This is a genomic window from Aequorivita marisscotiae (assembly GCF_029814825.1).
Classification (GTDB): domain Bacteria; phylum Bacteroidota; class Bacteroidia; order Flavobacteriales; family Flavobacteriaceae; genus Aequorivita; species Aequorivita marisscotiae.
Genome location: NZ_CP122379.1, coordinates 230687 through 346029 on the forward strand (window position 1 = coordinate 230687; position 115343 = coordinate 346029).

The 115343-nt window shown below is 38.1% G+C and carries 109 protein-coding genes, 1 tRNA gene, 1 pseudogene and 2 riboswitches (2 of these 113 running past the window's edge); of the genes and pseudogenes, 26 read left to right on the plus strand and 85 right to left on the minus strand.

The window, feature by feature from the left end:
- From rplX to rpsL, 16 genes are all read right to left on the minus strand, one after another.
- Window positions 1-49, minus strand: the 5' portion of a protein-coding gene (gene rplX, locus QCQ61_RS01120) for a 50S ribosomal protein L24 (protein WP_279448874.1). It extends 266 nt beyond the left edge of the window; only the first 49 of its 315 coding nucleotides appear in the window; its start codon is at window positions 47-49; its stop codon lies beyond the left edge, outside the window.
- Between the two features lie 13 nt (window positions 50-62).
- Complete coding sequence (rplN, locus tag QCQ61_RS01125; RefSeq protein ID WP_272855229.1) at window positions 63-431, minus strand: 50S ribosomal protein L14; 369 nt, start codon at window positions 429-431, stop codon at window positions 63-65.
- A gap of 2 nt (window positions 432-433) precedes the next feature.
- Window positions 434-697 (minus strand): 30S ribosomal protein S17, encoded by a 264-nt coding sequence (gene rpsQ, locus QCQ61_RS01130; RefSeq protein WP_279448875.1) that lies wholly within the window; start codon window positions 695-697, stop codon window positions 434-436.
- A gap of 15 nt (window positions 698-712) precedes the next feature.
- On the minus strand, window positions 713-904 hold the full coding sequence (gene rpmC, locus QCQ61_RS01135; RefSeq protein ID WP_279448876.1) for a 50S ribosomal protein L29: 192 nt from the start codon (window positions 902-904) through the stop codon (window positions 713-715).
- 11 nt (window positions 905-915) lie between these two features.
- Window positions 916-1335: a 50S ribosomal protein L16 gene (gene rplP, locus QCQ61_RS01140; RefSeq protein ID WP_062622470.1), complete on the minus strand. Its 420-nt coding sequence runs from the start codon at window positions 1333-1335 to the stop codon at window positions 916-918.
- An 18-nt stretch (window positions 1336-1353) separates the two neighbouring features.
- Window positions 1354-2082 (minus strand): 30S ribosomal protein S3, encoded by a 729-nt coding sequence (rpsC, locus tag QCQ61_RS01145; protein ID WP_279448878.1) that lies wholly within the window; start codon window positions 2080-2082, stop codon window positions 1354-1356.
- A 4-nt stretch (window positions 2083-2086) separates the two neighbouring features.
- Window positions 2087-2497 (minus strand): 50S ribosomal protein L22, encoded by a 411-nt coding sequence (rplV, locus tag QCQ61_RS01150; RefSeq protein ID WP_272855231.1) that lies wholly within the window; start codon window positions 2495-2497, stop codon window positions 2087-2089.
- Window positions 2498-2503: 6 nt separating this feature from the next.
- Window positions 2504-2782 (minus strand): 30S ribosomal protein S19, encoded by a 279-nt coding sequence (gene rpsS / locus QCQ61_RS01155; RefSeq protein ID WP_062622473.1) that lies wholly within the window; start codon window positions 2780-2782, stop codon window positions 2504-2506.
- 3 nt (window positions 2783-2785) lie between these two features.
- Window positions 2786-3610, minus strand: a complete 825-nt coding sequence (rplB, locus tag QCQ61_RS01160) for a 50S ribosomal protein L2 (protein ID WP_279448880.1) — start codon at window positions 3608-3610, stop codon at window positions 2786-2788.
- Window positions 3611-3636: 26 nt separating this feature from the next.
- Window positions 3637-3927, minus strand: a complete 291-nt coding sequence (gene rplW / locus QCQ61_RS01165; protein ID WP_279448882.1) for a 50S ribosomal protein L23 — start codon at window positions 3925-3927, stop codon at window positions 3637-3639.
- Between the two features lie 7 nt (window positions 3928-3934).
- On the minus strand, window positions 3935-4564 hold the full coding sequence (gene rplD / locus QCQ61_RS01170; protein ID WP_279448883.1) for a 50S ribosomal protein L4: 630 nt from the start codon (window positions 4562-4564) through the stop codon (window positions 3935-3937).
- Window positions 4564-5175, minus strand: coding sequence for a 50S ribosomal protein L3 (gene rplC / locus QCQ61_RS01175; protein WP_279448885.1), 612 nt, complete (start codon window positions 5173-5175; stop codon window positions 4564-4566). Before rplC ends, rplD begins: the two co-directional genes overlap by 1 nt.
- A 146-nt stretch (window positions 5176-5321) precedes the next feature.
- Window positions 5322-5627, minus strand: coding sequence for a 30S ribosomal protein S10 (gene rpsJ / locus QCQ61_RS01180; RefSeq protein ID WP_010181931.1), 306 nt, complete (start codon window positions 5625-5627; stop codon window positions 5322-5324).
- Between the two features lie 11 nt (window positions 5628-5638).
- Window positions 5639-7768 (minus strand): elongation factor G, encoded by a 2130-nt coding sequence (gene fusA, locus QCQ61_RS01185; RefSeq protein WP_279448887.1) that lies wholly within the window; start codon window positions 7766-7768, stop codon window positions 5639-5641.
- A 3-nt stretch (window positions 7769-7771) separates the two neighbouring features.
- Window positions 7772-8248, minus strand: a complete 477-nt coding sequence (gene rpsG, locus QCQ61_RS01190; RefSeq protein WP_237602263.1) for a 30S ribosomal protein S7 — start codon at window positions 8246-8248, stop codon at window positions 7772-7774.
- 92 nt (window positions 8249-8340) lie between these two features.
- Complete coding sequence (gene rpsL / locus QCQ61_RS01195) at window positions 8341-8715, minus strand: 30S ribosomal protein S12 (protein ID WP_014782632.1); 375 nt, start codon at window positions 8713-8715, stop codon at window positions 8341-8343.
- A gap of 187 nt (window positions 8716-8902) precedes the next feature.
- Here rpsL and QCQ61_RS01200 point away from each other — a divergent pair, with 187 nt between their 5' ends.
- From QCQ61_RS01200 to rlmB, 5 genes are all read left to right on the plus strand, one after another.
- On the plus strand, window positions 8903-10600 hold the full coding sequence (locus tag QCQ61_RS01200) for a POTRA domain-containing protein (RefSeq protein WP_237602264.1): 1698 nt from the start codon (window positions 8903-8905) through the stop codon (window positions 10598-10600).
- 120 nt (window positions 10601-10720) lie between these two features.
- A complete protein-coding gene (locus QCQ61_RS01205) occupies window positions 10721-13783 on the plus strand; it encodes a SusC/RagA family TonB-linked outer membrane protein (protein ID WP_279448897.1) in 3063 nt (1020 codons plus the stop codon).
- 20 nt (window positions 13784-13803) lie between these two features.
- Entirely contained in the window at window positions 13804-15240 is a 1437-nt protein-coding gene (locus tag QCQ61_RS01210; protein WP_279448898.1) for a RagB/SusD family nutrient uptake outer membrane protein, read from the plus strand.
- 21 nt (window positions 15241-15261) lie between these two features.
- Window positions 15262-15687 (plus strand): hypothetical protein, encoded by a 426-nt coding sequence (locus QCQ61_RS01215; RefSeq protein ID WP_279448899.1) that lies wholly within the window; start codon window positions 15262-15264, stop codon window positions 15685-15687.
- A gap of 128 nt (window positions 15688-15815) precedes the next feature.
- Complete coding sequence (rlmB, locus tag QCQ61_RS01220; RefSeq protein WP_279448900.1) at window positions 15816-16556, plus strand: 23S rRNA (guanosine(2251)-2'-O)-methyltransferase RlmB; 741 nt, start codon at window positions 15816-15818, stop codon at window positions 16554-16556.
- Between the two features lie 2 nt (window positions 16557-16558).
- Here rlmB and QCQ61_RS01225 read toward each other — a convergent pair whose 3' ends face one another.
- Entirely contained in the window at window positions 16559-17356 is a 798-nt protein-coding gene (locus QCQ61_RS01225) for a rhomboid family intramembrane serine protease (RefSeq protein ID WP_279448901.1), read from the minus strand.
- Between the two features lie 90 nt (window positions 17357-17446).
- On the opposite strand from QCQ61_RS01225, the gene QCQ61_RS01230 reads away from it, so the two are divergent.
- Window positions 17447-18724 (plus strand): replication-associated recombination protein A, encoded by a 1278-nt coding sequence (locus QCQ61_RS01230; RefSeq protein ID WP_279448902.1) that lies wholly within the window; start codon window positions 17447-17449, stop codon window positions 18722-18724.
- On the opposite strand, the gene QCQ61_RS01235 is transcribed toward QCQ61_RS01230, so the two are convergent.
- From QCQ61_RS01235 to radC, 6 genes are read right to left on the minus strand one after another with little or no spacing between them, the layout of a single operon-like run.
- Entirely contained in the window at window positions 18721-19506 is a 786-nt protein-coding gene (locus tag QCQ61_RS01235; RefSeq protein ID WP_279448903.1) for a hypothetical protein, read from the minus strand. The two genes, QCQ61_RS01230 and QCQ61_RS01235, sit on opposite strands and share 4 nt — an antisense overlap.
- Window positions 19503-20918, minus strand: a complete 1416-nt coding sequence (locus QCQ61_RS01240; protein ID WP_279448904.1) for a DUF5723 family protein — start codon at window positions 20916-20918, stop codon at window positions 19503-19505. The genes QCQ61_RS01235 and QCQ61_RS01240 overlap by 4 nt, the downstream gene beginning before the upstream one ends.
- Window positions 20919-20921: 3 nt before the next feature.
- On the minus strand, window positions 20922-21467 hold the full coding sequence (locus tag QCQ61_RS01245) for a hypothetical protein (protein WP_279448905.1): 546 nt from the start codon (window positions 21465-21467) through the stop codon (window positions 20922-20924).
- A gap of 49 nt (window positions 21468-21516) precedes the next feature.
- Window positions 21517-22206 carry a YjjG family noncanonical pyrimidine nucleotidase gene (locus tag QCQ61_RS01250; protein ID WP_279448906.1) on the minus strand — a complete coding sequence of 230 codons (690 nt, stop codon included), beginning with the start codon at window positions 22204-22206 and terminating at the stop codon, window positions 21517-21519.
- Window positions 22196-23491 carry a DUF7033 domain-containing protein gene (locus QCQ61_RS01255; protein ID WP_279448907.1) on the minus strand — a complete coding sequence of 432 codons (1296 nt, stop codon included), beginning with the start codon at window positions 23489-23491 and terminating at the stop codon, window positions 22196-22198. The genes QCQ61_RS01250 and QCQ61_RS01255 overlap by 11 nt, the downstream gene beginning before the upstream one ends.
- Window positions 23492-23497: 6 nt before the next feature.
- Window positions 23498-24193 carry a RadC family protein gene (gene radC / locus QCQ61_RS01260; RefSeq protein ID WP_279448908.1) on the minus strand — a complete coding sequence of 232 codons (696 nt, stop codon included), beginning with the start codon at window positions 24191-24193 and terminating at the stop codon, window positions 23498-23500.
- A 133-nt stretch (window positions 24194-24326) separates the two neighbouring features.
- Here radC and QCQ61_RS01265 point away from each other — a divergent pair, with 133 nt between their 5' ends.
- Window positions 24327-24770, plus strand: a complete 444-nt coding sequence (locus QCQ61_RS01265; RefSeq protein ID WP_279448909.1) for a DUF1569 domain-containing protein — start codon at window positions 24327-24329, stop codon at window positions 24768-24770.
- Window positions 24771-25003: 233 nt separating this feature from the next.
- Here the strand turns inward: QCQ61_RS01265 and QCQ61_RS01270 are convergent.
- From QCQ61_RS01270 to mraZ, 17 genes are all read right to left on the minus strand, one after another.
- Window positions 25004-25077: transfer RNA gene (locus tag QCQ61_RS01270), tRNA-Arg, on the minus strand.
- A complete protein-coding gene (locus QCQ61_RS01275; RefSeq protein ID WP_279448910.1) occupies window positions 25059-25316 on the minus strand; it encodes a GIY-YIG nuclease family protein in 258 nt (85 codons plus the stop codon). The genes QCQ61_RS01270 and QCQ61_RS01275 overlap by 19 nt, the downstream gene beginning before the upstream one ends.
- A 97-nt stretch (window positions 25317-25413) precedes the next feature.
- Window positions 25414-25671: a GIY-YIG nuclease family protein gene (locus tag QCQ61_RS01280; RefSeq protein WP_279448910.1), complete on the minus strand. Its 258-nt coding sequence runs from the start codon at window positions 25669-25671 to the stop codon at window positions 25414-25416.
- 146 nt (window positions 25672-25817) lie between these two features.
- Window positions 25818-26267 (minus strand): GatB/YqeY domain-containing protein, encoded by a 450-nt coding sequence (locus QCQ61_RS01285; protein ID WP_279448911.1) that lies wholly within the window; start codon window positions 26265-26267, stop codon window positions 25818-25820.
- A 147-nt stretch (window positions 26268-26414) separates the two neighbouring features.
- On the minus strand, window positions 26415-28403 hold the full coding sequence (ftsZ, locus tag QCQ61_RS01290; RefSeq protein WP_279448912.1) for a cell division protein FtsZ: 1989 nt from the start codon (window positions 28401-28403) through the stop codon (window positions 26415-26417).
- A gap of 79 nt (window positions 28404-28482) precedes the next feature.
- Window positions 28483-29832, minus strand: coding sequence for a cell division protein FtsA (gene ftsA / locus QCQ61_RS01295; protein ID WP_279448913.1), 1350 nt, complete (start codon window positions 29830-29832; stop codon window positions 28483-28485).
- A gap of 4 nt (window positions 29833-29836) precedes the next feature.
- On the minus strand, window positions 29837-30553 hold the full coding sequence (locus tag QCQ61_RS01300; RefSeq protein ID WP_279448914.1) for a cell division protein FtsQ/DivIB: 717 nt from the start codon (window positions 30551-30553) through the stop codon (window positions 29837-29839).
- On the minus strand, window positions 30543-31898 hold the full coding sequence (gene murC, locus QCQ61_RS01305) for a UDP-N-acetylmuramate--L-alanine ligase (protein WP_279448915.1): 1356 nt from the start codon (window positions 31896-31898) through the stop codon (window positions 30543-30545). Before murC ends, QCQ61_RS01300 begins: the two co-directional genes overlap by 11 nt.
- A 33-nt stretch (window positions 31899-31931) precedes the next feature.
- Window positions 31932-33035: an undecaprenyldiphospho-muramoylpentapeptide beta-N-acetylglucosaminyltransferase gene (gene murG, locus QCQ61_RS01310; RefSeq protein ID WP_279448916.1), complete on the minus strand. Its 1104-nt coding sequence runs from the start codon at window positions 33033-33035 to the stop codon at window positions 31932-31934.
- Between the two features lie 71 nt (window positions 33036-33106).
- Window positions 33107-34297: an FtsW/RodA/SpoVE family cell cycle protein gene (locus QCQ61_RS01315; RefSeq protein WP_279448917.1), complete on the minus strand. Its 1191-nt coding sequence runs from the start codon at window positions 34295-34297 to the stop codon at window positions 33107-33109.
- A 49-nt stretch (window positions 34298-34346) separates the two neighbouring features.
- Window positions 34347-35684, minus strand: coding sequence for a UDP-N-acetylmuramoyl-L-alanine--D-glutamate ligase (gene murD / locus QCQ61_RS01320; protein WP_279448918.1), 1338 nt, complete (start codon window positions 35682-35684; stop codon window positions 34347-34349).
- A 1-nt stretch (window position 35685) separates the two neighbouring features.
- A complete protein-coding gene (gene mraY, locus QCQ61_RS01325; protein ID WP_279448919.1) occupies window positions 35686-36927 on the minus strand; it encodes a phospho-N-acetylmuramoyl-pentapeptide-transferase in 1242 nt (413 codons plus the stop codon).
- A gap of 4 nt (window positions 36928-36931) precedes the next feature.
- Complete coding sequence (locus tag QCQ61_RS01330) at window positions 36932-38395, minus strand: UDP-N-acetylmuramoyl-L-alanyl-D-glutamate--2,6-diaminopimelate ligase (protein WP_279448920.1); 1464 nt, start codon at window positions 38393-38395, stop codon at window positions 36932-36934.
- On the minus strand, window positions 38392-40392 hold the full coding sequence (locus tag QCQ61_RS01335) for a penicillin-binding protein (RefSeq protein ID WP_279448921.1): 2001 nt from the start codon (window positions 40390-40392) through the stop codon (window positions 38392-38394). Before QCQ61_RS01335 ends, QCQ61_RS01330 begins: the two co-directional genes overlap by 4 nt.
- Before the next feature lie 47 nt (window positions 40393-40439).
- Window positions 40440-40760, minus strand: coding sequence for an FtsL-like putative cell division protein (locus QCQ61_RS01340; protein WP_279448922.1), 321 nt, complete (start codon window positions 40758-40760; stop codon window positions 40440-40442).
- Window position 40761: 1 nt separating this feature from the next.
- Window positions 40762-41658 carry a 16S rRNA (cytosine(1402)-N(4))-methyltransferase RsmH gene (gene rsmH / locus QCQ61_RS01345; RefSeq protein WP_279448923.1) on the minus strand — a complete coding sequence of 299 codons (897 nt, stop codon included), beginning with the start codon at window positions 41656-41658 and terminating at the stop codon, window positions 40762-40764.
- Window positions 41645-42118, minus strand: coding sequence for a division/cell wall cluster transcriptional repressor MraZ (gene mraZ / locus QCQ61_RS01350; protein ID WP_279448924.1), 474 nt, complete (start codon window positions 42116-42118; stop codon window positions 41645-41647). Before mraZ ends, rsmH begins: the two co-directional genes overlap by 14 nt.
- Before the next feature lie 204 nt (window positions 42119-42322).
- On the opposite strand from mraZ, the gene QCQ61_RS01355 reads away from it, so the two are divergent.
- Window positions 42323-43087 carry an alpha/beta fold hydrolase gene (locus tag QCQ61_RS01355; protein ID WP_279448925.1) on the plus strand — a complete coding sequence of 255 codons (765 nt, stop codon included), beginning with the start codon at window positions 42323-42325 and terminating at the stop codon, window positions 43085-43087.
- 65 nt (window positions 43088-43152) lie between these two features.
- Window positions 43153-43764: a ribosome biogenesis GTP-binding protein YihA/YsxC gene (gene yihA, locus QCQ61_RS01360; RefSeq protein ID WP_279448926.1), complete on the plus strand. Its 612-nt coding sequence runs from the start codon at window positions 43153-43155 to the stop codon at window positions 43762-43764.
- A gap of 3 nt (window positions 43765-43767) precedes the next feature.
- Here the strand turns inward: yihA and gldC are convergent, their stop codons facing one another.
- Window positions 43768-44109, minus strand: coding sequence for a gliding motility protein GldC (gldC, locus tag QCQ61_RS01365; protein ID WP_279448927.1), 342 nt, complete (start codon window positions 44107-44109; stop codon window positions 43768-43770).
- Window positions 44109-45068: a gliding motility lipoprotein GldB gene (gldB, locus tag QCQ61_RS01370; protein WP_279448928.1), complete on the minus strand. Its 960-nt coding sequence runs from the start codon at window positions 45066-45068 to the stop codon at window positions 44109-44111. The genes gldC and gldB overlap by 1 nt, the downstream gene beginning before the upstream one ends.
- Before the next feature lie 105 nt (window positions 45069-45173).
- Here gldB and nadE point away from each other — a divergent pair, with 105 nt between their 5' ends.
- Window positions 45174-45965, plus strand: coding sequence for an NAD(+) synthase (nadE, locus tag QCQ61_RS01375; RefSeq protein ID WP_279448929.1), 792 nt, complete (start codon window positions 45174-45176; stop codon window positions 45963-45965).
- A 151-nt stretch (window positions 45966-46116) separates the two neighbouring features.
- A complete protein-coding gene (locus QCQ61_RS01380) occupies window positions 46117-46749 on the plus strand; it encodes a response regulator transcription factor (RefSeq protein ID WP_279448930.1) in 633 nt (210 codons plus the stop codon).
- Here the strand turns inward: QCQ61_RS01380 and dnaG are convergent.
- From dnaG to QCQ61_RS01405, 5 genes are all read right to left on the minus strand, one after another.
- Window positions 46746-48704 carry a DNA primase gene (gene dnaG, locus QCQ61_RS01385; RefSeq protein WP_279448931.1) on the minus strand — a complete coding sequence of 653 codons (1959 nt, stop codon included), beginning with the start codon at window positions 48702-48704 and terminating at the stop codon, window positions 46746-46748. The two genes, QCQ61_RS01380 and dnaG, sit on opposite strands and share 4 nt — an antisense overlap.
- Window positions 48705-48825: 121 nt before the next feature.
- Complete coding sequence (locus tag QCQ61_RS01390; protein WP_279448932.1) at window positions 48826-49890, minus strand: coiled-coil domain-containing protein; 1065 nt, start codon at window positions 49888-49890, stop codon at window positions 48826-48828.
- Window positions 49891-49981: 91 nt separating this feature from the next.
- Complete coding sequence (locus tag QCQ61_RS01395) at window positions 49982-50797, minus strand: hypothetical protein (RefSeq protein WP_279448933.1); 816 nt, start codon at window positions 50795-50797, stop codon at window positions 49982-49984.
- Window positions 50784-51350, minus strand: coding sequence for an RNA polymerase sigma factor (locus QCQ61_RS01400; RefSeq protein ID WP_279448934.1), 567 nt, complete (start codon window positions 51348-51350; stop codon window positions 50784-50786). Before QCQ61_RS01400 ends, QCQ61_RS01395 begins: the two co-directional genes overlap by 14 nt.
- Window positions 51351-51534: 184 nt before the next feature.
- Window positions 51535-52512: a polyprenyl synthetase family protein gene (locus QCQ61_RS01405; RefSeq protein WP_279448935.1), complete on the minus strand. Its 978-nt coding sequence runs from the start codon at window positions 52510-52512 to the stop codon at window positions 51535-51537.
- A 322-nt stretch (window positions 52513-52834) separates the two neighbouring features.
- Between QCQ61_RS01405 and QCQ61_RS01410 the strand changes: the two genes are divergently transcribed.
- Window positions 52835-53719 (plus strand): T9SS-dependent choice-of-anchor J family protein, encoded by an 885-nt coding sequence (locus tag QCQ61_RS01410; protein ID WP_279448936.1) that lies wholly within the window; start codon window positions 52835-52837, stop codon window positions 53717-53719.
- A 54-nt stretch (window positions 53720-53773) separates the two neighbouring features.
- On the opposite strand, the gene rlmN is transcribed toward QCQ61_RS01410, so the two are convergent.
- The 12 genes from rlmN to QCQ61_RS01470 all read right to left on the minus strand — a co-directional run bounded on the left by rlmN (window position 53774) and on the right by QCQ61_RS01470 (window position 67233).
- Window positions 53774-54814 (minus strand): dual-specificity RNA methyltransferase RlmN, encoded by a 1041-nt coding sequence (gene rlmN, locus QCQ61_RS01415; RefSeq protein WP_279448937.1) that lies wholly within the window; start codon window positions 54812-54814, stop codon window positions 53774-53776.
- 82 nt (window positions 54815-54896) lie between these two features.
- Window positions 54897-56555 carry a T9SS type A sorting domain-containing protein gene (locus tag QCQ61_RS01420; protein WP_279448938.1) on the minus strand — a complete coding sequence of 553 codons (1659 nt, stop codon included), beginning with the start codon at window positions 56553-56555 and terminating at the stop codon, window positions 54897-54899.
- A 133-nt stretch (window positions 56556-56688) separates the two neighbouring features.
- A complete protein-coding gene (gene queA / locus QCQ61_RS01425) occupies window positions 56689-57738 on the minus strand; it encodes a tRNA preQ1(34) S-adenosylmethionine ribosyltransferase-isomerase QueA (protein WP_279448939.1) in 1050 nt (349 codons plus the stop codon).
- 135 nt (window positions 57739-57873) lie between these two features.
- Entirely contained in the window at window positions 57874-59118 is a 1245-nt protein-coding gene (locus QCQ61_RS01430) for a 3-phosphoshikimate 1-carboxyvinyltransferase (protein ID WP_279448940.1), read from the minus strand.
- Window positions 59115-59357, minus strand: a complete 243-nt coding sequence (locus QCQ61_RS01435; RefSeq protein WP_279448941.1) for a hypothetical protein — start codon at window positions 59355-59357, stop codon at window positions 59115-59117. Before QCQ61_RS01435 ends, QCQ61_RS01430 begins: the two co-directional genes overlap by 4 nt.
- 1 nt (window position 59358) lies before the next feature.
- Window positions 59359-59685 (minus strand): nucleotide pyrophosphohydrolase, encoded by a 327-nt coding sequence (locus tag QCQ61_RS01440; protein WP_279448942.1) that lies wholly within the window; start codon window positions 59683-59685, stop codon window positions 59359-59361.
- A complete protein-coding gene (locus QCQ61_RS01445; protein WP_279448943.1) occupies window positions 59685-61706 on the minus strand; it encodes a DUF3858 domain-containing protein in 2022 nt (673 codons plus the stop codon). Before QCQ61_RS01445 ends, QCQ61_RS01440 begins: the two co-directional genes overlap by 1 nt.
- Window positions 61707-61719: 13 nt before the next feature.
- Entirely contained in the window at window positions 61720-63621 is a 1902-nt protein-coding gene (locus tag QCQ61_RS01450) for a DUF3858 domain-containing protein (RefSeq protein ID WP_279448944.1), read from the minus strand.
- Window positions 63622-63768: 147 nt separating this feature from the next.
- Window positions 63769-64221, minus strand: coding sequence for a D-aminoacyl-tRNA deacylase (gene dtd / locus QCQ61_RS01455; protein ID WP_279448945.1), 453 nt, complete (start codon window positions 64219-64221; stop codon window positions 63769-63771).
- 98 nt (window positions 64222-64319) lie between these two features.
- Window positions 64320-65267, minus strand: coding sequence for a ribosome small subunit-dependent GTPase A (gene rsgA / locus QCQ61_RS01460; protein ID WP_279448946.1), 948 nt, complete (start codon window positions 65265-65267; stop codon window positions 64320-64322).
- Between the two features lie 21 nt (window positions 65268-65288).
- Entirely contained in the window at window positions 65289-66371 is a 1083-nt protein-coding gene (locus QCQ61_RS01465; protein WP_279448947.1) for a chorismate mutase, read from the minus strand.
- Window positions 66361-67233, minus strand: a complete 873-nt coding sequence (locus QCQ61_RS01470) for a prephenate dehydratase (protein WP_279448948.1) — start codon at window positions 67231-67233, stop codon at window positions 66361-66363. The genes QCQ61_RS01465 and QCQ61_RS01470 overlap by 11 nt, the downstream gene beginning before the upstream one ends.
- A 244-nt stretch (window positions 67234-67477) precedes the next feature.
- Here QCQ61_RS01470 and gldA point away from each other — a divergent pair, with 244 nt between their 5' ends.
- Window positions 67478-68377, plus strand: a complete 900-nt coding sequence (gene gldA / locus QCQ61_RS01475) for a gliding motility-associated ABC transporter ATP-binding subunit GldA (protein WP_279448949.1) — start codon at window positions 67478-67480, stop codon at window positions 68375-68377.
- On the opposite strand, the gene QCQ61_RS01480 is transcribed toward gldA, so the two are convergent.
- The 10 genes and pseudogenes from QCQ61_RS01480 to QCQ61_RS01520 all read right to left on the minus strand — a co-directional run bounded on the left by QCQ61_RS01480 (window position 68364) and on the right by QCQ61_RS01520 (window position 80811).
- A complete protein-coding gene (locus QCQ61_RS01480) occupies window positions 68364-69113 on the minus strand; it encodes a head GIN domain-containing protein (protein WP_279448950.1) in 750 nt (249 codons plus the stop codon). The two genes, gldA and QCQ61_RS01480, sit on opposite strands and share 14 nt — an antisense overlap.
- A gap of 28 nt (window positions 69114-69141) precedes the next feature.
- On the minus strand, window positions 69142-70251 hold the full coding sequence (locus QCQ61_RS01485) for an acyloxyacyl hydrolase (protein ID WP_279448951.1): 1110 nt from the start codon (window positions 70249-70251) through the stop codon (window positions 69142-69144).
- 70 nt (window positions 70252-70321) lie between these two features.
- Window positions 70322-71278, minus strand: coding sequence for a methylenetetrahydrofolate reductase [NAD(P)H] (metF, locus tag QCQ61_RS01490; RefSeq protein ID WP_279448952.1), 957 nt, complete (start codon window positions 71276-71278; stop codon window positions 70322-70324).
- 108 nt (window positions 71279-71386) lie between these two features.
- Window positions 71387-74161 (minus strand): methionine synthase, encoded by a 2775-nt coding sequence (gene metH, locus QCQ61_RS01495; RefSeq protein ID WP_279448953.1) that lies wholly within the window; start codon window positions 74159-74161, stop codon window positions 71387-71389.
- A gap of 75 nt (window positions 74162-74236) precedes the next feature.
- Window positions 74237-75178 carry a pyridoxal-phosphate dependent enzyme gene (locus tag QCQ61_RS01500; protein WP_279448954.1) on the minus strand — a complete coding sequence of 314 codons (942 nt, stop codon included), beginning with the start codon at window positions 75176-75178 and terminating at the stop codon, window positions 74237-74239.
- Window positions 75175-76188, minus strand: a complete 1014-nt coding sequence (locus QCQ61_RS01505) for a homocysteine S-methyltransferase family protein (RefSeq protein ID WP_279448955.1) — start codon at window positions 76186-76188, stop codon at window positions 75175-75177. The genes QCQ61_RS01500 and QCQ61_RS01505 overlap by 4 nt, the downstream gene beginning before the upstream one ends.
- Before the next feature lie 243 nt (window positions 76189-76431).
- A riboswitch (SAM riboswitch) is annotated at window positions 76432-76541 on the minus strand.
- A 212-nt stretch (window positions 76542-76753) separates the two neighbouring features.
- Window positions 76754-77176 (minus strand): OsmC family protein, encoded by a 423-nt coding sequence (locus QCQ61_RS01510; RefSeq protein WP_279448956.1) that lies wholly within the window; start codon window positions 77174-77176, stop codon window positions 76754-76756.
- 180 nt (window positions 77177-77356) lie between these two features.
- A pseudogene (locus QCQ61_RS15520) lies at window positions 77357-78439 on the minus strand (homoserine dehydrogenase family protein); the annotation flags it as partial.
- A 40-nt stretch (window positions 78440-78479) separates the two neighbouring features.
- Window positions 78480-79487 (minus strand): alpha/beta fold hydrolase, encoded by a 1008-nt coding sequence (locus QCQ61_RS15525; RefSeq protein WP_431605801.1) that lies wholly within the window; start codon window positions 79485-79487, stop codon window positions 78480-78482.
- 28 nt (window positions 79488-79515) lie between these two features.
- A complete protein-coding gene (locus tag QCQ61_RS01520) occupies window positions 79516-80811 on the minus strand; it encodes an O-acetylhomoserine aminocarboxypropyltransferase/cysteine synthase family protein (RefSeq protein ID WP_279448957.1) in 1296 nt (431 codons plus the stop codon).
- 126 nt (window positions 80812-80937) lie between these two features.
- Window positions 80938-81079: riboswitch (SAM riboswitch) on the minus strand.
- A 400-nt stretch (window positions 81080-81479) separates the two neighbouring features.
- Here QCQ61_RS01520 and metK point away from each other — a divergent pair.
- The gene (metK, locus tag QCQ61_RS01525; protein WP_279448958.1) at window positions 81480-82736 is read left to right on the plus strand and encodes a methionine adenosyltransferase; all 1257 of its coding nucleotides are present in this window, start codon (window positions 81480-81482) and stop codon (window positions 82734-82736) included.
- 112 nt (window positions 82737-82848) lie between these two features.
- On the opposite strand, the gene QCQ61_RS01530 is transcribed toward metK, so the two are convergent.
- The 10 genes from QCQ61_RS01530 to alaS all read right to left on the minus strand — a co-directional run bounded on the left by QCQ61_RS01530 (window position 82849) and on the right by alaS (window position 96775).
- Complete coding sequence (locus QCQ61_RS01530; protein WP_279448959.1) at window positions 82849-84393, minus strand: M20/M25/M40 family metallo-hydrolase; 1545 nt, start codon at window positions 84391-84393, stop codon at window positions 82849-82851.
- A 175-nt stretch (window positions 84394-84568) separates the two neighbouring features.
- Window positions 84569-85216, minus strand: coding sequence for a response regulator (locus QCQ61_RS01535; RefSeq protein WP_279448960.1), 648 nt, complete (start codon window positions 85214-85216; stop codon window positions 84569-84571).
- A 94-nt stretch (window positions 85217-85310) separates the two neighbouring features.
- Window positions 85311-87083: a tetratricopeptide repeat-containing sensor histidine kinase gene (locus QCQ61_RS01540; RefSeq protein WP_279448961.1), complete on the minus strand. Its 1773-nt coding sequence runs from the start codon at window positions 87081-87083 to the stop codon at window positions 85311-85313.
- A 3-nt stretch (window positions 87084-87086) separates the two neighbouring features.
- Window positions 87087-87329, minus strand: coding sequence for a hypothetical protein (locus QCQ61_RS01545; protein WP_279448962.1), 243 nt, complete (start codon window positions 87327-87329; stop codon window positions 87087-87089).
- 104 nt (window positions 87330-87433) lie between these two features.
- Window positions 87434-89413, minus strand: coding sequence for a tetratricopeptide repeat-containing sensor histidine kinase (locus tag QCQ61_RS01550; RefSeq protein ID WP_279448963.1), 1980 nt, complete (start codon window positions 89411-89413; stop codon window positions 87434-87436).
- A 95-nt stretch (window positions 89414-89508) separates the two neighbouring features.
- Window positions 89509-90234, minus strand: coding sequence for a DUF6498-containing protein (locus QCQ61_RS01555; RefSeq protein ID WP_279448964.1), 726 nt, complete (start codon window positions 90232-90234; stop codon window positions 89509-89511).
- Window positions 90235-90378: 144 nt separating this feature from the next.
- The gene (locus QCQ61_RS01560) at window positions 90379-92247 is read right to left on the minus strand and encodes an outer membrane protein assembly factor BamB family protein (protein WP_279448965.1); all 1869 of its coding nucleotides are present in this window, start codon (window positions 92245-92247) and stop codon (window positions 90379-90381) included.
- A 228-nt stretch (window positions 92248-92475) separates the two neighbouring features.
- A complete protein-coding gene (locus QCQ61_RS01565) occupies window positions 92476-93003 on the minus strand; it encodes a Riean_0653 family protein (protein ID WP_279448966.1) in 528 nt (175 codons plus the stop codon).
- Between the two features lie 146 nt (window positions 93004-93149).
- Window positions 93150-94103 (minus strand): GSCFA domain-containing protein, encoded by a 954-nt coding sequence (locus tag QCQ61_RS01570; protein ID WP_279448967.1) that lies wholly within the window; start codon window positions 94101-94103, stop codon window positions 93150-93152.
- 59 nt (window positions 94104-94162) lie between these two features.
- A complete protein-coding gene (alaS, locus tag QCQ61_RS01575) occupies window positions 94163-96775 on the minus strand; it encodes an alanine--tRNA ligase (protein WP_279448968.1) in 2613 nt (870 codons plus the stop codon).
- A gap of 122 nt (window positions 96776-96897) precedes the next feature.
- Here alaS and QCQ61_RS01580 point away from each other — a divergent pair, with 122 nt between their 5' ends.
- The 5 genes from QCQ61_RS01580 (at window position 96898) to QCQ61_RS01600 (ending at window position 100255) form a co-directional block, all read left to right on the plus strand.
- A complete protein-coding gene (locus QCQ61_RS01580; protein WP_279448969.1) occupies window positions 96898-97875 on the plus strand; it encodes a M23 family metallopeptidase in 978 nt (325 codons plus the stop codon).
- A 39-nt stretch (window positions 97876-97914) separates the two neighbouring features.
- Complete coding sequence (locus QCQ61_RS01585) at window positions 97915-98244, plus strand: MerR family transcriptional regulator (protein WP_279448970.1); 330 nt, start codon at window positions 97915-97917, stop codon at window positions 98242-98244.
- 13 nt (window positions 98245-98257) lie between these two features.
- Window positions 98258-98866, plus strand: a complete 609-nt coding sequence (locus tag QCQ61_RS01590; protein WP_279448971.1) for a LemA family protein — start codon at window positions 98258-98260, stop codon at window positions 98864-98866.
- A 66-nt stretch (window positions 98867-98932) separates the two neighbouring features.
- Window positions 98933-99394, plus strand: a complete 462-nt coding sequence (locus QCQ61_RS01595; protein ID WP_279448972.1) for a TPM domain-containing protein — start codon at window positions 98933-98935, stop codon at window positions 99392-99394.
- Window positions 99395-99460: 66 nt separating this feature from the next.
- Window positions 99461-100255 carry a TPM domain-containing protein gene (locus QCQ61_RS01600; protein ID WP_279448973.1) on the plus strand — a complete coding sequence of 265 codons (795 nt, stop codon included), beginning with the start codon at window positions 99461-99463 and terminating at the stop codon, window positions 100253-100255.
- A 58-nt stretch (window positions 100256-100313) separates the two neighbouring features.
- Here QCQ61_RS01600 and QCQ61_RS01605 read toward each other — a convergent pair whose 3' ends face one another.
- Window positions 100314-101276: a YheT family hydrolase gene (locus QCQ61_RS01605; RefSeq protein WP_279448974.1), complete on the minus strand. Its 963-nt coding sequence runs from the start codon at window positions 101274-101276 to the stop codon at window positions 100314-100316.
- Window positions 101277-101557: 281 nt separating this feature from the next.
- On the opposite strand from QCQ61_RS01605, the gene QCQ61_RS01610 reads away from it, so the two are divergent.
- Window positions 101558-102229, plus strand: coding sequence for a YczE/YyaS/YitT family protein (locus QCQ61_RS01610; protein ID WP_279448975.1), 672 nt, complete (start codon window positions 101558-101560; stop codon window positions 102227-102229).
- A gap of 106 nt (window positions 102230-102335) precedes the next feature.
- On the opposite strand, the gene QCQ61_RS01615 is transcribed toward QCQ61_RS01610, so the two are convergent.
- From QCQ61_RS01615 to der, 3 genes are all read right to left on the minus strand, one after another.
- The gene (locus QCQ61_RS01615) at window positions 102336-105098 is read right to left on the minus strand and encodes an outer membrane beta-barrel protein (protein WP_279448976.1); all 2763 of its coding nucleotides are present in this window, start codon (window positions 105096-105098) and stop codon (window positions 102336-102338) included.
- Between the two features lie 242 nt (window positions 105099-105340).
- Entirely contained in the window at window positions 105341-105721 is a 381-nt protein-coding gene (locus QCQ61_RS01620; protein WP_279448977.1) for a hypothetical protein, read from the minus strand.
- 270 nt (window positions 105722-105991) lie between these two features.
- Complete coding sequence (gene der, locus QCQ61_RS01625) at window positions 105992-107299, minus strand: ribosome biogenesis GTPase Der (RefSeq protein ID WP_279450214.1); 1308 nt, start codon at window positions 107297-107299, stop codon at window positions 105992-105994.
- Between the two features lie 81 nt (window positions 107300-107380).
- On the opposite strand from der, the gene QCQ61_RS01630 reads away from it, so the two are divergent.
- Window positions 107381-107869, plus strand: coding sequence for a GTP-binding protein (locus QCQ61_RS01630; RefSeq protein WP_279448978.1), 489 nt, complete (start codon window positions 107381-107383; stop codon window positions 107867-107869).
- A 77-nt stretch (window positions 107870-107946) separates the two neighbouring features.
- On the opposite strand, the gene era is transcribed toward QCQ61_RS01630, so the two are convergent.
- Window positions 107947-108834 carry a GTPase Era gene (gene era, locus QCQ61_RS01635; protein ID WP_279448979.1) on the minus strand — a complete coding sequence of 296 codons (888 nt, stop codon included), beginning with the start codon at window positions 108832-108834 and terminating at the stop codon, window positions 107947-107949.
- A 252-nt stretch (window positions 108835-109086) separates the two neighbouring features.
- On the opposite strand from era, the gene QCQ61_RS01640 reads away from it, so the two are divergent.
- The 5 genes from QCQ61_RS01640 (at window position 109087) to QCQ61_RS01660 (ending at window position 114412) form a co-directional block, all read left to right on the plus strand.
- A complete protein-coding gene (locus tag QCQ61_RS01640; protein WP_279448980.1) occupies window positions 109087-110724 on the plus strand; it encodes a hypothetical protein in 1638 nt (545 codons plus the stop codon).
- A gap of 142 nt (window positions 110725-110866) precedes the next feature.
- Window positions 110867-111037, plus strand: coding sequence for a C1orf53 family protein (locus QCQ61_RS01645; protein ID WP_279448981.1), 171 nt, complete (start codon window positions 110867-110869; stop codon window positions 111035-111037).
- Between the two features lie 15 nt (window positions 111038-111052).
- Window positions 111053-113062, plus strand: coding sequence for a urocanate hydratase (gene hutU / locus QCQ61_RS01650; protein WP_279448982.1), 2010 nt, complete (start codon window positions 111053-111055; stop codon window positions 113060-113062).
- A 55-nt stretch (window positions 113063-113117) separates the two neighbouring features.
- Complete coding sequence (locus QCQ61_RS01655) at window positions 113118-113657, plus strand: DUF4136 domain-containing protein (RefSeq protein ID WP_279448983.1); 540 nt, start codon at window positions 113118-113120, stop codon at window positions 113655-113657.
- A gap of 209 nt (window positions 113658-113866) precedes the next feature.
- A complete protein-coding gene (locus tag QCQ61_RS01660) occupies window positions 113867-114412 on the plus strand; it encodes a hypothetical protein (protein ID WP_279448984.1) in 546 nt (181 codons plus the stop codon).
- A 54-nt stretch (window positions 114413-114466) separates the two neighbouring features.
- Here the strand turns inward: QCQ61_RS01660 and QCQ61_RS01665 are convergent, their stop codons facing one another.
- Window positions 114467-115343: the 3' portion of a T9SS type A sorting domain-containing protein gene (locus QCQ61_RS01665; protein ID WP_279448985.1), read on the minus strand. 734 nt of this gene lie beyond the right edge of the window; the window shows 877 of its 1611 coding nt (coding positions 735-1611); the start codon falls outside the window, past its right edge; its stop codon occupies window positions 114467-114469.

Consider the following 115343-nt stretch of genomic DNA (forward strand, 5'->3'; position numbering starts at 1 on the left):
CGGCGGTAACTACTACTGTATCTCCTGATTTTATTTTAAGCTTTGTCATTTTAGTTTTCATATTAAAGCACCTCTGGTGCCAATGATACTATTTTCATAAATTGCTTGTCGCGAAGTTCTCTTGCCACCGGTCCGAAAACGCGTGTTCCTCTCATTTCACCCTGTGGGTTTAAAAGTACACAAGCGTTATCGTCGAAACGGATGTAAGAACCATCAGGCCTTCTAATTTCTTTTACAGTACGTACTACGACTGCTGTAGAAACTGCTCCTTTCTTAATGCTTCCGTTTGGCGTTGCTTCTTTAACAGAAACTACAATTTTATCGCCAATTGAAGCATACCTTCTTTTTGTACCGCCCAATACGCGTATGCAAAGTACTTCTTTAGCACCGGTATTATCTGCGACTTTAAGTCTTGATTCTTGTTGTAACATAACTACTTCGCTCTTTCAATTATTTCTACTAATCTCCAACATTTGGTTCTACTTAAAGGGCGTGTTTCCATGATCCTTACTGTATCGCCTTCGTTGCAATTGTTTGTCTCGTCGTGCGCAACGTACTTTTTAGTTTTTGTTACGTACTTTCCGTACATAGGGTGTTTAATTTTTTTAACCTCTGCAACTACAATAGACTTGTCCATTTTATTGCTGGTTACTACCCCTATACGTTCTTTTCTTAAGTTTCTTTTAATTTCTTCCATCTTTCAGCTGTACAATTATTGCACTTCTCTATTAGTTAGTTCCGTCGCTATTCTTGCTATCACCCTTCTTTGGGATCTTAGTTGAATTGGATTTTCCAACGGTGAAATGGTATGAGCCATTTTAAGGTCTGTATAAGCCCTTCTAGATTCAGCAAATGCTTCCTGAAGTTCTGCCGTTGATGCTTTTTTAATTTCTGATTGTTTCATCTTTTAAAAAATTATGCTTGGAAATCCCGAGACATTACAAATTTAGTTTTAACGGGAAGCTTTTGAGCTGCAAGGCGCAATGCTTCTTTTGCTGTTTCTACAGGAACACCAGATACCTCGAAAAGTATTCTTCCTGGCTTAACTACAGCAGCATAGTATTCTACAGCACCTTTACCTTTACCCATACGTACTTCAAGAGGTTTTTTGGTAATTGGTTTATCTGGAAAAATCATAATCCAAATAGAACCTTCTCTTTTCATAAAACGAGTTGCAGCAATACGAGCAGCTTCAATCTGTCTAGCTGTAAGAAATTCTGATTCCAACGATTTTATACCGAAGGTTCCGTATGCCAATTGATTGCCACGTCCGGCATCACCTTTCATACGGCCTTTTTGATGTTTACGGTATTTTGTTCTTTTAGGTTGTAACATTTTCTTTTATTTAAAAAATTACTTTCTGCGACGTGCTTTGTTGCCACCGCGTCCTGCTTGAGACCCTTTACCACCACTCTTTTTTCCTGTAGATAAACCTACTAATGGTGAAAGTTCTCTCTTTCCATATACTTCGCCTTTCATAATCCATACTTTAACACCCAATCTACCGTAGGTAGTGTGTGCCTCAACTAAAGCGTAGTCAATATCGGCTCTAAAAGTTGATAAAGGAATACGACCCTCTTTGTAAGATTCTGAACGTGCCATTTCTGCCCCATTCAAACGGCCAGAGATTTGTACCTTAATACCTTCTGCATTCATTCGCATAGTTGCCGCGATTGCCATTTTAATAGCGCGACGGTAAGAAATACGACTTTCAATCTGGCGTGCAATACTTGCAGCTACCAAATATGCGTCAAGTTCAGGTCTTTTAATCTCGTGGATGTTGATCTGTACTTCTTTATCTGTAATTTTTTTAAGCTCTTCTTTTAGCTTGTCTACTTCCTGGCCACCTTTACCGATAATGATACCGGGACGGGCAGTGGTTATAGTAACGGTTACAAGCTTAAGCGTACGCTCAATAATTACTCTACTCACACTAGCTTTGCTTAAACGCGCGTGAACATATTTTCTAATCTTGTCGTCTTCGGCCAATTTATCGCCGTAGTCGTTGCCTCCGTACCAGTTGGATTCCCAACCTCTAATGATACCTAAGCGATTCCCGATTGGATTTGTCTTCTGTCCCATTTAATTACTTGCTTTGTGTGTTATCGTTTGCTGCCAACACGAGTGTTACGTGGTTGGAGCGTTTTCTAATTCTGTGTGCGCGGCCTTGTGGTGCAGGGCGTAGTCTCTTCAACATTGTTCCTCCATCCACACGGATTTCCTTAACAAAAAGATCTGCATCTTCTATTGAAGCGTCTTCGTTCTTTTGTTGCCAGTTGTTGATGGCAGACAAAAGTAGTTTCTCCAATTTGCGTGAAGATTCTTTTGAACTAAACTTCAAAATGTTAAGTGCTTTGTCTATTTTTTCACCACGTACCAAGTCTGCCATTAAACGCATTTTTCTTGGTGAAGTGGGGCAATTGTTCAATTTAGCCATGTAAATAGTTTTCTTGGCTTCCTTGATTGCTTCTGCTCTTTCTCTTTTACGAACTCCCATGGCCTATTATTTTTTACCTTTGTTTTTAGCACCTGCGTGACCACGGAATGATCTTGTAGGTGAAAATTCTCCTAGTTTATGCCCAACCATGTTTTCTGTTACATATACAGGAACAAATTGGCGCCCGTTATGAACTGCTATGGTTTGGCCAACAAAATCTGGAGTAATCATAGAAGCACGTGACCAAGTTTTGATTACGGTCTTCTTATTATCCTCAACGTTTTGTTGAACTTTCTTGTCTAGTTTATAATGAACGAACGGTCCTTTTTTTAACGATCTTGCCATAACTTATTTCTTTCTTCGTTCTAAGATATATTTATTACTTGCTTTCGTTTTAGTACGGGTTCTGTAACCTTTTGCAGGCAAACCTTTTCTAGAACGTGGATGACCACCTGAAGCACGGCCCTCACCACCACCCATTGGGTGATCTACTGGGTTCATTACTACTGGTCTTGTACGAGGTCTTCTACCTAGCCATCTGCTTCTACCGGCTTTACCAGAAACCAACAATTGGTGGTCACTGTTAGATACGGCACCTATGGTAGCCATACAGTTTACCAAAATTAATCGGGTTTCACCTGACGGAAGTTTAACGGTAGCATATCTTCCTTCACGAGCCATAAGCTGTGCAAAAGCACCAGCACTACGAGCCATAATTGCCCCTTGACCAGGACGAAGCTCGATGCAGGAAATAATAGTACCTAAAGGAATAGCTGAAAGTGGCATTGCATTTCCGATCTCGGGAGCTACTGCGTCGCCAGAGAGGATGTTTTGCCCAACTTGTAGTCCGTTTTGTGCAATTACATATCGCTTTTCACCATCTTGATAGTTTAAAAGTGCGATAAATGCAGTACGGTTTGGATCGTATTGAATACTTGCAACAGTGGCAGGAATTCCTGCTTTGTCGCGTTTAAAATCGATAATTCGATATTTTTTCTTATGACCACCACCTATGTAGCGCATGGTCATTTTTCCTTGACTGTTTCTACCACCAGATCGTTTATTCGGAACAAGTAAAGACTTCTCCGGCTTATCGGTTGTAATGGCGTCAAAACCATTTACAACCCTAAAACGCTGACCTGGGGTGACTGGTTTTAATTTTCTTACTGACATTTGTGTCTAATTAAATCTAAGTTTCCTTAGATGTTACTGTAAAAATCTATTGTATCACCTTCCGCCACCTGTACGATTGCTTTTTTATAAGCGTTCGTTTTACCAGTTTGGACACCTGTTTTTGTATAACGGGTTTTCCTATCAGGGCGGACATTTATTGTGCGAACTTTTTCAACAGAAACTCCGTAAGCAGCCTCAACCGCTTTCTTGATTTCTACCTTATTCGCCTTGGGGTTCACTACGAAGCCAAAAACGTTTCTGTCTTCAGCATCTTTGGTAGCTTTTTCCGTAATTATAGGTTTAATTAAGATGTTCATCTTGCTTCTATTTACTTAAGTTTGTTTCAATTCCTTCCAAAGAACCTTCAAACAGCACTAAACTGTTTGCATTCATAATTTTGTAAGTACTTAATTGTGAGTTAGTTATAACTTCAGTACCTTTCAAATTGCGAGAGGACAAATATACATTATTATTTAAGTCTCCCAACACAAATAAAGATTTTTTATCATCAAGCCCTAAACTCTTTAAAACCGCGGTAAAGTTCTTGGTTTTTGGAGCGTCAAAATTAAGGTCTTCCAATACAAAAATTGCTTTGTTATTTGCCTTCATCGATAAGGCAGATTTACGTGCCAAACGCTTTAGGTTTTTGTTCAATTTAAAAGAGTAGTTACGTGGACGAGGTCCAAACATTCTACCACCACCTTTAAAGATACCAGACTTGATGCTACCCGCACGGGCAGTACCAGTTCCCTTTTGTTTTTTAATTTTTCTGGTTGAACCAGTAATTTCGGCGCGTTCCTTTGCTTTGTGAGTACCTTGACGTTGATTGGCAAGATATTGTTTCACATCTAGGTAAACCGCGTGATTGTTAGGCTCTATTCCGAACACATCTGCAGAAAGTTCTACTTTCCGACCTGTGTCTTTTCCGTTTATGTCTAATACAGCTACCTTCATTATTTCTCGATCATTACATAAGCGTTTTTATGGCCAGGAACTGCTCCTTTAACCACAAGTAGATTCTTTTCAGGAATTACTTTTAAAACTCTTAAATTTTCAACTTTTACTCTTTCGTTGCCCATTTGGCCCGCCATACGCATTCCCTTGAACACTCTCGCAGGATATGATGCGGCTCCAATAGAACCTGGTGCACGTAAACGGTTGTGCTGACCGTGTGTGGCTTGCCCTACACCGCCAAAACCGTGACGCTTAACAACTCCTTGAAATCCTTTACCTTTAGATGTACCCGCTATATCTACGAATTCTCCTTCGATAAAATGCTCCACAGTTATTGTGTCACCTAATTTGTATTCTTCTTCAAAATTCTTGAATTCGGCGACTTTGCGTTTTGCAACGGTTCCTGCTTTTTTGGCGTGCCCTTCGGCAGCTTTAGTTACAGTCTTCTTGTCATCGAAACCAAGTTGAAGAGCTTCGTACCCGTCAACCTCTTTGGTTCTGACTTGGGTAACAACACAGGGTCCTGCTTCAATAACGGTACACGGAATGTTCTTTCCGTTCTCGTCAAAGATGCTGGTCATCCCTATCTTTCTTCCAATTAACCCAGACATATTTACTTATTTATTGATTATTACTATTTAAAATTCTATTCAAAAAAACAGGGTCAAAATAAATTCAACCCTGAATATTATTTTGTTACCGTTTTTCCCCAACCATCGTTAAGGACATTTTTTTTAATTCTGAATTCAGAATTGCACTATACTTTGATCTCTACTTCTACTCCACTTGGCAACTCCAATTTCATTAGAGCGTCAATTGTTTTTGAAGAAGAACTGTAGATATCCAAAAGTCTTTTGTACGAACTTAATTGGAATTGCTCTCTACTCTTCTTGTTAACGTGCGGAGAACGCAATACTGTAAAGATTTTTTTGTGTGTTGGTAAAGGGATTGGTCCTGTTACTACAGCTCCAGTGCTTTTTACCGTCTTTACGATTTTTTCAGCAGATTTGTCCACCAAATTGTGATCGTAAGATTTTAGCTTTATTCTTATTTTTTGACTCATTGCTGATATTATTATACGTTAGCGGTTCCTTTTGCTGCAGCTATTACACTTTCAGAAATGTTTGAAGGTGTTTCGGCATAATGGGAAAATTCCATAGTTGAAGTTGCACGACCCGAAGACAATGTTCTTAATGTGGTTACATATCCGAACATTTCAGAAAGCGGCACTTCAGCCTTAATAACTTTAGCTCCAGCGCGATCGCTCATACTAGTAATAGTACCGCGACGACGGTTAAGGTCACCTACAATATCACCCATATTCTCTTCTGGCGTAAGCGCCTCAAGTTTCATAATAGGTTCAAGGATTACGGCTCCTGCTTTTTTAGCTACTTCTTTAAATCCAAGCTTTGCAGCCAATTCAAAAGACAGTGCATCAGAATCCACAGGGTGGAAAGATCCGTCTTTAAGCGTTACCTTCATACTATCTACTTCAAAACCTGCAAGGGGTCCATTCACCATTGCTTGTTTGAATCCTTTTTCAACCGAAGGGATAAATTCTTTTGGTACGTTACCACCTTTTACGGCGTTTACGAATTCCAATCCTAATTTACCTTCTTCAGCTGGCTCAAGTGTAAATACGATATCGGCAAATTTACCACGACCTCCAGATTGCTTTTTATAAACCTCTCTGTGATCTGCAACTTTTGTAACTGCTTCTTTGTACTCAACTTGTGGCTGACCTTGGTTTACTTCAACTTTAAACTCACGACGTAAACGGTCTATAAGTACATCAAGGTGAAGTTCGCCCATTCCAGAAATAATTGTTTGTCCAGAAGCTTCGTCTGTACGCACTTGGAATGTTGGATCTTCTTCGGCTAGCTTAGATAAAGCCATACCTAATTTATCTACATCTGCTTTGGTTTTTGGCTCTACCGCAACACCAATTACTGGGTCTGGGAAATCCATACTTTCCAAAATAATTGGATGTTTTTCAGCAGTTAATGTGTCTCCAGTTTTAATATCCTTAAAACCTACACCCGCTCCAATATCTCCAGCTTCAATAAACTCAATAGCATTTTGCTTGTTAGCGTGCATTTGGTAAATACGCGATATACGTTCCTTGTTGCCTGTACGGTTGTTAAGAACATAAGATCCTGCATCTAAGTGTCCGGAATATGCACGGAAGAAAGCTAAACGACCAACAAAAGGGTCTGTAGCAATTTTAAATGCAAGAGCAGCAAATGGCTCATCTACACTTGGTTTGCGCAATTCTTCTTTTTCAGTATCTGGATTTACACCTACAATACCATCTTTATCCATTGGAGAAGGAAGGTAGCGGCACACTCCATCAATTAAGAATTGAACACCTTTATTTTTAAAGGAAGAACCACATATCATTGGTATGATACTCATATCCATTACAGCAGCACGAAGCGCAGCATGCACTTCATCTTCTGTAATTGAATCTTCGTCTTCCATATATTTTTCTAGTAGGTTTTCGTCATAGGCAGCAACTTCTTCAATAAGTTTACCACGGTACAAACGCACCTCCTCTTTCATATCTTCAGGAATATCTACAACGTCAAAAGTAGCGCCAAAGGTATCATCGTGCCAAACGATAGCACGGTTCTTAACCAAATCTACAATACCTTTAAAATCAGCTTCTTCACCTAAAGGCAAAACGATTGGCACTGCATTGGATCCTAACATATCTTTTACTTGCTGGCATACTGCCAAGAAGTTTGATCCGTTACGGTCCATTTTATTTACAAAACCAATACGAGGTACTTTATAGTTATCGGCCAATCTCCAGTTAGTTTCAGATTGTGGCTCTACACCATCTACTGCACTAAACAAAAACACCAAACCATCAAGAACTCTAAGCGAACGGTTTACCTCTACGGTAAAATCTACGTGGCCAGGAGTATCTATAATATTAAAGTGGTACTCTTTTGTATTTGGCAATGGTTGCGCATTTTCCATCGGAAACTTCCACTTACAAGTAGTTGCAGCCGAAGTAATGGTAATACCACGCTCCTGCTCCTGCTCCATCCAGTCCATTGTTGCAGAACCTTCGTGAGTTTCACCCAACTTGTGGTTTACGCCCGTGTAAAAAAGTATACGTTCAGTTGTAGTTGTTTTACCAGCATCAATATGCGCGGCAATTCCTATATTTCTTGTGTATGTTAAATCTCTTCCCATTGTTTAGAATCTGAAATGTGAGAATGCTTTGTTAGCTTCTGCCATTTTATGAGTATCCATACGCTTCTTAACTGCTGCACCTTCTTCTTTGGAAGCAGCAAGAATCTCGCCTGCTAATTTAGCGGCCATGGATTTCTCGTTTCTTTTTCTTGAATACGTTATTAACCATTTCATTGCAGTTGCAATTTTACGGTCTGGACGAATTTGCATAGGAATTTGGAAGGTTGCCCCACCAACTCTACGGCTACGCACCTCTACGTGAGGCATTACATTAGAAAGCGCATCTTTCCAAAGCTCTAACGCAGTTTTTTCGTCGTCTTGTTTTTTTTCATCTACAATGTCAATTGCATCATAGAAAACTTTAAAAGCCACACTCTTTTTTCCATCCCACATCATGTTGTTTACGAAACGCGTAACCAACTGGTCGTTAAACCTTGGATCCGGTAAAAGAGGTCTTTTTTTGGCCTGTTTTTTTCTCATTTGTTGTTTTGTTAATGGTAAACGCTAAATATTTTATCAATAATTGGCGCTAAACCCGTTTTCATTTTTCTTAAAACGCAAGCGTCGCGTTTTTACTTCTTAGGGCGTTTTGCTCCGTACTTAGATCTACGTTGCGTGCGGCCTGCAACACCTGCGGTGTCTAATGCTCCACGAACAATGTGATATCTAACTCCTGGCAAATCTTTTACCCTTCCACCTCTAACCAATACTATCGAGTGCTCTTGGAGATTGTGACCCTCGCCTGGGATGTATGCGTTTACTTCCTTACCATTTGTAAGTCTTACCCTTGCAACTTTACGCATTGCAGAGTTAGGCTTCTTAGGCGTAGTAGTATATACACGCGTACAAACACCACGACGTTGTGGGCACGAATCCAAAGCAACCGATTTACTCTTCTTGGTTATTTTGGTCCTTCCTTTACGTACTAATTGTGAAATTGTTGGCATATAAAATATGTATTATTACTGTTTAAAAATAAAACACCCCTATTTTTAGGGGATGCAAATGTAGAATAATTTTTTTACTAATCAAACCATACTCAATTAATTTTCAGCACTCTTTTAATATTTTTTTTGTTTGCATATGAAATGGCAAGTTGAAACGTTAGTTTTACATCGTAAATTCGCTCTTTTTTTGAAAAATAATTGCACACTTTTTTTACTCCTTAATATATATACCTGTTTTTTCTTCGGAATTCAGGCACAGGAATTGTCGCTCTCCTTAAAAGCAGAGAAGGAAATTCCGGAAGGGGTTGTAGATTCATTGCAACTACCTGCTTCCTATAAAGATTTTATTTCGCTAAAAAATGAAACCGACACCCTACACTTAAAACTACAACGCATGGGTTTTATTGAAAGTGAATTGCTTCAACTTAAAAAAGAAAACGACAGCAGCTATACGGCCGCATTTTTTCTTGGAAGGAAGTACAACAATATAAAGGTGTACTATTCGGAAAAAGATTTTTCAAAAAAAGAACTTCAACACGTAGCCTCACAGATAGACAGCTCCTATTTTATACTTCCTTTTGAAACCATTCCAACCGCGTTAAGAAAACTTACAGCGTATAGAAACGCCAAAGGAAATGCTTTTGCCCGGGTGAGGTTAACTGCGTTCAACAACACTGGAGCCGGAAATTTAAGCGCTACACTGCTTATAGAAAACGGCAAGTTGCGCACCGTAGATTCCATTGTTTTAAAAGGGTACGAAAAATTCCCAAAAAGCTATTTAAAATACTATGCCGGGGTAAGGAAAGGCAAACTTTTTGACCAGAAAAAATTGTTAGCGCAAAACGAAAACCTAAACAGCCTAGGTTTTGTTTCGTCTATTAAGCCACCCGAAGCACTATTCCGGGAAGATTCAACCACCGTATATTTTTATTTGGAAAAAGAAGAGAACAATCTCTTTGATGGAATTTTAGGATTTGCCACCGATGAGGAATCTCAAAAATTGACGTTTAATGGCTATTTAAATTTAGAACTCAACAACAATTTAAACTACGGCGAACAGCTATTAATAAATTACAAATCTGATGGTGAAAAGCAGATTAATTTTAAAACCAAGCTCACCCTTCCCTATCTGTTTAGCTCACCATTTGGGCTCAGTGGCGAATTAATGATTTTTAAAAGAGACAGCACTTTTATCACTACAGAACAACAACTGCGTTCCACCTATCAATTAGACACTCGATCTACTTTATACGTGGGATATAAAGGATACGAATCTAGCAACCTGCTGGATGAAGTAATTGCCGGAATACCAATTGAAGATTTTACATCTCGGTTTTTTATCTTTGGCGGCAACTATAAAAAACCACAAAACCGAAAACTGTTCCCCGTAAAAACAGCAATTTATTTAGATATGGGGATTGGATCCCGCAAACAAAAAAGCGAGTCGGAGGACCAGATTGGCTTCACCTCTGTAATATCAAATATTTTTAATCTTAATTACCGCAATTCCTTGTTTGTTCAAAATAGTACGAGCGCGCTTTTTAGCGACTCATATTTAATAAACGAACTTTTTCGTTTTGGTGGAATAAACAGCATCCGCGGTTTTGACGAAAACAGCATAGACGCATCGTTATTTTCGGTACTAAATACAGAGTATCGCTACCAATTTAACGATGGGGTTTACTTACACAGTATTATAGATGTAGGTTATTTTGAAAATCAGACCATTTCCTTAAAAGAAAAGATCTACAGTTTTGGGCTCGGACTTGGCCTAAACACAAAAGCAGGAATATTTCGATTTAACATAGCTAACGGAAATAGGCAAAACACCCCTTTCAATCTTACAAACACCAAAGTACACATCAGTATTTCATCTAAATTCTAAATTACTTAGGCTTAAAACACTGATGCCCGCTAAATAAACCTAAAAATTGGCAGCAAATACTTGTGTAATTAACTTTTTATTATGATTTTTGCCGTTGGCTAATTCAAATAATTTATAAAAATGAGAACAAAGTTTAGTGGAATTTTAACGCTCTTGCTAGCGTTAGTTGTGCAGCTTACCTTCGCACAGCAAAAAACTATTACAGGTACGGTGACGGACGAAACAGGTCTGCCATTGCCTGGTGCAAACGTTATAATCAAAGGAACAAGTACTGGAACACAGTCAGATTTTGATGGAAATTACTCCATATCTGCAAATGTGGGCCAAACACTTACCTTTAGTTATGTAGGTTTTGACACCAAGGAAGTAAAAGTAGGAGCTCAAAATAAAATTGACGTTAACCTACAACCAGGTGAAAGCTTGAGTGAGGTTGTCGTTACTGGGTATTCTACAAGAAACCAAACGGTACAAAACTCAGCGGTAGTTTCAATATCTGCTGCAGAGCTTTCGCAAATGGCGCCAACTACCAGTATTGACAACATGCTGCAAGGTAAGGCGGCCGGGGTACAGGTAACTGCTGCCAACGGGAAACCGGGCCAAGGAGCTTTTGTTCGTATTCGTGGAACAGGATCTCTTGTTGCTGGTGCATCTTCTCCATTATATATAGTGGATAACGCGCCAATCAGGGAGCAAGATCTTGCAAATATCCCAAATGAGGACATTGAAAACATTACCATTTTAAAGGATGCTGCTATGACCGCTCGATACGGTTCTAGAGGGTCTAACGGGGTTGTTATTATTACTACTAAAAGTGGTAACCGTAACAAAGACGCCGTTGTGCGCTTTAGTTCCCGTTATGGTGTAACATCTAGAATTGACCCTAACTACACGATGATGACGGCTGCTGAAAAAATGCAGTACGAAGCCGAAATGTATGCGTTAGGTGTTACAGGTGCTGCTTCCCTTCCAGGTGTAACTACTGCGCCAGGATCTGCTGAGCGTCAATTTCTTCTAGATAACGAAGTAGATTGGGCAGATTTAATCTTAAAAGACGGTATTGTTCAAAACAATAGTGTATCTATTTCTGGGGGTGCTGAAAAAATGGACTACTATTTTTCTGTAACCAATGATAAAAACACAGGTATTATTGATAATATTAGTGGTTTCGAAAGAACTGGTGCACGTTTAAACGTAAACTTTGATGCTAAAGAATGGTTAACAGTTGGTGTAAATGTTGGTTATTCTAGATCTATGAGCGATGAGCCAAGAGATAGAAATAACACGCAAAACCCTTTTAGAGGTTTGCTAGATTACAATGGTTACGAAACTGAATTCGTTATTGACGATACAGGTGCTCTTGTATTGGACGAAAACGGAAATCCAATTTACAACCCAACACATACTACGTTCCCAATTAGAGGAGCATTGCTTTCAGAGCCTAGTGAAGATATGGACAACACCACTCTTGGTAGTGTAGATGCTGTTGTAACTTTCAACGAACACTGGAGCTATAACCTAAACGTTGCTGTTAACTGGTTGGCAAGAAGAAGAGAGAGCTATTCTAAGCCAGGTGGTATATTAGATGCTCTTATTGGAGATCCAACAAAACCAGGAAACAAGTTTGACGACCAACAACACAGAGTTGACTTTACAGTAAGTAACCGTGTAAACTATAACCTTTCTACAGACGACCACAACTTAAACGTTCTTGGTTTATACGAATTCAACATGAACGAATTCAACAGACAATTTGTAAGAAGTATTGGTTTCCCTTCAGCTTTGTTAACAACACAATCTAACGCGGCAGAAGTTACAGTTGGTATTACTAACAGAAACAGATTAACTTTAGTATCATACGGTGCTTTCGCAGATTACGACTTTAAAGAGCGTTATTCTATTCAAGCATCTGTACGTCGTGATGGATCATCTAACTTTGGTGAAGACGTTAAATTCGGTACTTTCTATAGTGGAAGTGTTGGTTGGAACGTAGCTAAAGAAGAATTCTTCCAAGTAGGTTTTATTAACGATTTATCTTTAAGAGGTTCTTACGGTTCAGTAGGTAACAGAAATGGATTATCTAGATATGCTTGGCAAGGAACCGTTGGTTTTGGAGCTTACCCTGGAGGTTCAAGTACAGAGCCAGATAACGTTGAAAACCGCACATTAAGCTGGGAAACAACTACTACAACTAACGTAGGTCTTGAGTTGAATATGTTCAACAACAGAGTTAGAACTGTTACCGATTACTTTATCAGAAACACAACAGATTTATTATTTAATATCCCTAAAGCCGACGAATCTGGAGTTGGTACTATTGCTGGTAACCTTGGAGACATTCGCAACAAAGGTTTAGAATTCTCTTTACAAGCTGATGTACTTCGTAACTCAGACTTAACTTGGACTTTAGGAGGTAACATCATCTTCTTAGATCACGAAATCGTGAGCCTTCCAGAAGGTGAAGATATTGATGCTGGAGATACTTTCAACATTCGTTGGAGCGAAGGCCAAAAAATCAACGAGCACTTCTTAATTAGATATGCCGGTGTTGATCCTGCAACTGGTAGATCTCAATTCTACGGAGCTGATGGCAACGTTTACTTTGCTAACGAACTACCTGCTGGTGAAAACCGTGTTTTCCAAGGAAAATCAACCATTGCAGATAAAGAAGGTGGTTTCTTCTCTAACATTACTTACAAAGGCTGGGGTCTAAGAACAGACTTCGTATTTAAGTACGGTAACTGGATTAACAACTTTGTACGTTCAGATCGCGAATCTGATGGATTAGCAATTGCTGACAACCAAGCTACCAATGCCTTTAACTACTGGCAACAACCTGGCGATACTGGTGTTCTTCCAAGCCCAATATATGCCGCTGAAGATTCAAACATTACAGGAAGTTCAGACAGATGGTTAGAAAAAGGAGATTACATACGTATGCGTAACGTTACGCTTAGCTATTCGTTCCCAAGTGCAACCCTAGATAAAACACCAATCAATTCTTTAAGAATTTATGTACAAGGACAAAACTTATTGACCTTTTCAAAATTCTGGGGAGATCCTGAGGTTGGTATTTCATCAGGAGAGACCATCGCGTTTGGAGATGCGGTAGCACCGGGTGAGGCAACTCTTTATAGCTATCCAAACACCAAATCATTCCAAATAGGTTTGGATGTTAGTTTCTAATTTTAAAAAAAATTGATACAATGAAAAAAATAATTTATAAAATAACAATTTTGGCCTTCATCGTAGGAGCTTTTACTTCTTGCGATAAGGAATTGGACCAAATACCATTTGACTCATTTGGTAATGAAAATGCATACGTTACTGCTGCAGATTTTGACAACGCTATACGCGGTGTTTACGAAAGCTTAACTAATGGTGGTTTTTACGGTGGTAGTGATGCCGGCGGAATGTTAGATGCCCCAGATGTATTATCAGACAACGTTACTTTCGCACAGAAAGGTCGTGGGTCTAGAAGAAGTTTACACAACTGGCAATATGGCGCCGCAGATGGTCCAATGTACGGACTATATTTAGGAGCTTATGAATTAATCTATAGAGCCAACCTTTTGTTAGCAAATAGCGAAGGTTTTGAAGGCGAGAACAAAGAAAATGTTGTTGCTGAAGCAAAGGCCCTTAGAGCATTAGCTCACTTTAATGTTGTTAGTTTCTACGGAAAGATACCAACACAATCTAGTGATGCTAACGGAAGCTTAGGTATTGCATACGTAACTGTACCAGATGCAGATATTGAACCTGCAAGAGAAACAGTAGGAGCTGTTTATGACCAAATTGTAACCGATCTTACTGAGGCTGCTGCTGGTATAAACGAAGAAAACGATCCAGGTCGTTTAAACAAAGATGCTGTAAATACTTTATTATCTAGAGTTTATCTATATATGGGTAAATGGCAATCTGCCATTGATGCAGCTAACCGTGTAAGCACTCCGGTTGCACCTCGTTCTGATGTTGTAGGTGTATGGGAAGATGCTAACAAATCAGGTTTATTGTTTTACATCCCTAACGAACTTCCAATTTTCGGAATTAGTGTAGGTGTTGTATGGAGCCAAGGTGGTTTAACAAACTTAATTCCTGAGTATGTAGTTTCTTACGGTCTATACACTAAATTTGCTGAGGATGATATCCGTAAAGAAGCGTATACGATGCAAGCTGCTAACAATGCTGACGGTCTTCAATTTAACGCAATCAAAAAGTTGTTCGGAAGAACAGGTCAGTCTAACGGTCAGGTTGACATCAAGATCCTTCGTGCTGCCGAAGCACATTTAAACAAAGCAGAAGCTTTGTATAACTTAGGTCAAGAAGGTCCTGCCAGAACTGCATTAGACGTTGTAAGAACTAAACGATACACTACGCCTCCAAGTGGAGAAACTGGTACCGCATTACGTGATGCCATTAGATTGGAAAGAAGACTTGAATTTGCTTTTGAATACCAAAGATGGTTCGATCTTAAACGTTGGGGCTTACCTGTAGATCGTGAAGGATTTGGTGACCTTGCCGACGGTTCTGGTACTCCATCAGATCAACAAGCACTTTCTGCTGGTAACATTAAATTCCAGATGCCAATTGCGCAAAGCTCTATGGACGTGAACCCTAACCTTGTTCAGAACCCTGGATATTAATAATTTTAAAAATCTATCAAAATGAAAAAAGTTAATATATTAATCGTTATTCTAGCTATCGCACTTGTTGCTGTTTCTTGTGAAACTTACGACGATTACGATGAAAATCGTCTGACTACCGTAGGATTTGTAACCTTAACTAAAAACATAAGCGTTCCTGAAGGCGGTTCAAAAACTGATAGCGTAAAGGTATTTGTTTCTGATTTATCAAATGTAGCCAGAACATTCTCTGTAATTACAGTTGCACCAGATACATTACCAACTGCACCTGAAAACTATACGTTTGAAAGCACAGTTACCATTCCAGCAAATACCCGTGAGGTAATGTTTGGTGTTACTGCAATAGACAATTCTATTGACGATACAAGACGTTATTTCCGTATTGCTATTAAGCCAGAACCTAATATTGTTTCTGGAGGTAGATCTCAAATAGGTGTTAAAAATTAATTTTTAATAACCTCAAGTTTATAAAACACCCCTTTTTAAGGGGTGTTTTTTTTACCTGAAATTTAACTAAAGATTACTTGAATATTCTCTTTACCTTTGCCAACACTTATTAATATCAGCACGAAACCATGAACGATAAAACAAATACTATTTTTGGAATCTACCCAATCAAGGAGGCCCTCTCTTCTCAAGTTGTTTTTGATAAGGTTTATATTCAAAAAGGAATAGAAAGCGATAAAATTGAAAGCCTAATAAAGGAGCTGGAGAAAGCCAAGGTTACCATAAATATCGTTCCATTCGAAAAATTAAACAGGTTAACCAAAGGAAATCATCAAGGTATTGTTGCTCTTACCTCGCCGGTGGCATTTCATTCTTTAGAGTCTGTTGTTGAAAAAGCCTTGGAAAGTGATAAAACCCCATTATTTTTAGTGTTAGACCAAATTACCGATGTGCGAAATTTTGGCGCCATTTTACGCACCGCGGAATGCACTGGTGTTGATGCAGTAATAATTCAAAAGTCGGGAGGCGCTCCCGTATCCGGCGATACTGTAAAAACCTCTGCTGGAGCTATCTTTAAGATTCCGATTTGCAAAGTAGATCATATTAAAGATGCAATATTCTATTTGCAAGGCTCAGGAATTACCACTGTTGCAGCAACAGAACATACATCAAACGAAATTTACGCTGTAGATTTAATTAAACCTCTGGCAATTATTATGGGTTCTGAAGGTAAAGGAGTGTCAAAATCCGTTCTTACGCTGGTTGATGAAAAAGCATCTCTTCCCCTACTTGGCGAGATAAATTCCTTAAATGTTTCCGTAGCCTGTGGTGCATTTTTATACGAAGTAACCAGACAACGACGTCAATAGCCCTAATCAGTTTCGTCTTCTTCTTTATTTTTATAGGTGTAAACTATTTTCACCGTTGGTCTATTTTGGGCTGCCATTTGTTTTATAGTAGGCTGTGGCAGAGCATCTACAGATACAGTTGGTTCAACCGGTTCTTTTGGTAATTCAATAAAGTTTCCATCCTCGTCAAACTGCTTTAAAAACGGATCGTTATCCGGATTATAACCTTCCCTTTCCCATTCGTATTTTTTGCGTTCAATTGGCTTTGTCTTAAATAAAAAGGAGAAGAAAAAACCCACAAAGAAACCCGATAAATGACCTTCCCATGATATTTCGGGATTTACAGGAAACACATACCAGAACATACCTCCGTAGAGAAAAACTACAACTAAAGCCAGCGCAGTTAACTGAAATTGTTTAGAAAAAATTCCTTTAAAAAATAAAAAAGCAACCAACATATACACTACCCCGCTTGCCCCAATATGCAACGACGAGCGACCTATTACCCAAGTAGCTAAACCTGTAAATAACAAACCAAAAAACAATACCCTCCAACGGATGTCTCTATAAAAATAGAAGAGTGCAGCAGTAAGCACAAAAAGAGGCACGGAGTTATTAAAAAGATGTTTTAAACTACCGTGGATAAAAGGACTAAAAATAATACCGCGTAAGCCTTCAACAGATCGTGGATAAACCCCAAAATAATTTAAATTGATATTAAACCGCGTTTCAATCCAATATACAACCCAAAGCACCATTACAAAAAGTAATGGGTATAATACCACATCTGAGTTATATTTTAATTGAGTTGCATTATTCATAGCAAAGTGATTACAAAAAACAATCCCTAAATCAAATTTATGATAAATTGTCAGTGAAACCGATTTATTAATGTTGTAATTTTGAAAACCATGAATACACCCCTCGCCGAACGCATCCGTCCTACCACTTTAGAAGGTTATTTGAGCCAGCAACATTTGGTGGGTCCAAAAGGTTCACTTACCTCGCAATTAAACACAGGAATGATACCTTCCATAATTTTATGGGGGCCACCGGGTACAGGAAAAACCACGCTTGCAAATATAATTGCCAATGAAAGCGGCAGACCATTTTATACTTTAAGTGCTGTAGATAGCGGCGTTGCAGCAGTACGTGAAGTAATTGAAAAAGCGAAAAAAAGCGATACCTTATTTTCAACTAAAAATCCTATTCTTTTTATTGACGAAATTCATCGCTTCAGCAAATCGCAACAAGATTCGCTGTTGGGAGCTGTAGAAAAAGGTTGGATAACGTTAATTGGCGCTACTACAGAAAATCCAAGTTTTGAAGTAATTCCTGCACTGTTATCGCGCTGTCAGGTTTATGTTCTCGAATCGTTCAGTCGGGAAGACATGGAATCTTTACTAAAACGGGCATTACAGAAAGACGAAATTCTATCGGAAAAGAATGTAACTTTAAATGAAACCGAAGCTCTCATAAGACTTTCGGGAGGCGATGCCCGAAAACTATTGAATATTTTAGAATTGGTAGTACTTTCTGAAAAATCTGAAAAAATAAATATCACCAACGAACTGGTAATGCAAAAAGCACAAAAGAATACAGTGCTTTATGACAAAACTGGCGAACAACATTACGATATTATTTCGGCATTTATAAAATCCATTAGAGGTAGTGACCCCAATGCCGCTGTTTATTGGTTAGCTCGAATGATAGAAGGAGGCGAAGACATAAAGTTTATTGCTCGAAGATTGGTTATTTTGGCTTCCGAAGATATAGGCCTTGCAAATCCGAACGCTCTTTTACTTGCAAATAGTACGTTTCAGGCAGTAACAACAATTGGATACCCAGAGGCGCGAATAATTTTAAGCCAATGCACAATTTATTTAGCCACTTCGCCTAAAAGCAATGCTGCCTACAAAGCCATAGGCGAAGCACAACAACTAGTAAGACAAACCGGCGATCTGTCCGTTCCCCTATCAGTTCGGAATGCGCCCACAAAGCTTATGAAGCAATTGGGGTACGGCAAAGAATACGAGTATGCACATAATTACGAAGGCAACTTTGTACCGCACGAATTTTTACCTGAAGAAATTAAAGGCAGTACTTTTTACAAACCTGGCAACAATCCGAAGGAAAATAGCCTTAAGGCTTATTTAAAAAATCTTTGGAAGGACAAATACGATTTTTAATTTTGAAAAAAGTACACAGTTGCTGTAGAACCATCGTTTATCGTTAGGTTTCCGGCTGCATCAAAAGACGCGTCCGATACTTTGCCGGCGGTATCCATGTATTTAACAACTTTCTCCATCAGTATTATTTTTCCCTTTAAAAGAAGTCCGTCTTCTGCAGCGGGCGATTCTTCGTATAAGGAATACCCTTCGGTTGTTTTTCTCAGTAAAAACGTTTTACCCGAATTTGAATAATTAGAAAATTTAGCGGAAGGTAAGTTATCTTCAGAAATAGCAGACGGATCAATTTTTACAGGCGTATCTACTTTTGTAGTAACGGTGTAACGAGTAGTAGTTTTAGAAGGATTTTGCAAGGCTATATTCTTTTGTTCTACACGCAACGCTTCAATGCTATTAAATGCTTTCCGAAGCGCGTCCTGATAGGTTTTATCGTATTCTTTATATTTACTTTTTCCCACTTGGCTTCTGTAGATTTCATTCGCATCGCAATCTTTCAAAACAATCTGAAGTTTTGTTCCAAACAGCGTTTTTAGCTCTTCCACATTTGCATAAAGTCCGTCGCAACGATTGGCATTGGGGGCTGCATTTGCCATATAGGCATTAAACCCGTATTTTTCAAAGTAGAATTTGGTCATTGTATTTAACTTATACTCATCATTACCCTTTAAAAAATCATATTGTTGTGGCACAACAACATAGCTGTAATCGCTCAAATTTGTACGCTGCGAAAAAATATTTGTAGAGATAAGTAAAGCGATGGCTAAAAGTAAATATGGTCTCATTCTTCGTCGATTATTATATTAAATCCTAGTTGTAAAGATACACTTTTTGCTTTGGCCAAATTACCGTAGCTCATAAGATTATCTGCCGCAAGATATAAATTAACGATACCTATATCTGCCGAAACGCCCAGCCCTACATTTGTATACGAATACGAATCTACCGTATAGGTTGCCTTTGCAGAAAGAAAATTGGTAAACCTTCTATGATAAAAAAGGGTTCCTGCCAGCTGTGGGCCCTGCGGTCTAAAAATAGAATACAGCTGCAATCCCACGTTTTGTTTATGAAGTTGCCCTCCTCCCATATTTAAACAATCGCAGGCACCAGAGCTATTAAACCGGCCAAAACCGAAATTTATTGCTGCGTTTAGCTTTAAGGGTCTAAATTGGGTGTATGCATTATTGAGTGTATCAACATCAATTTCTCGTTTTACTTCATCTTCAAGATTGTCATAATACGGAAAAGTGGACTCACCTTCGCTTAACGGTGGAAAAATAAGGTTTATACCGTCCAAAGTATAGGTTCCATGGGCACGATAGGTTTCTACATCCTTTGTATGGAAAATAGCGCCTACATCCAATGCACTGGCCGAAATTGTCCAAGCTTCGCCTATTTCGTACGAGAAGCCCAAATCTACCCCTACGCCCAGATTTCCTCCCAATAAACTTCTACCTAAAATTTCACTGGTAACCTGCGACGAATTATCTAAATCGCGCAACGGCGCATAGCCAGATGTTTCAACGGTTACATCGGCATTTTGAACTATGTGCTCGTAAATATTTTCTGAATCAGCACCGCCCAATCTCGTGGTAAAAGTTCCTGAATTATTTACGCTCCGAAAGCTAAACATGCTGGAATATATTTTAAGTCGTGCGCCCACCGTTAGCCTATCGCTTATTTGTTTATTGGCTCCAAAATGAAACACAGTTGTTAAATCGCCTGTCGTGCTAATTTCACCTAGATTAAAAGGATAATCCAGATAGTCGCGATTGCCTTCCCACGCTAATATTGCTAAGTCTTTGGGGAAATATGTTATAAAATCCAGCTCTTCATAAATACCCCCAGAAAAGTAAATATTGTTTTTTGCACGCCATCCAATATTTATAAGTTCCAATTGTACCGTGGCGGTAAAAAAATCTGAATTTTTCATTTCAAAAATCTTTTCACGAATGCGGACGTTAATATCGTCGTTCCCCTCCTTAAAAATATCGTAAGCAGTAACGCCAGAAGCCCCGCCATTAAAATGAATTTGCGATAAAAAGGGAATTCCAAAATGTTTTTTCTGAATTACTTTGCTACCGGGATTTAGCAACAACGATTGAGGAATATCGTCAAAACCGTAAAGTATTTGCTTATTTTGTGAAATAGCAAAATAGCCCACGAAACATAAAAATAGGGTAAAGAAATAGCGCATGGTTTAGTTTTCCAGATAGTAGGTTGTCTTGGATTTCAAATTTAAGCTGCCTTCCAGATTTTCGTTAGATGAATCTATCGTAACACTTACCACGACTTTATTAGCTTGTGTTAGTCGCAGTACATCTTCTCCTTCAACAATTTGGGTGTATTCGGTAATTACCGGCGCCGAAACAGCCCCCTCAAGCACAGGGGTACCGGCGACGTACGCCGTATCGTTGGCTTCACTTAAAAATTGAAAATCTACTTCAAAATTTCGTGGAATACTATTGGTAAACTTAAAATAGAAGTCGGCTTTTTTTAAATTTTCTTGAAGATTGCTGTCATCCAGAAACCGAATTTCGGTGGTATCTCTAACTGTAAAAACCGGGTTTGAAGTTAATGAGTCATAAAAACGATTGGCTTCAATATTAAAGTATATTAAGTCCAATTCCATTACGGGAGTTAGAGCAATATCTTCCGCCTGATCAAAATCGGTATCTTTTACACAAGCCGTAAACAACGCGCATGCGAGTAGTAAAATTATAACGTTATGGGATAATCTGTTCATAATTGGGGATAAAGTGCTAATTATAAACGACTATTGGTAAAGAATATTATTACAGATGGTTTTTTATTTCAGAAAGTTCGTTGATTGCAAAACTTGCAATTGAAACATTTTCCTTTCTGTAATTAAAAAATAGGGTGTGCATACCGGCGTTTTTGGCTCCCAAAATATCTGCTTCAAAACTATCGCCAATCATTATACTGCTTTTCGAATTAACCGCAGCCTTGGTTAGGGCAGTTTCAAAAATAACCGGGTGCGGCTTTTTTAAACCTGTTTCCTCGGAAGTTGTAACTGTGTTAAAATATTGTTTTATGCCACTATTTTTAAGCTTTAAATGCTGCACTTCTTCAAATCCATTTGTTATAATATGCAGTTTATATTTAGGCGAAAGATACTCCAGAATTTCTATTGCACCCATAAAAAGATGGTTGTCCACAGGAAGTTCCTCTATATAGCAATGCGCCAAAGAGTCTATAGTTTCCAAAGGAAATTTTAGTTTAAAAGTTGCGAAGGTTTCGGTTAAGCGTCCACGTCGCAATTCTTCTTTTGAAACTCTATCTTCGCGATATTTTTTCCAGTATTGAAGATTTATCGGTTCGTAAACCTTCAGAAAATCAGCCAAAGGCAATTCAATTTTATGCTTTTGAAATACTCTTTGAAACGCCAAACCAGAATTTCGGTCAAAATCCCAAAGTGTGTGGTCAAGGTCAAAAAAAACGTCTGTAATACCGCTATACTGCATATTTCTGTAGTTTTTCTGAAAAGATAGCGCGCCAAACTTTGTTGTTTGCTTCAGAAGAAAAATCCTTATTTGAAAAAATCATGGTAAAAGTACCGTTTACCTTTTCAACTTCGGCAATAGTTTGCCCAACAATTTTGTCAATATCCGAAGCGTACTTCTTTTGAAATGCAAAAGTTGTCATAGCCGCCGGATGCACTACCAATGGGGTTTTAATTTCAAAATCTAAATCGTAAAAAAGAAAAGGAGTGCAAGTTCCGGCCCTAAAGCCTATGGTATCGCGAAAAACCATCGTAAAATCTCGATACACCTCCAACTCTACCAAATGCCGGTAAATATCGGGTAAATTCACTAAAAATTCAGAATTCATAGAACTGTCCAACGCACGGTTTGTTATTTCTTCCATTCTGCGTTTTTCAGTTTTTAAAACATTGTAATTTTTTAGGGCATTGTACGAAAAAATAAGGCCCACATCCTTATAATCAGACACATATTTAATGAGTAATTTAAACTTTTGCCTGTGCGTGTTCATACTTTCATTAAATGACAAAGCATTGCCCAATAGGAAAAAAACGGTTAGTTTAAAATTACTGCGATTTGCAATATTTATCATCCACTTAAAAGTGTCTATCGGATCGCGTTTATATCCTATTAATACCTGGGTTCGGCTAATTATTTCTCTAAATTTTCCCCGAGCCAGACTGTGGAAATAACCCACCAAGGACCGAAAAAACCCCTTTTGCTTATAAGCATAAGGTTGGGCTGCTTTAATTACAGGATGGATTGCTATCTTTTTTGCAGGAAAATTAATTTCTGGAAAAGCAGATAAAAGTTTCTCTTTAAAAATGTAAGCCCAGATATCTACAATGGGCTGCTGTAAAAACCCTTCTTTATACGCCAGACTTTCGGAAGCCATAAAGCGTCCCTTTTCATCTTTAACGTGGGGTAAATACTCTTCATAGCGGGTTAGCATAAAAAAGCTGGCTGCAAAAATATCAAAAGGCAGGGTGCTAATGTTAGATACTGAAAAAAAACCGTATGTATTGTTCCATTTTTTTACCGTAACCTCGATAGCTTCCAGTCCTTGCTGTTCCAAAAGACCATCGCTTTGAAAGAACATTTCGTTCCCGAGCGGCTTTTTACCGTATGATATTTTTGGACCTGTATGTGCTATAAATTCATCGATTACCGAGGTAAAAATTACATCGATACCCAAAATACGCAGACAGATGTGCTTAAAAATATAAGAAATTCGGGGCGTAAGTTTTTGGGTGTAGATTAATAGCATAGCAGATTACAGCATATTTTCATCGGCAAAGCTAAAGTACGCTTTTTCGGTAATTATAAGGTGGTCTAACACTTTAATGTCTAAACTGTCTCCCGCCGTTTTTAATTTTCTAGTAAGCTGAATATCGGCCTGGCTGGGTTTTAAAGTTCCCGAAGGATGGTTGTGGGCCAAGATAATGCCCACAGCTCCAAGCTGTAAAGCTTCTTTAAACGCCAAACGCACATCTACAATTGTGCCCGTAATACCGCCTTTGCTTAGTTGTGCACTTTTAATGATTTTATTTGAATTGTTTAAATACAGTATCCAAAATTCCTCGTGAGGCAGCTCTCCGATTATGGGTTGTACATATTCGAAAACTGAATTGCTGGAGGTAATTTTTTTTCGTTCCAATGCCTCTCCCGCTCTTCTGCGTCGGCCAAGCTCCATAGCCGCTACAATACATATGGCCTTTGCTTGGCCTATCCCTTTAAATTGCATTAATTCAGAGATTGAACGCCTCCCGAGTTCGCTTAAATTATTACTGACTGATGATAAAATTCGCTGACTTAACGAAACGGCGCTTTCCTCGCGATTGCCCGAACCAATTAAAATAGCAATAAGTTCTGCGTTGCTTAAGGCTATATGCCCTTTAAGTAGCATTTTTTCGCGGGGCCGATCGTCTTCGTTCCAATTTTTTATGGAAAAGGAGTGATTTTCTTCCATGGTTTTTTGCGTTTCCTTAAAGATAATAAGGAATGGGGAATTGGCATAAAGTTTTGAAAATAATCTTTTTAGGCATTAATAAATGGCGATTATTCAATAAATTTATAGTTTCCAATTCGTTAATGGCCAAAAAATGAAATCGCTTTTTGATACTGAAACTTTATTAGAAATTAGAAAAAGACTAAACGCTCTTACTGAAAATTCTGAAAAACATTGGGGTAAAATGTCCGTAGGGCAGATGCTTCACCACTGTCAAGGACCATTGAATATTATGTTAGAAAAGAAAGATTATGGTATTCGTTCCAATTTTTTAGCCACCTTATTCTTTAAAAAGATGCTATATAACGACTCACCATTTAAGAAAAGTTTACCTACCGCCAGATTCTTAAAAGAAACTGAACCTAGAAATTTTACGAACGAGAAAACAAAACTCATTGCACTTTTAGACGAATTTGAAAGCAAGCGCACACAAGAAGAATGGAACGCACATCCTGGTTTTGGTTATTTTACAAAACAGCAATGGGGCCAAATGCAATACAAGCATTTAGATCATCATTTAAAGCAGTTTGGAGAATAGTTAAACGTAATTTTCATTTTGTTTTTGTAGTCAATCCAACATTTTTATAGCGCTGCTATGAGTCCTATTTTAGAAGTTGAATAAAACAGGATTCCCGGACGAGCCCAATCACCAAACAATCCACGAATGGGAGTACCTGCGGTGATCCCTCAAAGCTCCGCTTTGAAAATGAAAAGGCAGAAAAAAGTTTTTTGAGCAAGCTCAAAACTTTTTTCTGCCTTTTCATTTATTCGTGACCGCGGAGGGATTCAAACCCCCAACCCTCAGAGCCGAAATCTGATGCGCTATTCAGTTGCGCCACGCGGCCAAATTTAAGTGCTTTCTTCTCCATCTTCTCCCTGCCGCACTCTTTAAATATCTTTCTCTATCTCTAGCCTCTTCTCTTGTTAAATATTCTTCCTTATGAATAATTATCCATGGCATAAATGCCTTTGTTGATTGTGTTTTTCCAGAATTATGCTGCCTTAATCGATGCTCACAATTAATTGTCATGCCAACATACATTCTATCAAACTTAACACTATAGAGAACGTAAATGTAAAACATTACTTCACATCTTTTCTGATAAACCACAACTCTCAGAGCCGAAATCTGATGCGCCCCGCCCGAGCCTAACTGACGTTTGTCACGTTCGGACGGGTATTCAGTTGCGCCACGCGGCCAAATTTAAGTGCTTTCTTCTCCATCTTCTCCCTGCCGCACTCTTTAAATATCTTTCTCTATCTCTAGCCTCTTCTCTTGTTAAATATTCTTCCTTATGAATAATTATCCATGGCATAAATGCCTTTGTTGATTGTGTTTTTCCAGAATTATGCTGCCTTAATCGATGCTCACAATTAATTGTCATGCCAACATACATTCTATCAAACTTAACACTATAGAGAACGTAAATGTAAAACATTACTTCACATCTTTTCTGATAAACCACAACTCTCAGAGCCGAAATCTGATGCGCCCCGCCCGAGCCTAACTGACGTTTGTCACGTTCGGACGGGTATTCAGTTGCGTCACGCGGCCATAATTCTGCGTGAGCAGAAAGTTTTTTTATTAGGAAAGCCGAGACTTTACAGCTGTCGATATGGTTTTACCATCGGCTTTTCCTCCCAATTTTGCACTAGCCAATCCCATAACCTTCCCCATATCTGCCATTGAAGTTGCGCCAGTTTCAGCTATTATTTGGGCTACTACTTTATTAACTTCTTCTTCACTTAATTGTTGCGGTAAAAACTGTGCTATTACTTGAGCTTGAATTAATTCCGGTTCTGCCAAATCTTCTCGCCCCTGTTTTTTAAAAATTGCAGCACTATCCTTTCGCTGTTTTACCTGTTTTTGAAGTAGTTTTATTTCTTCTGCTTCGCTTATCTCTGTCTTCGAGCCTGTTTCGGTTTGTGCCAAAAGCAATGCAGATTTCACTGAACGCAATGCTTCCAAAGATTGTGTATCTTTCGTTTTCATTGCGGTTTTCATCGCCTCCATTATCTTCTCTTGTAAGCTCATTTTTATACTTTTTTATTGCGTACGAAGATACTTAAATATAGCTAAAACCAAAACACTACTCCCCTAGTTTTTCTTTAGAAAATTTGTAAAATAAAACCCCGAATTCAAAAAAATTAATCCGGGGTTGCTTCAAGTGTAAAAAATTTATTAATCGACGTTATCGTGCAAAAATGAATTGTTTCGGCGCAGTTCAATGTCGTCAGCATCTGTATTAACTGATGTTCTAGAAATGTTTGATTCGTTTTTAGTTTCGTTCAAATCTATCCCCATTCTTTTGTAAGCGGGTTGTTTTTCTATTTCATCAATCCTGGAAGGGCTGTTTTTAAACTTATAATTAAATTCCTTCATTTTTCGCTTCCGCTCTTCGGCTCTATCGCTTAATATTTTTGAAATAGGCGAATTCATTGGATCTTCTTCACCACTATCGGGAGCTTCTTCAATATTAGGCTCAGAAATAGTTCTTTTCTCAAAAACTATTTCCTCGTCTTCTGTTTCTTGCGCAGCTTCTTTTTTTGGTTTTGCGCTATTTAAATGGTTTTCAACCTCTTGATAATCGTCGAGGCTGTAGCGCTTTATTCCGTTGCCAGAAACTTCTGTAACAGGTACAACCTCTACGTGGTCTTTTACTTCAATTTCACTTAAATTAAAGAAAACTGTTTCTTCCTCCTTCTGCTCCTTTTTGTTAGATTTTTGAGCGTTGGCATTTATGGGCAAATCAAACATTAATATTTGATCATCGTTGTCTTGAGCTGTTTCTTGAGTAGCTTTAAACGTGTTTTCCTGTTGCTTTTTTGGTGCTTCAACAATTACAAATTCGTTTACGTTTATTTTATTTACTTCTACTTGATTAAATTCTTCAATATTGTTTGCTTTAACTTCTTCGTACGAAACTTTTAGGTTTTTTAATAATTCGGAAGTTTTAATATATCCTTCAAACGGTGGTTTTACTTCTAGCTCGGCTTCGTCAAATAGCGTGTGCTTTACAACCGTTGCTTCGGGCGCTTCGGTTTTAGTTTCTGTATTTAACGGCTTTTCTGGCAATCTGACGGGACTAGCCGTTGGTTTTGGCGTAAGGTCCTGTACCGCTTTTTGTTCATCTTCAAGGGTATGAATTATCTTTTTTGTTTCTGTATTTACTATTTCGTTCTGTTGTTCGATGTTGAAACCTGTAGCAATTACAGTAATTGAAATGGAACCTTCCAGATTTTCTTCGTCGCCCACCCCCATAATTATGTTTGCGCTATGACCCGCTTCATTCTGGATATGATCGCTTATTTCGCCTATTTCATCAATAGTAATTTCATCTGTTCCAGAAACGATAAGCAGCAATACGTTTTTGGCACCCTTTATTTTATTATCGTTTAATAGCGGTGAATCTAAGGCTTTGCCAATAGCTTCTTTAGCCCTATTGGCTCCTGAGGCCGTCGCGCTCCCCATAATTGCTGTACCACTGTTAGCCAGTACTGTTTTTGCATCGCGAAGGTCAATGTTTTGCGTGTAGTGATGTGTAATTACTTCGGCAATACCACGAGCAGCGGTGGCCAAGACTTCATCGGCTTTTGAGAAACCTGCCTTAAATCCTAAGTTTCCATATACTTCACGTAATTTATTATTATTGATAACCACCAATGAATCTACATTCTGTCGTAGTTTTTCAACTCCAATCTGGGCTTGATCGTTTCTGGTTTTTCCTTCAAATTGAAAGGGAATGGTAACAATACCCACGGTGAGAATGTCCATATCTTTCGCCATTTTTGCAATAATTGGCGCCGCACCGGTACCTGTACCACCGCCCATACCGGCAGTAATAAAGATCATTTTGGTATTGGTGGTGAGCATGCTTCTAATTTCTTCCATGCTCTCAACAGCAGATTGCTCGCCTACCTGTGGATTTGCACCAGCACCTAAACCTTCGGTAAGAGAAACTCCCAACTGGATTTTAATTGGCACCGGGCTATTTTCTAAAGCCTGTGAATCTGTATTGCATATTACAAAGTCAACTCCTTTTATGCCCTGGCTGAACATATGGTTAATGGCATTACTACCTCCACCTCCAACGCCAATAACCTTAATCACATTTGATTGGTTTTTTGGCAGGTCGAATGAAATGTTATCAAATTCTGTTTTGCTGCTCATAGTTTTATTTTTTATCGCAATTTTTATATTCTACTCCCGATATTTAATCGGTTTATACGCGATGCATCACACATCTCCGTTATTCGGCGTTGTCTAAAAATTCTTTAAACCGTTCTGCCCATTTATCAAAAAATCGTTTTGATGTTTTCTGTTCTTTGGTATTGGTTGTATCTTCATCATCCTCGTCTTCCGCTTCAGCTGCTTCCATCTTTGTGTTTTCTTCTTGCTCCTCTGCATCGTGCGGAAAATGTTTCATTAAAGATTTCTCTTTACTTTCCAAGCTATTTAACACCAAACCAACCGCAGTTGCATACATTGGACTGGTAGTTTCTGCATCGCTATCGCCCGCCAAATGCTCATTGGGGTAACCAATTCTGGTATCCATTCCGGTAATGTATTCTACCAGTTGCTTAATATGCTGAAGCTGCGCGCCGCCACCTGTTAGTACAATTCCGGCAATAAGTTTCTTTTTGGGGTCTTCGTGGCCGTAATTTTTTACTTCCATATAAACCTGCTCAATTATCTCGATAACCCGGGCATGGATAATTTTCGACAGGTTTTTTAAACTAATTTCCTTTGGTTCTCTACCGCGCAATCCAGGGATAGAGACTATTTCGTTGTCTTTATTCTCTCCAGGCCATGCAGAACCAAATTTAATTTTCAGAAGTTCAGCTTGCTTTTCAATAATAGAACAACCTTCTTTTATGTCTTCGGTAATTACATTTCCACCAAAAGGAATTACAGCGGTGTGGCGAATAATTCCGTCTTTAAAAATTGCCAAATCTGTAGTTCCTCCCCCAATATCAATTAACGCTACGCCCGCCTCTTTTTCTTCTTGGCTTAAAACAGCTTTTGCCGAAGCCAGTGGCTCTAGCGTAATTGCCGAAAGTTCCAAACCTGCGCTTTTTATACATCTTCCCACATTACGAATAGAAGAGACCTGCCCTACTACCACGTGAAAATTAGCTTCTAAACGCGCCCCGTACATCCCAATTGGCTCTTTAATTTCGGCTTGTCCGTCCACTTTAAAATCTTGTGGTAAAACGTGTAATATTTCTTCGCCCGGAAGCATAACAAGTTTGTGAACCTGATTACAAAGACGGTCAATATCTTCTTCTTTTATTACATCTTCGCCATTAGCACGGGTAATGTAGTCGCTATGTTGAAGACTTCGAATATGTTGCCCAGCAATGCCCACGACTACTTCCTTTATTTTCATACCTGAAGAAGTTTCTGCATCCTGAACCGCTTGCTGGATAGACTGTATGGTTTGGGTAATATTGTTAACAACCCCACGATGCACCCCAAGGCTTTTTGCTTTTCCAATCCCCAAAACCTCCATTTTGCCATAATCGTTTTTTCTCCCGATCATGGCAACTATTTTGGTAGTTCCAATATCCAATCCTACAGCAATATTATCGTTTTCCATGGCCTTACTTTTTTGTGGCAATTACCTGATTATCAAATTTCAGATTTACCATTTTGTACCCAAATAGCGTACTGTCTTGTTTTGTTTTTTTATAAAAAGCTTTAAAGTTTTGAAACTTCTGTGTTATATTTTCCGGTTGCCCAAAAAGCAATTTAAGTTCCGTTTTCCGAAGCTCGAAATCTAACGAACCGTCGGCGCTTCTGTTTATTCCTACAACCATTTGTTTCATAAATTCATCTTCATCAATTTTTAGCAACAAAGCGGTAACTTCATTAAAATTATTTTTTGAAGTTCCCGAAATTATAGGTACTCTCGCGGAGTAAACTGTTGATAATGGCATCATTTCGCCATCGGCATCCAGATAATAATCCGGCGAAGCAGACACTCTGCCTATAGGCCTACGCTGCTCAATCTTCGCGCCCAAGGCACCGTTTACCGACACATATACCTGAGCATCACGAACCATAGGGTTTTTCCGCAGTCTTTCCTCCATCTCCTTCAAAACTAAAGTTTCTTTACCTATGCTCGTAACCTTCTCATGATTTTGTATCAACAATTTATTAACTGTATTAAATGTGATAAACGGGCTGTTTTCATCTACAAATTGAATTTCCAATTTGCTGATTTTTCGAGCGTCATTTCGCTTTTTGGTGAAGCTGAAAAGAAACGCCAAAACTACCAGCAGCAGGATAAATTTTATGACATCTAAACTACGTTTCATTCTTCAAAATTTTTGTTAGGTTAGTAACTTCTGCGCCAATGTCTCCGGCACCAACCAATAATTTAATTTTACATTCTGACTTTAATAAAATTTCGGGCAAAGCCGATTTAAAAACCACCCTTTTTTGAATAACATTTATTTGGTCCAAGAGCCATTTTGAAGTTATGCCCTCAATGGGTTCTTCTCTTGCGGGATAAATATCTAACAATACCACTTCATCAAACTGTGAAAGGCTTTTTGCAAATCCTTCTCCAAAATCGCGGGTTCTGCTAAATAGGTGTGGCTGAAAAACTATCTGTTTGCCATCGTTCGGATACATTTCATTCACCGCCTGAAAAAGCGCGTCAATTTCTGTTGGGTGGTGCGCATAATCGTCTATCAACACCAATGCATCGGTTTTAATTTTATACGAAAAACGACGTTTTACACCCTTAAATGATGCCAACGCTTTGGGCAAACGATCGGTTGGGGAGCCTGCTAAAATCGCCATGCCCAAAGCCATGATGGCATTTGTAAGATTGTGGTGCCCAGGAAGATGAAAAACTAAATTCTCTATTCGAATATCCGGGGTTTGTAAATTGAAATTATATGCGCCGTTTTTAATCTTAACATCCTGCGCTTGGTAATCTGCATTTTCTCCAATGGCAACGGTCATGCCGTCCAATGGAAGATTCTGTTTAATAAAAACGTGTTCTTCTTTTTCGACCAAATGTGCAAAAGCCCGGAACGCATTTTCTATTTCGGAAGCATCGCCATAAATATCTAAATGATCTGCATCCATTGAGGTTATACAGGCAATGTCTGGCTGTAACTGCAGAAATGAACGGTCAAATTCATCGGCTTCCACAACTGTAATTTCACTACCGTTGTAAATAAAATTCGAATTGTAATTTTCTGCAATTCCACCTAAAAATGCAGTTACAGGCATATTGCATTCGGCCAATAAATGGCCCAAAATAGCCGAGGTGGTGGTTTTGCCATGCGTACCCGCAACCGCTAAACACAGCGTGTTTTTTGAAACTTCACCCAAAAGCTGTGCTCGTTTTACAATAGAAAATCCTTCGGCAAAGAAATAATTTAAAACTTTGTTACCCTTCGGAATTGCGGGAGTGTAAACCACCAACACATCTTCTTTTTGAATAACCTTTTTATCAATTTCTGAAATATCATCGTTAAAAGTCACCTTTATCCCTTCGGCAATTAATGCATCGGTTAAATCGGTTGGTGTTTTGTCATAACCAAATACAGCCTTCCCCTGCATGTTGAAATAGCGTGCAAGCGCACTCATTCCAATGCCGCCAATTCCGACGAAATAGAAAGTTTGTATATTGTTTAGGTTATTCAAAATTTTAGTTTTTAAGCATTATATATTTAAATTCTACATTTTTGTCAATGTCGGCGCAAGGAGTTTTTCAATTTCTGCAACTATATCCTTTGTAGCATTGGGTTTGGCTAGTTTTTTAATGTTTTCAGACAGCAATTTTTGTTTTTTTTCCGAAGCTATTAAAGCCGAAAATTCCTGTTGAAACTCAGATTCCAATTCACTTTCCTTTATAACCAATGCAGCATTTTTAGTAGCAATTGCCATTGCATTTTTGGTTTGATGATCTTCTGCCACATTTGGCGATGGAATAAATATTACGGGCTTCCCCACCAAACACAGTTCTGAAACCGAAAGAGCACCAGCTCTCGAAATAATAAAGTCTGCCGCGGCATAGGCCAAATCCATTCTGTTTAAAAATGTATGAATTTGAACCGTTTCACTTCCCTTATTTTTATAGGTTGTTTCGTAATGCTTTCCACATTGCCAAATAACCTCTAATTGCTGTTTTTTAAAAAATGGAAGCGACTTTTCCATCAGCTCATTTATTTTTCGGGCTCCTAAACTTCCTCCTAAAACAAGCACCGTTTTTTTGTCTTCTTCTAAATTGAAAAAAGCTAATGCCTCCGCTCGCTTTGATGAAACATTCAATAAATCTTGGCGCACCGGATTGCCGGTGAGTTTTATTTTTTCAGCTGGAAAAAATTTCGCCATGCCTTCATAAGCTACACAGATTTTCTGCACCTTGCCGCTTAACCATTTATTCGTGATTCCAGCGTGACTGTTCTGCTCTTGGATTAAACAAGGAATACCGCGAAAGGCAGCCACTCGCAATAAAGGGCCACTAGCAAAACCGCCCGTGCCAATTGCCAGATGGGGTTTAAACTTTTGTATAATTTTTAACGACTTCCACAAGCTTGTAATTAGTTTTAGGGGAAACGCTAAATTCTGTAGCGACAAACTACGCTGTAGCCCTGAAATCCATAAACCGGTAATTTTGTATCCAGCTTGCGGTACTTTTTCCATCTCCATTCTATCGGCTGCGCCTACAAATAAAAATTCAGCATCGGGGAAACGGGTTTTTAACTCGTTTGCAATGGCAACTGCCGGGTAGATATGCCCCCCGGTGCCGCCGCCTGATATGATGAATTTTGGTTTCACAGTTTCTTTTCTCTTTGTTCTTTGTTCTTTTCTATCTGTTCGATTAGACGCACCTCCGTGCGTCTCTACTTTTAAATCGTTTCGCTTAAAATATCCAATGGATTTTCTTCAGTTTCTTCTTTTGGCGCCACTTCGCGTTTTGCACTCACACTTAAAATCATTCCCAGTGCCATACACGTCATCCAAATAGAGGTACCTCCGCTACTAATTAATGGTAAATTCTGACCCGTAACAGGGAATAATTCCACCGCAACCGCCATGTTTATCATCGCTCTAAAAACAATGGGCAAGCCAACGCCAATGGCGAGTAATTTCCCGAAAATAGACGTAGATTTATGTGCAACAACAACTATTCTAAATAATAAAAACAGGTAAAGCACCATTAAAAACATACCACCCAATAAGCCAAACTCCTCAACAATTATCGCGTATATAAAATCTGAAGAAGATTGCGGCAAAAAGTTTTTCTGAACGCTTTTACCCGGCCCCAAACCAGCAATTCCTCCAGACGCAATGGCTATTTTTGCTTTTTCAATTTGGTAATCGGCTTCGGTATCTTTATCGTCGCTAAAATTTTCAATCCGGCTCATCCAGGTATCAACCCGATTCGGAAAAACGCCCGGAAAAGCTTTTGCTGTAAGTACGAAAAGGGTTAAAAAAAGAAGCCCCGCACCTAGAATAATACCTAAATATCGTAACGGATAACCACCAACAAATACCAGCATTACAATCATAGAAAAGAAAATGGCTGTAGTAGAAAGGTTAGCGGGTAGAATTAATGCAAGTACAAAAAATACGGGTACCCAGAGCGGTAAAATGGTTTCTTTAAACGAAACTGTTTTATCTTTAATTCGCGACAAGTATCGAGCCACATACGTCATTAAAACCACCCCCGCCAAAGTTGAAGTTTGAAACGTAATACCAACAAAGGGCAAGCGAATCCACCGACTAGCATTCGCTCCGTCAATTGTGGTGCCTTCGGCCATAGTTGCAATTAAAAGCAAGATTATTAATGGCATTGCAATAATGGAAAGCCCGCGGAAATAATGATACGGAATTTTATGAACACCATACAATATTGCAAATCCTAAAACCAAATGCGAAAAGTGCCTTAACAAATACGGCAAAGTACTTCCGTCTCCGTACAAATAAGCAAGGTTGCTGCTGGAGCTATATACTGGCAAAAAGGAGAAGAGAGCCAAAAGCCCCACAACGCCCCAAATTGCTTTATCGCCTTGTATGTAATGAAAAATACTCTTCACTTTAAATGTTTCTGGTTATATATATTTTGCAACACCGTTATATTTTTTTTTATAGGTTTCTAACGGCATCTTTAAATTGTCTGCCGCGATCTTCATAATTTTCAAACAAGTCAAAACTCGCACAAGCGGGGGAAAGCAAAACCGTGTTATTTCGTTCAGCAAGTTTATAGGCAATTTCAACCGCCATCGGCATAGAATCTGCTTCAATAATTGTATCAATAACATTTCCGAAGGCATTTATTATTTTCTGATTGTCAACGCCCAGACAGATTATTGCCTTCACTTTTTCGTTAACCAAAGGCAAAAGTTCTGTGTAATCATTACCTTTATCTACGCCGCCAACGATCCATACCGTTGGGTTTTCCATACTATCTAAAGCAAAAAATGTGGCGTTTACATTGGTGGCTTTAGAATCGTTAACATACAACACATTATTAATTTTTAATACCTTTTCCAGCCTGTGCTCCACTCCTTGAAATCCTTCCAGGCTTTCGCGGATTGTTTGTTTTCGTATTCTGAGTAAGGTGGCTACGGTAGAAGCAGCCATGGCGTTTTTCACATTGTGTTCCCCCTGTATTCCTATTGTTGCGATTGGCATAGTATATTCTGTATTATTTATTTTTATTATTATTTCGTTGTTTCTTTTATATGCGCCTTGTTTCAGTTCTTTTTTAGTTGAAAAAGGCAGCGGTTTCGATTTTATTGGGTTGTTTGAAAGCCATTTTAAAATTTCTTCATCATCTGCGTTATAAATGAAATAATCTTTCGACGTCTGATTCATTAGTATCCGAAATTTTGAAGCGATATAATTTTCGTATTTATAATCATACCTATCCAAATGATCGGGGCTCAAATTGGTTAAAACCGCTATGTGCGGCGCAAAATTTTCTATTCCATCAAGCTGAAAACTGCTTAATTCAAGTACAAAATTTTTATACGTGTCTTCGGCCACTTGTTCGGCAAAACTCTTTCCAATATTTCCACCCAAAGCCACGTTCAAGCCACCGTCGCTCAACAATTTATAAGTGAGGCTTGCCGTAGTAGTTTTACCATTGCTCCCGGTAATTCCCACAATTGTAGCCGTTGTGAATTTTGAAGCGAATTCAATTTCAGAAACCACATTTACTCCACTTTTGTGTAATTTTTGAACGATTGGCGCCGAGTCGGGAATTCCCGGGCTCTTCATTACCAAGGTCGCTGCAAAAATTTGCTCTTCGGAATGGCCTTCCTCTTCCCATTCAATCTCATTATTTATAAGAACTTGCTTGTATTTTTCCTTTAATTTTCCAAAGTCTGACACAAACACTTCAAACCCCTTCTTTTTTCCTAAAATGGCAGTTCCCACACCACTTTCTCCTCCGCCCAGAATTGCCAATTGCTGTTTCACTTTATCTAATTTTTAGTGTAACCAGTGTAATAATTGCAAGGAAAATTCCCACAATCCAAAAACGCGTTACAATTTTACTTTCGTGAAAACCTTTAATTTGGTAATGATGATGTAGCGGCGACATTCTGAAAATACGGCGGCCTTCTCCAAATCTTTTCTTTGTGTATTTAAACCAACTTACTTGGAGAACCACAGATAAATTTTCCATTAAAAATATTCCGCAGAGGATGGGAATTAACAGTTCCTTTCGAACAGCAATAGCAATTACGGCTATAATCCCCCCAATAGTTAAACTACCCGTATCGCCCATAAATACTTGCGCGGGATAGGTATTGTACCATAAAAAACCAATAAGTGCCCCCACAAATGCGGTAATAAAAATGGTCATCTCGCCCGTGTTCGGGATATACATTATATTGAGATAATCCGAAAAAATTACGTTCCCCGAAACCCAAGCAAAAAATGCCAACGTAAGTGCAATAATTGCCGATGTTCCCGCTGCCAGACCATCAATTCCGTCGGTGAGATTGGCGCCATTTGAAACAGCAGTAATTATAAAAATTACAATGGGAATAAAGATGATCCAAACATAACTTTGGTAGTTACCGCCCACCCAGCTTATTAGTTCTGAATAGTTAAATTCATTTTCCTTTACAAAAGGAATGGTAGTTAATAAAGATTTGTCCTTTACATAAAACGTATTGGTTGATTCCTTTTCAATTACGCGCGCAATTTCCGTTTCAGTTTCCGGATTTTGAACAGTTCTTTCCACTACAATATCTGGGTGCAAATACATTGTGAGTCCCACAAATAGCCCTAAACCAATTTGCCCAATAACCTTAAACTTGCCGGGCAGCCCCTGTTTATCGTTTTTAAATTTTTTAATGTAATCGTCTATAAATCCGATTACGCCCATCCAAAGAGTGGTTACTATTAAAAGAATTACATAAATATTTTCCAGTTTTGCGAAAAGTAAAACGGGAATAAGCGTAGCTAGTATTATTATAATACCACCCATAGTTGGGGTTCCGGCCTTTTCATTTTGCCCATCCAACCCAAGATCGCGAATAGACTCGCCCACTTGCTTTTTTCTTAAAAACTCAATTATCTTTTTTCCGTAAACGGTGGCAATAAATAACGACAGTATTACCGCAGCGATAGCCCGAAACGAAATAAAATTAAACAAGCCAGTGCCCGGTATGTCGTAGGTTTTATCCAAATATTCAAAAAGGTAGTAGAGCATTTGGTTATTTGTTTAAGGTGGTTAATGTTTGTTTTACAATTTTAAAATCATCAAAATCAAAGCGTTCGCCATTAATTTCCTGATAGGTCTCATGGCCTTTCCCAGCAATTAAAATAATGTCGTTTTCTTCTGCCATTTGGCACGCTGCTTTAATGGCTTCTTTCCTATTTGTAATTGAAATTGTTCTTTTATAATGCTCTGCCGGCACACCAGCTTCAATTTGTTCAATTATTTTTTCTGGATTTTCGGTTCGTGGATTATCACTTGTAAATACAACGCGCGTGCTTAAAGTAGCGGCAATTTTACCCATTACGGGGCGCTTTTGATTATCGCGATCGCCACCACAACCCACAACAGTAATTACCTGCTCATTACCCGTTCTAATGTTGTTTATAGTTTCAAGTACATTTTGTAAAGCATCGGGAGTGTGTGCATAATCAACAATTGCGGTAATTTTATTTTCTGAAATTAAATATTGAAATCTCCCATCCACACTATTTAACGTGCTCATAATCTGAAGAATTTCTAACTCCTCCAAACCTAACAATTTGGAAGCTCCGTAAATTGCCAGCAGGTTATATGCATTAAAACTACCAATCAATTTTACCCATAAATCCTGGTTATTTATTTTTATGAGTTGCCCAGTAAACTGGCTTTCTAAAATTTGCGCTTTGTAGTCTGCATATGTTTTTAAGGCGTACGTAAATTTTTTCGCCTTTGTATTTTGAAGCATCACCAAACCGTTTTTGTCGTCTATATTTACCAATGCGAAAGCGGATTTTGGCAAATTGTCAAAAAATGATTTTTTTACATCGCGGTATTCTGCAAAATCCTTGTGATAATCTAAATGGTCGTGCGACAAATTTGTGAAGATGCCCCCAACAAAATGTAATGCATCCGTTCGTTTTTGATGTATGCCGTGCGAACTAACTTCCATAAAGCAGAATTCTACCCCCGCATCTACCATTTTTCGTAAATAACTATTTATGGTCAGTGAATCGGGCGTGGTGTGCGTGGTTTTGTATTCGGTGTCGCCCACCAATATTTTTACAGTAGAAAGCAACCCTACTTCGGTTCCGGCCTTTTTGAAGAGCTGATATAAAAGTGAAGAAATTGTTGTCTTGCCGTTGGTACCGGTAATTCCAACGAGTTTCAATTCTTCTGAAGGATTACCAAAATAATTGGCAGCCATAATGGCCAAGGCACTGTGGGTATTAGCAACTTGTACGTATGTAATGCCGTTGATAATAAGATCGGGCATTGTTTCGCAAATAATGGCTAATGCTCCTTGATCGGCCGCTTTTTTAATAAATTCATGCCCGTCTGAAACGGATCCCTTTACCGCGATAAAAACATCGTTTAAAGAAACCTTTCGAGAATCAAATTGTATGTTGTTAATAGCCACAGAGGTGCTACCTACAACACTTTCGATGGTAACCTTATACAATATGTCTCTTAACAATATCACGATAAATTAAGGGTAATTAGTTGTCCTTTTTTTAGGGATTCGCCAGATTTTATAGATTGGCTATCAACGCTTCCATTGCCCACAACTTGCACTTTTAGGCCAAGGTTTTCTAAAAGCGAAACGGCATCCATACCTGCCATTCCGGTAACATTCGGAATGGTTTTAGACGGCTGCTGAAGCTTGGCGTAATACTTTTCAAAATCCATCTCAATGATTGGGTCTGGCTGTTCTATGCGCTCTACCTTATCAATATTTCGGGACTCTGTAAATATTTTCTGAGCTACGCGTTTAAACACAGGCCCAGAAACGTCTGCACCATAAAAACCTCTTTTAGTACTTGGCTTATGAATTATTACGATGCACGAATATTTGGGATTGTCTGCCGGAAAAAATCCTGCAAACGATGAAATATAGCGCGGATTACTGTTCCAGTCAGGAAACCAATATTCGGTACGGGCAGTTCCCGTTTTTCCGGCCATTGAAAAATCGGGGGAGTAGAGCGATTTGCCAGTTCCGCGTTTTACTGTATTTTTCATTATTTCCTTAATTTCATTTAAGGTTTTATCTGAACAAATTTTAGGATTAATCACTTTGGTATCATAGACCGTTACCTTTTCATTCCAAGCGCGCACCTCTTTTATAAAGCGAGGTTTCACCATTACTCCTTTATTTGCAATAGCGTTGTAAAATGTTAAGGTTTGAAGCGGCGTAAGCTGTAAGTTATAGCCATAGGCTATAGAAGGCAGCGCGTTCTTGCTCCATTTTTTATCGCCCGGCTGGGGAATCATAGGTTGGCCTTCCCCTTTAATTGCAATTCCTGTTTTTTTATCGAGATGCCAGCTTTTTAATCGGTTGATAAATTTATTCGGGTTTTTGGCATACCCATTATCAATAATTGTTGCGAGCCCAATATTAGAAGAAACTTCCAATGCCCTCGCCGCAGAAATTTTTCCATAGCCGCCGCGTTTTGAATCATTAACAGGCCTTCCGTAGAAAATTTTTCTTCCATTACCCGTATCTACAACACTACTGGTATCTATTACCTTATCTTCCAACGCAGCCATTAACGCCATAACTTTAAAAGTTGAGCCTGGCTCGTGCGATTCGCCAACTGCATAATTAAGTTTTTCGTAATAAGTGCCATTGGATGTACGCCCCAGATTAGAAACAGCCTTTATCTCACCCGTGGCAACCTCCATTACGATTACGGTACCGTGTTCGGCTTCGTAATACTCTAGTTGCTTTAATAATGCATGGTGCGCAATATCCTGTATGTTTACATTTATGGTTGAAACAATATCGTAACCATCCTGCGGCTCTATTTCGTTGTCGTCCGAAATAGGTTTCCATTGTCCCTTGGCTATTTTTTGTTTTAGCCTATGGCCCTCCTTTCCGGTAAGCAAATCGTTAAATGCGCCTTCCAAACCTACTGCGTAATATCCGGGACGATCAAAAGCTTCATCGCCCACGGTACGTTGTGCGATTTTCCCGATGGGATGTTCGCGAACGGTTCGTTGCTCTACGATGATTCCACCTTTATAGGGACCTTTTTGAAACAGCGGTAAATGCTTCACTTTTATATAATCTGAATAGCCCAAGTTTTTTACTATTAACAAATAGCGATTTTTATCTGCGCGGGCTTTTCTTAATTTATTCTGATAGTATGAAACAGGTTTTCCAAACATGCTGCTCAAGCCTTCGGATAGCGGCTTTAAATTTTGTTTGAAATCTTTCGAGGACACCGTAACCGCATCAAAACGGATATCGTATTTTGGCACCGAAGTAGCCAGTAAGCTACCGTCATCAGCATAAATATTTCCTCGATTTGCAGGAATTATAAAATTTTTGGTAGTGTTTTCCTTGGCCAAATCTCGATATTTATCGCCGTCTACAAACTGAATATTAAGCAGCTTAACGCTTATGGCAAGCGCAAATAGGAACATACATCCCGCAACGATGTACAAACGATTTAATATGTTTTTTTCCTCAAATGCCATTCTTGTATTCAGTTTCTTTTTTAATTCCTATCCGTGTTTTTTTCGTTTTATTTTACTGTTTCAATGATGCGAATGCGCTTCGGCGGATTTGACGATGGTTGCAACCCCCGACGCTCCATGGCGGCAATAATTTTACTTTCCATTCGCGACTGCATCAAAAGCATTCTAACATCTACATATTCGCTTTTCAGCTCTTTTACTTGAGCATTTAATTTTGAAATAACGTGCACTTTTTTATCGGCGCTGTGCGAACTGCTAATCATAACCAAAGCCAATACAGAAAGAAAAATGATAAAACGCCAATTTTTCAGCGCATCATCACTTACCAAAAATTTTCCTTTTATAATGTTGTAAAAACCTTCTTTCATGTTATAATTTCTCAGCTATTCTAAGTTTGGCACTTCGAGCCCTATTGTTCAATTTTATTTCTTCTTTAGTGGGAATCACAAATTTTCCCACAGCTTTAAAAGGCACCTCTACCCTTCCGAAGACATCCTTTTCTGGCTCGCCTTCAAACAAGCCGTTTCGTATGTAGCGTTTTACCAGCCTATCCTCTAGCGAATGGTAACTAATTAAACTAAGTCGCCCGCCTGGTTTTAAAACTTCGTTGGTCTGCAGCAAAAATTCTTTAAGCGCCTCTAACTCTTGGTTTACTTCTATGCGGATGGCTTGATAAATCTGAGCCAGAATTTTGTTTTCCTTATGCGCTGGCAAAAACCTACGGAGCACTGTTTTAAGCTGTTCGCTGGTCTTTATTTTTTGGTCCTGTCTAGCTTCAACTATTACCCTGGCCATTCCGGCGGCATTTCGCAATTCGCCATAATTTGAGAGCACATTGCGCAACTGAGTTTCTTCAAATTTATTGACAACAGTATAAGCCGAAAAATTACTATCGCGATTCATCCGCATGTCCAGATCGGCTTCAAAGCGTGTTGAAAAACCTCTTTCAGCTACATCAAACTGATGCGAAGAAACTCCGAAATCGCCCAAGATTCCATCAACAGTTCTATAGCCGTGAAATCTTAAAAACTGTTTCAAAAACCGAAAATTCTGATTGACCATCAAAAACCGCGGATCGTCAATAGCATTTTTCAGCGCGTCTTTATCCTGATCAAAAGCGATGAGTTTTCCGTTGGAACCCAAGTGTTTTAAGATTTCACGTGAGTGTCCACCACCGCCGAAGGTTACATCTACATACACGCCATCTGGCTTGATATTTAAACCTGAAACAGTTTCTTTTAATAAAACAGGGTTATGATACTCCATGGTCTTCTCCGCTTTTATTTCCCATCACCTCTTCGGCCAGATCGGCAAAATCATTTGCCGCATCATCAATAGCTTGCTCATATTTGTCTTTATCCCAAACTTCAACAATATTTATGGCGGAAGAGAGCACAATTTCTTTGCTAATACCCGCAAACGAAAGCAGGTCTTTAGGAATCAACAAGCGCCCGGCAGCATCGAGTTCCACCGTTTTAACGCCAGCTGTAAACCTTCTGATAAAATCGTTGTTTTTTCTACTGAAGCGGTTAAGTTCACCCATTTTTTGCATTAACGCTTCCCACTCTTTCATAGGATAAATTTCTAAACAAGGCTGAAAAACGGCACGCTTAATCACAAAGCCCTCGGGAGCCACTACAGCCAGCTGCTTTTTAAGCGGAACAGGCACCATGACGCGTCCTTTTACGTCTGCTTTACATTCGTATGTACCTATTAGATTGAGCATTGTGGAAATTCCCGATTTGCAATTTATAGTTTCAAATATATATAACTTTTACCACTTTTTACCACATTCTACCACTTTGTTGATAAGTTTTACCACATTGTAGATAACCTCAAAATTGAATTGACAAAAACAAAGGGGGCGTATAAATAGACTGTATGAAAAATTTTTGTTTACTTTTGTCATTCTAAATTGCACCAACCAAGCATGTCAGAAAACTTAAAGAAAGAAGGAAAATTTTCATATTTAGAAATAGGTGAAGGCACACCAATTGTTATCCTTCACGGTCTTATGGGCGGTTTAAGTAATTTTGATGGCGTTGCCGATTTTTTTCCACCGAAGGGCTACAAAATTCTAATCCCTGAATTGCCTATTTACAAAATGACTTTACTGCGTACTAATGTGAAAAATTTCGCAAAATACGCCGCACAGTTTATAGATCATTTGGGCTATAAAGAGGTAATTTTATTAGGAAACTCACTGGGCGGCCACATCGGACTTCTGTGCACAAAGCTATACCCAGAAAAAGTTAAAGCACTCATTATTACCGGCAGCTCCGGATTGTACGAAAGCGCTATGGGCGAAAGCTACCCCAAACGTGGCGATTACGAGTATATTAAACAAAAAGCTGAAAACGTTTTTTACGATCCAAAAATAGCAACCAAAGAAATTGTAGACGACGTTTACGAAACGGTAAACGACCGAACAAAGCTTATTCGAACGCTTGCTATTGCCAAAAGCGCCATTCGGCATAATATGGCAAAAGATTTGCCAAAAATGCACACGCCCACTTGTATTATTTGGGGGAAGAACGACAATGTAACCCCTCCCGAAGTAGCGGTAGAATTTCACGAGCTTTTACCAGATTCTGAATTATTCTGGATTGATAAATGTGGCCATGCTGCAATGATGGAGCACCCTAATGAATTCAATCAATTGCTCTACGCGTGGTTGCAAAAACGCAAATTTTAAAAGGGTTTAGATTTCTAAGAGAAACTATATTGCTCATTTAACCCACAACATCTAATTACAACAGCATGCATATTAAATCTGCGGAATTTTTAATGAGCAACAGCGATGTTGCGAAATGCCCTAAGAATCGGTTGCCAGAATACGCTTTTATTGGCCGGAGTAATGTGGGCAAGTCTTCCCTAATAAATATGCTTATGCAGCGCAAAAACTTGGCAAAAACTTCAGGTAGGCCAGGGAAAACACAGCTAATTAACCATTTTATTATTAACAAAAGCTGGTATTTGGTAGATTTGCCTGGTTACGGCTACGCCCGTGTTTCTAAAAGTAGTAAAAAAACTTTTCAGAAATTTATTACCAATTACTTCGAAAAGCGCACACAAATGGTCTTGGCTTTTGTGCTTATAGACTGCCGTTTAGAACCACAACCCATAGATTTAGAATTTATGGAGTGGATGGGCGAAAGCGGAATTCCGTTCAATATTATCTTTACCAAAGCAGACAAATTAAAGCCGAACGCTTTAAATAGAAACGTTGAGGCTTACATCCAAAAAATGCTCGAAACTTGGGAAGCAATGCCCCAATACTTTATTACATCTGCCAGTAATTTTACCGGAAGAGACGAATTACTAAATTATATTGACGAGCTAAATGCCACTGTTGGCAATCCAGATTTTTAAATGCTACTCTCCTCTTTTTAACTCTAACTTTTCGGCAAAATAATCGCAAAAATCGCGCATGGTAGCACTCATTTTTTCATCGTTTGTAGCCCGCTGAAAAGTATCTGCCATAGCACTTAAAGTTTGATGGAAAAAAATCTTCATTTCATCTACGGGCATATCTTTTGTCCAAAGGTCTATTCTAAGGCTTTCCTTATTTTTATTGTCCCAAACCGAAAGCATTACAGCTTTAGTCTCTTCGTTTGTAACCCCACCATCTTCGGCTGTCCAGTGAATTTTTTCGGGTATCTTATTTTCGTCTAAACCAACGTTTAATCGTATTTCTGAATTGTGTTTAATTGCCATTATTTCTTAGGTTTGTATTTTGAATTTGTAAAAATTTCATCAGCATTTGTAACCATTAATTGCTGAACATTTGTATCGTTATTTTTCATATAGGCACGTACAATTTTCCAGCCCAAATATTTTCCCAACATACCTGGAGATTCGTTGTCTATTTCTAAATAAAATTTTGAAAACGGTGCGGGGCTTACAAATCTGGCTGCAAGTTTTGGGTCTGTGCTATAGAGCAATTCCTTCTCTATAAAATAACGCCACATATATTCTTCATTTTCTTCGGCCCAAATGTACTCCTCTTCGGTATAGCCTATTTTTGCCGCATCGGTAGTGTTTGGAAGCCAAAGATCTTTTAAATATAATTCTTTTCCGAAGTAAACTATCTGCGCTAAAAATGTTCTTTTATTCGGTATTTTAATGTGTTGTCTGGCGTATATTTCAGCAACATCGGGCCCTATTTGAGACGGTTTCATTTCTTTCGCAATATATTTGTCTATGCCCTGGTAAAATTTATGGTCGCTTCCCAAGTAATTGTCCAATCCTATAACCAACATACTGTCTGCAAGAATTACCTTGTTTCTATAGTCAACGTCAGATGTGGCGGCAACTACTACCGGTGTTGTGAATTTTGGAAAATAATATTTTATGTGCTGAAAAAGCGGCTCGAGAATTTCTTTTAAATCCCCCTCGTTCGGAAATTGTTTTAGCACTTCCTGCTCCAACTGATTTTGTAGCGTATCGGTTAACTTTTGAACCCAGATACTATCGTGGTATTTCTCAGGAAAAAACGCGGGAAACTCCTTTTTTAATTTTGGCAAATTCTCAGGAGATGCTGCCGCAAATGCCTTATCGAAACGGATTACCTCAACATTCATCGGAATTTTTTCAATTTCCTTTTCAACCTCACTTTTAGAATTGCACGAGAAAAAAAGAACTCCAAAAAATATCGCTATCAAATATTTTATCATATAAAAAATGTTATTCTTGGTTAACGTTAATCCTTTTTATTAATTTTATCTTTAACCACTTTTGCGGTGCAAAGGTATTATTATAAAAGATTAAAAACACGGAAAATGCAGACCGAAAAAGTTATAGATTTTATTGTAAACTGGCTTAAAAGTTATGCCGAAAATGCAAAGATGGAGGGTTTTGTAGTAGGCATAAGTGGCGGAGTAGATTCGGCAGTAACCTCGGCACTCTGCGCAAAAACGGGCTTACGTACACTTTGTGTAGAAATGCCCATTCATCAGGCTGCAAACCAAGTTAGCCGCGGCCGCGAACACATTCAGTTTTTAAAAGAAAACTTCCCAAATGTTAGCAGTACGGAAGTAAATCTTACTTCGGTTTTTGAACAATTTAAGGCCGAAGTCCCTCAAACTTCAAGTCAAGCCTTAATAGATCTTTCACTAGCCAATAGCCGGGCTCGTTTGCGAATGACCACACTGTATTATTTTGCTGGAATATATCGTTATTTGGTTGCGGGAACTGGAAATAAAATTGAAGATTTTGGCGTTGGTTTTTACACTAAATATGGTGATGGCGGAGTAGATTTAAACCCCATTGCCGATTTGCTAAAAAGTGAAGTTTATACAATTGCGAAAGCATTAAATGTTCCGGAATCCATACTAAATGCAGCACCAACAGACGGTCTTTTTGGCGATAGCCGCTCGGATGAAGATCAATTAGGAGCAAGCTACGACGAACTGGAATGGGCAATGGAAATGGCGGAAAAAGGCAAGCAAAGCAACGATTTTGTAGGCAGACAACGGGTGGTTTTTGATATTTACCGGAAACTCAATAGCGCGAATCAACATAAAATGCTCCCCATTCCAGTGTGTAAAATTCCATTAAAATTAAAGCATTAACGCTACTGGTCGGATAATTTAACACTTGAACGAAACCTTTGCTATTCATTCGGTAAAGGTTTCATTCTTTCGTAATGTATTGTTAATATTACAAATTAAACTTTCCCCATTTCTCAAGTTTATATTTTTCCAAATTTGTAAATTTTCAAAGATGAAAAGAGTTGTAATTGCAGACCATCATGCTATGATTAGGGAAGGCATTTCGGTTTTTTTGAAAACTACGCATAAATATACAGTAGTTGGCAATGTTAGTCGTGGGACCGAATTAATTGAATGTATTGAAAAAACAAAGCCCGATATTTTAATTTTAGAATTGAATATTCCGGAAATTAAGGGTTTTAATACACTTCGCCACATTCACGAAACATTCCCAAAAATTAAAATTGTAATTTTTTCTTCATATCCCGAAGTAGTCTACGCGCTTCGCACCATAAAATCTGGGGCTTCTGGGTATATTCCAAAAACTGCTTCACCCGCAGAATTTTTAGAAGCTCTTAACCATGTAAATTTAGGGGGTATATTTTTAAACGATGCGCTAATTGCGGCGTATAACAATCGTAATAATAACGATACTAGCGTTATTGGGAAATACAAAAAGCTTTCGGCGAGAGAATTGGAAGTTTTAAATTTGCTTTCAGACGGAAAGCGCAATAAGGATATTGCATCCCTTCTGGAAATTAATGAAAAAACGGTGAGCACCTATAAAACGAGGCTTTTAAAAAAACTGGAAGTAAACAGTTTGGCAGAGTTAATTACCCAAGTACGGATGCTACAGTTAAGTTAAAGCACCCGGTTAAGTTTATTGGAAAGCACCTTTTTAAGACTAATATAATCTACTATTTCCTGAAGTCCAGAATCTACTTCGGCAATTTTGCCCTCTTTCATTTCTTCAGAAAGTTCGTTTATTTTTTGGGAAACCAAATGCCGGCGTAAATTAAGTATTGTTTCGCTCACCATTTGGGCTATGGTTTTATCTTTTTCTTTTACATAAATTTCCTTTCGTTCCCAGTTACTCAGCGTGTATCGTTCTTCTTCCATTAAAATATGCGTTACGGCGGTGGCCATTTCGGGTTTTAAATCGTTTATAAAAGTTTCAGCTTTTGCCTCGGGATCTTGATTAAATCTGTTTACAACTTCAAAATACAGGTTTTTGAATTCCGGATTTGTAAACTCAATTTCATCGTCCTGCAAATCGAGATAAATTTTTTCAAATACGCGCGCTTTGTGAATTTCAGGTTTCAACGAAATTTCGCCTTTTTCATCTACATCCAGTATTAAGTCTTCGAAATCTTCTTCCACATTGCCGTAGAGTAATAATAATTCAATTATTTTTTGCTCCAATTGCAATTGAACGTCTATTTTTTGAATCTTTTTTTCGGTTGGAATAACCTCAAAAGACTCCTGCTGCACCTTTGTTTTTTTAGCAGCCTCCTTTTTGTCTTTTTGAAAAATTTGCGCCAGCGTATTAAAAAGCACTTGTTCCGAAATATCCATTATACGCGAACATTCCTTTATATAAACTTCGCGCTTTATTACATCGGGAATTTTGGCAATGCTATTGACCATATCGTGAATGGTTTCCGATATTTTTATCGGATCGTTCTTGGCTTCATTTGCAAGCAGTGACGCTTTAAAAGTGATAAAGTCTTTTGCGTTTTCTTCTAAGTAAAGTGTTACATCTTCGAACGAATTTTTCCGCGAAAAGCTATCTGGATCTTCGCCTTGGGGAAAGGTGCAAATTTTTACATTCATACCTTGTTCCAAGATTAAATCTATTCCGCGAAGCGATGCTCTAAGGCCCGCAGCATCTCCATCAAAAAGAACGGTAATGTTTTTGGTAAGGCGGTTTATAAGCCGGATTTGTTCCGAAGTTAAAGCCGTTCCAGAGGAGGAAACCACGTTGTGAATACCCGTTTGGTAAAACTGAATAACATCTGTATAACCCTCAACCAAGTAGCAATTATCCTCTTTTGCGATGCTTTGTTTGGCGTTAAATATGCCATAAAGCACTTTGCTTTTGTGGTAAATATCGCTCTCGGGCGAGTTTAAATATTTTGCCGCCTTTTTATCCGAAGTTAATATTCGCCCCCCGAAACCCAGCGTACGACCGCTCATACTTAAAATCGGAAACATAACGCGACCCTTAAAACGATCGAATTGCTTTTCTTCCTTTACGATAGATAAACCCGTTTTTTCCAGAAATTCTAGCTTATAGCCTTTTTTAATTGCGTGGCTGGTAAAGGCATCCCAAGAATCTGGGGAATAACCTAACTTAAATGTTTTTATAGTTTCATCGGTAAAACCTCTTTCCTTAAAATACGAAAGTCCAATGGCTTTGCCTTCTTCGGTTTTTAATAATGTATTATGGAAATATTCCTTTGCGAATTCGCTTACCAAATACAAGCTTTCACGCTCGTTGGCCTGTATTTTGTCTTCGGGCGTTTGCTCGGTTTCCTCAATTTCAATCCCGTACTTTTTGGCTAAAAATTTAATTGCTTCGGGATAGGTGAAATGTTCGTGTTCCATTAAAAAGGAAACCACATTTCCTCCTTTTCCGCTACTAAAATCTTTCCAAATTTGCTTTACGGGACTCACCATAAAACTCGGAGAGCGTTCATCTGTAAATGGGCTAAGCCCTTTAAAGTTGCTCCCGGATTTTTTTAATTGCACAAAGTCGCCAATTACCTCTTCAACACGAGCGGTTTCAAAAACATTGTCTATGGTGGTTCTGCTTATCAAGGAAATTGTTAATACGTTAATTGGATATTGCGGTCGGTAAAAATAGCAATATATAAAAAAGAAACCTACAAGGTTTTAAAAACCTTGTAGGTTAATAATTAAACAAAATTAATAGATGTGGCTAATCTACATCAAAGCGCAAACCCAAAGATACATTGCGCTGGGCAATAGGGTTGTTCTTAAAAATTGTGTTAAGATCGTACTTGGCATATAGTGCAATTCCTTGCCAAGCTATATAACTACTGAGGCCGTAAACAAAATTATTTGTGTTGTAATCTGCTTTTAGTTTTAATTTTTGATCTTCCCCATCCTCTTCAAATTTTAACTTTTGGCGGGTACTTAAATTTATTCCTACATAGCCGCCCAAGCCAACCGTAAGTTGATTTTTGGTAGAATAACGGAAATAATCGTCGTATTCAGTTTTTTTAGACGGTCCGAATTCCAAATGAATAGGCACCACTAGATTGTCCATTCTAAATTTAGACTTTTCGAGATTTAACGGATACGTTTGCAGCTCGGTTTGTTCTCCAGTATCTACAAAAAATCTATTGTCCGTAGGTTTTAATCCGTTAAATTGAAAAGACAGTCCGTATTTAATTCGGAGCCAATTTGAATTATCGAAAACCCGTGTTTTCCACGCCCAGCCAAGTTCGGCAAAGCGGCTACCTGCTACTTTAAAATCTGAATCCTGCAAGGATTCGCCTTCAGTAATTGCGTTGTTTAAACCAAATGCAAATACGAAATCGGAGGTGGTGCGGCGGTCATATTTACGTTTTTTATTTTTAGGACCAATGTAAAGCACATTTTCATTTTCACTATCGCTAGTACCTATTCTAATGATCATTCCTGTATCATCATCTTCGTTTACTAAGGTATCGTTTCGTTTTAGCAATGCTATTTTATTATCAATAATTGCCAATCTATTTTCAATGTTTAAAGCGTGCTTTTCGGCGGCGTTTTGTTTTAAACTTTCGGCCTCGGCTTCGGTAATTTCTTCGTTGTTTAAAAGTGTATTAATCCTTTCAACTTCTGTTTTTAGCGCGTCTTTTTCCTCTTGAATTATTATTTCTTTTAGACTGCTTAAGTGTTCAATAGAATTTTTGTTGGTTGCTCCTTGTGCCTGCACATAACCGCTAGTGAGTAAACAAATGGTGAGTGCCGTGGTAATTGCGATAATTGATTTCATAACTGTTCGATTTTTGATTATTGATGATGAATTGATGAATAATTTTGTTACCTATTTTAAATCTTTCGTTTGCGCTCGAGGCAACAATTGGTCAGTCGTTTCGCTCAGAAACAGCAGTCCTTATTTTATTAAAACCTTCGCCAAGAGCGTCAAAAACCTTGTCGCGAAAACTTTTTTCGAGCTCCCACTCTACGTCTTGCAAGAGCGCAGTTGCATCTACTTTTGGATTGTTTAAAATACGTTCCGATTGAATTTCGCGGCGAGCGTTATCTAACAGCGCTTCTACTTCGGCAGCAGTTACATCTGCATTATCTTTTTGTAGTTTTTTTACTGAAGCAACTACTTCGTCTATTTTAAGATTTATATGTTTTTCATCTTCTGAAATAATTGCATTCCCTTCTTTATTAGGTTTTACATTTTCGTTCTTTGTCTGGGCAACTCGTTCATTTTGTTGAATTTTTTTGTCAATTTCAGATTTTTTAGGTGAAGGATTTTTTAACTGTATTGATTTTTCTCGTGCCGTTTCGTTTGCTTCCCTTCCAGAGGATTTTGTATTATCTTTATTTACATTATATTCTTCCTCCGAAGTTACGGGTAGCTCTGACGCTATTTTTTGGGATTCAACATTTATTGGAATTATTTCAGAATTTGTTTCCGGGTTAGGCGGTTGTATATTCTCGTTTACAATAGTATTGTTGCCTTCAAAATTATTTCTACTATAGAAAATTGAAACCAAAATTAAAATACCCACAATGCTCGCAGCGGCGTAATACCATAAGATCGGCTTTGTTTTGGGTTGCTCGGCATCTAACCTTGCTTCTAGTTTTTTCCAAGCGTTCGCGGAGGGTTTTAGCTCTCTCGCTTCCAGCTTATCGCGCATGTTGTCTTCTAATTTATAAGGTGCCATAGCTAATATTATTTTGTTGTTTTACCATATTCTGAAGCATTTTGCGTGCTTTAAACAGTTGTGATTTTGAAGTATTTTCGCTTATCTGCAATTGTTCTGCAATTTCACTGTGTTTGTATCCTTCAATTGCATAAAGCACAAAAACCGTTTTATAACCAACCGGCAAACTGTCTATCATTTTTTGAATTTCGTCCGTTTCCAATTCGGTTTCAATAAATGTGGAATGCACTGCAGAATTTTCAATTTCGGCTTCGGATGTAAAATGTAGTTTTTTATCTTTTCGAAGTTGTGTAATACTTTCGTTTACCATTATCCTGCGAACCCAACCTTCAAAACTTCCTTCGTTTTTAAAATTGTTTAAATTTGAAAACATTTTAAAAAACCCGTTTAGCATTACTTCTTCGGCCAAATCGTTGCTTTTTACATACTGCCGGCAAACTCCCAACATTTTGGGTGCAAAATGCTCAAACAATTTTTGCTGCGCTCGGCGATCGCCATTAGACGATTTGCTAATTAGCTTTGAATAATTTTTATGTAAGGGTATTATTTTCAAAATACGCTTCGCTTTAAAAGGCTTCTATTTAATAGACGCAGGTTTTTGCAGAATAGTTGCCTGAAAGAAAAAAGTTTTGAGATTTAAGTTTCTGGTTTCAGTAAAACTACTATTCAAATCTTGAGCTGACATATGGAATTAACGATACGCGAATCACTAATTAACGAATCCCGAATTAACGTCTCTACTTTTTCCTGTCTATAACGTAATTTACCATTAATACTAATGATTCTTTATAGGCCGAAGCCGGATATCCCTCCAAAAGCAAGAGTGCTTGTTGTTGGTATTCTTTCATTTTTGTAACGGCATACGCCAAACCGCCGTTATCTTTTACAAAAGCGATAACTTCCTTTACGCGCTTTTTGTCTTTGTTATAATTCTTAACCGAATTAATTAACCATTTTTTATCTTCAGAAGAAGCATTATTTAGTGCGTATATTAAGGGAAGAGTCATTTTTTGCTCCTTAATATCAATGCCGGTAGGTTTGCCGATGTGCTCGTTACCATAATCAAAAAGGTCGTCTTTTATCTGAAAAGCGGTGCCGATGAGTTCGCCAAACTTGCGCATTTTTTCAACTTCTTCATCCGATGCCATTACCGAGCGTGCGCCCATTGCACAACAAGCTGCAATTAATGTTGCTGTTTTTTGGCGAATTATTTCAAAATAAATATCTTCAGTAATATCTAACTTTCGCGCCTTTTCAATTTGTAAGAGTTCGCCCTCGCTCATTTCGCGCACGGCCACAGAGATTATTTTTAATAAATCGAAATCGTCATTATCTATAGAAAGCAGCAACCCTTTAGAAAGCAGGTAATCGCCAACGAGAACAGCAATTTTATTTTTCCAAAGTGCGTTAAGAGAGAAAAATCCGCGCCTGCGATCGCTGTCGTCCACCACATCGTCGTGTACCAAAGTAGCAGTGTGTATAAGCTCAATAACCGATGCGCCGCGATAGGTACGTTCGTTTACTTCGCCATTATTGGTCATTTTCGCAATTAGGAAAACAAACATAGGGCGCATCTGTTTCCCTTTTCTATTAACCACATAATGTGTGATTTTGTTTAATAGGGAAACTTTAGAAGACATAGAAGCGGAGAACTTTTTTTCAAAAAGCTCCATCTCTTTTTCAATGGGAAGTTTTATGCGCGAAACTATCTTCATAAAAGCTCAAAGATAGTTAAAATTGAACGACGGTTTTCACGGTGCCATCAAGTAAACGCAACAGATTTAAAAAAAGTACGGTGCATTTTAACAAAACTTTTAAAGATTGATTTTCGCATTCAAAATTAAATATTCATTATTTCAATCTTAAAAGTTATAAAAATGCAAGATGTGCGTTAATAAATGTGCGACAGACATTGAGTTAATCTTCAAAAATGCGAAATACTCAAAAGGTGTTAAAGTGACATAAAACCCCTATTGACAAAGGCTCAAGCCCTATTTTTGGGGGAAATTATTTTTAACTCCTTAATTAATATTTAAAATGAAAAAAATTACTTTATTGGCAGCATTATTTGCTGGCTTTGCGATGAGCGCACAAACAACAATTTTTGAAGACGATTTTGAAGCTTATGACGACTTCATTATTGACAATGTTGGAGATTGGACTCTAGTTGATCAAGACATGCTACCTACTTATGGATTTTCAGGTGTTACTTTTGACAACTCTGGTTACACGGGGGCATTTATTGTTTTCAACTCAACTACAACAAACCCTCCATTAGATCCAACTGCCGATTCTGATTGGACTGCTAGAAGCGGTGAAAAGGCAATGACTTCTTTTGCTGCTGTTCCAGACGGAACAACGAATGCGAACAACGATTGGCTTATTTCTCCACAAATTACATTAGGAACATCTGGAAACCTACTTTCTTTCTGGGCAAAAGCTGCTGACGCATTATACTCGAATGAGACTTTTAACATCTTAGTATCTATAGTAGATAACGACCCAACTAACTTTTCACCACTTGAAACAGGTTTAGTTCCTCAAGCAATTGACTGGGAAGAATTCACTGTTGATCTTGATTTTTACGCTGGACAAGATGTTTACATCGCTATAAACCACGTTGCTTCTGACCAATTTGGTTTCCAAGTTGATGACTTTAAAGTTACCGCTGATGTTTTAGGTGTTAACGATCAAGTTTTCCAAGGTTTCAAATACTTTGTTGCAAACAACCAATTAAACCTTTCTGCTACAACTTCTATGGAGCGTGTGGCTATTTACAATATGCTAGGTCAAGAGGTAGTTTCTCAAAAACTAGCTAACACTAATGAAACTATAAATATTTCTGGACTTCAGTCTGGTGTTTATATTGCTACTGTTTCTATTGGAGGGGCTAGCAAAACTTTCAGAATTGTTAAAAACTAATTTACATTCGGTTTTGAATTGAATTGAAAAGAGCGGCCAAAAGCCGCTCTTTTTTTATTGTTTGTTTGCTAATTGCCCACAGGCCGCATCTATATCCTTTCCGCGACTTCTGCGAACTGTTACAGGAATCCTGTTGTGTTCCAAGGCCTGAATGTAATCATCAATTATGGTAGATGAAGCTTGCTGAAAATGGCCGTCGTCTATTGGATTGTATTCAATAATATTCACTTTACAGGGTACGTATTTACAAAAAGTAACAAGCGCTTCAATCGCTTCCCAAGTATCGTTTATATCTTTCCAAACAATATATTCGTACGTAATTTTACGTTTTGTTTTACTGTACCAATATTCTAAAGCTTCGCGAAGATCTGTTAATGTAAATGCTTTTGCAAAAGGCATAATCTGCTCCCTTGTTTCCTGAATTGCGGAATGTAATGATACTGCCAAATGAAATTTTACCTCATCATCTGCCAATTTCTTTATCATTTTTGGCACACCAGAGGTAGAAACAGTAATTCGTTTTGGCGACATCCCCAAGCCTTCGTCCGAAGTTATTTTTTCTATAGACTCCAATACATTTTTATAATTCATAAGCGGTTCGCCCATTCCCATAAAAACTATGTTAGAGAGTGGTTTGTTATGGTACAGCCTACTTTCTTTATCTATGGCCACAACTTGGTCGTAAATTTCATCTGGGTTTAAATTCCGCATTCTTTTAAGTTTTGCGGTCGCACAAAACCTGCAATCTAAACTACACCCAACTTGCGAAGAAACACAGGCAGTAGTTCTACTTTTAGTAGGAATTAAGACTGATTCCACCACCAAATCGTCGTGAAGTTTAACCGCGTTTTTAATTGTGCCGTCATTACTTTTTTGAATGTGATCTACTTTAATATGATTAATAACAAAGTTGTTGTTTAAATGTGCTCGGGTTTCCTTGGAAAGATTGGTCATGTCGTCAAAACTGTGTATTCCCTTGTTCCACAGCCAATCATAAACCTGTGTGCCACGGAAAGCCTTATCGCCAATACTTTCAAAAAAATCTCTAAGTTCTTCTTTAGTAAGTGCTCGTATATCTCTTTTTTCTGAAATCATCTTGCAAAATTACTGTAATTAAAAGTAAAAAGCCTCTTTCCGTTTCAGAATAGAGGCATTTCAACTTTAAAAAATTATATATTTATTTATTAATAATTATTTTTTTCGTTATTGAGTTCTTGCTGTCTTCATCTAACAAATAGAGAAAGTATACGCCATCAGCGAGGTTGGCAACATTGATTGTATTCATTGTGTTAGACAGGGAACCCGCGTGGATACGCTGCCCCATTACATTCAGAAATTGAAAGGACAAGTGCGGAAATCTATTGTTCATTACCGTAATGGTAGTACTGGCGGGATTGGGATAAATTTTAATTTCACCAATTTGCTCAAAATCCGGAATGTTCAAAAGATTTTGAATTGTTTCCACCGTAGTTTGCCCAGAACTAATTGGGTCTAACCAATCCATTAATCGCGATTGTGCCGTATTTCCAGTATTCCAAGAAATACCAAACCTACCGTAAATATCGTATTCACCGTTGTTTGTTAATCCGTTGCAAGCCGACTGCCCTGCATATAACTGACCGATAATCCGGCCATTTTCATCAAAAAGTGGAGATCCTGAAGAGCCGCTTTCTGTTGTACCTATCTCCCAGCCATTGCCACTTCCGTGTGTGCCGCCGCCAATTAACCAAACTTGTGTGCCATTGGCATCTACTTTTTTAGCGCCAGAATTATCTCTGCAAATTTTCATTATATCTCCGTTCGGATGATGTATTCCAACTTCAAACAATGGATCGGTATCTGAGTTATCCCATCCGGCAAAAGCAACGTCCCACGAATTGGGAATTCGTTCAAAAAGTTCTACTAAGGCAAAATCACTTACGTTATTGTTAGCTTTTAATTCGGCACCGCTAATGGTAAAATTAGTTTGCAGATCTCCGCTGTCCTCTCCGGTTCCGCACACTGGCGTTGGGCTTACCCAATTAAACCGAATAGACCAAAGCGCCGGGCTGCTGTTTTCCAAACAGTGATTGGCAGTTAAAAGATAAGGTGTTTTATCGCTCTGAGTATTATTAACCAATACGGCCGAACACAAATAACCATTTCCGAGGTTTAGGAGTGCAACTGCTTTTTTCACTAAATCTTTTTTGGTGTCAAAATCACTTCCAATCGGGCAATTTACATCGTAATTACATTCACCAGAATCGTTAATGCCGCGAACACCGTCTATTAGCGCATTTACACTTCCCATTCTGTAGCCGTGAATAACACTGTTAATTTGAAGTCGCGGTGTTTCCCGTGTATGGGGAGGTTGGTAGTATTCAATCCAAATAATATCGCCCTCTACAAACCAGGTTCCCAATTGACCATTTATTCGGTTTTGCGCATTATTATAAGTTCGGGTAACATCTGTTCTATCTTGATTGTAAAGTTGAAGTCTAGCACCGGAGGGCAAATAAAAGTCATCAAAATTAATACTTAAATTTAGCGCTCTGTGCGATTGTATGGTCGTGCGCCAAATTTTCCCGCCATTGGACAGTGTGGTCCATAGCCCATTTTGTTGCATATTTAGATTTACAGGTATTTCAATACCGTAGCGCCAAGGCATGCTTTTATCTAAATCGTTTATACTGTCTTGCTGTAAAATAAGCTCTAAATCTAAGGGCGGAAGCCGTATAACCTCGGGTTGTTCTGTTAGATCAAGATCCCAGCTTTCGGGCAATTCACCGCCATTGCCTTGCGAAAAGGCAATTAGTGTGTACAAATAAATAATGAAGAAAAACGTAGTTTTTTTCATCTAGACAGCTGGTTAGTTTTTAATAAAGGAATACTAAGGTATATTTTTATTTCCACATTTGAAAATCAAACGCTTATAAAATAAAAAATCCCGATTCGCATCGGGATTTAAAGAGTGTACGCAGTGTTGCATATTAGATAATCAACATAGCATCTCCATAGGTATAAAATTTATATTTTTCCTTAATAGCTTCAGCGTAGGCTTCTTTTATAAAATCGTGTCCAGCAAATGCCGAAACCATCATTAATAAAGTAGATTTTGGCGTATGAAAATTAGTGATCATAGCATTCGCGATACTAAAATCGTACGGTGGAAAAATAAATTTATTAGTCCACCCTTTGTATGCATTTAACGAATGGTTTGTAGAAACCGAACTTTCCAACGCGCGCATTGCAGTAGTTCCCACTGCACAGATACGTTTTTTTCTTTGAATGCCCGTATTAATTACATCAACGGCTTCTGGCTTAATTTCCATTTCTTCAGAATCCATTTTATGTTTTGAAAGATCTTCAACCTCAACAGAGCTAAAAGTCCCCAGTCCTACGTGTAATGTAACTTCGGCAATATTTACCCCTTTAATTTCAAGACGTTTTAAAAGGTGTTTTGAAAAATGCAAACCGGCCGTTGGTGCTGCTACCGCCCCTTCGTTTTTAGCGAAAATGGTTTGGTAACGCTCTGCGTCTTCGGGCTCTACTTCTCTCTTAATGTATTTTGGGAGCGGCGTTTCGCCCAATTCGGTTAATTTATTTCGGAATTCCTCGTACGAACCGTCAAAAAGAAATCGCAGTGTTCTTCCGCGAGAAGTTGTATTATCTATAACTTCGGCCACAAGTGTTTCGTCTTCACCAAAATATAATTTGTTGCCAATTCTAATTTTTCGGGCAGGATCTACCAGTACATCCCAAAGTCGCGTTTCTGAATTTAATTCTCTTAATAGAAAAACTTCAATTCGCGCTCCGGTTTTTTCCTTATTTCCGAATAATCGTGCCGGAAAAACCTTGGTATTATTGGTGATTAAAACATCATCTTCTTCAAAATAATCGATAATATCCTTGAACATTTTGTGTTCAATAGTTTTGGTTTTTCTGTTTAGCACCATAAGTCGCGATTCGTCACGGTTTGGCGCTGGATACTCAGCTAATAATTCTTCTGGAAGCGTAAAGCCAAAATTTGAAAGTTTCATTCCCATAATGCGTTGTGTCTTTATATTTTAAAAGGCTGCAAATATACAACCTCCAAATAGGCGTTGTCAAGTAAATACTGGTTTATTATTTGCAAATGTGTGGTGTAGCGCAATTGTCGAGGATTTACAACTTGATTATTCGGAAAAATCACTTAAAAAACAGTTAATTCCGGCTAATTTTAAATCCTTCCAAAAATTGGGATATGATTTTGAAACCACTTCTGGGTTGTTTATTTCAAGCGGAGTTTTTACAGCAAGTGGCGCAAAGGCCATGGCCATTCTATGGTCCTGATAAGTTTCAATAATTACATTCGTATTTATGCGAGCTGCTTTTTCGAGCACTAGTGAACTGTCATCTATTTGAAGTGTTGCCCCTAATTTTTCCAATTCGGTTTTTAAGGCCTGCAGTCTGTCTGTTTCCTTAATTTTTAGCGTATGTAGTCCCGTTAATTTACAGCCAATTCCCAGACCAAAACAAGTAACAGCAATAGTTTGCGCAATATCGGGTGTATTTGAAAGATTAAATTGAATAGTTTTAGGAAGCTTATTATTGGTTTTTGAAAGTGAAATAGTTCGCTCAAAAGCATTAAAAACTGTCTTTACGCCCAATGCCTCATAAATTTGAACCAATGCCTTATCGCCCTGCAAACTATCTTCAATAAAACTGCCAAGCGTAATTTGACAATTTTCGGACAGTGCCACTAAACTGTAAAAATACGATGCCGAACTCCAATCGGATTCTACGACTATTGTATTACTTTCAACATCTTTCGCAGCAGAAATAACGATTGTATTTTCGGTAAAACTACTTTTAACACCTATACTTTTTAAAAGTGAAAGCGTCATTTCAATATACGGCACCGAAGTTACTTTTCCTTCCAAATAAATTTGTAAACCATCGGGAAACATTGGAGCTACCAGCATTAATGCAGAAATATATTGACTGCTAACATTGGCTTTTAAGGTAACTTGGTTTGTAGTGAGGTTTTTACCTTCAATCATTAATGGTGGAAACCCCTCCTGTTTACAATACGCAATATTCGCTCCCATGAATTGTAAAGCCTCAACCAGTATTCCGATAGGTCTTTCGCGCATTCGCGTACTTCCGGTAAGTGTTATTTTATAATTCTGACACGCTGAATAATACGCCGTTAAAAAGCGCATGGCCGTTCCGGCATGATGAACATCTACAGTGCCGTTTTTAATTTTTAGACCTTTTTTAAGCGCAATAGTATCATCGCTTTCCGAAAGGTTCTGGATGGTAATATTCGGAAACTGCGCCTGTAAAATCAACAAACGATTTGATTCACTTTTAGAACCGCCAATATTAATTTTTACATGTTCTAATGGAAATTTTCCTCTTTTTAGTTTGGCTTTCATTTTCCCGCATCGTTTTCCTTCAACTTTGCCCGAAATTTACCGAAAGTAACCAGAAAACCGTAGGCAAAAGCAGCAACAATAAGGGTGAGAAAAAACAACAACGGATCTCTCTCCGTAAAAAAGCCAAAATCAAAACCTTCTATTGCCCACTTTATGATTGCAAAAATTAGTGCAAAAGCGATTGCTAGCGAGAATACCGATTTCCAAAACCCCTTGGTGTTTAGAACTCTTTTAAACATGTTATTTTAGTTTTTTATTACCGTGATGCCTGTCGTGATCGCGTTTGGTTTTTAAATCTAATTTTTTTTGAAAAGCTTCTTCAATATCTACACCCGTTTGATTTGCGAGACATAACACCACAAAAATAACATCTGCAAGCTCTTCGCCCAAATCTTTATCTTTGTCGCTTTCTTTTTCACTTTGTTCGCCGTATCTGCGGGCAATAATTCGGGCCACTTCACCTACCTCTTCGGTGAGCTGTGCCATATTAGTAAGCTCATTAAAGTAGCGAACGCCGTGTTCTTTTATCCAAGTATCTACGGCTTTTTGTGCGTTTTTAATATCCATTATGCCTTTGAAAGTACAACTTTTTCGTTTTCTTTCGCGATTAAAAGTTCAAAGAATTTTTTAAGATTGCCGTATTCTTCTGCAGCGATATACGATTTATTGATTGAGAATTCCACAGAAAGTTGAATATTATTGCCTGCCTGCGAAATTAAATAACGGTAACTCCCCATATTCGTACCGAGATTATACACGGCATTCTCTGGTAGTGATTCAACTTTATATCCCTCAGGAAGCGCAATATTAAAAATGTAGCGATCTTTCATCGGGTACCCAAAATCTATAGGATACAAACGCGTCTCGGGCTTAAATGGACTCTCTTTGGTAGCCATAAAAACCATTGGCGATAAATATAGTTTCCCGGCAACGTCTTCTACAGCTCCAAAAGTTTCAAATTCATAATCTAAGGCAACCGGCTCTCCGAGCGTAATTAAATTTTCAAAATTTACTTCCGAAAGCTCGGCTTGGTTTGCATCTTTTTCTAAAGCTTTTCGGGTAGCGTCGGCATTTAAACTCTTATATTTTGCTCTGTATTTTAACGCGTAATTTCCTGTAAATCTATTTTTAGCAACTCCGGTAACCGTCATATCCGGTTTTATGGCAACGTTCACCATCGAACTTTTAACCGCGTGGGTCTGTGGGCTTAATGGCACCCAGCTAGACGTGCCATCTTTTAAAATTAAGCGTCCTTGCCAGTTCATTATGCTCGGTTTTAAAACACCAACTTCGGCCTCTTTGTTTGTGGCGTCTAATAACACCATTCCCTGTGGTAATTCTACGGCAGCGATAACGTAATTAAACCCGTTGCGCGTAGGAAACAATGGCATACCATTATCTTTTGTGCTCACCAAAACAGGATTGGCATTTATATTTGCTTTGCGTAACATGGCAATTAACATTAGGTTTATATCGGCCACATTACCCGAACCTTTTTTATAAGCTTCCTTTACCCCTTCGTTTGTGTAATAGCCTGTATAGCGGTTCCAAGTCATCTTGTTGAGAACAAATGAAAAAATCTTGTTAACTTTTTCTTCCTGAGAGCTCACGCCATTTAAAAGGCTGTTTAAATCGTCTTCAAAATAGTTGTCTTTATCCAATTCATTACCAAAGGAATCTACTTTGTAAATGCCCTTAGAAACATCTTCCCACGTAGTGGAATAAGTTTTCATGGAGCTTCCGGGAAAATCTACGTAACTCAATTCAAATTTTAGTCCTGTAGAATAGTTATCAATATTACCTGCGTATGACTCCTCCTTCATTGCCGGCACATCGGTTAGATCAATTGTATAAATATCTTCCTTAAATTTAAAGTCCCTTGCGCCTCCTCTATTTGTCATATTTCCATAACGGTCGTATTCGGAGCGTGAATTTGCCAAGGCGATGGTTCGATCTCTGCTAGTAGATTCAACTTTATAAGGTACCCAACCTTTTTGATGCGTTTTAAAGACGAAATATTCCGGAGATGCAAAACGTATTTCTATTTTTTCTACGGGTATGGTCTCCTGTAAACGAAACTCGTCTATGTTGCTTATAAATGGAGATTTAATACTGTATTTGTATTCAATAACGCAACCTTCGCGAACGTCGGGCATTGTAAATTTTGTTTTGTGAATGTATTTGGTGGTTTTTTCTTCAAAAACGCCATCGTTTTTAAGCTTTACTTCTTCTATTTTATTATTGCCATCTAAATAATAGGTATAAGCTTTTAGACCAATTATTTCATCTTTAGAGCTTGAAGTGCTTTGGTAAAGATCTACTTCCTTTGATGCCCAATCAAACCCTTCTTTATTGTAAATTTTTACACGTTCAAAAACATCGGTAACCATATAGAAACCGTCGTTATTTGTATATTGAAATTCAGTGTGAATTTCTCTATACAATATAGCAGCATCTGCGGTAGGATCTGTGGGGTGTTCCTTTTGAAGCAATTCTTCTTTTGAAACTTTTCCGAATTTATAATTTTGCGAAATTGAAGTGTTTACAAAGCATAACACTGCAAGTATGGTGAGGAAATTAGATTTCATAGGTAATAAATATTTATTGTACATTTTGTTTTAAAAGAATTTTTGTTTTATCAAGTCGTGCAATGGAACGAAGAAATGCACGGTAATTATCATATTCCGAAGGAGGATATTCGCCTTTATTAATGCGCATGTTTCGGTAGAATATTAATTTCTTATCTGAAGTTTCGCTAAAGCCCATTTGATATTTCCCAAATTTGGTCTCCAAAATAGTTTCTTCTGGTAAACCATCTACCACAAAATTATCGGGCAATATAACCTCAACGGTATCCGTGTGTACATATCCGTTGCCTATATACAGATTTTGCTTTCGATCTGCTATTCGTGGCGGTATATATTTATGCTGATTAAAAATATTGGCGCTAAAAAGAAAATCGTCTCCAACCGGATTGGCGTAATTGGGAATATTGAGCGTTAGTTCTTCAGTAAAAACTACGTTTTGCTTATCATTTTCAAGGTTTACATTGGCTATGGTAAATCCGTTAATATAACCCCATTTCTCTTTATAGTATTTATCTAAATCTTCTGCTTTTTGCTTTGGAAGCATATACCTATCGTCGTATTGCAATCCTTTGGAAACACTTTTAAATGCTGCCGTTACATTGCCGCTCGCATCTATGCTAACCGTTCCATTATTTTCCCGGGTGTTTTCTTCGGTTTTATAAACTGTTGTATGTACAATTTTGCCGCCATAAGGTGTAATTATAAGTACATCGCGATCGTCTGTAAAATCGCCAATATAACCGTAGGGTGTTTCTTGACTAGTACATTCCAGCCATGTAATTTTATCGTTGTCTGGAATTCCTAAAATTACGTGATTTCCTTGAATAGATGCAAAATCTTCCATAATGTCACGTTCCATGCTATCGCCATAAACAACGGTATAATACGATGGTACACCCACTGCATCTAACAGTGCTTTGGTGTAATTTGTTAATGCCTTACAATCGCCGTAACTAAGTTTATCTACTTCTGAAGCGAGCATAGGTTTCCAGCCTCCAATACCTATTTGAATACTTACATAGCGAACTTTATCCTGTACAAATTGATAGATTTTACGTGCCTTTTCTTCGTTTGTAGTATCATTGGCAACAAGATTTTTTACTTTGGCTATAGTACCGGCGGGCAGCTCCTTTACGTCCGAAAGCAAACTTTTGTACATCCAGCTTCCAAATTGTTGCCAATCATTGCCCGATCCTGCAGTTCCCTTTAAGCTAAAATTATTGAGTGCCATATATACAATTGGAAAGATTTTACTGGGCGACAGGCTGTGTTCTTCGTATCTAATTGTTTTGAGGTTAGTGGCGGTAAAGGTTATTTCATCCTCACTTTCGGTAATGGAAATATTGTAACCATCCAGATTTTGAGGTTTGATTTTTGGTTTATTTAAAGGTTCAAATTTAATTTTTAGCACACTGCTTTTGGTGCTTTCGGCATATCCGTTTAAGGGCGCCCACGGACTTAAAAATGCGGTATCGCCAGATTCTGTTTCCTTGTTAAAGACCACAATATAAGGGTAGGTTGTGGGAGTGTAGTTTAAGCCCAGCATCCGGTCGTCGCTATAAATACTGCTACCGGTACGGCTCACATCCATAAAGTCTTTCTTTTTAAAGTGTGCTATTCTTGCCCCGGAAGCATTGTAAATTTCAGCTTCAATATTTTTTACTTTAGAGTTTTCATTGTAAAAAGCATACAAACGCGTATCGCCGTTGCCGAGTTTGTTAAGTACAGCAATTACTCGATGGGTCTTCTCCTTCTTCTTTCCAAAATTGGTTACATCTACTTCTACTAACTCATCTAACAACACGCTATTGGCGTTTTGCATAAGTTCAATAGGAATAGATGCTACAGTAAATCGAGGTTGTGCATAAATATAGGCCGAGCAAAGAACAATCGCCAAGCAAAAAATATTTTTCATCTGTAATAAATTTTGTAAAACAGGGAGCTGAAATATCCAAACCAATCTTTTTAAGTACTGCAAAAAGCGAAGCTGTATATTTCACAAAATCGTTTATTGTTTGGCAATATATAAAATTTCCGAATGGTTAAAGAAAAGTTAATGAGATTATTCTCTTCTTTTTGAATCTATCCAGATTGTCACCGGACCGTCGTTTATTAATGCTACATCCATCATAGCTCCAAAACTTCCGGTTTTTACTTTTCTATTAATTTGATTTTCAAGTTGAAGCACAAATTTTTCGTAACAGGGAACTGCAATTTCCGGCTTGGCTGCGTTTATAAATGAAGGTCTGTTGCCTTTTTTAGTATTTGCGTGTAGTGTAAATTGGCTCACGACCAAACAGTCGCCATTTACATCTTGAACCGAAAGATTCATGGCATTACTTTTATCTGAAAAAATCCGTAAACGTGCAATTTTTCCTGCCAACCAGTTTATATCTTCTTGAGTGTCTTTGGCTTCAATTCCTAAAAAAATAAGCAACCCCTGATTGATTTCAGAATAGATTTCATCGTCAATAATTACCGATGCTTTTTTTACTCTTTGAATTAGTGCTCGCATATAATTTAGCTTGCTTTCCCAAGGGAAATACCAATATTTTTAGTTTTTGAATTTATAAAATTCGTAAAAGTTCTCTACATCCTTTGCACGCTATCGGGCTAGGGTGTATAAATATCTTTTCTAAAATGCTCTTCATCACCTTCTATAATTTGCAAATAGCTTTTATAGCGCGACCAGGCTAATTCTTCGCTTTCCAGGGCGTTTTTTATTGCACATTGGGGTTCTTCAATATGAAGACAGTTATTAAATTTGCAATGTTCCTTTAATTCAAAAAATTCAGGGAAGTAATCGCCCAACTCTTCTTTATCAATTTCAACAACTCCAAAACCTTTAATTCCGGGCGTATCTATAATTTGTCCGCCAAAGGAAAGATCGAACATTTCGGCAAAAGTAGTTGTGTGCTGGCCCTGTAAATGTTGTTCAGAAATTTTTGATGTTTTTAATGACAAACCCGGCTCAATAGAATTGATTAAAGTAGATTTGCCTACCCCGCTATGCCCAGAAAACATTGTAACTTTATCTTGCATCAGCAGTTTTACCTTGTCTATATTTTTACCCGTTATGGCCGAAATTCCTATACATTCATATCCTATTTTTCTATATAGGGCGGCGAGTATCTTTATTTCTAGCAATTCATCTTCGTCATAGAGATCAATTTTATTAAAAAGAAGCACAGCTTTAATATCGTACGCTTCGGCGGTAACCAAAAAACGATCTATAAATGTGGTAAAGGTGGGTGGGTTATTTAGCGTTATCACTAAAAAAGCAATATCTATATTGGCAGCAATAATGTGGGTTTGTTTTGAAAGATTTACCGATTTGCGAATAATATAATTATCGCGCTCCTCAATATGTTTAATAACCCCAACGGTTTCGTCGCCCTTGGTTTCAATATCAAAATTAACGTGGTCGCCCACTGCTACGGGGTTTGTGCTTTTAATACCCCCAATACGGAATTTACCTTTTATACGGCAATTGTAAAAAGTTCCGTTTTCTGCCTTTACAGAATACCAGCTGCCAGTAGATTTATAAACAAGGCCTTTCATTTGGCAAAGTTGCAAAACTTTTCAATCATTTATCACCTTTTTTTGATGGTTAATTGATTCTTGATGAATGGCTTTAAATATTCGTAAAATAAACTCTTCACTTAATTTGTTCTCTTCGCCTTCCAGGATCATTCTCCCTAAAATTTCGTTCCATCTTTTTGTTTGAAGAATGGCAACGTTGTTTTTCTTTTTAAGCAAACCAATATCATCGGCTATTTTCATACGTTTTCCCAAAGAGTCTAATAATTGATGATCCAAAACATCAATTTGGGTACGTAAGGTATTCAGTTTGTTTTTAAACTCTACTGCATCGCCTTCTTGTTTTCTAATTTTTAGATCTACGGTCATTTGCTCCAAAGCCTTTGGCGTAATTTGTTGTGCGGCATCGCTCCAAGCGTTATCGGGATCGTGATGTGTTTCTATCATTAATCCGTCGTAATTTAAATCAAGTGCCGTTTGGCATAGATCAAAAATTATATCTCTGCGTCCCGCGATGTGCGATGGATCTAAAATAAGCGGCAAATCGGGGAATTCGTTTTGCAGATCTATTGGTATTTGCCATTCGGGATTGTTGCGGTAGCGCGTTTTTTCGTAAGTAGAAAAACCACGGTGAATAACGCCCAATTTAGTTATTCCTGCAGCGTAAAATCGCTCTACGGCTCCGAGCCATAAAGCTAAATCGGGGTTTACAGGATTTTTTACTAAAACAATTTTATCGGTTCCTTTTACGGCATCGGCAATTTCCTGAACAATAAAAGGCGAAACTGTTGTTCGCGCGCCAATCCAAAGTATATCTACATCGTGTTTTAAAGCCAAATCTACGTGGTTGGCATTTGCAACTTCGGTGGTTATCATTAACCCTGTTTCCTGTTTGGCTTTTTGCAACCATTTTAGCCCCAAAGCGCCCACGCCCTCAAAATTTCCAGGACGCGTACGGGGTTTCCATATTCCCGCGCGTAAAACAGTAGTGTCCGTTTTTTTTAATTGATGCGCTATTTTTAAAACTTGTTCTTCGGTTTCTGCACTGCAAGGCCCTGCAATAACCAAGGGGTGCGAAAGTTTCATTGCGGCTAACCAATTGCGTAATTCTTTATTATTCTCCATGCACTATATGTTTTGCAAGATTGCTAGGTGTATTTTCAAGATTCTGTTTGTAAATGCCCAATACTTTTAATTCTTCCACCGTTTTTTTAAGTATGGTAATTACTTCTGAAAAAAATGTACGGTCTTCAAATAAAACATCTACAAAGAAAGCATATTGCCACGGTTTTTCTGGAATTGGCAAGGATTGAATTTTTGTAAGATTTATTTTAAAGGTTTGAAGCAACTGCAAAACATTTGAAAGACTACCTACCTCGTGGTCCAAAATAAATTTAAGCGAAGCTTTATTGGCCGCTATTGGCGAGGCTTCGGTAGATCTGCCAAGCACTACAAACCTGGTTTTATCTACTTTAATACTCTGCAAGTGGCTGTCTAATATCTGTAATCCGTACCGTTCGGCTACCTGTTTACCGGCGATAGCTGCCACGCCTTTTAAATTTCCGTCTCGTATTTTTTTAGCTTCAGAAGCCGTATCTTTTCCCTCTACAATTTTACAATGTGGTTGAACGCGCATTAAGTAATCTTTACATTGTTGTAATGCCACGGGATGCGAATGTATTTCGTTTATAGTATGCAGTGTTTCACCTTCCAAAGCCATTAAATACATATCTATATTTAAAAAAACCTCATCGAGAATTTGCAAATTTTCGCGATCAATTAAAGTGTAATTTGGTAAAATTGATCCGGCGATGGAGTTTTCAATTGCAATTACGCCAAAATCTGCACTCAGGTTTGCAATTGTTCCTGTTACTTTATTAAAACTGTCACACGGCATTAACGTTACGTTGTTGTTCGGAAAAAGTTTTTGAACGGCAAGATGATGAAAGGAGCTTTCTATTCCTTGAATGGCTATTTTAATACTCATACAAAACTGGTTTTAGGTTAAAAAAAAAGTCCCGGAAAAAATTTCCGGGACTAAATGTGTTTTATGGTTTAGGTAACTATACAACAATCCCGGTTCTATCTTTAAAATAGAAAAACCAAAAATTGTTGAAAGTAAAAATTGTGCTCATTGCTCTTTAATAGATTGCTAATGTAAACAATTCTTAAAAAGATAAAACACTTTTTTCGATTTTTTATTTGCTTAACTTTGTTCAACTTTTATAAATATGTCTATACACGTAGAAAATATTACCAAAACGTACGGCGACCAAAAAGCGTTGAACCAAGTTTCATTCACCATTGAAAAAGGCGAAATAGTTGGTTTTTTAGGCCCTAATGGTGCTGGTAAATCTACAATGATGAAGGTTTTAACAACCTACCTTCCCGCATCGGAAGGAGTTGCATTTGTTAATGGTTTTGAAATCACCAAAGATGCAAATGCCGTTAAAAAAAGTGTTGGTTATCTTCCAGAGCACAATCCGCTTTATTTAGACATGTATGTTCGGGAATACCTTCTTTTTAATGCGGGAATTTACAATATCCCGAAAACAGAAGTAGAAATTATAATCACAAAAACAGGATTAACGCCAGAAGCCAATAAAAAAATTGGAGCGCTTTCAAAAGGATATCGCCAACGCGTAGGGCTCGCAAATGCACTGTTGCACAACCCGGATGTATTAATACTCGACGAGCCAACTACTGGTTTAGACCCCAACCAATTAATTGAAATCCGCGAACTTATAAAAAACGTTGGGGAAGAAAAAACGGTATTGCTTTCTACACATATTATGCAGGAAGTAGAAGCCATTTGCGATCGCGTGATAATTATTAATAAAGGTGAAATTGTACTTGATAAAAAGCTAAAAGATTTAAAAAACAATAAACAGCAAATTATTGAAGTAGAGTTTGATTATCGTGTGGAAGAAGTAGCGTTACAAAAACTTCCAATGATTGAAAAGGTTGAAAATTCTGTAGGTTTTGTCTATCAGCTATATTTTAAAACAGAACAGGACATGCGGGCCAAAGTATTTGATTTTGCGCATGATAACGGATTAAAAATTCTTCAACTGCATCAAAAAAATACCACTTTAGAAAAATTATTTACCGAATTAACTACTGAAAAATAAGACGACCCCGATAGAGTTCTTCAACCTCAATAATCGGCGGTCTGTTTTTAGAAATTACGTTGCCCAAACTCAAGATTTTTCCGCGAATGGCCAATTGCGGATTTACAACCATTTCGGCCGTGCTTCTGTGATGAACGTACAGCGTTTGTACAATTAAATCTTTAGAAAATATTCGTGAATTTCCAGCATATAATCCAAAACTCGCAAATTCTGCAGCGCCTGAAAGATAAAATGTTGAAAGCCCATTGGCTACAATATTCAAATTTTGAACTTCCAATTCAAGTTTAAAATCGCCATCAATCTGATACAAATCTTCATTTTGCTGATCTTCAGATAAAAGTGTTAGCGATGGATATTTAAGCACCCCTATACTTTCAATAGTATAACCGGTGCTACTTCTTATTTCAGTAATATCGGGAGCAGTTATATATACTTTTGTTTCTCCGTAATCGCGTACCAAGTTACAGCCGTAATTATTTTGAATTTCCAATTTTCCATTTTTAACAAAGACTTCAATATTAGACATAATATTCTCACCCGTTTCAATGCGTACATTTTGTTCTTCTCCCTGCTGAATATAAAGTTTAATACGATCCCAAACAATAATTTTTGTAAAAGGCGGAACACTTACTTCTTTGGCAACAATATTTCCAGAAGCCTGAATACAGTCCCAGCCCTTCTCTGAGTCGCAGCCAGCAAAAAGAAGCAATAATGCTATGTAAACTAATTTTTTCATAACCTCTGTTTCTGAAAAATTTATTATTTTATAAACGGTAGCCAATACCAAATTCCACAGCTTCGGCTTTAGCCCAATGGGCGTGTACGGTAACAGCTGCAAAAACGGTATCATTAAAGAAATATCTCTTTAAACCCAATCTGTTATATACGCGGTTTTCAAACTCGTATGGATAGTAAATGTAATATCCCAACTGCGAAACGAAAGCCACTTTGTTGAAGCGCCACTCGTGCCCCGCAAATATCCCAACACGTTTATAATCTTCATCTCCGGTAATATTATCTTCGTGATACGCAATGGAGCGATACTTAATTAATTCCTTTAAAAAAACAGCGTAGAAAATATCTATCCCGGCGGTAAAAGAGCTTTTATAATTAATGCGCTTATCCACAAAAGCTGAAAGAACAACAAACGGCTCTTGGCCCAGCCCCACAACATCGCTCTCGTTTAAGCCAGATCTGATGGCAAAATTATATTTAAAACGCTCGCTGTGCGTCCTACTGAGCGAATCTTCCTTTACTATATATTCCGGAAGTTCTTTGTAATCTAATTGATAAATTACACCCGCATTTACCGCCAAAGTATTAGTGCTATTGTTGGGAGCCTTTAAATTGGCATTACTGTAATGTATTATGGTAACTCCAGTTTGAAACCCCAAGCCTTTCCAGATATTTTCGCGTATAAAACTAGCCTTTAACAGCGTGCTGCTCAAAAAATGCGTGCCGTAGGCATTGTTTCTAAAATTGGTACTTGGATCAAAAGGATTAGTAGCAAAAGCAACCCCCTGCCCTACCCGGATCATTAAGTTACGTTTTAAAAAGTAGAAATTAAGATGGCCGTATGCACTAAAAGCATTTCCTAAAAACTCATTGTGCAAATTTTGATAGGCACCGGTAAACCCCCAATCAGGATAATTATAGCGTCGCTCCCATTCCTTAAAACCAAAAGTTTTTCTATTTAATGCAAAAATTAAACCTGTGGGATGACCTGTAATTAAATGTTGTATATCGGGATTGTGTTCTAAAATTGACCCGTAGAAAACTTCAGCTTCTAGGGATATCGGTTTCGATTCCTTTTCTTGCGAAAAAAGCGGGAAACAAAAAAGTATCGCAACAAATGATGAAAGTAGGTGCTTCATATTTTTTCAACGGTCGTAAAGATAAACTAATCTTCAAACATTGAGGGAAAGCATTTATTTTCTTTTTCAGTTAAAACACCTGCGAAGCAATTATTTTTATATTACTACTTTTTCCCATGGAATAATAGTGAAGAAACGGTACGCCAGCCTTAACAAGTTCCTTGCTCTGCTTTACGCACCAATCTATCCCAATTTGCCGAACAGCCTTGTTATCCTTTGCTTTAACCACTTCCTTTACTAAGGAATCCGGCAAATCTACTTTAAATCTATGCGGAATTAAATTGAGATGCGATTTAACAGCAATGGGTTTTAATCCCGGAATAATAGGCACGGTAATTCCTTCTGCTCTACATTTTTCTACAAATTGGAAGTACTTTTCATTATCGAAAAACATTTGCGTAACAATGTACTCTGCGCCATTTTTAATTTTCTTTTTCAGAAAGTGGATATCACTTTCACTACTGGGTGCCTCCATATGTTTTTCGGGATAACCGGCAACGCCCACGCAGAAATCCGTCGGAAACGTATGTTGAAGTTCTTCATCCAAATATTTACCGTGATTCATTAAATGTATTTGCGACACCAAGTCGCAAGCGTATTTATGTCCGTTTTTATTGGGGGTGAAATAGGTTTCGCTTTTCACGGCATCGCCCCGAAGCGCCATTACATTGTCAATCCCCAAAAACTGAAGATCTATTAAAAAATTCTCGGTTTCTTCCTTTGTAAATCCGCCGCAAAGTATGTGCGGGACGGCATCAACCTCATATTTATTTTGGATTGCGGCACAAATACCAACTGTTCCGGGCCGCTTGCGAACAACTTTTTTTTCAATTAAACCGTTTTTTAATTCCTTAAAAACGTATTCCTCACGATGATAGGTAACATTGATATACGGTGGTTTAAATTCCATTAACGGATCAATATTTTCAAAAATGGAATGTATGTTTTCACCCTTCAAAGGCGGTAAAATTTCAAACGAAAATTGTGTTTTTCCGTTGCCGTTTTTTATGTGTTCGGTTACTTTCATGTAGTTATCCGTATTTCGTCTCCGCTCAATATAAACTTTGGCGGGTATCTTATTATTTATTTAAAGACCTACAAGGAACCCCTCCTGCGTCGGGGAATACCTTGCAGGTTAGTCAGCGAGATTGGGACGAAGCCAATTCGTGGCTTCGTCTAAATTCATATTTTTTCGGGTTGCGAAATCTTCCACTTGGTCTATCTTTATTTTTCCGAGACCGAAATAGCGCGCTTCGGGATTGGCAAAATAATAGCCAGAAACTGAGGCCGCTGGCCACATTGCCATATGTTCTGTAAGTTCTACATCTATATTCTCCTTCACGTTCAAAAGTTTCCAAATGGTACGCTTTTCCAAATGGTCGGGACAGGCGGGATAGCCCGGCGCGGGACGAATTCCTTTATATTTTTCTGAAATTAAATCTTCGTTACTAAGATTTTCTTCCGAAGCATACCCCCAATAATTGGTGCGCACCTCTTTGTGTAAATATTCCGCAAAAGCTTCCGCCAGACGGTCTGCCAATGCTTTTACCATAATTGCGTTGTAATCGTCATGGTCTGCAACATATTTGGCGGCCAGTTCTGCAGTTCCAAAACCTGCGCTAACGCAGAAACAGCCAATGTAATCCTGAATTCCAGTTTCTTTTGGCGCAATAAAATCTGCCAAGGCAATGTTGGGTTTTCCTTTTGCTTTTTGTGATTGTTGGCGTAGGGTTCTAAAGTTAAATTTTCCTTTTGTGGAAAGGTTCTCGACTGCGCTCGAACTGACATTCTGCAATTCAATATCGTCGTCATTAATAGTATTCGCCTCAAAAATTCCAAATACCGCCCGTGCCTCCAATAGTTTTTCTGAAATTATTTTGTTGAGCATTTGTTGTGCATCTTTAAATAATTCCGACGCTTGTTCACCCACAACTTCATCGGTTAAAATATTGGGATATCTTCCGTGAAGCTCCCAACTTCTAAAAAAAGGCGTCCAATCTAAATAATCCAACAATAGATTTAAATCGAAGTCTTTTAGTACGTGAACTCCCAACTGATTCGGTTTAACTATTTCAGAAGACTTCCAATCTATTTGAAATTTATTTTTCCGCGCTTCGGAAAGTGGGAGATATGTTTTTACCTTTTGGCGTTTCAAAAAATCCTTTCTGAAAGTATCATATTCCTGCTTTATATTTTCTTTATAGGAAGTTGAAGTTTCTTTTTTCAACAAATCACCAACCACGGTAACGGCACGGGAAGCGTCATTTATATGAACAACCGCACATTCGTACTGCGGATCAATTTTTACCGCAGTATGCGCTCTACTTGTAGTTGCACCGCCAATTAATAGCGGTACTTTGAAATTTTGCCGTTGCATTTCCTTCGCCAAAAAAACCATTTCGTCCAACGAAGGCGTAATTAATCCACTCAAGCCGATGGCATCCACATTTTCCTCCTTTGCAGTCGCTATTATTTTTTCAGGCGGCACCATTACGCCCAAATCTATAATTTCATAATTATTGCACGCCAAAACAACGCCGACAATGTTTTTCCCGATGTCGTGTACATCGCCTTTCACAGTTGCCATCAGTATGCGGCCTGCTGAGTCTGTCCCCCTATCCCCCAAAGGGGGAACCGAAGTTTCGGAATCCTGTAAAGCCCCCTTAGGGGGTTGGGGGGACTTTTCAGCCAAATCCTTTTTAGCTTTTTCAATATATGGGAGCAAGTACGCCACCGCTTTTTTCATAACCCGCGCACTCTTCACCACTTGCGGCAAAAACATTTTTCCGCTGCCGAAAAGGTCGCCAACAACATTCATTCCTGTCATTAAATGACCTTCGATTACCTCAATGGGTTTTGAAACGCTAATTCGTGCTTCTTCAATATCTTCAATAATAAATTCATCAATTCCTTTTACCAACGCTCTCGTAATTCGGTTTTGCAACGATTCTTCGCGCCAAGAGAGATCGATTTTACTTTCCTTTGCACTTCCTTTTACGGTTTCGGCAAAATCGAGCAAACGTTCCGTGGCGTCCTCACGACGGTCTAACATAACGTCTTCAACGCGCTCCAATAAATCCTTTGGAATATTATCATACACCTCCAGCAATGATGGGTTTACAATCCCCATATTCATCCCGGCTTGAATGGCGTGATACAAAAACACGGAATGCATCGCTTCCCGTACGGGATCATTTCCGCGGAAACTGAATGAAACATTGCTCACCCCACCACTTACACTCACGTGTGGCAGATTTTCCCGAACCCAGCGTGTGGCTTCAATAAAATCGACCGCATTTCTTCGGTGTTCGTCCATTCCCGTTGCGACGGGAAAAATGTTTAAATCGAAAATAATATCCTCGGGTGCGAACTTTACTTGATTCACCAAAATATCATAGGAGCGTTTGGCGATTTCTATTCGTCTCTCGTAATTATCGGCTTGACCAGTTTCATCAAAAGCCATCACGATTAACGCGGCGCCGTAGCGTTTAATCAGTTTTGCGTGGTGGATGAATTCAGCTTCGCCCTCCTTTAAACTGATGGAATTCACCACACATTTACCCTGAACCACCTGCAAACCGGCTTCAATAATTTCCCACTTGCTGCTATCAATCATAATGGGAACACGCGAAATATCCGGTTCGGCGATTACGAGATTTAAAAATTTCACCATAGCCTCTTTCCCATCAATTAAACCATCATCCATATTGATGTCGATGATTTGTGCGCCGTTTTCAACTTGTTCACGGGCAACGGAAAGTGCTTCCTCAAAATTTCGTTCTTTTATAAGTCGAAGAAATTTCTTTGAACCTGCCACATTGGTGCGTTCTCCCACATTTATGAAATTGCTTTCAGGGGTGATGATTAAAGGCTCTAAGCCTGATAATTTTAAATATCTTTTATCTTTCATTTCAACTTTATTTGCTTAGCGTCTTTGCGACTTTGCGTGCATTTTTTCTCGCAAAGTCGCAAAGACGCCAAGGTTTTAGAATGGCAAATTCTTTAAATCCACATTTCCGCCAGAAATTATAATTCCAACTTTTTTGTTTTTAAATCTATCTTTTTCGCGAAGCAAGGCTGCAAAAGCAACTGCACTGCTTGGCTCAATGATTATTTTCATACGTTCCCAAATAAGTTTCATTGCGGAAATGATTTCGGCTTCTTCAACACGAATTATTTCTGAAACAAATTCCTGTATAATTGGAAAATTGATATCGCCCAGAAAGGTTTTAAGTCCGTCGGCGATTGTATTTGTGGTTTCGTTGAATTCTATTTTTCCACTTTGAAGACTTCGAAAAGCATCGTCAACTTCAAAAGGTTCGCCACCGATTGTTTTACAGTTATTTCCGAAATAGTTTACTGCAAGTGAAGTGCCGGCAATCAATCCACCACCACCAACGGGCGTGAAAATACAATCCAAATCGGGGTGTGATTGCAGCAATTCAGACGCCGAAGTTGCATTGCCAAGAATTACATTTCTGTTGTTTGAAGGATGAATAAATGTAGCGCCAGTTTCTTTTTGAATCCGTTCGGCTTCGGTTTCACGGGCGATTGGAGTAGATTCAGATTCCGTGATTATTCCGCCGTAACCTTTTACCGCTTCCTTTTTCACTTGTGGCGCATTTTCAGGCATAACGATATATGCTTTTACGTCCAAATTTTTCGCCGCCAAAGACAGTGCTTGCGCAAAATTACCGGAGGAATGTGTTACGACGCCCGCTTTTTTCTGCGTTTCGGAAAGTTGCAAAATGGCATTGGTTGCACCCCGCATTTTAAAAGCGCCCATCTTTTGAAAATTCTCACATTTAAAGAAAACTTCGGCGCCAACCAATTCATTTATAAAAGAAGATTTTAGCACAGGGGTGTTGTGAACGTATGGCTTTACACGATCACATGCTTCTACTACCTCTTGTTTTGTGGGAATCATATAGCAATGTTTTCAGATTGAAAAACAGGACGCGGTTTGTATTGCGCAGCTATTTCAGCGATTGCCTGAATATGTTCCGGGGTGGTGCCGCAACAACCGCCGATGATATTTACCAACTGTTTGTCTAAATATTCCTTTACCTGCGAAGCCATTTGCGTTGGGCTTTCATCATATTCGCCGAACGCGTTTGGTAATCCCGCATTTGGATAGGCGCTCACGGCAAGATTGGTGCGGTTTGCAATCACTTCCAAATGGGGCGTGAGTTGTTTGGCGCCCAAAGCACAGTTAAAACCAACGCTCAAAAGTGGAATGTGCGAAATTGAAATCAAAAATGCCTCTGCAGTTTGGCCGGATAGCGTTCGCCCGGAAGCATCGGTAATTGTTCCACTAATCATTATGGGGATTTCAATATTTCGTTCTTCCTTAATTTCATCAATTGCAAAAAGGGCTGCTTTGGCATTTAATGTATCAAAAATAGTTTCTACCAAAAGGATATCCACGCCTCCGTCAATCAAGGCTTCGGCTTGTTGTTTGTAGGCTACACGCAGTTCTTCAAATGAAATTGCCCGAAAACCGGGATCGTTTACATCGGGGCTCATACTCGCGGTTTTGTTTGTCGGACCCATTGCTCCAGCCACAAAACGGGGTTTGTGTGGCTCTTTTGCGGTAAATTCCTCAGCTACTTTTTTTGCGATTTTGGCCGATTCGTAATTAAGTTCATAAACCAAATCCTGCATATCGTAATCTGCCATCGCGATGGTGGTGCTGGAAAATGTGTTTGTTTCCACAATATCTGCGCCTGCCGCGAAATATTTTGAATGGATTTCTGCAATTGCCTGCGGCTGCGTGATGGAAAGCAAATCATTGTTTCCTTTTACCGATTTATGAAAATCCTTGAAACGCTCGCCACGGAAATCTTCCTCCGAAAATTTATAGCGCTGCAGCATCGTACCCATTGCGCCGTCGAGGATCAATATTCGGTTTTGAAGTGCTTTTTGTATTTTATTCATTATTTCCTTTTTTATAAACCTACAAGGTTTTGGAAACCATGCAGGAAGTTGCGTAAATCCTGCAAGGTATTGCCGCGGGCTACCTTGTAGGTCTTCTGATTTGCGTGAGGGATGGAGGCTTTGTTTGAGCTCTTTATTTTTTTGAAAATAAAAATAAAAGCGAGTGCCGAGAGCCCGACCCGTTTTTCACGGGGCACGCCATTTTAAAAATTATATCAAGAAAGGTGAAGGAAGAACCTATTTTTGTTATCTATCCCCGCTACGGCAGAAGTAGAATGTAGCACCTTCCCCGAAAGTTCGGGAGGTTGCTAAGGCGTCAAAGGGTCTATTCCCTCGGCCTTTCTTGATAACTTTTAACTATGAATATGAACTGATGCAAAGTAACATTATAAAGTTTACAATACAAAATTTAGTTTTGGAAAAGACTTAGGACCGCTGGGCTGAAGAACAAAAGACCGCTTCGCTAAAAGATGAAAGGACTGCTTCGCTAAAGGATGAAAGGACATAAAAGAATTCGTTTTTTCCTCTTTTCCTCTTTTCATCATTTCGTCATTTCGTCTTTTCGTCATTTTATAACATTCCCATTGAGAACGATGCTGTACGAAATCTTTACCGAAGCCTCCATGGTGATGGAAACCGAACAGTATTTTTCAAAACTGAGCTGCGCCGCGCGGATGGCTTTTGCTTCGTCAATTTTGCCTTCCAAATACAATTTTACGTGGATTGCCTCAAAAGGTTTTGCATCGCGCACTTCCTTTCGCTGGCCTTCCACTTCCATTTTATAAGAAGTAATTTCCTGTCGCTGTTTTTTCAAAATCATGATAACGTCTATCGCGCTGCAACCGCCAACGCCCATCAGCAAAAGCTCCATTGGGCTTGCGCCTTTGGATGGTTCGTCGGTTTTATTGTCTATGAATACAGGAACGCCCGAAGCGCCTTTTGCTTCAAATAGGTAATTGTCGTTTTTTCTTTCTAAGTTAACTTTCATTATTTTTCTTTAGACCTACAAGGAGCCTCGCTGAAAAAGCGAGGAACACCTTGCAGGAGGTTTAGTCTTTTATCTCGCATCGCAGCGCTCCAAAAAGATAGTTGTTGTTTTTTCTTTCTAAATTTATTTTCATCGAATTTTTCATTAGACCTACAAGGTTTTTAAAACATTGCAGGAAGTTTAATTTTCTTTATCACTTATCCGCAAAATATCTCCGAAAACACCTCGAGCCGTAACCGCTGCTCCCGCGCCGGCGCCTTGGATAACGATTGGGTTGTCGCCGTAACTTTCGGTATAAATTTCAAAAATTGAATCGCTTCCTTTTAGCGCTCCCAACATACTATTTTTGGGAACCGATACCAAACTCACATCCAACAGCGCCCCCGTTTCCTTTGACAAATCGCCGTGCAAATCTGCAACGTAACGGAAAACAAAATATTTCGATTGGTTTTTCTTTTTAATTTGAAACGGAACGTCCAATTCCTGTATTCGATTTAAAAAATCTTCTTTTGAAACCTTTCGCAAATCCTTTGGAATCAGGTTTTGAATGGAAATATCTTCAAACTCATTGTGCAAATCCAATTCTCTTGCTAAGATAAGTAATTTCCTGCCAACGTCATTGCCACAAAGGTCTTCGCGCGGGTCTGGCTCTGTAAACCCATTGTGGATTGCTGAATTTAAGACGGCGCTGAACGATTTGTCTTCTTCAGAAAAAGTATTGAAAATATAACTTAACGAACCTGAAAATACACCGCGAATTCGTGTGATATTTTCACCCGAAAGGTGTAACAATTTAATGGTATCAATCAACGGAAGTCCTGCGCCCACATTTGTTTCGTATAAATACTGACGTTTTTTTGAAGTCAGTTTTTGGCGAAGGTCTTTGTAAAAATTCAAATCCAATGTGTTGGCAATTTTGTTTGAAGAAACCAAATGGAAACCGTTTTCAACAAAATTTGAATAATTTCGCACAAAGCTTGCATCGGCAGTATTATCAACTAAAATCAGGTTTTGAAGGTTGTTGTTTTTCGCGAAGGAAATAACTTCTTCGGGATTGTATTCTTTACCAGATTCAATTTTTTCGTCAATCCAGTTTTTGGTTAATCCATCTTGTTGAAGTAATACCGTTTTTGAATTTGCGATTGCAAAAATATTCAGTTCCAAATCGCGTCTTCGGGAAATTTCTTCTTTCGAGGAGATTATTTGGTTCACCAAATGGCTACCCACATTTCCGTGGCCGAAAATGGCAATGTTTATCTTTTTCTTTTTTATGGTGTTTAGATCAATTCGGTTTATAACTGGGTTATCCAATACTTGCGTGCTCATAATTTATTGTTTTTGTAATTGCTTCTGTGTTAAAAATGGGGTTCAGAATTCCCGCCAATTGATTGTATTCAATTAAAAATGCATCGTGTCCGTGAATGGAATTTATTTCGGCAAAATGCACGTTATTTTTTATCGGTTTTAATAAAGAATATGTTTCTTTTATTTCTTCGTTTAAATAAAATCCGTCGCTATCAATTCCAACCAAATAAATGTTTCCTTCAATTTTTGAAGCCACTTCTCTGAAAATTTCTTCGGATTCAAAATTTGATGTCGTTAATAAATGATTCATCATTTTGTAGGCTTGCAATTGAAAACGATTTTTTAAGGATTTGCCGTGATGCAGCAGCCAACTTTCAATATTAAAAATGGGAGTGGTTTCACTAAAACTTCTATTAAATTTCTGCTTAAAAGATTGCGGTGATCTATAGAATGTCATCGCGTGAACGCGGGCATCGTGAACAGGATTTTCAGAATTATTTAAAATCTGTTTTTGCACTCTACACTGTGCGATTACCCAATCTGTGGCTTTCCAATCGGTTGCAATGGGAATTATATTCTGAAACAATTTTGGTTGTAAAACTGCCATTTGCCACAGAATACTTCCGCCCAAGGAACCCCCGATACCAGCAAAAATTTTTGATATTTTAAGTTGTTCCAATCCTATTAAAAACCATTGCGCTACATCGTTAATGGTGATATTTTCATAATTTTCAATTAAAAAACCGTCAAAACCATTGCCCGGAATATTGAATGATAGAATGGTATATTCGTTAATATCGATACATTTTTCAGCACCAATTAACCGTTTCCACCAACCATTTTCGCCACAAACATTACTGTTTCCAGTAAGGGCGTGCGTTACTAAAACTACGGGTGCCGTACCCAATTGCCTTCCAAAAACCTGATATGTTAATGAAAGGTTCTTGACTGTAAACCCGCTATGGGTTGTGTATTCCTCAATTTCTAAATTTGAAAGATTAGCCATTTGATTTCAGAGTTAAAATGGGGAATAGTTATACCAATTCCTCTTTACAAATAGCTTTAAAGGCTTGTTGTAAATCGGCTTTTAAATCTTCAATATTTTCCAGACCCACTGAAAGTCTAATTAAATCTGAGCTTACACCCGACGAATCTTGATCTACTTCGCTGAGCTGTTGGTGCGTAGTGCTTGCGGGATGAATTATCAACGATTTTGTATCGCCAATATTCGCCAAAAGAGAAAATAACTTTACGTTATCAACTACTTTTTTAGCAGCTTCAAAACCACCATTTACCCCGAATGTAACCAAGCCACTTTGCCCCTTTGGCAGGTATTTTTGGGCAAGTTGGAAATACGGATTATCCTCCAAACCAGGATAATTTACCCATGCTACTTCTTCGCAACTTTGCAGCCACTTTGCAAATTCCAGTGCGTTTTCACTGTGTTTTTTAAGTCGAATTTCCAAAGTTTCCAGCCCTTGGATAATTTGAAAAGCACTAAACGGACTCAGCGCGGCACCGAAATCGCGAAGCCCTTCGAGCCGTACTTTTCCGATAAAAGCAGCTTCCTTTAAAACTTCGGAATAAATTAAACCGTGATAACCTGCGGAGGGTTCGGTAAATTCCGGGAATTTTCCGTTGGTCCAATCAAAATTTCCGGCGTCTATAATTGCGCCACCTAAGGTTGTACCGTTACCATTTATATATTTGGTAAGCGAATGGATTACAATATTTGCACCATGCGCAATTGGGTTCAACAAAGCTGGGGAAGCGACTGTATTATCTACGATTAGCGGAATTTTATTCGCTTTCGCCTCCGCTGCAATTGCTTCAATATCTAAAACGTCCAACTTTGGGTTTCCGAGCGATTCAATAAAAATTGCGCGAGTATTTTCTTTTACGGCTTTTCCAAAGTTTTCAGGATTTGAACCATCGATAAAAGAGGTTGTAATTCCCAAACGCGGTAAAGTAACATTTAACAAATTGAAAGTGCCGCCGTACAAACTGCTGGACGCCACAATATGGTCGCCAGCGCGAAGCAGCGTTAATAATGCAGTTGAAATGGCAGATGCACCCGATGCAGTAGTAACGGCTCCAATGCCTCCTTCCAAAGCCGCCAAACGTTTTTCCAAAATATCGCAAGTTGGATTGTTAAGGCGCGAATAAATAAATCCGGGTTCAGAAAGATTGAACAAGTTTGCAGCGTGGTCGCTATTTTTAAAAACGTAGCTGGAAGTCTGGTAAATTGGCACCGCTCTGGTTCCTCCATTGGCGGTTACATCGTGTCCTGCGTGCAACAAGTTTGTTGCGAAATTGTTTTGTGTACTCATTTTTCTAGTTTTTTTGAGTTAATAAAAAAATTAAAACAAAAGCCAAAATACGCCTTACGACGAACTTCAATAGAAAAATGTTAAAAAGAAAAAATGAAAAGCAATTTCAGAAAAGAAATTGTCTTGTCGTTATCTATCGCCAATTCAGAAAAAATTCAAAATTGTTGTAGAATGTAGCACCTTCTTAAATGAGATTCCCGCCTGCGCGGGAATTTAAGGGTTGCTAAGGCGTCATAGGGTCTATTCCCTCGGCCTTTCTTGATAACATTTCAATAAAGGTTTGAACTTTGTGAGTGCAAATATAGCGTCGGAAAAATTTAATACCCAAATATTTCGCCAAAAATCTTTAAATAAAATTCTACTTCATTTAATTTTTCTACTTTTGCCCAAGATAATTTAAGAGGAAAGATTTGACTGATTGCAACCTCTTCAAGCTTGGACTTTTCAAGTTTGAAACCCAACGACAAATGTGGGGTTAAAAATGCTAAAGGCAGTGAAAACTTCCCTTTGGCGCGCTCGTCAAATCTTTTGAAAATGACATAAGACTTTTGGATATAGGACTTAAGACTAGGATGTTCAGATCAATTAAACAATTAATTTTAGTCTTACATCTTACGTCATTTTGTCCAACGTCGTTTTAATTTTTTATAAAATTTTAAATACAAATTATGGCCTATTTATTTACTTCAGAAAGTGTTTCTGAAGGACACCCAGACAAAGTTGCGGATCAAGTTAGCGATGCGCTTTTAGATAACTTTTTGGCTTTTGATCCAGAGAGTAAAGTTGCTTGTGAAACATTGGTTACCACCGGGCAAGTTGTTTTAGCCGGGGAAGTAAAAAGTAACACGTACCTTGATGTACAAAATATTGCGCGCGATGTGATAAACAAAATTGGTTATACAAAGGGCGAGTATAAATTCAGTGGCGATTCATGCGGCGTAATTTCGCTAATTCACGAGCAATCACAAGATATTAACCAAGGTGTTGATCGTGCAAATAAAGAAGAACAAGGCGCTGGCGACCAAGGAATGATGTTCGGTTATGCCACAAAGGAAACCGAAAATTATATGCCCTTAGCGTTAGATATTTCGCATAAAATTTTAATTGAATTGGCTGCGCTTCGTCGCGAAAATTCTGAAATAAAATATCTTCGTCCCGATGCGAAAAGCCAGGTTACAATTGAGTATAGCGATGATAATATTCCGCAGAAAATTGTTGCAATTGTAGTTTCTACCCAGCACGATGAGTTTGATGAAGATGAAAAAATGCTTGCTAAAATCAAAAAAGACATCACGGAAATTTTAATGCCGAGAGTAAAGAAATTGCTACCCGAATACGTTCAAAAATTGTTTAATGATGAAATAGTTTATCACATAAACCCTACAGGAAAATTTGTAATCGGTGGACCACACGGCGATACCGGGCTAACGGGTAGAAAGATTATCGTTGATACCTACGGTGGAAAAGGTGCCCACGGCGGCGGTGCTTTTAGCGGAAAAGACCCGAGTAAAGTAGATAGAAGTGCTGCGTATGCTGCACGACATATTGCGAAAAACCTAGTTGCTGCAGGTGTTGCGGATGAAATTTTAGTTCAAGTAAGTTATGCAATTGGGGTTGTAGAGCCAACTTCAATTTTAGTAAATACCTACAATTCTAAAAATGTAAACCTTTCTGATGGTGAAATTGCGAAAAAGGTTGCTGAAATTTTCAATATGCGCCCGGCGGCAATTGAAAAAAGATTGAAATTGAGAAATCCTATTTATTCCGAAACGGCTTCTTACGGCCATATGGGAAGGGAACCTCAAATTATTACAAAAACTTTTGAAAGCCCGTACAACGGCAAAATGGAAAAAGAAGTGGAACTCTTTACTTGGGAAAAGTTGGACTATGTTGATGAAGTAAAGAAAGCCTTCCAACTTAAATAATTCTCGACTGCGCTCGAACTGATTAGAATAAATAAATTCTAAAAATCAAATCCCAAATTCCAATAGTATTAATTGGAATTTGGGATTCTATTTTTTTTGCAACTTGAAAGGTTTACAGTCCTCCTTTCCGTTCCGGAACCCTTGGTGTTGGCCAAGTTTGCTGTTCGCCAGTTCTATCATTTATTGGTAAAATAATCTGCTCTCGCGAAGTTTTTGATCCGTCTTCCGAGGCCATATAAGCCATTATTGCAGCTAAAATTACATTGCTTTGCACATCGTCAAAAACAATCTTATCGTAGGTGTCTAGGTTTGTGTGCCAAGTGTAATTCCAGTAATCCCAGCTCAATGAGCTTAAATTAAATGCGGGCGCGCCTGCAGCTACAAAACTCGCATTGTCTGATCCGCCAGAGGATGGTCTGCCCGGAAATGTAGTTTCTATATGCTTGCTAATAGTATCTGGAACTGCCTTTAACCAACGTGAAATATATTCGTAAGATTGTAAAAATCCTGCGCCATTAATACTCACTGCTCTACCCGTTCCGTTGTCTTGATTAAAGACCGCCTGAACGTTATTTACAATTTCCGGATGATCTGCAACAAACGAGGAAGATCCGTTTAACCCCTGCTCCTCACTACCCCAATGGCCCACTAAAATAGTGCGTTTTGGATTTGGATATACTTTTTTAAGGATGCGCATGGCTTCCATCATTACCAATGTGCCCGTGCCGTTATCAGTTGCTCCCGTTCCGCCATCCCAAGAATCAAAATGTGCTGAAAGAATTACGTATTCGTCAGGTTTTTCGGTTCCTTTTATTTGGGCAATTGTATTAAATGTTGGCACTACACCAAGATCTTTAGACTCTGCAACCACATGAATTTTAGGCTTATCGCCGTGTTCCACCATTCTGTAAAGCATACTGTAATCTTCCAACTGAATGTCAACGCTTGGTATCTTTTTAGTACGCGCGCCAAAAATTTTATTTACCCCAAAGCCTCTAGACCAGTATGAATCTATAATTCCGACTGCACCAGCACTTTCCAACGCAGGAATAATGCTTCTTCTGTCGTAGCCACTGCGTTTTATGTTTTGGTTCCACTCTTTGGTCATTTCTTCTCTTTCCGTCTTCATTTTTTCAAAAGATTCGGGTGTGGCCCATTCTTTCCAATTATCGTCCGGCCTTCCGGTGGGTTGCTTCATTGCAATCATTACAAATTTTCCTTTGACGGTTGGCAGCCATTTTCTGAATGAAATTGAATCTTTTATCTCGGGAAGTACTATCAATTCGGCTGTTACACCTTTTGATGAAGTTCCGGGACTCCACGCCAGTTGCATCCCGTTTAAAGTTTGAACGCGCGGATAGACCATGTCTATATGGGTTATCCCTCGTTCCCAACCTTTCCACTCGCCCCATTGTTGGTTTTCTGCGGAAATACCCCACCCTTTATATTTGTTAACCGCCCAATCGTGCGCTTGTTGCATTTGAGGGGTTCCCACTAAGCGCGGGCCAATATCGTCCAGCAATTCATGGGCAAGGATTTCGAGCTGTGAATTTTCGTACGCTTCTTTTTGGATGGCTTCCACAACCTCACTTTGCGTCTGTGAAAAGATGGGGAAGGCAAATAATAGTAGAAAAACTGAAGTAAAAATCTTTTTCATTTTTGGTATAATTTCAGGTTAAAAAATAAGTTCCTAAAACTACAATTTATTTTAAGATTTTCCTTTTAATGCATATAATGACCCCAAAGTTTTTCTCTTCCAACAGATTATTAGAGACCTTTGCGGCACAAAAATAAATAGCCAAAAGTTTTATAAAGTTTTGGGGATAGGAGTATTAAATAATATTATGATTTTTTGCCTTTTGAACTGCCTCTATTTTACTGTGTACTTGTAATTTTTTGTAGATGTTTTCTATGTGCTTGCGCACGGTGCTGGGCGAGAGATAAAGATGTTCTGCAATTACAGTATAGCTTAACCCTTTACTGAGTTGTTCCAAAACCTCGACTTCACGGATGGAAAGCGAAATTTCTTCCTTGTCCTTTAAATTTTGAATATCTATAGGGTTTCGCAACAACTTCAACGTTTTCATCGCAATGGAAGGGTTCATTGCCGCACCGCCGTTTAAGGTTTCTAAGATTCCATCGTATAAATCTTTCGGATTGATTTCTTTTAACAAATAACCATCGGCACCCGCTTTTATAGCGTTGAAGATATGCTCGTCATTATCAAAAGCGGTAAGCATAATTATTTTTATATGTGGATATTTCTGCTTGACCATTTGGGTAGTTTCAATGCCGTTGAGCACGGGCATTTCAATATCCATTAAAATAAGATCGAGGTTGTGATCTTCGCCCAACTTTGTAAGCAGCTCGCTCCCGTTTAGCGAGGTGTGCTTTACAACAACGTCTTCAAAAAAGGAGAGTTTTTCCTTTATGGCGTGGATGAGGAAGGAATTGTCGTCAACAATTGAAATTTTCAGCATCTTTGGCAGATTAGTTGTTTTAAAGATACTAAAAATAGACATTTCAAAATTGATTAAAAATAAGGCAATTGCCGTATAAATTCAATCTTGAAAATTATTTCGGAAGGTTCAATAAAATGGATGTTCCCTTTTTGGAGGATTTAACTTGAAGTGTGCCCCCTATTTCCCGTGCCCGTTTTTTCATATTGTTCAAACCATTGCCGAGCGGTGTGCTTTCCGGATCGAAGCCCATTCCGGTATCTGTGATTTCAATATTGTAGGCGGTTTCTTTTGCAGAAATGTTAACTTCAATTTCATCTGCCGAAGCGTATTTTAGTGCATTGTTTACGGCTTCTTGAATAATCCTGTAAATATTCATTCCTTCTACCGAAGTAAAAATGTGGGTTTCATCTACATTTTCTTCAATATTAAACGAAAAATCAGTCTTTTCTGATGCGTTTTTGGCATTTTCAATAAAGTTAGCGATGCGGGTCTGCAGGTCTTCAAAAGTTATATTTTCTTTGTTCATCGCCCAAATAGTGTCGCGCAGCTCGTAAATGGTTTGTTGTGTAAAACTGCTAATGCCTCCGAGTTTCTGGTTCAGTTTTTCGCTGATGTCTGTAAATCCGAACTTTAAGTTATCTATGCTGGAAATAATAAAAGTGAGCTGTGCCCCGATATTGTCGTGCAGATCGCGCGATATGCGTAGCCGTTGCTCCTGCAGTTTATTTTGGGTTTCAATTTTTGCCAAAGCCGATTTTAACTCGCCTTCTTTTTGAAGTTGCCTATTTTTCAGTTTCTGTTGATTGTAAAATAAATAGCCGAGCAAACCGAGAATTAGCGCCAAACCCAAACTTCCGAAAATAAAACTATTTTTACGTCTCACTTCCAAATCTTTTTCGGCCAATTGTGCGCGTTGTTGTAAGATTTGGTTTTCCTTTTTTTCGGTTTCAAACTCAATATTTAATGCCGAAATACGCTCCTGTATTTTTAGACCGTGAATACTGTCTTTTAGGGTAGCATATTTTTCAAAATAAAACAAGGCCGAATCTGCATTGTTCAACTTTTTATAAATATCAGTCAGTTTTTGATAATTGTACAGCGTTAGGTTCTGATACTGCTTTTTTAAAGAAATTGGCAGCGATTTATGCATCAACGGAATAGCATCGCGCCATTTTTGTTCGGCTAAAAACACCTCTCCAAGCTGGGTGTAATTTTCGGCAATGCCCAGTGAATCTGCCCAAAGTAATCGCTGCTGCAACGATTTGTTAAAATACTCCCTTGATTTTGGGAAATTTTCTTGTAACCCATAAACACCGGCAATATTACTCCAGCTGTAAGGAACGCCAATGGTATCGTTTAGTTTTAATTTAATTTCTAAACCTTTATTGAAGTAAAATAACGCGCTGTCCAACTCATTATTAATTTCCTTTAAAACGCCGTAATTATTGTAAATATCCTTGAGCTCGTTTTCAAAATTATTGGTTTCGGCAATGGCTTTTCCTTTTTGCATATACTGCAAAGCTTTTGGCAGATCGCTGTATTTTAAGCTATAGCCCATTTCGCCATAATAATCTGCGAGTCTATCCAATTTGTTCTCGTTTTCATAAATTTTTATGGCCTCGATTGAATTTTTGGTGCTTTCTTCATAATTGCCTTGGTAACCATATACCAAAGAAAGTTGAAAATAGGCATCTGCTATCCCGAGCTTATATGAAATTTTTCTGGCGTTTTCGGCATTATTTTGAAACAGGGCTACTATAGAATCTTGAGGAATATTTAGTCCTTGCACATATAATTTATTAATGGAATCAATTGATTGTTTTTGTTGTGAATAAAGGCTGCCAGAACAGTAGAAAAGTGCGAAGAGAAGTAGAAATCTAACCATAATTTATAGTGCTATGTCTGGCTGTTTAATCAAAGCCTCGTCTAAATTGTACTTTAAAAAATCGTATTTATTTAGATTAAGCGATCTAAAATTTAGTTGACTATAATTTTTAAAAATAGCATTTTCTAAGTTCGCCATTTTTTGATTATGAGTCTGTATTTCTGTTTTTTTCATCTGTAAAAACCAAAATACAATCCCAATAACGGAAAGCAATAAAACCGATAATATGGCGATTTGCAAGTACATAGTTTTACCTGGTTTTAAAACATAAAAATACAGATTCGCGACGTGATAGCCCATAGGGCAATTGCCCTATTTACTCTTCCAGCATTACTAAAAATATAAATTTCTTAAAATTTAAGAACGATTGTAGTTCCCGTTTCTTTTTCTGAAATTATTTCCAGTTTTCCCCGTAAGTCTTCTGTGCGTTTTTTCATATTCGCAATACCGTTACCAAAAGTGATTTTTTCGGGATTAAAACCTTTGCCATTGTCTATTATTTCAATTTTATAAATAAACTCAGTTTTGCCTTTCGTTTTAGCAGTGTGAAGCATTTTGGAAAAGTGAACGGTTATAGCCGTTGCTTCAGAATATTTTAAGGCGTTGTTAACGGCTTCCTGAATTATTCTGTAAATATTCATCCCTTGAATAGAATTATAAACTATTTCCTTTTCTATAGAATTATCTAAGTGAAACTGAAAATTAACATTGCTCGCTATACCCGCCTTTTCAATAAAATTAGCAATGCGAGCCTGCAGATCGCCAATTGAAATATCTGTTTTGTTCATCGCCCAAATAGTGTCTCGCAACTCAAAAATGGTTTGCCCGGTAAATTTGCTGATGCTATTTAATTTCTCGTTCAGTTTTTCATTTTTTTCTGAAAATCCGTATTGCAAGTTATCTATTGAAGAGATAATAAAAGTGAGCTGCGAACCAATATTGTCGTGCAAGTCGCGCGAAATACGCAACCGCTGTTCCTGCAATTGATTTTGGGTTTCAATTTTTGCAAGGGCGGTTTTTAATTCGCCTTCCTTTTTAAGCTGTCTATTTTTTAATTTTTGTTGATTGTACAATAAATATCCTAAAAGCCCAAGTATTAAAACCAAGGCCGTCATCCCGAAAATAAAAGTGTTTTTTTGCTCAACTTTTAGTTCGCTTTCTGCAAGATTGGCACGTGTTTCGGCAAGATCTCTTTCCCTTTCGGAAACTTTAAATTTTGTTTCTAAGTTTGCGGTTTTTTCGGCATTTTCAGTAGAAAAAATACTGTCTTTTGCGGCAAGGGCCTTTTCAAAATAACGCATTCCTTCAGTATAGTTGTTCTCCATAAAATACACTTGGGAAGCGGCCCCGTAAAAATCTACGGCCGAAACCAAAAGGTCGGGAAATTCAACTAAAAAGTTATTTCCGGTTTCAATATAATCTTTAGCCTTATTTATTTGCCCGGAGCCTAAATATGCCGAAATAATATTGGCAATTGCCGAAAGATTTGCCCGTCTTTCAATATTCAAACGGTTTCTTTCCGAAATAGATTTTTGTAAAATAGGAATTGCCTTGGTGTAAGCTCCCGTTGCAATGTGCAAATTGGCCAATCCGTTTAAAGTATTGTAAAGCACTCCGTATTCGTTTGCTTCTTCGGCTGCTTTTACAGCTTCATTAAATGCTTTTTCAGCTTCGTTATACTTGTTTTTCTGCGACAGGGAAATTCCAATATTGTTTAACGAAATGGCAATATTCTTTTTATCTCCTATCGCACGCCGTAGTTCTAGCGCTTGGTTGTGATATTCCAAGGCTTTGTCCGGAAGGCCCATTTCCTGGTAAATTAGCCCTATATTGCTATAATATGTATCTGCAGACGAACTGGAAATTTCGCTTTTATTCATCTCTAAGGCTTGAAAAAAGTAATATAACGCTTCTTGATAATTGCCTTTATTCCAATGAAACATGCCCAAGTTATTAATTACCATAATGGTAATTGTTTTATAATTGTGGGCTTGGCTTATATCTAATGCTTTTTCAAAATAATATTTTGCCGAATCTGAATTTCCCGAAACATCGTAGTAAATTCCGTACGTATTAGTAAGTTCTGCCTCAGAAAACGGATTGTTTTTTTGCTGTGAAGCTTTTATGCCTTTTAACAATAATTTTTTCGCTCGTACCGGTTCATTAAAAATGTAGTAAAAACTAACGCGATTAAAAATCCTGAGCCTCACCGAGTCGTTTGAGCTTTCGGCAACCACCATTAAACTGTCTATTTTTTTTTGTGCAGACTGAGAAAAAAGTGAGGAAATCCCGAATATTAGAAAAAGTGCAATACACGAAAGTTTTTTCATAAGTGCTTTTGTTCAGCTACCTAAAGTACTGAAAAAAAACAAATGGCAAGATTGAAGGGTGGATTTTTGAATCTGAAAACACCACGACCCCTTGGTTATTCGCTATATTCCTGTAGCTGCTTTTCTATTTTTGAATATTCTTCTGGCGATTTTGCTATTTTTTTTGAGAGCAGCTCCAACATCCTTCCGTCTTTTTTTATAGAGAACAATACCAAATCTATAAAAAGCCTAAACAGTATTAAAAGTATTGCGGCAACGTAACCGTCATTGGAAAGCATAAAAAAGAAGAATGCTAAAATCACTACAAATTGTTGTATAAATATACGTACGTAGGGTTTCATCATAATGTTATCTGGCGCGTACTCTTTATACTTTTCATTTTTAATAAAATTTGTGTAAAAGTAGCTTAAGTTATTTATGAAAATAGAAGCCAAAATTAAAGGCATTCCTGCGCTACTCAGTAAATAGGTGTAGTTGTGAAGTAAATAAAAACCATCCTTAATCCCGGGAACTGAGCCTTGAAAAAGTGTAAAGGCAAAAATAGATTGAATAGCTACAAACATACCGTAATGCACAGTAAAAAAGAGCATTAACGGAATTCCGGTAAGTTGCGCATTTGGATCGGTAGATTTTTTTCCGTATTTGCTTACCAGAGCTAATTTTGCCAAATGGATAATTCCAATAACGATAGTTTCTAAAAAATAGGCAAAAACAATGGTTAACGGATCGGCTAATTTAAAGGCTAAAAGCAATAACAGAAAGAGCGCATTTGCCCATAAAACGAAGTTGGATTTGGTTGGTAATAAAATTGCTTTCCACATAGTTATTTGGTTAATCTAAAGTATAATTTGTTGAATTTTAGAAATAAAAAAATAAAACCCCATAGGTTAATATGGGGTTTTGGCAACCTCAAATGCTCCTCACTTCACTTGTGGTTTTGAAAAGTAACCCGGTTAGTAGTTAGTTTACTTTTTAAGATCGTATGCAAAAATGGAATTATTATCTGCTTTGTAATATAGTATGCCACCTATTTCGTCTACAACATATTCTGGCTTTTTATCTTTTAGAACAATTTCTTTTTCCTTGTTTCCGGAGTCTTTGTTAATCTTTACTAACCCAACGCCATCATCCAATTTTGTAAGTATAAATTGGTCGTTTTTAGTTGCTGCTGTAGCTTTAAAACGCTTGAGCATTTCGGCAATAGATGCACCACTAGCAGCAGCCATTCCTCCCGCTAAATCTGCTTCGCGATCGGCTCTGTCATCATAGCCTGCAAGTCTGTTTTGTACAGATGAGTTAGCTGCAGCCACTGCCGTTGTTGCTGCGGCAACCGCTGCAACACCTGCCAAAATAGCTCCCATTGCACTTTTCCCTGGAGCGCGATAATATTCGTGCCATTGCTTGCCACCATTCCAATCTATTAATTGCATATTTTGATCGCTCGTAAGTAAAATTCCTCCATCGCGAATTTCTACGTGCGAGGGATCTTCCTTGCCATCAAATTTAGATTCGGCTAATGTGCTTACTTCACCGGAATTTGCATCTACGGCATACAAAGTTTCATCAGCACTAATTAAGTAGCGATTGTTCTTTTTATCGAAAGTAGAGCTTACCGCGCCAGCTCTTTTATATTTTAAGGGTTTTTTCCAAACTTGTTCTCCGTTGCTGAGATTTACAATATTAGCATCTTCCGAAGTAATATAAATTAACCCCTGTGGCGTATGCGCCATTGTTAAGATATTTTCACCAGTTTTTAGTGGTTTTTTGAAAAGCGTTTGACCATCAAAAGAAATTTTATTAATTCCACCTTCATAAATCCCGAAGAGAATACCGTCTTCCATCACGTAAAAATGTTGTACATACCCTTTGGTTTTTGGGGCTTTATCCCAAAGATCTTCACCGTTAGTTGCGCTCAAAAATGCAATGTTCGATTCATTTTTTGCGGCAAAAACGCTGTTACTACCACCATCACTCTGGTTACTCACTACCGCAATTCCATTTGGTAAAATTTGAAAATTAGCTATTTGCCCTTTTACTTTATGATCATCTTTCCAAAGCTCCGCGCCATTTATTCCTAATTTGTGAATGCGGGTATTTTTTCCTTGGTTTACCGATTCAAAAGCATATATTTCAGTTTCTGAAGCATCGGCAACAAGCGCATTCATATTTTTCATATCGTTTTTCCAAATAAGTTCTCCCGTTTGGGCTTTCATATTAAAAACTCCTTGCGACGTAGGCACCACTAAACTGTTTTTTAATAATAGAGGCGTACCGGTTACCATATAGGTTTTTGCTATCCCTACACGACCGGGTTCGCCAATATCAAACCTGTAATCTTCTTTTCCTGTATTAAGATCGTACACCGCTACTTGTTGTGCATATTGTTCTTTTGAAGTTCTATTACCGCTTACTACTAATTTGTTTTGGGGCATCATAACATTTAGGGTTATAACATCTTTCCAACCATTACTTTCGGTACTAAAAAGAGTTTTACCGGAAATATAATCAATAACGGTTTTTTTAGAATTCAAATTAGCAAAGCCTCCTTGAAAAATTACAACGTACGGCGCATTTGACACAAAGGTGAGTTCTTCTGGTTTTACTCGTCCGTATTCGGTAAAATTAAACAACAGTTGGTTGCTACCTGGCTTAATCCCCACTAAACCATCATTGGTAGCAACTACCATTGTACCTCCTTGGGTAAGTTGCATTTCATTAATTTTGGCTCCAGTATCGTAGCGAAAATCTGGTTCCTCCGCTCTTTGGGCTAACAGTACGTTTTCAGTGCAAAATGCTAAACAAAGAAAAACGTAAAAACAAATTGAAGTTTTCATAATCGTGGTTTTTTAAATGTTGATATTCAAAGGTGCCCCGAAATGAAGGGATAATCAATAGGGCAGTTGCCGTATTTAGCTTCAAATTTCGAAGAAGAATCTGGACCAAACTTTCTCTCTTTGGAGAGATTGGGCATAAAAAAACCGGAGAAAAAACTTGCGTTTTGTCCCCGGCCCACGTAAAAACCTCAACATCTGAGATTCTAATTTGTGTTTTCTTTTTAATAATTAGTTATTAGTAACCTCAATGTTGAACTGGCCTTCAGTCACCTCAACTGTGTCGTTGTTGTCATCTAAATTAAACCCTGTAAATCTGAACGTTCCTTTTACAGTATTGCCATCAAAGCTAGAAATGCTCAGTGTACCATTATTTCCCTGTCCCGTTCCTAAAGTTGTATAAATTACAACTGTGTTTGGATCTGGATTTCCTGGATCTGGAAGGTAGCTGTACGTACCTAAATTCATAAAATTAAGGTCGTAAGTGCCTTCACCATCAAAGTTTAGAATCATCATTTGCAGGTTTTCAGATTGCTCAGTTCCGCCACTTATAGCTAAAACTTGCGAAGAGCCAGAATTGGATAACTGTGCTACCACAGTTCCCTGCATCCCCGTAAAGCTGTTACCATCTACTTTTGCCGAGAATGTTCCTGTGCCACCCTGTGGATCGTCGCCACCGTCATCATCCTTTTTACAAGACGTTAAACTAACTGCTAGTACAGCCATTAATACTAAAATTGTTTTGTTGAAAGTTTTCATAATGTTTGGTTTTAGTTCTCCGCCGTGGCGGATACGTGATTACTATTTTGATACAAAGTTGCCTCAATTACAGATACTTCACAATAGGGCAATTGACGTATTCTATTGAAATCGGCAGACCGAAGAGGGTAGAATTAAAACCAGTTTTAAAATTGGATATGCGGAAATCGTTGTTGAAGAGTTGCAATTTTCCGTTCAAGTTTATCCAAGAATTGAAGATGTTCCGCACTTTTAGGGTTGAAAGATTTGTGACGCAAACCACTTTGAATTGAAGCTATTTCTTTCTGAAGAGTTTCCGTTTCCGAAGAAATCCACGCTTTTGAAAATTTATTCCAAATAATTTCGATAGCCGTTTTGTTAGGGTGAAGCAAATCTTCGGCGTAAAAACGGTAATCGCGCAACTCGTCCATCATAATTTCATACGATGGAAAATAGAAACTTCTCGACTGCGCTCGAAGTGACAATGATTGCTGGATTGCGGAAATAAGATGTGCCTTACTGAGCGAATTTTCAGTGAAACCATCTTTAAGATGCCGAACTGGGGATACCGTAAAAATAAGTTGAGCCCCTTTATTTACAGTATTAATTTTTTCTGAAATATTCTGAATACTGCTTAAAATAGCTTCAATAGAAAGTAACTCCTTTTGGAAATACTGCTGCGAAAGTTTGTGGCAATTCGCAACTATTTCATTATTTTCCAAGTGTCTGTAAACCCAAGAAGTTCCGAACGTGAATATAATATGTGTTGAAGTGAATAACGCTTCCCGAAGGTTTTTTAATGCCAAATTCAGATTGGCTAGAAATTCATTTTTATCTAAAGCCGCCAGCTCAGAATGCGCTTCAAAACATTTCCAGATTCCGTTGTGCTCAAAAATATCTGCTTCGGAAAATAATTTGTTTTCGATTGCTCGAACTACAAGTTTTTCAATAGATACTGGATTGAAAATAACCCCAATCGGATTTTGTAGATTTTTAAATTTGAAATAGTTAAACTTAGCCCCAATATTTTCCGAAAAACAGCTTCCCATTAAAAGCACTTTGGAAGTGTAATCTATCTGATTTTCTTCTGCGCTCAGCGGTATTTCCGTTTGAAGTTTCATAATTCAGTATTCAGTTGGCAGTAGCAGTTGGCAGTACTGAATACTGAAACTGCAAACTGCTACTTTATAAATTCCTTTGCTTTTGATAAAGCTTCTTCAATTCCTGCAGGGTTTTTGCCTCCCGCAGTTGCAAAGAATGCTTGTCCGCCGCCGCCGCCTTGAATGTATTTTCCGAGTTCGCGAATAATTTTTCCGGCATCGAGGTTTTTTTCCGAAGCCAATTCTTTTGAAATATAACACGCCAAAAGTGCCTTTCCATCTTTTTCAGTTCCAAATACCAGAAATAGATTTTCGGTTTCGCCGCCCATTTCAAAAGCTAAATCTTTCATACCACCGGCGTCTAAATCTATCCTTTTCGCAAGAAAGTTTATTCCGTTTATATTTTCTATTTCAGCCTTTAGATCGCCTTTTAAATTCTTTGCTTTGTCTTTTAACAACTGTTGAATCTGTTTTTGCAATATGCTGTTTTCTTCTTGCAAACTTTCCACTGCCTTTACTGGGTCTTGCGCATTGTTCAGCGCTTTTTGAAGTGAGGCAAAAGATTCGCTTCTGTCAATAAAATACTGTTTTGCAGCATCGCCCGTTATGGCTTCAATCCGCCGGATTCCAGATGCAACAGCCCCTTCCGAAGTAATTATAAAATGCCAAATATCGTTAGTATTCGGCACATGCGTACCGCCGCACAGTTCTATTGATTTGCCGAATTTTATGGCCCGAACCGCATCGCCGTATTTTTCGCCAAATAACGCAATTGCACCTTGGTCAATAGCTTGTTGGTACGGAATGTTACGTTTTTCTTCTAAAGCGATTCCCTCACGGATTCGCGCATTTACAAAGTCTTCAACTTGTTTCAATTGTTCATCGGTAACTTTTGCAAAATGTGAAAAGTCAAAACGCAAATTTCGGCTGTGTACCATACTTCCTTTTTGAGCAACATGTTCGCCTAAAATATTTCGCAAAGCTTGGTGAAGTAAGTGTGTGGCAGTATGGTTTGAAGCAGTTCGGCTTCGTTGAAGTTGATCTACCACAGCTGTAAAAGTAGCATCTAAATTTCGCGGAAGCGTTTTTGTAAAGTGAATAATTAAATTATTTTCCTTTTTTGTATCTACAATATATGTAACGCCGCCGTCTGCCGCCTTTAGATAACCCTTATCGCCCACTTGGCCTCCACCCTCGGGATAAAAAGGGGTCAGGTTAAAAACAAGTTGGTACATTTCGCCATCTTTTTTACTTTCCACCTTTCGGTAACGGGTAATTCTTACTTGTGTTTCCAGAGTGTCGTACCCTACAAATTCTTCAACATCGTCCTTTTCCAAAACCTCCCAATCTCCCGTTTCCACTTTTGTTGCAGCACGAGAGCGATTTTTTTGTTGTTGCAGCTCGGCATCAAATTCCTTTTCGTTTAAAGAATAGCCGCGTTCGCGGAGAATCAATGCTGTTAAATCTATCGGGAAACCGAAGGTATCGTACAATTCAAAAGCTTTTTTTCCAGAAATTTCTTTGGAATCTGCAGTTTCAATAACGTTTTCGAGCAATACCAAACCTTGATCGAGCGTACGAAGAAACGACTGCTCCTCTTCGCGAATTACGTTTGTTATCAAATTTTTTTCGGTAATAAGTTCTGGAAAAGCTTCGCCCATTTGTGCGCTTAAAGTTGCCACGAGTTTATAAATAAACGGTTCCTTTTTATCCAAAAATGTAAATCCGTAGCGAATTGCTCTTCGTAAAATTCTTCTAATTACGTAGCCAGCACCTGTATTGCTTGGCAATTGACCATCTGCAATTGAAAAAGCTACGGCACGTATATGGTCTGCAATAACGCGAGTTGCAATATCTTTCTTTTCGTCTTTTCCGTATTTTGAATTTGTTATCGCTTCAATTTCACGAATTAGCGGTGTAAAAACATCGGTGTCGTAATTACTTTGTTTGTTTTGAAGTGCCATACACAAACGTTCAAAACCCATTCCGGTATCTACGTGTTGTGAAGCCAATTTTTCTAAGCTTCCGTTAGCTTTCCGATTGAACTGCATAAAAACCAAATTCCAAACTTCCACAACTTGCGGATGGTCTTGGTTTACCAAGTCCTTCCCGGAAATTTTAGCTTTTTCTGCAGCAGAACGAATATCAATATGTATTTCGCTACACGGACCACAAGGACCTTGGTCGCCCATTTCCCAGAAATTGTCCTTTTTATTTCCGTTTAAAATTCGGTCTTCGGGCACAAATTGTTTCCAAAGATTGTATGCTTCGGTATCGCGTTCTAAACTTTCACTTTCGTCGCCTTCAAAAATGGTAACGTAGAGGCTATCTTTATCAATTTTATAAACTTCGGTTAACAGTTCCCACGCCCATTCAATGGCTTCCTTTTTAAAATAATCACCAAAGCTCCAATTGCCTAACATTTCAAACATGGTGTGGTGGTAGGTATCCATGCCCACTTCTTCCAAATCGTTGTGCTTTCCGCTAACGCGAAGACATTTTTGAGTATCGGCTATCCGATTGCTTTTTGGGGTGCCATTCCCTAAGAAATACTCTTTAAACGGTGCCATCCCACTGTTTATAAACATTAGGGTTGGGTCGTTTTTTACTACCATCGGTGCAGAAGGTACAATGGTATGTTGTTTCGATTTAAAAAATTCTAAAAATTGGGAACGTATTTCCTGAGACTTCATTTGTTATAAAATTATGCTAAATTAATGCTTGGGCGCAGAAGTAAACAATTTCTATCTTTGTAAAAACGTTACCTTTACCTCGCGCGAATAAGCAACGCGCAAAAATAGCAATTTTTTAACGCATGTCTAAGGTTAAATATTACTACGATAGCGAAACGCTCTCGTACCGAAAAATAGAAAGAAAAAAAGGGAGAAAGTTAAAAATCTTTATCCTGAGTTTTCTGGGTATGGCACTGAGTGGTTTTTTATGGTTCCTAGTTTATATAAATCTCCCCCAAGTACAAACCCCCAAAGAATTGGCGCTTCAACGCGAGTTAAACAATATGGAACTCCAGTTTGAACTTTTAAACAAAAAGATTGATCAGGCACAGGCCGTACTTGCCGAAGTTGAGGAAAGAGACAACAATTTGTATCGCGTGTATTTTGAATCGAACCCTATTCCCGAAGAACAGCGACGCGCTGGTTTTGGAGGAATAAACCGATACAAGGATTTAGAGGGTTTCAACAATTCAAAATTAATAATAAATACCACCCGCAATTTAGATGTATTGACCAAACAGATTGTAATCCAATCTAAATCTTTGGACGAAATAGCAAAACTCGCAGAAGAAAAAGAGAAACTTTTGGCAGCTATTCCAGCCATACAGCCAGTAAAAAATGAAGACCTTACCCGCATGGCCTCTGGTTACGGTTACCGCACAGATCCATTTACAAAAGCGCGCAAGTTTCACTACGGAATGGATTTTACCGCACCTCGAGGAACACCGGTATACGCAACGGGCGACGGTAAAGTTACACGTGCCGATAATACTGCAACTGGCTACGGAAACCACGTGGTAATAAACCACGGCTATGGTTACGAAAGTTTATACGCACATTTGTATAAATACAATGTTCGTGTAGGGCAAAAGGTACAACGCGGCGATATCATTGGGTTTGTTGGTAGCACCGGAAGAAGTGAAGCACCGCATTGCCATTACGAAGTTTTTAAAGACAATGAGCGTATTAACCCAATTAACTTTTACTACGGAAGCTTAACTGCAGAAGAATTTGCAGATATTTTAAGAAAGTCGCAGGAAGAAAACCAATCGCTGGATTAATTTAGAATTTTTTGAATTATAAATTTATAATTAAAAAAAATGCACATTGACCTACCCGAAAAATTGTATTACAGCATTGGCGAAGTAGCCGAAGCTTTTAGCGTAAATACATCGCTAATACGTTTTTGGGAAAAGGAATTTGATGTATTAAAACCAAAGAAGAATGCCAAGGGCAACCGTAAGTTTACCCCTCAGGACATAAAAAACCTCGAATTAATTTATCATTTAGTGAAAGAACGCGGATTTACACTCGAAGGCGCTAAAATTCACTTAAAGGAAAACAAACAAAAAACACTAAATCAATTTGAGATTATTCGCAAATTGGAATCGGTAAAAGCAGAACTATTAAAAATTAAAGAACAACTCTAAAATCAATCCTATTATGAAAAAATGGTTACCTCTTATTATAATTGTTGGCGTTATTTTAATTATCGGAGGCTACTTGGCCAGCCTCAACAATAAATTGGTAGTCTTAGACCAAAAGGCCACCGCACAATGGGCTAATGTTGAAAGCTCCTACCAACGTCGTGCAGACTTAATTCCGAATATTGTAAGTACCGCAAAAGGCTATGCAGAATTTGAGCAGGAAACCCTTATTGCCGTTACCGAAGCCCGTAGCAAGGCCACATCAATTAATGTAGATCCTACAAATATTACCCCAGAGCAATTGGCACAATTTCAACAAGCGCAGGCTGGCGTTAGTTCTGCCCTATCGCGTCTTTTAGCAGTTTTTGAAAGATATCCGGATTTAAAGGCTAATGAAAATTTTAAAGAATTAATAAACGAACTAGAGCGTACCGAAAACCGTATAAATGTTGAACGAAATAGGTTTAACGAAACTGCTCGTATGTTAAATACTAAGCTAAATCAATTTCCTACAAAACTCTTCGCAGGAATTCTTGGTTTCCACGAAAAAGCATACTTTAAAGCTGATGCCGGTAGCGAAAATGCACCAAAAGTAGATTTCGACTTCGGAAAAGATACGAAATAAGCCTGTGCTATTCGAGTACGGTAAAATTTCGATTGAAAACCATTTTTGAAAATAAAAAGAAGAACCATGTCTAAAGTTGAAGATTTTCTTACAAAGGAAGAAGAAGCAGCTATAATTGAAGCCATTCGCAAATCTGAGAAAAACACCTCGGGCGAGATACGTGTTCATATAGAACCCAGTTCGGTTTCTGCGGAAGAACCAAATAAACCGATAGACGCTTTTGATCGCGCTGCAGAAGTGTTTGATATGTTAAATATGGCTAACACAAAAGCGCGCAATGGGGTATTAATATACGTAGCCGTAAACGATCGGACGTTAGTAATTATGGGCGATAAGGGCATTAATGATATAGTAGGCCAAAACTTTTGGGAAAGTACCAAAGATATTATTATTAACCATTTTAAAAATGGCCACATGAAACAAGGCTTGGTAGAAGGAATTTTAAAAGCAGGCGAACAGTTAAAGAAACATTTCCCATACCAAAAAGATGATAAAAACGAACTCCCGGATGATATTTCGGTAGGGTAGTTTTTACGTGTGCCTAAATACTTCAACTTTATTCAGCAACTATTAAGTTGATTGAAAAAAAATGCAATGAGAACATTTCTTCAGAAATATAAATTCGTACTTACATTATTAGCTATTACTTTTTGTTTTCAAAATGTAGTAGCACAATACGAAATTCCACCCAAGCCCGAAAAGCAAACTTCGTTATACGATTACATAAATTTGCTTACGCCCACGCAAAAAACGGCTTTGGAAAGTAAGTTGGTACGCTATGCAGATTCTACATCAACGCAGATTGTATGTATAATTATTGGCTCTACCCAAGGGGAGGATATTTCAATGTTAGGTGCAGAATGGGGTCAAAAATGGGGTATTGGCCAAAAAGGTGAAGACAACGGAATTGTAATTACACTGGCCAAAGATGACCGGCGAGTAGATATAAATACCGGCTATGGCATTGAGTACAGAATAACCGATTTGATGTCCGAGCGAATTATAAACCGCATTATGATTCCTGAATTTAAATCAGGAAATTATTATGCTGGGCTCGATAAAGGCAGCGATGCCATATTTGCAGCTTTAAAAGGTGAATTTAAAGAAGATAGGGATTTCAGCAAAAAAGACGGAACGCCCATTCCATTTTTTATCATATTCATTTTTATCATTATCATTATTGCCTTAATAAACAAAGGTGGTAGAGGCGGTAAAGGTGGCGGTAGTAGCTTGCTTGATATAATTGTACTCAGCAGCCTGGGCCGCGGTGGTTTTGGCGGTGGCGGCGGTAGCTTTGGCGGCGGAGGAAGTTTTGGTGGAGGCGGCGGTTTTGGCGGTGGTTTCGGTGGTGGCGGTTTTGGAGGCGGCGGTGCTAGCGGTGGATGGTAAACTGTATTTACGAATGAGTAATTACAGAACCGTGAATTTCAGCTAAATTATAGCTGCTTTACTTCGCAATTTCTTCAAAGAATTCAAAAGCACGCACTACGGAGTAGGGGTGTTTAGATATTTTCAACGGAAATGCACAATGCCCCCCATGGTGAGGCGTTTCCAAAAACAAATACTTGTGGCGTTCAGCCAGCGCAATAGGATGGTCATCTTTCCCCAAAATAGGATCGTCCCAAGCATTCATGACCAAAACTGGCGTTTTAATACCGTCGATGGAATATTTTGGAGAGGCTTTTAAATAATAATCTTCAAGATCTAAATAATCCCCGTGAACAGGAACTATAAACCGGAGAATTACATCCTCAAATGTTTTAATTTGTTTTGAGGTTTCTTGGGAAATTATATCTGGAAATTGTTGTGATTTGTATTGAATTTTTGCCCTAATCTTCCGGATAAAACGACTTAAATATATTTTACTAATTCCACTTTGAATTTTTTCGGCACTGGATTTTAATTGAATTGGTGCCGAAATAGCCACCGCTGCTTTTACTTTATCAGAAATTTTATTTCTACCCAGATAATTTAAAATTTGATCCCCACCCAAAGAAAACCCAATTGGGAAAACTTCTTCAAATCCGCTCGCAATTACGTGTTCAATTACAAATTCTAAATCTGTGATGGAACCGTGATGGTACAGATATGGCAGCAAGTTCATTTCACCACCACAACTGCGGTTGTTCCAAGCAAAAACCGAATACCCTTTAGCGATAAAAAAGTTCGCACAAGCATTGTTGTAGTTTTTTCGCGAATCGCCTTCTAATCCGTGACACAATATAATAGCTTTTTTAGAACTCTTTACAATATAATCTAATAGCAGAAAATCTCCATCGGGCAATAGCAATCGCTTTCGCTTATAGTTAGGCGCATTCAATTTGCGAATAATGCCTTCGTAAATCGTAGAAATATGTCCATTTTGAAAAATGAAGTCGGTTTCGTAAGATGAATTGTTTATATAGGGCATATTTTTACTCCTTGATTTATGCGCTTAGCCTAAAGGTAAGATTCTTTTACGCTACATAAAATTGAAATCTGTAAAAACTGGATCGCCCCTTTACAATTCTTCACTTTGTAGGAGTATTTTCAAAGCTAAATAGAGAAGAGTAAAGATAGCAGTGACTAACTTTATTTCGGTTAGTATTTATTGATTGTATATTCTGAAACATTCACCATTTTTAAAAAAAATCACCCCCAATTACCTTTCAATTTTCGTAGTTTGCAGCTTTAATTTTCCGAAGCTAATTCATGAAAACACAAGCATCAAAAGTTTGGCGTCACAACAGTATTCGTTATGCATTTTTTTTTCTTGGTCTTATTTTTTTTGGACTGGGCGTGGCGGTTTCCGTTAAGGTAAAACATCTTGGCTTACATCCTTGGGATGTTCTAAACGTGGCCTTATTTGAACATTTTGGTTTTAGTATTGGCACTTGGAGCATCGTGGTTGGTTTGCTACTAATAGGGATTTCACTATTGGTGAGCAAAAAGTATATTAATATTGGTACATTTCTCAATGCATTGCTCATTGGACCAATCATGGATTTCTTTCTTTGGATAGATATTTTGCCAGATGCAAGTTACAATTGGACAGACTATTTAATACTACTGGTGGGAATCGTGCTCATAGGTTTGGGCGGAGGTCTATACGTTTCGGGAGGCGTAGGCGCTGGTCCAAGAGATGGATTTATGCTTTCCATATCAGAACGAACAAGATTATCTGTGAGCAAAGCCCGAATTTTAGTGGAGAGCTTAGTGCTGGTTATCGGGTTTTTATTGGGAGGCCCTGTGTTTTGGGTAACATTTATTTATACTTTTATCCTGAGCCCGATTTTTCAATTTTCTCTGAAATTTTTTACCCGGCTTAGATCTAAATTAGATGGAGTTAATGACCAGCCAGATATGGCGAGAAATAAATTTTAACACCCTCGATGCGCAAAAAAAAATTCCGAATATTATGGTTCTTGAATTTTAAATTATTTTAAAGAAATCCATAATAGTTGATGCATTATTGAAATTTAGCACTAAATCAATCCCACGGATTATCCTTTATCTCTCCTTTTTTACCGAGCGTATTAAATTTATAACTCAGCGTAAGCATAAAATATTGCTTTAAAACCGTACTCTGAACATCTTGAATATAATTTTGGTTTGAGGTACGACGAACATTACTGTTTTGGTTCAGCAAATCGTAAACTTTTAGAGTCGCACTACCGCTGTCTTTTAGGAATGAATAGGTTAGCGAACTGTTCCAAAAAACATAGCTTCTGTTAAAACCCTCGGTAACATCTGCATTATAAACATATTTAAAATCGTTGCGCCATTCCAAAGATTTTGGGACGAAAGTTGTGGTCCGCAAATTAAATTCGTGTCGTGTGTAATTGCTATTTTCAAATGTACTAACATCAATGCTATTTGTGCTGTAATTATAGCTATATCTGGGGCTTAGCTCAAACAAATCTTTCCAAGTAAACGTAGCGTTTATTGACGGGGTATAATTAATCGTGGTACTATTGTACTGCACGTTATTATTAAAATTTACATTGCTATTTCCGGTAGCATATAGAAAAGCTCCGTATTTAATAGTGCGTAAACTGTCTATTTTAAAACTTTTATTGAAACCAATATTTCCAGACAAACTATACGTGCCGTTTACATTTGTAAAGGTGGTGGTTTTTACGAGATTTTCATCTACTGTGGTTTTGGGCACGACACGGTCGTTACTGAATTCGAAATTTAAATATGAATAAAATCCTGTTTGGTTTTTAAAATCGTAATTATTTGCTCCCAAATAGAAACGATGTTCGTTTGAAGGTTTCAAATCTGGATTTCCGCGAGTAATATTCAAAGGATCCGAAATATCAACAAAAGGTGAAAGTTGGTCTATGTCTGGCGCAGTATTCTGTAAATAATATCCTGAAAAGGCACTGAATGTTTTACTGAATTTATATCGAAAATTAACACTCATCTCCAACGCATTAAAATCATTTTTGAAATGTATATCTCTTAGCGCATCATCGCTTTCCAACGTTCTAAAAACATAAGCAGCATTTACGCGAGCATAGATTTTTCCAGTAGTATAAGTTACGCCCATTTCTGGACTTGACTGTTGATTTGTATTGGTAAAATCGGTACTCTGAGCTGTGTTGAAAGTGGTATAATCTTCTGAAAATTCGTCAAAATCAAAAACATCCTTTCGGTCCTTTCGTTTCTCGTTTTCAAAATTATATTCTAAATTTAAAAAGAGTGTATCGGCAATAATGGGTAGACGCCACTGCGGCGTTACGGAAAATTCTGATGCACTTTTCTTGCCATTGGTTCGCTGGTTTCTTAAAAGGGTATTTGGGTCTTCACCAAAAATTTGTGTTTCGCTAAATATGTAATCTTGGTTGGCGATCGCATTAATTTTGTTTGTGGCTATAATTCTAAAAAAGCCTCCATTGCCACCATATTTTTTGGTTACCGAGAGCCTATTATTAAAATTATTTCCGTCTCTTTCGCTGTGGTTGTCGTTAACAGATTGGTTAATAAGCTCCTCATTTGCATTTTTGCTCGTCTCGTTCTTAGTAAAGTTTGATATTATTTTATTAAATGATAGCTGTGGGCGAATTGCTATTAAAAATGTGGAATCTATCTGTGTATTAAATTTTAGGTTGGCCGTATGAGTATAGCTGTCGGTTTCTGAAGTAGTATTTACGTTAGAGAGATACCTATTTTCGGGTAAAATGTTTTCACGATTTCGCAATTCTTCATTAAACGTGTTTGCGGAGGAATAAAAATAATCTGTGCTAATATCTGTTTTTTTTCCAAAGTCCTTGGCAAAATTGGCTCCGGCAGTTCTAGAATTTGTGATGCCATCACCTCCGCCAAACGCCATTCCGTTATAATTAAAGGAGCCATTACTATTAAAATTAAGATGTCTGCCACTGCCGAACATTTTTTCTATTTCACCAAAACTAAATCCTGGGGAGTTAGTATTATTTCCGCCTCCCAAGGCGCTAATTCGCAAATCATTGTCAAAATAATTTATAAGTCCAGCATATTCAAAACGTTTATCGGTTCCGCCTCCAGCCGCTACCCTGCCGAAAATGCCTTTATTTTTTTCTTCGTCAATTTTAATGTTTATTGTTTTATTATTTTCATCCCCATTTTCACCTGTAAATGCTTCAGAATCTGTTTTGGTATCGGTTACCTGTATTTTTTTAACTATTTCTTTGGTTAGGTTTCTGGTTGCAATGGTGGGATCGTCCCCAAAAAATGGTTTTCCATTTACCAAAATTTTGTTCACTGGTTTCCCATTAACGGTTATATTTCCTTGTGCATCTACTTCAACGCCCGGAAGTTCCTTCAATAAATCTTCAACAGTGGCGTTCTTTTTTGTTTTAAATGAAGCCACATTAAATTCTAAAGTGTCCTTTTTAATGGTAATCGGGGCACGCGATTTTACAACAACTTCATCTAAATTTGCCACCGAAACTGAAATAGGAATACTCCCCAAATCCTGCACGGGCGTATCTAAATTCACCGTCTTCTGAAAATTTTGATAACCTACATAGCTAAAATTTATCCGTACATTTTTTGCTGAAGTCTTTCCTTCCAAAATAAATTTGCCGTTTTTATCTGTTATCGTGTAAGTAATTAAAGTACTGTCCGCTATCGTTTCCATAAAAACAGTGGCAGCTTCCAATGGGTCTTGAGATTCACCATCAATTAAAACACCCGAAACTTGTACATCCTGTGAAAAGCTTAAAGAAACAAACAAGAAGAAAAATCCAAAAAGAAATTTTTGCATATAAAACGTACTGGTTTATTGATTTTATTGTCGAATATATAGCTATATATTTAAAACCACTTCCAAATTTTAAAAATAAAACGGTATCATTTTTTTATAAAAAACATAAATGCCTGTAAATAAACAAATAGGATTGTACGCCAAGGAGTAAGTGAATAATACAATACTTTTCTTTAAAATTATAAATTAAAAAAGCTACTAAAATTTTATTAGTAGCTCTTTTAGTAAATGTAACCTTGCAATTACTCGCCCGAAGGTTTCTTTACTTTCACCTTTCGTTCACGTATATCTGTTATACTAATAGGATTGGCTTTATCGCATCTATTAGGCATTTTTAACGATCTGAACGTAAACCACACACGCATTCCGTGCGTTTTAAAATTACCTAGCAAATTTACGGGATCGAACATAACGGTTCTATCATCTTCCAGTGCAATTACATATTCGCAATCGCCCTCCGCGGTAGAATGTACAATAATACCTTTGTATTCTTGAACAACCGGCGCCGCAACTTGACTATTCCCTCTATTATTAGGTCTGGAGGTATTGGCTTTAGACGAACTGCACGAAGCCAAGCTTACCATCGTAAATGCAAGAAATAAAAACTTAATAATATTTTTCATAATAATATTCCTTTATAGCTAAATTAATAAAAAAGGCTGCCTTTCATAAAAAAACAGCACTTATATTAATTCGTTATTTTATGAGAAGTTTATTTTTCAGAATTTTCAATTTCGGCAATCGGGTGCCAATAATTAAGCTGCTGTATGTATTTTTGTTGAATAATGGGTTGCGTCTTATACCAGAAAAGCTAGCACGTACCTCGAATTACCTATTTAAACAATACACTCCAGCAAAAGCGAAGTTGTAAAAAATCGCAAACGAAGCATGACTTATTTTTTCCTAAAATAAACTGTAATAGGCACCCCGGTAAAATCGAAATTTTCCCGAAGTTTATTTTCAATAAAGCGCTTGTACGGATCTTTTACATATTGCGGTAAGTTGCAGAAAAATGCAAAGCTTGGATAGGGTGTTGGCAGCTGCGTGCAGAATTTTATTTTTACATATTTAGCTTTATATGCTGGCGGCGGATAAGCTTGAATTATTGGAAGCATGACTTCATTCAATTCGCTCGTTTTTACCTTTTTACTTCGGTTTTGGTATACCTCAACCGCGGTTTCAATTGCTTTGTAAATTCGTTGTTTGGTAAGAACCGAAACAAAAACAATTGGCACATCTACAAAGGGTTCAATTTGCTGACGGATATATTTTTCGTAATCCTTCACGCTACTACTTTCCTTGTCTTCCACCAAATCCCACTTGTTTGCAAGTATTACGATTCCTTTATTATTACGTTGTGCTAGCCAAAAAATATTCTCCACCTGTCCGTCAAAGCCTCGAGTGGCATCAAAAACAAGAATAATTACGTCGCAATGCTCAATAGCTCGAACGCTTCGCATCACGGAATAAAATTCCAAATCTTCCTTTACCTTGCTTTTTTTGCGAATTCCCGCAGTATCAACAAGGTTAAACTCAAAACCAAAACGATTGTATTTCGTGTCTATGCTATCGCGTGTTGTTCCCGCGATGTCTGTAACAATATATCTGTCTTTTCCAATGAGCGCATTTATAAATGAAGATTTCCCCGCATTGGGACGGCCCACAACTGCAAATCGTGGAAGCTCGCTATCATCCGGTTCCTCTCTATCCGGCAATGCTTTTACCAGATCATCGAGTAAATCGCCGGTGCCACTCCCGTTGATACTAGAAAGATTGTATTGGTTTTCAAAACCCAGCGAATAAAACTCCAAAGCATCATTTACGCGCGATGCGGAATCTACTTTATTAATTGCTAAAAAAATTGGTTTTTTTGAACGACGAAGCAGTTTTGCAACCTCTTGATCCATTCCTGTAACGCCGCTTTCCACATCAACCATAAAAATAATGGCATCGGCTTCGTCAATAGCCAATTCAACCTGTTTGTCTATTTCAGCTTCAAAAATATCGTCGCTTCCTTTTACATAACCTCCTGTATCTATCAACGAAAATTCTTTTCCGTTCCAATCACTTTTACCATAATGACGATCGCGCGTAACGCCACTCACTGCGTCAACAATGGCTTCTCTACGCTGAATTAGCCTATTAAAAAAAGTAGATTTCCCTACGTTTGGTCGTCCTACAACGGCAACAATGCTCATAATCTCTGGTTTAGGGTGCAAAAATAGCTTTTAGTTGGCAGAAAAAATATTATTTTAACCGCTTTAAACTCAAATAAGTTAAGAATGCTTTCGAATGAAATAGTTTTACGCCCACGTTTCCAAATAGAACTGGAGCAACCCTGCACGCAGATACTTACAAAGTTTTCGGAAGCTAAAAAGTGCCAAAGCAAGTTTACCATTTCTTGCGTAGATGACCATATTTTTCTCAAATTACCAAAAAAACAACAACACTTTTGGTCGCCCCAGTTGCATTTGGAAATAATTGAAAAAGACGAAGAATCCTGTTCCTTACACGGTTTTTTTGGACCAAATCCAACCGTTTGGACCATGTTTATGTTTTTTCACGTTGCTGTGGGAATCCTTTTTATGGTGAATTTAACTTGGCTTTACTCAAATTATAATTTGGGAAATTCCATCGGACTTCAAATTTCAATTTCGGTAATTTTAATTCTCACCTGGATTGTACTCTATGTTGCAGGAAGACTTGGCAAGAAAAAAGGAAAACCCGGAATGCGGGAACTCTATGAGTTTATGACAGAAACCATAGGGTAAAATTCCAAATCACAAATCCCAAATTCCAAAGAATACTATGTTGGGATTTGGAATTTGTGATTTGTGATTTTTAAAATTTACTTTTGATTGTATCCAAACCTACGGAGTTGCTTTTCATTACTACGCCAATCCTTATTAACCTTCACATACAGTTCTAAATGTATTTGCTTTCCGAAGAATTTTTCCAAATCCTTTCTAGCTTCAATACCAACCCTTTTTAATGCCGAACCCCTGTGCCCGATAATGATTCCCTTTTGGGTTTCGCGCTCTACCATGATTATACTTCGGATACGGATAATGTTTTCGTCTTCAAAAAACTCCTCAGTGTCTATTTCAACTGAATAGGGAATTTCCTTTTTGTAGTGCATCAATATTTTTTCGCGAATGGCTTCGTTTACGAAAAAACGTTCGGGTTTATCGGTTAATTGATCTTTTGGATAAAATGGGGGCGACTCTGGAAGCAATTCAATTATCCGATTAAAAACTTCGGGGACCCCAAAATTTTGAAGCGCCGAAATAGCAAATATTTCAGCATTCGGAACTTTTTCCTTCCACATTTTTACTGCTTCGGAAAGTAACTCTTCATTGCCTTTGTCAATTTTATTAATAAGAAGTAAAACTGGAATTTTTGAATTTGTTATTTTATTGAAAAAGGCTTCATCCTTCAATTCTTTCTCACCCAATTCCACCAAGTACAGCAGAATATCGGCGTCCTCAAAAGCAGATTTCACAAAATCCATCATACTCTCCTGCAATTGATACGCAGGTTTTATAATTCCGGGGGTATCGCTCAATAGCACTTGAAAATCATCACCGTTTACGATTCCCAAAATACGGTGGCGTGTGGTTTGGGCCTTGGAAGTTATTATGGACAGCCGCTCGCCCACAAAAGCGTTCATCAAGGTGCTTTTGCCCACGTTCGGATTTCCGATTATATTAACGAATCCAGCTTTGTGTTTTGTCATTTCTTTGGAATTGGTTCTACAAATTTACATTTATTTTAGGCGAACCGTCAAAAATAAGTAGCTATCTAGGCCACAAATTCTGTTTTATAGATAGATAATTAATCTAGTTAGAAGACTATATTTTTACGTTTTTGTTAATAGCGTGTAGTATTGAAACAAGAAACTTTACAGAAATTCTTTCACTTTAATCTCATTATAAAGTTATAAATAATATAAATTAGCACAATTATATCCTTTTAATAGAAATTTACGATGACTAAAACTATTATTTTACTTGTGGCGCTAATTGCATCCATTGAAAGCTTTTCACAAGTTGGTATTGGAAATATTGATCCGGCCGAATCATCACTACTAGATATTAACGATTCAAATAACGATAAAGGGATTTTAATCCCGAGAGTAGATATTGCAGATTTAAACACCCAAGCTCCTATTACCACAACAACTATAGAAGAAAGTTTATTGGTCTATAACACCAATATCACCACGGGAAAAGGGTTTTATTATTGGAGTGGCACAAACTGGATACGAATTCAGGCTTCCGGTGACGACAAAAGTATTTACGCGGCTGACGATAATTTAATTGGCGCCAGAACTGTAGGGCTCAACGGTTATTCATTAAATTTTAATTCGGGTAATAATGTGGCATTACAAATTGACAACAATCGTCGCCTTACCTTTGGAGGATATGGAGGAACTACCTTTGCAGGAAATCCTTTAAACCTTTTAGGAGTAAATAGTACTGGCCAAGTAATTAGTCTAAATACCAATACGGCTTTTACTCTCGCTAATTCCGATTGGTTTGAGGAATCAACTACCAGTCCACCCAATAGTATTAATGATAACATTTATACCAATGGTGAGGTAGGTATAAATATTATATCTCCAAATGCTCCTCTACATATTTTTGAAGAAACCGGCACAGCTCCGTCGAACTCTGACGGCACAGTAATACTTGAACATGGCGATGACGGAGGGATTTCTTCCATCGTTTTTAGAAGTCACGTAAACAGTACTAGCGATTATGGCTATATTAGTTATTCCGACAATGGTTCCGGCAATGGGTCTGGGGTAGAAAGTAGTCTTTTAGAAATTGGGGTTCAAAACGATACGCCCACAGGCTACCCGCAAGGTATAGACAATATAAATTTAGCCGCAACAGGTTCTATAGGAGTAGCAAATGTAGTACCCGATGGTAGCTCATCAATAGATTTAGGCGCAAACGATCGCGGTTTATTGGTTAATCGTGTTACCCTTACCGCAGCAAATAATGCCTCGCCTATTTCGAATCCTGCAAATGGATTACTTGTATTTAACACAGCCACCAACCTTTCGCCTACGGGATACGAAAATGATGTTAGACCAGGGTTTTACTATTGGAGTACGGCACAAAGTCGATGGATCCCCCAAACCCCCGAAAGTAGATCGGCACGGTATACAAATAGAAATACAACGTTTAATTTAAACCAAGCATCGGCTCAGAGCTTACCAATCTTTGGCTATGAAGAATGGAATGACGATTCTACTCTCTACCAAGCCACAATTGGTAACAACGGCAACCAAATAATTGTAAGAGAAGACGGTAGATACGAAGTAACTGCGAATATTTCTATAACTTCTCCAAACTTAGATAATAACAGAACTAATATAGATGCCGAATTTGTTGTAAATCCAAACACTGCCTCGGCACTATATCCAGGAGCTACAGCTTCCACAGGTTACATTAGAAATAACGGACAACATAACAATAGTTCTTTGCATTTATTTGAAGTTATAGAATTAGAAACCAATGACATATTGGTTATTGAGGTTATGAAGGAAGCCGGAGGAAGCACAGTTACAATGAGAGTAGAAGGTGGATGTAATTTTACCATTAAAAAAGTAAAATAATTCTATAAAAACTACTTTAATTTTAAGACCTTCTTTTTCCAAGACAGGTCTTTTTTATTTTAAAATTCGTACAATTTCATTTAAAAAGATATCTGTAAAAATTACCGTTAATACACACTATTGAATTTCGTATTTTTACGCAATGCTTTTCCCAAAGAAAAAAATAGTACTCGAAGAAGGCGATTATTACCTAACCCCCGAAGGTTACAAATGCTTTACGGAACAATACCACTTAAAACGCGGATATTGTTGCGAAAGCGGCTGCCGCCATTGTCCGTATGGATTTGATAAGAAAACAGGGAAACATCAATAAAAATAAATTTGAATAATGACTTTTAAAGAACAAATACAACAAGGCATTCCGTCAGTTTTACCTGAAAAGAAACCTTACGATACAAATATAAATCACGCGCCAAAGCGAAAGGAAATTCTCTCAAAAGAAGAAAAGGAACTTGCGCTTCGCAATGCACTACGTTATTTTGAGCCGAAACATCACGCCACACTCCTACCCGAGTTCCGTGCGGAATTGGAAAAATACGGCCGCATTTATATGTACCGTTTCCGTCCAGATTATAAAATGTATGCGCGTCCTATTACTGAATATCCCGGAAAATCCAATCAAGCAAAAGCGATTATGTTAATGATTCAAAACAACTTGGATTACGCTGTGGCGCAGCACCCACACGAGCTAATTACTTATGGTGGCAACGGCGCAGTTTTCCAAAACTGGGCGCAGTATCTTTTGGTAATGAAATACCTTTCCGAAATGACCGATGAGCAGACCTTGGCCGTTTATTCCGGGCATCCAATGGGTTTATTCCCATCGCACAGAGACGCGCCGAGAGTTGTTGTTACCAACGGCATGATGATTCCGAATTATTCAAAACCCGACGATTGGGAAAAATTCAATGCTTTGGGAGTAACGCAATACGGGCAAATGACGGCGGGAAGCTATATGTACATTGGCCCACAGGGAATTGTTCACGGAACCACGATTACGGTGTTAAATGGTTTCAGAAAAATTAAAAAAGAGCGGAAAGGCGGGTTATTTGTAACTTCTGGTTTGGGCGGAATGAGCGGCGCGCAACCCAAAGCAGGAAACATAGCAGGTTGCGTAACGGTTTGCGCCGAAGTAAATAAAAAAGCCACTGAAACCAGACATAGTCAAGGTTGGGTAGATGAAGTAATTTCAGATTTAGACGAACTTTCAAAACGTGTAAAAGAAGCAACTTCAAATAAAGAAACTGTTTCCATCGCTTACGACGGAAACGTGGTGGAAGTCTGGGAGAAATTTGCAGAGGAAAACATAAAAATTGATTTGGGAAGCGACCAAACCTCGCTTCACAATCCGTGGGCGGGCGGCTATTATCCCGTTGGATTAGCTTATGAAGAAGCCAACGAAATGATGGCAAACAATCCGGAGCAATTTAAAAAGGAAGTTCAGAAAAGTTTACGCCGCCAAGTGGAAGCAATCAATAAACACACTGCAAAGGGAACCTATTTCTTCGATTACGGAAATGCTTTTCTTTTGGAAGCATCTCGTGCGGGCGCAGATGTTATGAATGATAAAAAGGTGTCAGGTCGAGCGCAGTCGAGACCTCAATCGGAGTTCAAATATCCATCTTACGTGCAAGATATAATGGGCCCAATGTGTTTCGATTACGGTTTTGGACCATTTCGTTGGGTTTGTGCTTCTGGTAAACCCGAAGATCTTCAAAAAACCGATGAAATTGCGTGTGAAGTTTTAGAAGAATTGATGAAAAATTCGCCTAAAGAAATTCAGCAGCAAATGCAGGACAACATAACTTGGATTAAAGGAGCGCAGGAAAATAAATTGGTAGTCGGTTCGCAGGCACGTATTCTTTATGCAGATTCTGACGGTCGCGTGCAGATTGCTTCGGCTTTCAACAAAGCTATTTCCGAAGGTAAAATCGGACACGTTGTTTTAGGTCGCGACCATCATGATGTTTCAGGAACCGATTCGCCCTATCGTGAAACATCCAATATTTACGACGGTAGCCGGTTTACTGCAGACATGGCAATTCAGAACGTTATTGGCGATAGCTTCCGTGGCGCTACCTGGGTAAGCATCCACAATGGCGGTGGCGTAGGCTGGGGTGAGGTGATTAATGGTGGTTTCGGAATGGTTCTTGATGGTAGTACAGATGCGCAACGACGCTTAGAAAATATGCTTTTCTGGGATGTTAATAATGGAATTGCAAGACGTAGTTGGGCACGAAATGACGAAGCTGTATTTGCAATAAAACGTGCAATGGAAAACAATCCGCAGTTGAAGGTAACGCTTCCAAATTTTGTTGATGACAAATTATTCACATAAAAATTCGACCACGAATTCACTAAATTGTGCATTTGTGGCTAAAAAAAAGAAAAAGATGAAAGCACTTAAATTTTTACCCCTATTACTGCTTTTTGCATTCACTTCCTGCTCCACCGTTCGCGTAGCATCGGATTTCGACAAAAAAGCAAATTTTAATCAGTACAATTCCTTTGCTTTTTTTAAGCCAGGGATTGATAAAGCCGAAATTAGCGATTTAGATAAAAAACGTATTCTTCGTGCCATTGAAGGAAATTTAATAATGAAAGGAATGGCAAAATCTGAGACTCCAGATTTACTCGTTAGTATTTTTACAAAAGAGCGTGAACGCGTTGATGTTTACAATAGCAATTTTGGATACGGATGGGGTTGGAGTCCTTGGTATTATGGCAGCTATCATGGCGGTACAAATGTTTCTCGAACTGCTGAAGGCACGCTTTACATAGATTTAATAGATGCTAAAACGAACAATTTAGTTTGGCAGGGTATGGGGAGTGCAGATTTAGTAACCGGAAATATGGAACGCAAAGAGGAGCGAATTCGCGAAATAGTCTCCAAAATATTAGCAGAGTATCCGCCAGGAGCTCTGAAAAAGTAGTTAAAAAAAGGCTTTTATGCAATTTGTATAAAAGCCTTTTTTTTATCTTTAAAATCAAAATGCTCACTTATTTTCATCTTGGCAAAAAAAAGACGGCCTAATTTATTTGTAAGAAATCACATTTTAAAATATAAACAGGCTGTTTAAACTTTATAAAGAATTACAAAAGAAGCACGATCACTAATAAAATAAGAAACTCAACAAGGCGGATGATAAAACTTTCAAAATACAATCGGCGATCATTATATGGGGGGTTAATTGCTGCCGTCATTACCGGAACGGGAGTTTTTCTTCTGGGAAATATTTCAGGTTATGAAGCAAAAAAACTGATAACCTCTTCCCTACCGGGAATCAACATGCTTTGTAATACCATTGTGCTTGCTTCAGCAACAATCTTGGCACTTTTACTTACGCTTTTAGGTATAAGTTCTGGCTCCAAGTCAAAATTAAAGCAAGCCCATTATACCCAAGTAATGGCAATTGCAAAACTGGACACAATCCTGTTTGTTATAGCTATTATACTCTTTCAGATATTTAATATCCCCATCACCGAATCTGAAGAATTGCCCACGACCTGGTATTCCACTATTTATTGGGCTACGCTCTTTCTTTCCTCACTGCTCAGCGGTGGGATGGTTTCGGTTATTTTAATGCTTTACAACACTGTTATCAATATGATTAAAATTGTGGGACTTGGCGACGAGGATCATCCGCTCGTTTTTCAGGAGGATAATATAGAAGAAGAGAATGAATAAAAAAGCCCTCCTCAAAAAAAGGAAGGCTTTTAATAATTGGGGATAATTAAAAGTTTATTCTTTAACCAATTTTATGCCTTTTACATTTCCTTTGTGAGTAGAAATTTTCATAAAATAAACACCTGATTTCCAACTTTGCGTATCTACGTTTACCGAAGTCTCCAAATTGTATTTCGCTGAAAATAACTGCTGCCCTAAAACATTATAAATTGAAATTGCTTCAATTGGCGAATTGCTATTAATAATCATTTCAGCTTTTACCGGATTTACAAAAGATATTGAAGTGTCTGAAAATTCTTCAACACCTGCTGTATCATCCACTACATTTTGCGCATAGATTTTTAGGCCGTCGCCCTTGTCTTCCACAAAAACTGCTACGTTCTGCGAATTTCCTTCTTTTGTAAAATTCACTCTTGTTTTGGCTGCAGCAAAAGTAGCTACGGGACGGGTTTCTTCGGGCCACGCAAAATCACCGTTTTCATTTAAATAAACGCTATGTAATGTGGTAGGCGTGGCGCCATTGTTTTCTCCTTCTTCCATCAAAAATAATGGATTGTCGTTTCTGAGGCGAAGTGAACCTGCGTGCGATTTATCATTTCCTATTGGAAAAACAACTTTTGCGTTATCGGTTAATTCACGTGCGCCAGAATCTTTATTAAATTTTTGGACGTATTCGCCACGTTCGCTTTGTGTTTCATTTCTATAGATAGAAATTGACCAAACGTATTGCGAGCCGTTTTTAAAAGCTATTTCGGTTTCCATTTCATAATCGGTTTCGCCAGTATCAAAATCAGAACCATTTATACCCCAAGGTAAAGTTCCGTCAGGATTTATACGCTGCAAATACGAATCAAAACGTGTTCCTGCTGAAGCATAATAACCCATATAAACTACATCGCCATCCTGAACGCCTTTGTACGAACGAATAAAA

Bases quoted from the DNA above. Each gene is read 5' to 3' on its own strand.
- rplN (WP_272855229.1), bottom strand. From the start codon at position 431: ATGTTACAACAAGAATCAAGACTTAAAGTCGCAGATAATACCGGTGCT.
- rpsQ (WP_279448875.1), bottom strand. From the start codon at position 697: ATGGAAGAAATTAAAAGAAACTTAAGAAAAGAACGTATAGGGGTAGTA.
- rpmC (WP_279448876.1), bottom strand. From the start codon at position 904: ATGAAACAATCAGAAATTAAAAAAGCATCAACGGCAGAACTTCAGGAA.
- rplP (WP_062622470.1), bottom strand. From the start codon at position 1,335: ATGTTACAACCTAAAAGAACAAAATACCGTAAACATCAAAAAGGCCGT.
- rpsC (WP_279448878.1), bottom strand. From the start codon at position 2,082: ATGGGACAGAAGACAAATCCAATCGGGAATCGCTTAGGTATCATTAGA.
- rplV (WP_272855231.1), bottom strand. From the start codon at position 2,497: ATGGGAGTTCGTAAAAGAGAAAGAGCAGAAGCAATCAAGGAAGCCAAG.
- rpsS (WP_062622473.1), bottom strand. From the start codon at position 2,782: ATGGCAAGATCGTTAAAAAAAGGACCGTTCGTTCATTATAAACTAGAC.
- rplB (WP_279448880.1), bottom strand. From the start codon at position 3,610: ATGTCAGTAAGAAAATTAAAACCAGTCACCCCAGGTCAGCGTTTTAGG.
- rplW (WP_279448882.1), bottom strand. From the start codon at position 3,927: ATGAACATCTTAATTAAACCTATAATTACGGAAAAAGCTACCAAAGAT.
- rplD (WP_279448883.1), bottom strand. From the start codon at position 4,564: ATGAAGGTAGCTGTATTAGACATAAACGGAAAAGACACAGGTCGGAAA.
- rplC (WP_279448885.1), bottom strand. From the start codon at position 5,175: ATGTCTGGGTTAATTGGAAGAAAGATAGGGATGACCAGCATCTTTGAC.
- rpsJ (WP_010181931.1), bottom strand. From the start codon at position 5,627: ATGAGTCAAAAAATAAGAATAAAGCTAAAATCTTACGATCACAATTTG.
- fusA (WP_279448887.1), bottom strand. From the start codon at position 7,768: ATGGGAAGAGATTTAACATACACAAGAAATATAGGAATTGCCGCGCAT.
- rpsG (WP_237602263.1), bottom strand. From the start codon at position 8,248: ATGAGAAAAAAACAGGCCAAAAAAAGACCTCTTTTACCGGATCCAAGG.
- rpsL (WP_014782632.1), bottom strand. From the start codon at position 8,715: ATGCCAACAATTTCACAATTAGTACGTAAAGGAAGGACCAAAATAACC.
- QCQ61_RS01205 (WP_279448897.1), top strand. From the start codon at position 10,721: ATGAGAACAAAGTTTAGTGGAATTTTAACGCTCTTGCTAGCGTTAGTT.
- QCQ61_RS01210 (WP_279448898.1), top strand. From the start codon at position 13,804: ATGAAAAAAATAATTTATAAAATAACAATTTTGGCCTTCATCGTAGGA.
- QCQ61_RS01215 (WP_279448899.1), top strand. From the start codon at position 15,262: ATGAAAAAAGTTAATATATTAATCGTTATTCTAGCTATCGCACTTGTT.
- rlmB (WP_279448900.1), top strand. From the start codon at position 15,816: ATGAACGATAAAACAAATACTATTTTTGGAATCTACCCAATCAAGGAG.
- QCQ61_RS01225 (WP_279448901.1), bottom strand. From the start codon at position 17,356: ATGAATAATGCAACTCAATTAAAATATAACTCAGATGTGGTATTATAC.
- QCQ61_RS01230 (WP_279448902.1), top strand. From the start codon at position 17,447: ATGAATACACCCCTCGCCGAACGCATCCGTCCTACCACTTTAGAAGGT.
- QCQ61_RS01235 (WP_279448903.1), bottom strand. From the start codon at position 19,506: ATGAGACCATATTTACTTTTAGCCATCGCTTTACTTATCTCTACAAAT.
- QCQ61_RS01240 (WP_279448904.1), bottom strand. From the start codon at position 20,918: ATGCGCTATTTCTTTACCCTATTTTTATGTTTCGTGGGCTATTTTGCT.
- QCQ61_RS01245 (WP_279448905.1), bottom strand. From the start codon at position 21,467: ATGAACAGATTATCCCATAACGTTATAATTTTACTACTCGCATGCGCG.
- QCQ61_RS01250 (WP_279448906.1), bottom strand. From the start codon at position 22,206: ATGCAGTATAGCGGTATTACAGACGTTTTTTTTGACCTTGACCACACA.
- QCQ61_RS01255 (WP_279448907.1), bottom strand. From the start codon at position 23,491: ATGCTATTAATCTACACCCAAAAACTTACGCCCCGAATTTCTTATATT.
- radC (WP_279448908.1), bottom strand. From the start codon at position 24,193: ATGGAAGAAAATCACTCCTTTTCCATAAAAAATTGGAACGAAGACGAT.
- QCQ61_RS01265 (WP_279448909.1), top strand. From the start codon at position 24,327: ATGAAATCGCTTTTTGATACTGAAACTTTATTAGAAATTAGAAAAAGA.
- QCQ61_RS01275 (WP_279448910.1), bottom strand. From the start codon at position 25,316: ATGTTTTACATTTACGTTCTCTATAGTGTTAAGTTTGATAGAATGTAT.
- QCQ61_RS01280 (WP_279448910.1), bottom strand. From the start codon at position 25,671: ATGTTTTACATTTACGTTCTCTATAGTGTTAAGTTTGATAGAATGTAT.
- QCQ61_RS01285 (WP_279448911.1), bottom strand. From the start codon at position 26,267: ATGAGCTTACAAGAGAAGATAATGGAGGCGATGAAAACCGCAATGAAA.
- ftsZ (WP_279448912.1), bottom strand. From the start codon at position 28,403: ATGAGCAGCAAAACAGAATTTGATAACATTTCATTCGACCTGCCAAAA.
- ftsA (WP_279448913.1), bottom strand. From the start codon at position 29,832: ATGGAAAACGATAATATTGCTGTAGGATTGGATATTGGAACTACCAAA.
- QCQ61_RS01300 (WP_279448914.1), bottom strand. From the start codon at position 30,553: ATGAAACGTAGTTTAGATGTCATAAAATTTATCCTGCTGCTGGTAGTT.
- mraY (WP_279448919.1), bottom strand. From the start codon at position 36,927: ATGCTCTACTACCTTTTTGAATATTTGGATAAAACCTACGACATACCG.
- QCQ61_RS01335 (WP_279448921.1), bottom strand. From the start codon at position 40,392: ATGGCATTTGAGGAAAAAAACATATTAAATCGTTTGTACATCGTTGCG.
- QCQ61_RS01340 (WP_279448922.1), bottom strand. From the start codon at position 40,760: ATGAAAGAAGGTTTTTACAACATTATAAAAGGAAAATTTTTGGTAAGT.
- rsmH (WP_279448923.1), bottom strand. From the start codon at position 41,658: ATGGAGTATCATAACCCTGTTTTATTAAAAGAAACTGTTTCAGGTTTA.
- mraZ (WP_279448924.1), bottom strand. From the start codon at position 42,118: ATGCTCAATCTAATAGGTACATACGAATGTAAAGCAGACGTAAAAGGA.
- QCQ61_RS01355 (WP_279448925.1), top strand. From the start codon at position 42,323: ATGTCAGAAAACTTAAAGAAAGAAGGAAAATTTTCATATTTAGAAATA.
- yihA (WP_279448926.1), top strand. From the start codon at position 43,153: ATGCATATTAAATCTGCGGAATTTTTAATGAGCAACAGCGATGTTGCG.
- gldC (WP_279448927.1), bottom strand. From the start codon at position 44,109: ATGGCAATTAAACACAATTCAGAAATACGATTAAACGTTGGTTTAGAC.
- gldB (WP_279448928.1), bottom strand. From the start codon at position 45,068: ATGATAAAATATTTGATAGCGATATTTTTTGGAGTTCTTTTTTTCTCG.
- nadE (WP_279448929.1), top strand. From the start codon at position 45,174: ATGCAGACCGAAAAAGTTATAGATTTTATTGTAAACTGGCTTAAAAGT.
- QCQ61_RS01380 (WP_279448930.1), top strand. From the start codon at position 46,117: ATGAAAAGAGTTGTAATTGCAGACCATCATGCTATGATTAGGGAAGGC.
- QCQ61_RS01390 (WP_279448932.1), bottom strand. From the start codon at position 49,890: ATGAAATCAATTATCGCAATTACCACGGCACTCACCATTTGTTTACTC.
- QCQ61_RS01395 (WP_279448933.1), bottom strand. From the start codon at position 50,797: ATGGCACCTTATAAATTAGAAGACAACATGCGCGATAAGCTGGAAGCG.
- QCQ61_RS01405 (WP_279448935.1), bottom strand. From the start codon at position 52,512: ATGAAGATAGTTTCGCGCATAAAACTTCCCATTGAAAAAGAGATGGAG.
- QCQ61_RS01410 (WP_279448936.1), top strand. From the start codon at position 52,835: ATGAAAAAAATTACTTTATTGGCAGCATTATTTGCTGGCTTTGCGATG.
- rlmN (WP_279448937.1), bottom strand. From the start codon at position 54,814: ATGATTTCAGAAAAAAGAGATATACGAGCACTTACTAAAGAAGAACTT.
- QCQ61_RS01420 (WP_279448938.1), bottom strand. From the start codon at position 56,555: ATGAAAAAAACTACGTTTTTCTTCATTATTTATTTGTACACACTAATT.
- queA (WP_279448939.1), bottom strand. From the start codon at position 57,738: ATGAAACTTTCAAATTTTGGCTTTACGCTTCCAGAAGAATTATTAGCT.
- QCQ61_RS01430 (WP_279448940.1), bottom strand. From the start codon at position 59,118: ATGAAAGCCAAACTAAAAAGAGGAAAATTTCCATTAGAACATGTAAAA.
- QCQ61_RS01435 (WP_279448941.1), bottom strand. From the start codon at position 59,357: ATGTTTAAAAGAGTTCTAAACACCAAGGGGTTTTGGAAATCGGTATTC.
- QCQ61_RS01440 (WP_279448942.1), bottom strand. From the start codon at position 59,685: ATGGATATTAAAAACGCACAAAAAGCCGTAGATACTTGGATAAAAGAA.
- QCQ61_RS01445 (WP_279448943.1), bottom strand. From the start codon at position 61,706: ATGAAATCTAATTTCCTCACCATACTTGCAGTGTTATGCTTTGTAAAC.
- QCQ61_RS01450 (WP_279448944.1), bottom strand. From the start codon at position 63,621: ATGAAAAATATTTTTTGCTTGGCGATTGTTCTTTGCTCGGCCTATATT.
- dtd (WP_279448945.1), bottom strand. From the start codon at position 64,221: ATGCGAGCACTAATTCAAAGAGTAAAAAAAGCATCGGTAATTATTGAC.
- rsgA (WP_279448946.1), bottom strand. From the start codon at position 65,267: ATGAAAGGCCTTGTTTATAAATCTACTGGCAGCTGGTATTCTGTAAAG.
- QCQ61_RS01465 (WP_279448947.1), bottom strand. From the start codon at position 66,371: ATGGAGAATAATAAAGAATTACGCAATTGGTTAGCCGCAATGAAACTT.
- QCQ61_RS01470 (WP_279448948.1), bottom strand. From the start codon at position 67,233: ATGAGTATTAAAATAGCCATTCAAGGAATAGAAAGCTCCTTTCATCAT.
- gldA (WP_279448949.1), top strand. From the start codon at position 67,478: ATGTCTATACACGTAGAAAATATTACCAAAACGTACGGCGACCAAAAA.
- QCQ61_RS01480 (WP_279448950.1), bottom strand. From the start codon at position 69,113: ATGAAAAAATTAGTTTACATAGCATTATTGCTTCTTTTTGCTGGCTGC.
- QCQ61_RS01485 (WP_279448951.1), bottom strand. From the start codon at position 70,251: ATGAAGCACCTACTTTCATCATTTGTTGCGATACTTTTTTGTTTCCCG.
- metF (WP_279448952.1), bottom strand. From the start codon at position 71,278: ATGAAAGTAACCGAACACATAAAAAACGGCAACGGAAAAACACAATTT.
- metH (WP_279448953.1), bottom strand. From the start codon at position 74,161: ATGAAAGATAAAAGATATTTAAAATTATCAGGCTTAGAGCCTTTAATC.
- QCQ61_RS01500 (WP_279448954.1), bottom strand. From the start codon at position 75,178: ATGATTCCCACAAAACAAGAGGTAGTAGAAGCATGTGATCGTGTAAAG.
- QCQ61_RS01505 (WP_279448955.1), bottom strand. From the start codon at position 76,188: ATGAATAAAATACAAAAAGCACTTCAAAACCGAATATTGATCCTCGAC.
- QCQ61_RS01510 (WP_279448956.1), bottom strand. From the start codon at position 77,176: ATGAAAGTTAACTTAGAAAGAAAAAACGACAATTACCTATTTGAAGCA.
- QCQ61_RS15525 (WP_431605801.1), bottom strand. From the start codon at position 79,487: ATGGCTAATCTTTCAAATTTAGAAATTGAGGAATACACAACCCATAGC.
- QCQ61_RS01520 (WP_279448957.1), bottom strand. From the start codon at position 80,811: ATGAGTACACAAAACAATTTCGCAACAAACTTGTTGCACGCAGGACAC.
- metK (WP_279448958.1), top strand. From the start codon at position 81,480: ATGGCCTATTTATTTACTTCAGAAAGTGTTTCTGAAGGACACCCAGAC.
- QCQ61_RS01530 (WP_279448959.1), bottom strand. From the start codon at position 84,393: ATGAAAAAGATTTTTACTTCAGTTTTTCTACTATTATTTGCCTTCCCC.
- QCQ61_RS01535 (WP_279448960.1), bottom strand. From the start codon at position 85,216: ATGCTGAAAATTTCAATTGTTGACGACAATTCCTTCCTCATCCACGCC.
- QCQ61_RS01540 (WP_279448961.1), bottom strand. From the start codon at position 87,083: ATGGTTAGATTTCTACTTCTCTTCGCACTTTTCTACTGTTCTGGCAGC.
- QCQ61_RS01545 (WP_279448962.1), bottom strand. From the start codon at position 87,329: ATGTACTTGCAAATCGCCATATTATCGGTTTTATTGCTTTCCGTTATT.
- QCQ61_RS01550 (WP_279448963.1), bottom strand. From the start codon at position 89,413: ATGAAAAAACTTTCGTGTATTGCACTTTTTCTAATATTCGGGATTTCC.
- QCQ61_RS01555 (WP_279448964.1), bottom strand. From the start codon at position 90,234: ATGTGGAAAGCAATTTTATTACCAACCAAATCCAACTTCGTTTTATGG.
- QCQ61_RS01560 (WP_279448965.1), bottom strand. From the start codon at position 92,247: ATGAAAACTTCAATTTGTTTTTACGTTTTTCTTTGTTTAGCATTTTGC.
- QCQ61_RS01565 (WP_279448966.1), bottom strand. From the start codon at position 93,003: ATGAAAACTTTCAACAAAACAATTTTAGTATTAATGGCTGTACTAGCA.
- QCQ61_RS01570 (WP_279448967.1), bottom strand. From the start codon at position 94,103: ATGAAACTTCAAACGGAAATACCGCTGAGCGCAGAAGAAAATCAGATA.
- alaS (WP_279448968.1), bottom strand. From the start codon at position 96,775: ATGAAGTCTCAGGAAATACGTTCCCAATTTTTAGAATTTTTTAAATCG.
- QCQ61_RS01580 (WP_279448969.1), top strand. From the start codon at position 96,898: ATGTCTAAGGTTAAATATTACTACGATAGCGAAACGCTCTCGTACCGA.
- QCQ61_RS01585 (WP_279448970.1), top strand. From the start codon at position 97,915: ATGCACATTGACCTACCCGAAAAATTGTATTACAGCATTGGCGAAGTA.
- QCQ61_RS01590 (WP_279448971.1), top strand. From the start codon at position 98,258: ATGAAAAAATGGTTACCTCTTATTATAATTGTTGGCGTTATTTTAATT.
- QCQ61_RS01595 (WP_279448972.1), top strand. From the start codon at position 98,933: ATGTCTAAAGTTGAAGATTTTCTTACAAAGGAAGAAGAAGCAGCTATA.
- QCQ61_RS01600 (WP_279448973.1), top strand. From the start codon at position 99,461: ATGAGAACATTTCTTCAGAAATATAAATTCGTACTTACATTATTAGCT.
- QCQ61_RS01605 (WP_279448974.1), bottom strand. From the start codon at position 101,276: ATGCCCTATATAAACAATTCATCTTACGAAACCGACTTCATTTTTCAA.
- QCQ61_RS01610 (WP_279448975.1), top strand. From the start codon at position 101,558: ATGAAAACACAAGCATCAAAAGTTTGGCGTCACAACAGTATTCGTTAT.
- QCQ61_RS01615 (WP_279448976.1), bottom strand. From the start codon at position 105,098: ATGCAAAAATTTCTTTTTGGATTTTTCTTCTTGTTTGTTTCTTTAAGC.
- QCQ61_RS01620 (WP_279448977.1), bottom strand. From the start codon at position 105,721: ATGAAAAATATTATTAAGTTTTTATTTCTTGCATTTACGATGGTAAGC.
- QCQ61_RS01630 (WP_279448978.1), top strand. From the start codon at position 107,381: ATGCTTTCGAATGAAATAGTTTTACGCCCACGTTTCCAAATAGAACTG.
- era (WP_279448979.1), bottom strand. From the start codon at position 108,834: ATGACAAAACACAAAGCTGGATTCGTTAATATAATCGGAAATCCGAAC.
- QCQ61_RS01640 (WP_279448980.1), top strand. From the start codon at position 109,087: ATGACTAAAACTATTATTTTACTTGTGGCGCTAATTGCATCCATTGAA.
- QCQ61_RS01645 (WP_279448981.1), top strand. From the start codon at position 110,867: ATGCTTTTCCCAAAGAAAAAAATAGTACTCGAAGAAGGCGATTATTAC.
- hutU (WP_279448982.1), top strand. From the start codon at position 111,053: ATGACTTTTAAAGAACAAATACAACAAGGCATTCCGTCAGTTTTACCT.
- QCQ61_RS01655 (WP_279448983.1), top strand. From the start codon at position 113,118: ATGAAAGCACTTAAATTTTTACCCCTATTACTGCTTTTTGCATTCACT.
- QCQ61_RS01660 (WP_279448984.1), top strand. From the start codon at position 113,867: ATGATAAAACTTTCAAAATACAATCGGCGATCATTATATGGGGGGTTA.